This window comes from Micromonospora sp. CNZ280 (assembly GCF_011759515.1).
Map to the genome: position 1 here is coordinate 228350 of NZ_JAAOYP010000003.1, position 112590 is coordinate 340939.

Here is a 112590-nt window from a genome sequence, read left to right on the forward strand (position 1 = left end):
GCCCAGGATCGGGGATTTACCAGCAGGACTGAGAGACCCCTCGGCAGGTAGCCACAGTGAAAACTCATCGCCTCGAACAGCTTGGGAACGGGGCTCGGCCCGCCGGGGACGCCGTCAAGGAACGCGTACGACGTGGAGCCGCTCGGCGACGGTAGTTGGCTGCGCACGGATGAGCGCGGACGACTATGGCGCCGCGTTCATTGAGCTGACCAAGGCACCGCCGATCGCTCGTCTTGTGCAGTGGCGAGGAACAGCTTGCCATCGACTGCGTTCGGTGCGCCGATGTCCGGGTCGAGTAAATGATGCCGGCAGGGGTCGCCGCGGCATAGGCCTGGCCGGCACGTTCGCCAGCGCAGTCGCTGTGAGGCTGCGAGCCTGCGGAATCACGTTTCGCCAGGTGGCATTGGGGCCGACCGGCTGGCGCGGCGCGCAGACGTCCTCGTTGCGCTCCGATACCGCAAACGGCGGACGGATGTGCGGTTCGCTGATACGACCCGAGAGCGGGCGGGCCTCGTCGGCACCCGCCCGCTCTCTCGTTGCGCGGTCAGCGGAGCAGGAACGTCTGCGTCTGCGGGTTGAGCATCGGCAGGTGGCGGGCACCGGCTGTCCGCGGGGTGCTGAGTCGCAGCACGTCGACCCCGCGCGAGATGTCGTTGGCGATGATCAGGCCGTTGTACCAGTAGGTGGACCACTGGTTGGACCGCATGTCGTAGTAGGCGATCTCCTTCGGATTGGCCGGATCGGTCAGGTCGACCACGGAGGTGCCCGAGCCGTAGGCCGAGGAGACCAGGATGTTGCGCCCGGCCACCGGCACGTAGTTGAAGTTGTGGTACGTGCTCGGCTCGTCGCGTGGGATCCGCAGGTGGCTCAGCGGCGCGGCCGGGTTGTCGACGGAGTACGTCCAGATCGCTCCGAAGGGCTCCTGCGGCGCGCCGAAGTACTCGTCGCCGAAGGTCACGTGCTTTCCGTCGTGGGTGAACGCGGCACTGTGCCAGATGTCGACATCAGGCGTGTCGACGTCGGCGGTGACCCGGGGAGCCAGCGGGTTGCTGATGTCCCACAGTTGCCCCTGGGACAGGCAAGCCGCGGCGGCGAGATTGCGAGGGGTGAGCACCTGGATGTCGTGGCAGGCGAAGAAGTCACCGGAGGCCCCCGCGAAGAGGTCGACGCCCTTGACCGTCGGTTCGGCGGCCACCTTGGCGGCGAGGCCGGCGGTACGGTCGTCGCCCGGCACGTCGATCACCGAGATCCGCTCGAAAGGTGCCTGACAGTCGGGGCCGATGTTGCTCGCGCTGAGCGGGTACGACGCGACATAGATGTAGGTGCCGCCGTCCTCCCTGGGTACCAGCGTGTGCGTGTGCGACCCACAGTCCGTACGGATCGCCTGAAGAAACTCCGGTGCCGTTGGGTCGCTGACGTCGAAGACGCGTACGCCCTCCCACGCGCCGGGCGTCGTCGCGGTGACGTTGCGCGACCCTTCGCAGCCCGGCGTGCTCTGCGGCGTGTCCACCGAGAGGAACAGCAGGTCGCCCCAGACGGAGACGTCGCCCTGGGGGCCGTTGCAGTGCACATCGGCCAGTTCCACCGGTTCGCCCGGCTCAGAGATGTCGATGATCCGGAAGCCGCCGTAGTGGCCGGCGAAGACGAGGTCGCCGGCAAAGGCCAGGTCGGAGTTGACGCCGCCGGTGTGGCTGGCAGTGGAGAGCAGGTGCATGTTCTGGCTGTAGCCGTCGGCCGGGCTGCTCGGCGGGGGCGGTGGGACGGACCCGTCGTCCCACGGCTCGTGCGCCTGCGCCGGAGATGAGATCACGGCGAGCAGAATCGCCGTGCCCGCGACGGCGAGTGATCGGATTCGGGAAGGTCTACGCACGGCGCCCCCTCGCGTCGGACGTGTCGCCACACGGTGCGAGCACGATAGTGAATGTCACAGTGTCAAATACCTGCAGCTGTCGCTAGCCCCTGTGGCGAAAACAAACCGGCACCGGTCTGGCCACTCCGGGATCCAGAGGTCTTGGGAGGCAAAGATGTCGGACGACCAGTCCGCCGGCGACAACCACAGGCCGACGGTCGTCGGTCGAATTGGTGGTGACGTGCAGAACACCACCACCCAGTAAGCCTCCGTGGCGCCCGGCCGCGACGTGGAGTCTCGGCATCTTCAGCAGTCCCGGCCGTCGATCGGCCGACCTTCACACGGCCTGTCCGTCTTGCTGGCACTCGCTCGGACACGTCTGTGAGGCCGCGGCCGGCCCCGGCCCTGCTGGTGGGTGGCCACGACGGACGAGGACGGGGCTCTACCTTCTCCAAGGCGTCGACGGCCACAGCACGCAATGTCGCAAGTAGTGCGGATGCTCGGCCGAATCGTCGCATGACAGGCTTCCACCTCGGGCTCTGGCGTGGACGTCGGTACCCGACGTCCACACCAGAGCAGGGGTGTTCAGAAGGTGACGATTGCAAAGAGTCCGATTGCAACCGGTCAGGATGCAGCTGGTTCAGTGCGTGTGGGCCTGAGCGCCTGCAGGTGGTTTCACGGCCGGGACGATGAGCAGTGCCAGGACAGCGGAAGCCGCGGCCACGATGGCGGCGAAGGTGAAGCCGCGGTTGAAGCCGGTGCTGCTGCTGCCGGCGATACTCGCCGCCGCGATGCTGGAGACGACGGCGACTCCGAGGGCGGCGCCGAACTCGTGGAAGGTGCTGAGGAGACCCGACGCGATGCCCGCCTCGTGGTGGGCGACCTGTCCCAGCGCGGTGGTGGAGGCGGCGACGAAGGCGGCGCCGATTCCCGCTGCGCCGACGCTGATTCCCGTCACCACCGAGACCGGGCCGTCCCAGAAGGCGGGTACCGCGGTGCCGACGGCAGCGATCGCAAGGCCCGTCATCGCGACGGGCCGGGTGCCGAGGCGGCCAACGACATGGCCGGCGACTTGCGCGCCGATGATCGTCGCCACGGCGACCGGCAGGAACAGCAGCCCGGTCCGCAGCGCGCCGTAGCCCTTGTGGTGCTGCAGGTAGAACGAGCCGAGGAAGAACACCGCGATCATCAGCGCGGTCGCCACAAGGATCAGGAACGTGCCGCCGGCCACCGACCGTCGGGTCAGGATCCGCAGGTCCATCAGCGGCGACCGCACCGTGCGCTGCACGACGGCGAACAGGACGTAGAGGACGACGGCACCGGCCAGAGTCCCGAGGGTCGCGGCGGTCAGCCAGCCCCGGTCGCCCGCGTTGATCAGCGCGTAGATCGCCGTGCCGGTTGCGGCCGTGACAAGCATGGCGCCCGGCACATCCAGGCGCGCCCGAGCTCCCTGCGGCAGCTCTGCGGGCAGCAGCCGGGCCAGTGCCACCAGCACGACCAGGCCGATGGGCACGTTGATGTAGAACACCCACTGCCAGCCAGGACCGGCGGTCAGGACACCACCCAGCAGGACACCGATCGCCGAGCCGCCACCGCCCAGCGCCGACCAGATGCCGAGCGCCTTGTTGCGCTCCTCTCCGTGGAAGATTCTCGTCACCACCGACAGCGCGGCGGGTGACAGCATCGCCGCACCGACGCCCTGCGCGACGCGGCCGCCGATCAGCATCGCGGCACCTGCGGCCAGACCGGTGACCAGCGACGCGACGGTGAACACGAGCAGGCCGAGCAGCACCACACGCCGGGAACCGAGTAGATCCGCGGCTCGCCCTCCAAGCAGCATCAGGCCGCCGAACATCAACGTGTACGCGCTGACCACCCAGGTCAGCGTGTCGCGTTGCAGGCCGAGGTCCGCGCCAATGTGCGGTAGCGCGATCGCCACCACGGTGACGTCCAAGATGAGCATGAACTGGGCGACGCCGAGCAGTGCCAGCAGGCGCCAGCGGCGTGGGTCGGTGGCAGTGGTTTCCGGTTGGTCGACGGCCTGAGCGGACACGGCGTCGCCTCCAATTCGAACAGCAGTGTTTGACTTGTGTCGGGTACAGTAACTCGTACACCACTGTTCAACAAGGGGGATCGGGTGACGGTACCGACGCCGGCGAAGTCGCCGATCAGGCGAGCGGATGCGCAGCGCAGCATCGCAGCGATACTCGAGGCCGCCGTAAACGCCTTGAGCCGGAACCCCGATGCCAGCGTCAGCGAGATCGCGAAGGCGGCCGGCGTCGGAAGGGTCACGCTCTACGGCCACTTCCCGAACCGCGCCGACCTGGTCGAGGCGGCGCTCGCCCACGCCATCGAACAGGGCCACGCCGCACTCGACGCGGTCGACCTGACCGGCGACACCCGGCAGGCACTCACGAGGCTGATCGACTCCAGCTGGCTGCTGGTCAACCAGTCCCGCTCCCTCCTGCTCGCGGCCCAGACAGTTCTCCCGCCAAGCCGGATCCGCGACCTGCACGCCGGCCCGGCCGAGCGCGTCGAAGGCCTCGTGAAGCGCGGTCAGGACGACGGAGTGTTCCGCAGCGATCTATCCACCTCGTGGCTGGTCGGCGTCATGCACAGCGTGATGCACACTGCCGCCGACGAAATCACCGCCGGCCGCCTCGATCCCGACCAGGCCGCAGCATTCATCACAGCGACCGTCCTGGCCGCCTTCACACCGCCCGGACGCCGCGTCCCCACCTGAGAACCGCAGCCCAACCGGTCCCCGTCACGCCTCAACCACGTCGACAATTAGCTTGTTGACCTATCCGGCGCTGCCTCAAGCGCTACATCGTCCGCGACGCCCTACGCGCCGACTTCGCCGCCCTCACCCCTTGACCTCCATAAGAGGATCGGCGTGGCTGACCGCAACCGCCCACGTCCCGGCGGCTGCCGACGATCTTCGGCGTCGTGCGTCCCGGGGTCGAGCACCAGCGCCGCGGCCTGGCGGTGGAAATCCTCGGGGTAGCTGCTCTGTCGAGCAGGTTTCCTCCTCGACAGGATGCCGACTCAGGAGGTGTCCGGTCTCAGGGGGTCACTTCATCACGGATACCAAGGTTGACAGGCTGGTTCTGTCTGTCACAGATCTCACCGTGCCGCCTTGTCTCTGTAGATGGCAACTCGCACAGCTACGGAAGGTGAGGTCCTCATCGTGAGCGTCGAGAACACCAATGCGACTCCGCTGCCGGCGAAGGTGGAGGTCCTTGCGTCGGTGCCGAATCTGCCGGTACCCGACAATGCTGAGGCGACGACTGTCTTGATCACTCTGCCGCCCGGCAGTCCGGGTAACCCGCCGCACCGCCACACGGCCCTGGGTTGGGGTATGTGGTGAAGGGCGAGATGATCTTCGAGCTGGAGGGCGAGCCGGAGCGTGTCATCAAGGCCGGGGAGACATTCTGGGAGCCGGGCGGCGACGTCATCCACTACCAGGGCGCTAACAACCTTTCCGACGGCGAGACCGTATACGTTGCCACGATCCTCGGTGTGCCCGGTCAGCCGGTGGTCATCCCGGTGAGCGCGGAGGAGCTCGAGGCGCGTCGGGGCCGGCGGGCACCTCGCCCGTGACGACTGGGTGGGGGCCAGCTGGGTGCCGGCCTCCCACCCGACCGTTCCACTTCTCCCCCGAAGGTGCCCTCTGAGAGTTCGAGCGGGGTGTCGCGGGCCTGGCGCCGTACAAAAGCCCTTACGTGTTGTGCGGCGGTCCGCAGAGCCTCCGTTGAGCGGAACGATCAGGGCCGCGCCGCCTTCATCAACGGGCTGGGCTCCGTCGCCCTGCCCGACGGCCGTTGCTTCAGACTCGGCCTCGGCGACCGGCAGCCCGGCGAGTGGGGCGGGCGGATGCGGAACGAGATCCGGGGGCCGTGTTCGCCGACGGCTGGCGGACGATGCCATTGAAGCCACCATCGGCATCATCAACGGCCTTCAGGCCTGGCTGGCCGCCGCCCTCGACTGCATCTGAACCCCGTGCACCCTCACCGCGCCCGGGAAAGGACCTTCATGCTGATCGCCGAAGCGCGCGTCCCGGACCGGCCGGCCGAGCCAGTACCTGACACAGCTGGGCAAGCACCCCAGCCAGATAGGCGGCCATATGGGCCACCGGCCCGGCCTGCACCACGACGGCAAGGCACGGCCTCAGATCCAGCGCGTCGAATGGTCCGACACCGGGACCATCGACGTCGGCTTGGGGCGGTGCACCCTACAAACGGGCCCCGACTCGCGGACACTGCGCGTCGAAGCCACGGACCAGGACGCCCTCCAGCGCATCCAGCGCTCGGAGCCAAGCTGGGGCGAAGCAGTGAAACGGCTGCCACCGCACCTGAGCTTGCCTAGCGTGCATTCATGACGTCTTCACCGCAACCAGCCTGGCCGATCACCTCGGTCTTGACGACGCTGTCCGAGCAGATCCCGCCGGCAGTCCCGCAGCCCACCCAGGTCACGACGCTGCTAGTCGAGATACCGCCCGGTGGTCGCGGTCTGCCGCCCCACCGGCACTCCGGTCCGGTCTTCGGCTACATGCTCGAAGGGGAGATGAAGTTCGAACTCGAAGGCGAGCCCGAACGGGTCATCAGAAGAGGTGAGGCCTTCTGGGAACCGGGGGGAGACCTGATTCACTACCAGGACGCCAACAATCTCGAGGACGCGACGAGCAGGTTCGTCGTGGTGATGTGGGGTGCGCCCGGGGCGCCGATGGTTACCTTCGTGGACGCGGACGAACTCGAGCGTCGCCGCGACCGGCGGGCACCGAGACCAGCGTGAACCGTGGACCGGCACAGAGCGAGCGGCCGCCCACCCGATCGGCGTTGGGGATCCCGGTGTCGAAGAGCACCAGGATCTGCCGCCATAAGGTCTGCACTCTTGGTGGCGGGCGCTCCAGCTCGGGCGGGCCAGACCATCGAGCGCGAAGGACGCTTGACCCCTCGGCGTCTGCTCGAGAACGAGCTGGGCGCCGAAACCACTCATCAACACCTCGCCACGCAAGCTCGCCGGACAATCCTGACCCGCGAGCATCCCACGCTCGAACGTAGGCGTACGCCCTGGAGATTGTCGCAGTACAACTCCGTCTGGCGCGCCGACGAGGGGCAGCGGGCGGCCCTGGCCGAGGTGCGGCAGCGCACCGACCAGCGGCTGACGCGGGCCCCCGGCAGACTCGTCGACGTCCGACAACGCCGCTGGCCGGGCCCCTGATGTTGGAGCCCGGCCTGCGGCGCGTGGCGCGAGGGGTATTAGCTGGAGTAGCCGCGGGCGGCGATCCAGTTGGCCATCTTCTGGTCGGTCATCCAGTAGTGCTTCTCCGGGTCGTACGGGTCGGCGACCTTCACCCTGTCGCCGTCGTCGTCATATCCGACGATGGTCACGTAGTGCCCGCCGGGGAACACATGCTGCTCACCATCGGTGTCGACCCCGGTTCCCATGGTGTTGGCCACTACGCCCCGCTTGGCGTCGACCGCCTCAACCACGTCGGCACTTAGCTTGTCGACCTGCTCCGGCGTGGCATTGACTCCGCCGATCTCCGTGGTCTCGTAGCCGCCACCGGTCACCTCGTTCAACACCCGGGTGGTGTCATTGGCAGAATTCGTACCAGCCTCGGTCGTACCCAACTTCTGGGCGACCTCCTTCTGACTCAGGACCTTGCCCTGCGTGGACAGGGCGATCCGGGTCGCCGCCGGGGCGCAGTAGTAGCCGTTCGGCTGCTTCTGGTAGTCGTGCTCCAGCACCCTGTTGTCTTCGTCCGGAGGCGGCTGCGGCTGGGGCGGTTTGGGCGGCTCCGGCGGCGGCTGCGACTCGTGCGATAGCTGCACCGTAACGGCCGGCGTGTCCACTGCCGGACTGGCGTGAGCGGCCATCGCCGGAGCGGCAACAGCGCCACCGGTGACCATGAGGGCAACGGACAGCGTGCTCTTTCGGAAACGTGATTTCATCGTCAAGCTCCCATCGGGTTGACGCCTCCGGAAAGTCGGAGGCGCGGTACCGCGGGGAGAGAACGCCCGCGGTACGCCGTCGGTGCCTCGGACACTCCCGGCGTCCTGGCCTCACGACCGGCTTGCCGGGCTCTCAGTCACCGATTACCCGGCGCAGTTTCGTGAAAACACTGCGAACCTCGCGGAGTAGGAGGAGAATCACCGCCCTCCGGCAGCCCCATCCGGCCGCACCCGCCATCCGCCGCAATGGCGGAGAAGCGCCCGATGGCTCTCCCCAGCGACGGCACGCTTGGCGGAGTCTTTGCCCGCCAAACCCGACACTCGCACCAGGCGCAGCTGGGTACGGCACCGGGATGCCGGACGAGACGACGTTGTCGAGCCGCGGAATCACCCTGCGTGCGCCGGCGCTGGCTCAGCGAGGGACGCCGTGCATCATCTGGTCACGTGCGTCCGCACCAACCTCGGCCCCGCCGACATCTGCGAGAGCACCAGACGGCCGCAACGTGACCACCCGCTCGCGGCGCTCCTGTATCACGGCCCTCATGTGCCTGACTCGCGGCAGCATCTGCGCGGATTCCTCGCGGACTTGCTGACCGAGGCGGCCGTGGCAGGCCATGTCCTTGACGACGCCCCGCCTACCGAGCTGGCGGCCTACTGCCTGCACGCCCTGGGATGCGGCCACCGAATGTCCACCAGAGCCGGTGTCGAACGGCTTGTCGCCACCACGATCTCAGGGCTGCGACCCTGGTTTGTCTACCGAAACGTGGCGTTGACTGCCTGATCCGGTTGGCCGCCGCAACAGCGGCCCGACCGTTCTTCACCCAGCACAACCCGCCCTGACCTTAAGGACGAGGACCTCCCTGGAGGCCAGGTGCGGTGCCGAAGGGCCTGCTATGCGGGTGTCAGATCCGTCGCGCGGTGAGCCAGCGGTCTGGCCAGTAGCCGCTGCCATCCAGCAGCGGAGCGCCAGAGAGGTCGCCCATGGTCGGGCCGTCCGTCTGGGATCGGCTGGAGATGAACCGGTGGTGCCCCCCATCGTCCATGCCGAGATAGATGCCCGAGTGGTCGATCTGGTTGTTGGGTATCGGCTGGGCGTTCAGGAACACCAGGTCGCCGGGGAGCAGACGGTCGATGGCCCGGGCCCGCTGCCCGGTATTAGGCATCAATTGCACGCCTGGGCCAAACTCAGCCATCGCATATGCCCGCCGCGGAAGTCCCTCACCGGGTGTGTTCGTGCCGCGCAGCGGATACCCGAGGCGGTGACCGTAGACCATCCGGAGGAAGCCGGAGCAGTCCAGTGCCAACTTGCGTTGCGGCTCGGGCATCTCGCTCTTACCGTCTGGGAAGGTCCACGGGACGCCAAGGTAGTCGTAGAAATCGGAGCGTTCCTGACGGCCATCTGGATCCGCAGGGTCCGGTGGTCCGAACGATGCGTCCCCCGAATACTGTTGTCCATCGTTGTTCTTCTTGGCCGGGGCCCCGTCGACGTATTCGAAGGCGATCGCCAGTACATCCGGCGAGCGGTCCTGGCGGGCTGCTGAGAGCCAATCATTGAACCATTCCTGGGTTTCCGCGCCGGCCTGCCATGGCTGCGGTGCGATCCGGACCCACACGTCGGTGTCGACCTTCGCGGATGTGAAGGTCGGCTCCTCGAACGTCCGCAGCGGACCGTAGATCTGTGCCGTCCGTGCGCCATCGGTCATGACCGCGACAGGTTGTCCGGACGAGTCAATGATTTCCGTGCGATCTGGTTCCTTTGCCCGCTGGTAGGTGTAGCCCGAGGGGCCACGTGTGGGACCTCCGGCCGCCCCCGCGCCGCCCAACGTGATCTCGATTTGGTCCTCGGGTGCTGGCCGCACCACGACATAGGTAACCGCACTGGCGACGACCAACAGCACGAAACCGGCGATATTCAGCAGGACGAACCTTTTACGGGAGTGCGCCCAGAGTTTCATTCCCACCTTCTCCTCTCGGAACTAGGCCTGGGCGATCGGTCAGGTCCTTCAGCACGAGGCCGGCGACGCAGCGATGAATGTGAAACTGAGCCCTGGTCGCTGGTTCACTACCCGCTCCCGCCTTCTACTAACGACCAGTAGTAGACGGCTTGGCCGCGCCTGTGTAACGTCCGGTGATGTTCCGTCGGCGTCCACTTGGCGTGTCGCTGCCCTGCGTGGTGTAGGCGCGGCAGCCTGCTTTCCGGGCAGGAAGCAGCCGAGGTGTGGTCGAAGCGTTCGGCAGGGAGGTACGCGATGGTGAGGTCGCCCGGTTACCGTTTGCTGGTCACTGCTGTGGTGGCCGTGCTGCTCGGTGTTGCCGGCGCGGCCAGTGTTGCTGCGCCCGCCGCTGCCGCACCGTCACCTGCGGAGATCGAACGGCAGCTCGACGCGGCGTGGGAGAAGCTCGAGCCCGTCATTGAGCAGTACAACAAGGTCCACTCGGAGCTGCAGGCGAACAGGCGCCGGTCCGCAGCGCTGCAGAAGAGGATCGCGCCACTGCAACTGCAGGTCGAGATGTCCGTCGGCCAGGTGGGTGGGCTGGCGGCGCGGCAGTACCGGCTGGGGCCTGCCTCCTACGTCAACGCCATCCTTACCACCGATGATCCGCAGACGATGTCAGACCGGCTGGCGGTGCTGGACTATTTCGCTCGGTCGAGCAATCGGGCTATCGCCGATGTGGTGGCGTTGCGTGATGACCTGGTGCGTCAACGTGCGGCCGTCGAGGCTCTGGTGACCAAGCAGAAGCGGCTGGATGCGGACCTTGCGGAGCGCCGCAAGGTGATTCAGGCCGAGGTCGACCGGCTTGAGCAGTTGCGGGCCCGATCCGGCGGTGCATCGAGTCCGTCCACGGCGTCGTTGCGGATCGGGCCCTGCCCAGCGGTCGACCCGGGCGGTGCCGCCGGGACAGCGGTACGGGTCGCCTGCGCCCAAATTGGCAAGCCGTATGTGTGGGGATCGGATGGGCCTGACTCCTTTGACTGCTCCGGCCTGACCCAGTATGCGTGGAAAGCGGCCGGAGTGACGCTGACACACTTCACCGGCGCGCAGTGGCGTGAAGGTACCCCGGTGGACCGGGCGAACCTTCGCCCGGGTGATCTTGTCTTCTTCTACAGCGACCTGCATCACGTGGGCATGTATGTCGGCAACGGCCTTCTCGTTCACGCGTCGCGCGCCGGGGTGCCGGTGAAGATGGCGCGGCTGAACAGCATGCCGTACATGGGTGCACGTCGCCCCTGAGCACCGGGCCACCTCTCACCGAACCGCCCTGCCCACTACCTCACCTGACTGCGTTGTGCTAGGTCCGCCGCCGCTGAATTTGCCCACTACGTCGCAGGCACGGTCCAGAGGGACGCCTTCCTGCTGCCGGTATCCGGCACGACCCGGGTCGCCGCACTTGCGGCTGCGATATCCGACTTGCTGGCCCCCGATCCAGACGGCCCTCTTGTCTGCCAGCCTTACGGGTCGCCCACCGGCAATTACTCGGAGTCCCTGTTAGCGCAGTGGCAGGACGGGTATGCGCTGCCGCCCAGAGTCCTACTACCCGCGGCCGTAGTTCGCCGATACCGGACCAGGTCCTTTGTCAGCGGCCCTTGCCGGGCATTGTGGAGGCAGCATGAGCAGGAGACGTTTCCCACTCGTCGGTGGCTTCGTCGCACTGGCCATTGCCATCGGGGGATGCAGCGATGGAATGCGGGTCACCGCGGCAGTCCAGACGGCCAGTCCGAGCACGCCCGCCCCGGCGGGGTCGGCGCACGGCTCGGCCATGTTCGCGGCGATGATGATCTCGCACCACGAGGAAGGCATCGAGCTCGCCCAGCTGGCGGTGAACAAGGCGTCCACGCCCGGAGTGAAGGCGGTGGCTGAGCGCTCGTTGCGCAATCAGCAGGCTGAGCTGCCCGAGCTTCGACGCGTCGCCGAAGGCGGGAACATGACCGCGCAGCCGCCGGAGCCGCCGCTGGCGAAATTCAACGAGCAGGAGATGAGCGAGTTGCAGACGCTGTCCGGCCGGGAGTTCGACCTCGGGTGGTTGGACGTGTTCAGTGCTCACCACATGTCGGCGATCATGATGGCGGACATGGAATTGGCCCCCGGTAGCGGTGAGGCCGCGGACCTCGCCAAGAAGATCCACGAGGAGCAACTCCGGGACGTTAGCGAGATGAACAATCTGCGCGACCAACTGCGATAGCGCCTTGCTCTGCCGGGGCGTCGTTGCCGATGGGCTGCCGGGGTCTGGTTCGCGGCTTTGAACGAGATGACCGTTTCACCGGTCAGACGACCTTTTCGGCGTGCACGTCGAGGCGCACCTGCCTGGCAGGTGCGCCTCGACGTTGTCTTAACTGACGGCGCGGAAGCGGCGCAGCCGGAGGCTGTTGGCCACCACGAAGACCGAGGAGAAGGCCATCGCGGCACCGGCGATCATCGGGTTGAGCAGGCCGGCCGCGGCCAGCGGCAGGGCGGCCACGTTGTAGGCGAAGGCCCAGAACAGGTTGCCCTTGATGATGCCGAGGGTGCGCCGGGAGAGCCGGATCGCGTCCACGGCGGCGGTCAGGTCGCCGCGAACCAGGGTCAGGTCGCTCGCCTCGATCGCCACGTCGGTGCCGGTGCCCATGGCCAGGCCCAGGTCGGCCTGTGCGAGCGCGGCGGCGTCGTTGATTCCGTCGCCGACCATCGCCACGACCTTGCCCTCGGCCTGGAGCCGCTTGACCACGTCGACCTTGTCGGCCGGCAGGACCTCGGCGATCACCTGGTCAACGCCGACCTCGGCGGCGACTGCCTGTGCGACGGTGGTGTTGTCGCCGGTGAGGAGGACCGGGGTCAGGCCAAGGCCTCGGAGTTGAGCGATCGCCGCCCGGCTGGTGGGCTTGACCACGTCGGCGACCGCGAGGACGCCGCGAGCTTGGCCGTCCCAGCCGGCCAGCACGGCCGTCCGGCCGGCGGCCTCCGCCGTGGTCGCCGCCTTCTCCACCTCCTGCGGCACGTCTAGCCCGCGCTCGCGCAGCAGCCGGAGCCGGCCCACCAGCACCTCGCGGCCTTCGACGGTGCCGGTCACGCCGAGCCCTTCGACGTTGGCGAAGCCGGTCACTGGTGCCAGCGCGCCAGCTCGCGACGCTCCGGCGGCGATCGCCTGAGCGATCGGGTGCTCGGAGGCGGCCTCCAGCGCGCCGGCCAGCCGGAGCAGTTCGTCGGGGTCCTGGCCGTCGACGGGCAGGACGTCGACCAGGGTCATCTTGCCCGTGGTGACGGTGCCGGTCTTGTCCAGCACCACGGTGTCCACCCGCTTGGTGGACTCCAGCACCTCGGGGCCCTTGATCAGGATGCCGAGCTGGGCGCCGCGGCCGGTGCCGACCAGCAGCGCGGTCGGCGTGGCCAGGCCCAGCGCGCACGGGCAGGCGATGATCAGTACCGCCACCGCGGCGGTGAACGCTGCGGTCAGGCCGCTGTCGTTGCCGATCCAGAAGCCCAGGGTGGCGACGGCGAGCGCGATCACGATCGGGACGAAGACGCCGGAGATCCGGTCGGCGAGGCGCTGCACTGCGGCCTTGCCGGTTTGGGCCTGCTCGACCAGCCGGGCCATCTGCGCCAGCTGGGTGTCGCCGCCGACCCGGGTGGCGGTCACGACGAGGCGGCCGCCGGCGTTGATGGTGGCGCCGACCACGGTGTCGCCCGGGCCGACCTCGACCGGCACGGACTCGCCGGTCAGCATGCTGGCGTCGACCGCCGAGGTGCCCTCGTCGACCACGCCGTCGGTGGCGATCTTCTCGCCGGGCCGGACCACGAACCGGTCGCCCACCGCGAGCTGGTCGACCGGGATCCGAGTCTCAACGTCGTCGCGGAGTACGGCGACGTCCCGGGCGCCGAGTTCGAGCAGGGCCCGCAGGGCCGCGCCGGCGGTCCGCTTCGAGCGGGCCTCGAAGTAGCGGCCGGCGAGGATGAAGGTGGTGACCCCGGCTGCGGCCTCCAGGTAGATGTTGCCGGCGCCGTCGGTGCGGCTGATGTCGAAGCTGAACGGGTGGGTCATCCCCGGCATGCCGGCGGTGCCGAGGAAGAGCGCCCACAGCGACCAGCCGAACGCGGCGATCGTGCCGAGCGAGACGAGGGTGTCCATGGTCGCCGCGCCGTGCCGGAGGTTGATCCAGGCCGCCCGGTGGAAGGGCAGGCCGCCGTAGACCACCACCGGCGCGGCCAGGGTCAGCGACAGCCACTGCCAGTAGTCGAACTGCCAGGCCGGCACCATGGCCAGCAGGATCACCGGCACGGTCAGCACAACCGAGACCCAGAGCCGGGTACGCAGGCCGCGTAGCTCGTCGACGGGCTCGGCGGCCTCGGGAGTGCCGGCCGGGGTGGGTGGAGGCGGCACGGCGGCGGTGTAGCCGGTCTTCTCGACCGTGGTGATCAGGTCCTGCGGCGTGACCGTGTCGTCGTAGCGGACGGTGGCCTTCTCGGTGGCGTAGTTGACCGTGGCGGTCACGCCGTCGAGGCGGTTGAGTTTCTTCTCGATCCGGGCGGCGCAGGAGGCGCAGGTCATCCCGCCGATCGCCAGTTCGATCTGGTTCGGCGCGACGCGCAGCGGCTTGGCGGGTGAGGTCATGACAGGCTCCGGTTTCAGTTGTGGGCGTGGCCGGGCTCGCCGTGGCCGTCGGTTGCCGACAGGCGTGGCGTGGCGGGACCGGCCGGGGCGGTGCCCCCGCTTGTGGTGGGGGCGTCGCCGGCGGTCAGGGTGAATTCCGCGGTGCGGACGGTGCCCTGGTGTTGGAAGTCGAGGAAGAGCCGGTACGTGCCGGCCGATGGAACCTCGGCGAAGAATGTGACCTGCGGTCCGGGCCGGGTCCGCCCGTCGCCGGGCTCGCCGTCCGGGTGCACGTGCAGGTACGCCAGGTCGCCCTGACGCAGCGCCACCAGGTGCCCGTACGCGCCAAGGTAGGGCTGAAGGTCGGTCACCGGAATGCCGTCGCGGCTTACGGTCAGGGTCAGCTCGGCGGTGCGGCCGGGCTGCAGGGTGCCGTCGATGGTGACCGTGTACCCGTCGATGGTGCTGCTGGCCGCCGGCGCCGGCAGCGGACGTGGGCTGAACGGCCCGGGGACGGGCACGTCCACGCCGAGGGTCAGCGGCTGGCCACCGCTTGGGGTGAAGTCGGCGAACGCCCGCCAGGTGCCCGGCTCGCCGAGCGGGGAGGCGACCCGCCAGGTGCCGTCCGGCGCCATCTCCGGGTGCACGTGCCGGAAGCCGGAAAGGTCCCGCCGGGTGACGATCAGGTGCATCCGCTTGTCGTGTGCCTCGTCGAAGGCGGTGACGGCGCGTCCGTCGGGTCCGGTGATCCGGAAGGCGAACTGGCCCGCCGGGGCGGCGACCGGGGCCAGGGTGTAGCCGCGGTCGGAGACCTGCAGCCCGCCCGGGATCTGTTCGGCGACGCCGGAACCGGTGTCGTGGCCGGCATCGTCGTGGCCGGTGGTGCTGTCGTGGCGGGTTTCGGCGGCTGGGGCGACGGGATCGGCTACGTTGCCGACCCCGTACGCCGCGCCGAACACCGCCGCGAGGCCGAGGGCGAAACCGCTCAGCTTCGTCGCCGTGTTCATGTGACTGGCACCTCGGTTCTGCGGGGTTGGTGGGAACTGTCAGGCGTCGACGAGGTCGTAACCGGCCTCGTCGACGGCGGCCCGTACGGTGGCCGGGTCCAGCGGCGCCTCACTGGTCACCGTGACCTGACCGGTGGCCAGGTCGACCTGGACGTCACTGACGCCCGCGATCGCGCCGATCTCGCTGCTGACCGAGTTGACGCAGTGGCCACAGGTCATGCCCTTTACCTGGTACGTCGTGGTGGTCATGGAACGCTCCTCTCAGGCCTCACAATATACCCCGGGGGGGTAATAGCTGAACGGACGTGTGCGACCGCTCAAGCAAACCAATACGGGGAGGGGGTATCCCGCAACAGGACCGTAGCATACCCCCGAGGGGTAAGCTATCCTGGATCCCATGACCACACCGACACCAACCCCGACCCGGGGCTACACCGCCAGCAAGGACCAGCTGCTCGCGCGGCTGCGCCGCGTCGAGGGCCAGGTGCGCGGCATCGAGAAGATGGTCGACGACGACCGCTACTGCATCGACGTGCTCACCCAGATCTCCGCCATCCAGGCCGCGCTGGACAAGGTCGCCCTCGGCCTGCTCGACGGGCACGCCCGGCACTGCATGCACGAGGGCGCCGCCGAGGGCCGCGCCGACGAGATGGCCACCGAGATGATGGCCGCCGTCGGCCGCCTCATGAAGCGCGGCTAATTCCTGACCGGTGACCCGGCCGGCGCGCCGACGGGTGGCCGTCGGTGCACTGGCCGGTAGCCATACCTGCCTAGAAAGTGCGCGGACCGACCGTGTGGGCGGCAGAGGTGCCGCCGCCCCTGGTCGCTGCCCAGGGTGTATGCGTGACGAGAGGAATCAATCGGCCGGCGACCGTAGGGGCAGGATTCCGCTCGTCTGTCGGAGCTGACACCTCGATCGGCCTCGGCATGGTCCGGGTGGGGTCGGCGACGGCGAGACCCGGCAGGTCCCGTCACCAAGGCCCGTTCGAGGGTTGGGTCGTCCGCAACCAGCCGGCTTGCCATCCTGACGGGAGCGGATGGCCCTTTCCTGCTCCCATACCGAGCGGCACCTCCTACTCCCCTTGCCGTCTGCGGGGCGGTCGGCCGTGACGGCCGACCGCCCCACAGACTCGTCAGGCGGGATCACGCCGCGGGAAGAGCCAGGTCAGCCGACCCGGGCGGTCTCGGTGGTGGTGGTTTCCGGGTGGGGTGCGCGGGTGCGCAGGGTGATCGCGGCGATGGCAGCTGCTGCGGCGGCGATGACGCCGGCGCCGATGAAGGCGGCCGAGTAGCCGTTGGTCAGGGCCGGCAGGTCGCCGAGCTGGTCGGCGCCGTAGGACGCGGCGACGGCGGTCATGGCGGCCAGACCGAGAGCGGAGCCGACCTGGTAGCTGGTGTTGACGATGCCGGAGGCCAGCCCGCCTTCCTCGGGCCGGGCGCTGGAGATCGCCGTGCCCAGCGACGGGATGAAGGCCAGCGACATGCCCAGCGCCGCGACGAGCGAGGCGGGCAGGACGTCCGCCACGAACGTGCCATCCGGACGGATCAGGGCGAGCCACCCGAGGCCGACGGCGAGGACCGCGAGTCCCGTCACCACCATCGGCTTGGGTCCGAACCGGTTGATGGCCCGCGGCGCGACCGCGATCATCCCGACCATGATGAGGACGGTCATCGGCAGCAGCGCGGCACCGCTGGGGAAGGCGCTGTAGCCGAGGACCTGCTGCAGGTACAGGTTCAGGTAGAACCACATCGGAATCCACGCCGCACCGAGCAGGAGCTGGGCGACGTTCGCGGCGGCGAGGTTCGGGGCGCGGAAGATCGACAGCCGCATCAGCGGCTCACGGCGCGCCGCCTGGATGGCGACGAACGCGACCAGGGCGGCGACCGCACCGGCGAGGACCAGCCAGGTCTGGGCGGAGGCCCAGCCGACCTCGGGGGCGCGGACGATGGCGTACACGGCGGCGCCGAGACCGGCGGTGACCGTCAAGGCGCCCGCGACGTCGAGGGAGCCGCGCCGCGCGCCGCCTGCCGGCATCAGCGCCGGGGTGGCGAGCACGGCGAGCAGGGCGATCGGGATGTTGATGTAGAAGACCCAGGGCCAGCTGACGTACTCGGTGATGACGCCGCCGAGGAAGACGCCGGCGGTGCCACCGGCCGGGGCGGCAGCTCCGTAGAGGGCGAGGGCCCGGGTGAGCTCCCGCGGCTCGGCGCCGAAGAGCATCATCAGCAGCGTCAGCGCCGAGGGTGCGATCAGGGCGGCGCCGGCGCCCTGGACGGCGCGGGCGGCCAGCTCGACGGCGACGTTGTCGGCCAGGCCCGCGGCGGCCGAGCCGACCAGGAGGATCAGCCAGCCGGCGGTGAACATGCGGCGGGCGCCGAACAGGTCGGACAACCGGCCGCCGAGCAGCAGCAGGCCGCCGAAGGCGACCACGTAGGCGTTGAACACCCAGGACAGGTTCTCCGGTGAGAAGCCAAGATCCGTCTGCATCCGAGGTAGTGCGACGCCGATGATCGAGGTGTCCATGATGACCATGAACTGGGCGAGCGCGATGAGGCCGAGGGCCCACCACCGCTTGGTTCCGTGAGACATCACAACCACTCCTTTATGCCCCTGGGGGGTATGGGTAAGTGGTGAAGGTGTACCCCCTAGGGGTATGCCTTGTCAAGTGATCCACGTCAACGACAACCGGACAGGCCACCTCTTGCGACACATACCCCCCTGGGGTAGTTTCCGTTTCAGCAAGGAAGGCGGATCCTGGCGGCGCATGATGCATCACGAAAGGGGCGACCACCAGCGGAAGCGACGCCGAATCAGGGCACGGGTCCGCGGCACCGGACGGCCGTCAAGGCTCTAGTCACCGGGATGAGCGTCCGGCGCTGCGCGTGCCACGCCGCCCAGACCGCGGCCCCGGGCGCCGAGGCCGCGGTGCGGTCAGCTCGCTCCGATGCCATCGGCGTCCTCGTCCGACCCCGATCCGCCTTACACCCCACACATCACTAGAGGAGATCGCCCATGTGCACCAGCGAAACCAGTTGCGGTTGCGCCACGTCCGTTGACACTGCCGGGTCGGCCACCAGCGCCCAGGACGGCATCCGCACCACCTACACGGTGTCCGGAATGACGTGCGGCGGCTGCGCCAAGTCCGTGAGCAGGCACATCAGCGGGTTGCCCGGCGTCACCGGCGTTGAGGTCAACGTGACCGACGGCGCGGTCACCGTCACCAGCGACGCCGCTCTGCAGACCGCCGCCGTGCGCAGCGCGGTCGAGCAGGCCGGCTACCAGCTCGTCATCTGACACAGGGCCGGCCGAGTCCGCCCAAAGTCGCGGACGGACTCGGCCGGCCCCTGCCCGCCGCCGCTTCCGCCAACCACCGTGGCACAGGAGACGACATGACCGGTCCAGATCGTTCCGAGCACCACCCGACCAGCGTGGGGCTCGTGGTCTACGGCACTGGCTGGTGCCCGGACGTCCGACGAAGCCGGGCCCTGCTCGACGCTGCCGGTGTCACCTACCAGTACGTCGACCTGGACCAGGACAAGGACGCCAGCACGCTCGTCCGGCGGCTGCAGCACGGGCGCCGGCGCATCCCCACGCTGTTGTGGCCCGACGGCACCTTCCTGGTCGAACCCACGGATGAGGACCTGCGGAATCACCTCACCCAGAGGGAAACGGAACCCGACACCCGCGACGGGTGATGATCCACCGGCCGACGCTGACAGGCATTCTCCGAGGAGTCCCGCTCTCCCATCCCATGGCGATCGGCCATGGGCCCGATCTGTCGGGTCCGCGCCGGGCAGCGCTCGGGCCGATCAGCGGTCACGAGTCCCTACCCCGTGCCGTAGGGCGCGTCTACCAGCTCGGAGTCCGTCCGGTCAGCCGCCGACGATCGCGTTCACCACCGCAGTAGCCCGCCACTCATGCTGGGCATACGCATACGGAAACGCGGAGACCTGTACCGCTTGGGCCGCCCAGGTCAGCTCCATGCCCTGCCAGCCGGGGATCTCCTGCAGGGCGGTGAGGAACTGCCGGGTGGCGAACTCGGGGTCCATCAGGCGGCCCACGGGGCCCCAGCCGGTGCTCGGGCGCTGCTGGAACAGCCCGACGGAGTCGTGGTCCCAGCCGATGGCCTGGTGCGGGTAGTTCTGCGACTCCGGCAGCACGCCGCTGGCGTAGTTGTAGAGGTTGCTCTCCTGCATGGCAGTGGCCACCGCGATGACCAGGCCCCGGCGAGGCACGCCCATGTCACGGCCGGTCCGGACGATCACCTTGGCGTTTTCCATCTGCGCCCGGTCCAGCCCGGCCACCGGCGCAATCCGCCTCGGCTTCGGCTTCGGCTTCGGCTTCGGCTCAGCCTTGGGCTTGCCCTGCACGGGGGACGGGGCGATGTCCGGGTTGGCCGGGTCGGCGGCTGGCGCCGCCGACTGACGTGCGCCGCCCCGTGAGGCGGCGTCCTGCTCCGCCCGCTGGGCGATCTCCGTACGGTTGGCGGACACATCAGAGTCGTCGGCCGCGCCAAGGTCGACCTGAGCAAGGCCCACCAGGCCGAGGCAGCAGACCACACCGGTGGCCACCGCGACGCGGGACCGGGCGGGCCGGCCGGCGAACGGGTTACGGAGGGTGCCGAGGCGGGTCAGGAGGGAGCCTAGGCCGGAGGCTCGGTCCGGTCGGGTGTGGGGGCTGAGAAGGGCCGAGGTCTCACGAGAGGCAGCCGACCGATCGGTGGAAGGGGTATCGTCCGAACGGTCAGCCAAGCCGTCGAGGCCTCGCCGGTTGTCGAGGGAGCCGTCGTCACGCATTTGACGAGGCTAAGCAGGGCAAACCCTTCTCACCCAATGTGATTCTGTGACCCCGCCCACACTCCGATGCCGGGAAGATGGACGGCCCGCCGCGACCAGTGCGATTCGGGAACGATGATCCCAACCCGGACATACCTCTGCGGCACTATGTGATGGGTTATAGGGGTTTGTTAGCACGCGGCGAGACGTCGTCGGGTCACGATCATCGCCCTCCATCGTTCGGTGGATGTGCCGATCCACCTAAAGGCCCACCGTCTCGCCACGGGTGCATCCTCGGCGCGAACGCGAGCTCCTGTCGAAGCGTCGCCGCCGCAGGTAGCCCACGGCGCGGCGGGACCGCGGTTCCCAGCGTCCGCCATCTACCGTGTCTCCCACACGTTTACCGATGTGAGGAGAGCTCTCATGGCCCGCTCCGCCGACAAGCCGATCTCCGCCGCCATCAGCTGGCAGGCGATCGCCGCCGTGGTGCTCATCGGCCTGTACCCGGCGGTGCACGGCGTGTACTGGGCGATCCCGGTCACGATGGCGGCGACGGCTACGGGGATCGGGGTGTGGCAGGGCGTGAAGTTCCTCGGGATGATCGTCAACCACCTGCACTGGCGGGACGTCGAGGTGCCCGCCGCTGACGACTGATCTGAGGTGGCAGTGGGCCGGCGAAAGGCGTCGGTTGCGCGCACGCGCACGGCGCGCTGACCCACGGGTTCCTGTGACCGAAAGGTTTCGCATGCAGACGCACATCACTTACCCCGTCTACTACCTACCGGAGGTCACCGAAACCAGCGAGATCGAAGGCGCCAAGTGGCTCCAACGCCAAGACGGCGGGCGTCTGATCCGCGTGCAACAGCTGGCGCCCTACCGAAGGGGTGGGATGCTCGCCGCCGCCGGCGACGTGACGATCGAGGGCGACCGAAGTCAGCACGGCCCTCACTGGTACGGCGGTGCCGTCCTGCTTCCATGGCCGACACCCAAGCTGCTCGACGAGCTCGCCGGCCACCACGACCGCGTCACGGCTGCATGCATTCTCGACAACGGTGACGGCTTCAGCCGGCCGTGGCTGCGCGCTCACCGAGCACGGCACCTCCTCACGGGAGAAGCGCTGCAACCCGACCTGGATGCAATCTCGCCTGTTGTGCGCACGGCCGTCAAATCCATCACTGCCCCAGGGCACCTCTCAGACATCGTCGGCTACCTGGATCGGGGACGTGTGATCAGCGGTCTCCAGCTGCTCCATAGGGCTGGGTATGCGTTCACGCCGCAGTCGGTAGCGGAGTATGCCCTGGTGACCGGGTGCCGCACCGGCTTCGCTGGCGAGCTGTACGAGTACGCCCAGGGGGTGCTGAACGGACAGACCTACCGGCCCGGGTCATCCGTACATACGCGGAAGACGCTGGCAATGTGGGAGCAGGAGGCTGACAGTGAATCCGCCGGGGATGACTGAGCCGCACGCCGGTCGGCCGCAGGCGATCGACTGGGAAGAGCAGGAGGGGCCACCGCCGCGAATCGTCCTCGGTCATCGCTACGCGCCGCGGGTGTGCGCCGCCCCCGACTGCACGCTCCCACCCCACGTCCGCTGGCGGGCCGCACACGGCGGCTACCTGTACGGTCAGCATCGCCGTCTCGGTGAACCCCTCGACTTGTGCGACGTTCACGAGCGGGAAGTGGTCGGCCTCTGCGGCGCCGACTGGGACGACGACACACCCACCCTGCCGAGGCAGCGCACCACAGAGCCTGACGCCAGTGTCAGCGGCCCGGGCGGCGTCGCTTCGTGACCGCCCAAACCCCGCCGGCGACGGCCAGGGCAAGGGGCAGAATGCAGCAGATGGTGGCTACGGCGATGTGCCACGGCTTGAGGGCTCCCATGGCGTGCGACGGTAACGGCTCACCTCAACCAGTGCGACCCGGTCGGCTCCGACGTTCAGTCGACGACGCGCTCCGGCTGCTGGCTGTCGCGCCGCCTCCAGCGGATTCCAGCCATATCCGTAAACGTGACCTGGATCCTCACCGACTCGACTAAGACATCTGCAGTCAACGGGAACCGGATAGGGCCGCCGCCGGGCGCTTGCACGATCCCGTCGAATGGCAGCTGCTCTTGCGGTCCCAGCACCCCTCGTGCCATGAGCCGGGTGTGGATCTCGTTGTCATGCTCGACGATGAGGTCTACTTCCACGTCGAGGACGGGGCCGTGTCCGTAGTTCGCGACGAACAGCGTCAGCCGGCCGAACGTGCCGTCGGCGCCGAGGGAGAGTCCGACGTCGGAGATGACCACGGTCCTCGCCTGCTGCGCCTCGGCGTCCCGCCGCTCCGCGCGCGCGAACTCCCGATCCTGCGCCGCTTCGGCGCGGTCCTGTGCGGCCTCGCGTGCGGTCCGGCGGCCTGCTCTGATCTCGTACAGCAGCAGCAGTCCGGTGAAGATCGCTGCGAGTAGGCCGATCACCACCCCCGCGATGCCGCTCCAGCCTTGCATCCAGTCGGTGACCTTGGGTTCTTCGGCGGCCGCGATGATCGGAAGCATCGGCGCATGGTGTACCAGGACGTCTCGCCACACTGTCGTCTGGTTGACACGGGGCTGCAACGGCTCGGCTGCCTGGCTGCGGGATGGCTGGGTCCAGGTCGGCGGGGCTAGGCTGTCGCCCCGGTCGGCAGGCATGAAGAAGGAGCACCCCATGTCGAGTGCCTACGAGACGTTCGACCCGTTCGCTGAGGATCCCGACGCCGGCAGCGACTACCAGGAAGGGCTTGCCAAGCTGGGCTGGCAGCGTTTCCTCACCATCGGTGACCCCGACCACTCCCCCATGCACGTCAACGCCTGGCGGCGTGACCGCGACGGTCAGGCAACAGAGTTCGCGGTGGACGTGTGGACCAGAACGGCGGAACGCCGTTCATCAAGGTCGATTCTCTTCCCGAGGTAATGGACCTGTTGGCCCGCTGGGCGCCGCTGGTGCAGGCGGCCTCCGTGACGCAGCTGATCGCCGAGGTGTCCAGCGGTGGCCTGTCGACCTGGGGCACGGTCGAGCAGATCGCCGGCAAGGTTGCATTCGGCATGACTGACGGACTGGACGCCATGCGCCGGGAGGAAGCGCAGGCCGACCGGGCGCGGCGGGAGCGGGCCGCGGCGCGCAGGGCCCAGCAGACGCAGTAGGCGAGGTCAGCCGATGCGCATCGAAAACGTCGAGCAGCGCGCCAAGCGGGTCGTGCAGAAGATCGCCACCGACCAGCCGACCACCGCCGAGGACGTGCAGATCGTCGCCCTCTACTGGGCGGTGTCCGACCAGGAGGAGGCGGCCGCGGCCGGAACTACCACCGCCGCGGACCTGGAGCTGCTCACCGTCGTCCGGGCGTACCCGCGGGAGGGTGACGCCGCCGCCCAGACCGTGTGCGACGCGGCGTGCCGGTGGCGGGACCGCACCCGTCTCGACCTGCCCGCCGACCGCGGTGGCTTCCGGTGGCTGCTCGCTCAGACCGTCGACCGGTACCGCCGGCCCCGCTGGCACCGGCACCGGATGCGCATCGCCATGGCCCTGGGCTTCACCTCCGGCGGCTTCCTCGCGGCGGAAGGGGTCATGGACCTCGCCGGCGCCGGCCCGCGGCTCGTCCACCTGACGCTGCACGCCGCCGCGCTGGGCAGCTTCGCCACCTCGATGACGATCGTCTTCCTGTTCCACCGGTCCACCACACGCTGACCGACAGCCGCAGCGGCGGCCGGCTACAGTGCGCCGATGCAGCACCAGCAGTACCTGCTCGCCGCGTTCAAGCAGCGCATCGCCGAGGCCCTGAACGACTACGCCGACCGCGCCGACGGGGAGCCTGACCCGCTCGAGCTGGAAACTGACCTTGTCCGCGGCATCCGCTTCGCCGCCGACCTCGTGGCCGGGCTCGTCCATAATCCGCATGCCCGCGAATGTTCCTGCCCCTGCGACAAGCCCGACCCGGCGCTGCTGCCTACTCCCCTCCACCCGACGAAAGAGGAGCTGCAGTCTCTGGCGAGGATCGTTCGGGACGCTGGTGGCAGCCCTCGTGACGCTCTTAGCCTGGCTCGTCTGATCATGGCCGCTGGCTACCGGATGACGCCCACTGATATGCCGCCCGCGCCGCGCCCGGATGGCCGCCGATCAGGCGCCGCGGTGGAGTTTGCCCGGGTACCTGCACCCGGACGGCGACGGGTGGCTGTTGAAGGCACCGTGTCAGCGGTGCAACACCTGGCACGCCTTCCACGCAGAGAATGTGTTGGCGGGTGATCGAGTGACGTCGCAGACGACGTGCCCGGCGGTGACCGACAGCGTGGGGCGAGTTGTCCAGCCGGAGGTGACGATGATGCGGCTGGTGGTGCAGGCGGTGCGGTTCAACCGGCGGTGCGAGCGGGATGGGCGCGTGACCAAGGCGTGTTGGACGCTGTTCCGAGGTTGACCCTCAATAGCGGGCACCCGGACTGTACGAGGCAGGTCCACCCGACATGATCTAGCGGCTGACCCCCGTGGGACTCGGCGTGCTGGTGGCGGTCGGCGTGGTCGTTGGACTGGGCGTGGTCGTGCGGCTGGGCGTGGCGGTTGGATGGGGCGTGGTCGGCACGGCGGTCGGGCTCGGTGTAGTGCTTGGGGTCGGGCGTGGGGCCGCGGTTGGGGTCGGTCGTGGGGTCGCAGGCTTGGGGACGGTGGGCGAGGGTGTGGGCTTGGCGGGGGGTGTCGGGGGGGCCGGCACCGCCGGGATGACCCGGGTGGCGGCGAAGAACCGTGACCACCACACGGTGGAGACCTTGACGACGTCACCGGTGGTCGGCGCGTGAACCATCTTGCCGTTGCCGATGTACATGCCCATGTGGTGGATGGTGTTCCAGCTAGTACCGGAGGCGAAGAAGACCAGGTCACCGGGGAGCAGTGCGTTGCGGTCAACGGTGCGACCCCGGGTGGCGTAGTACTGGTCGCGTGACACCCGGGGCAGCTGGTCGTAGTCGGCGCCCTTGGAGCGGTACGCGGCCCAGATCAGCCCTGAGCAGTCGTAACGGTTGGGGCCTTCGGCCGCCCACTCGTAGGGCTTGCCCAGCTGTGCGAGAGCGAACCGCACGGCGGCCAGGGCCCGCGGGTGCGCGGCCTTGCCGGCAATGCTGCCACTACCGGTGACATCAGCGCCGAGACGCTGTTCAGCGGCTTCGCGTTGCCGCTCGATCGCCACCAGCTCATCAGCGTGGCGTCGTTTCAGCGCAAGCAGAGCCGCGTCACGTTGCTTGTAGGTCGTCTCCAAAGCGGTGTACCGGCTGCGAGCCGCCTCGTCAGCAGCGACTGCCGCGCTGTGGTTGGTGTAAGCCTGTTGTTCTGCAGCCTGCGCCCGGCGTAGCTCGCGGGCGGCATCGTCAATATCGCCGTCTTCCTGCTGTCCGCGATTGGCGGCGGCTAGCGCGCCCAGTTCAGGCAGGTCGGAGTCCACGACGCCAGGTGGCAGTGCGGCGGCTTGCTTGAGGGCGTCGGCGGCGGCGGGCACGACGTTCTGGCGTGCCCGCTGCAGAGCGTCCCGTGCCTCGCGCAGCTGCCGCTCGGAGTCCTGCAGGGAGACGTTCGCCCGGCTCTGGTCCTGCCGCAACAGAAGCAGCTGCTCACCGAGGGCCGCTACCTCCGTTTCCATGGCCAGGATCTGCCCGGCAAGAGGATTCGCCGGCGGCGACAGATTCCGGCCGCCGGGGGTCGGCGCTACCGTGGTGCGGCCGCCAGGCAGTTGCACCGGCCCAGCCGGAGACGGCCGGATCCCTGCATCGGGGATGACATTGGGCAGCGGCGGATCGGCGTACACGGGGCTCGCGAACGCGGCCGCGGCTACTGCGCCCAACAGAGCGGACCATGCGACCGGACGTAGGACCGCCAAGCTTTCCCCGTACCGCCTGGACCGCCCATACCCGCTACTCATCATCTCGCTCCCCGCCCGGAGTCTGCACCGCCTGAGGTACAGCGGTGGCATCTGTCCGGGAGCCGTGGTCAGGTAGTAACGGAACGACAATAGCGGCCATCTACGATGCGGCGATAGTAGGAGTGTCGGTTGTGAGATTGCAGCGCCGATCGACGGAGGCCGTGTGTCCCTACAGGATCGACGAACCGCTGAAGCAGGTAACAGGTAAGCAATCGAGCGTGAGGCGACTGTTCCGGGACGCTGCGCGACGGCCGCCGGAGCGGGCGACCGGAAGCGGCCGCGGAGTCCGTGTGTGGGGGAACGTAGCGTCTTCCCTTTAGAGACAGTGGCCTCTAGCCCAGGGCCGTACCAAGCTCAGACGCAGAAGATGATGGCGGTGGCGGCGCTGACCAGTGCCGGTGCGAACACCGCAGCCAGCGGAAGGGCGACACGGGCCGACGTTCGGTAGCCCGGCGCCTCGGCCTGCAGGCGGTGAAGCCGCGTCGGCACGTCCGCTCCGGCCATCGGAAGGGCGTGCGTGGGGTGCGGCGCACCGTTGAGGGCGATTAGCGCCGCGCGAACCGCGGGCGCGCCACAGGTGCGCACAGCGGCCGCATCGGCGCACAGTTCAACCAGAAGTCGCATGGCGCGCGGGGCGCGGCGGGTCAGGGGCACCCACGGTGCGGCCGCGGCGAGGACCTCGGCGAGGGCGACGATCAGATGGTGGCGGCCGCGTAGGTGCGCCCGCTCGTGACATAGCACCGCCGCGCGTTGCGCCGGAGGCAGCTGCAGGACGCCAGCGCTGACAACGAGAAGTCCCCGGCGGCCACCAACGCTGTAGGCCAGTGGCGCGCGGTGCGGAACCCGCAGCACCGGTTCGCGCTCCGGCGTTAGGGTTTCACCGAGCAGAGTCATCAGGTCCTGGTGCGCTTGGCGGGACTCGCGCTGGGCACGCCACTGCCGAGCTGCCACGACGACCGATCGTGCGGCCAGCGTGGAGACGGCCAGCGCGCCCGCGACGCCGAGCACCTCGTCTTGCGCGGGCAGGTGGCCGTGGCGCACCGCGTGCCAGCAGTGGTGCGCCAGTTGCTCTGCCCAACTCTCGAAGCGGTTGACCGGCGCGAGCAGCAGAGCTATCCCGGCGGTGAAGGTCAGCAGCACTGCGGCCAGACTGCCCCACCAGGCGAGGAGCACAGCGATCGGATCACGAACCCGGCCGACGGCGCGCTCCAGCAGGGCCGGGGCCAGCCAGGCTACGACGAGCGCGCCGACGATGAGGGCGACGGCCGGGCTCACCGGGAATCCGACCGCTCGTCAAGCACCTGCCGCAACACCGCCAGTTCCCGGTCAGAGGCCGAACGGGCGAAGTGCAGCAGCACCACGTCCGGTCGGCGACTGGTGTTCAGCACGCGCCGCAGGGTCCGAGCCACAAGTTCCTCCCGGCTGCCGGCCGGCCGGTAGTGGTAGGCCTTGCCGCTCTTGTCACGCAGCACCCACTGCTTGCGGTGCAGGTTGTCCAGCACAGTCATGACGGTGGTGTAGGCAAGGGTGCGTCCGGTCAGCCTATTGAGCACCTCACGCACCCGCAGGGGCTCGTCCGCCTGCCACAACACGTCCATGACGGCGGCTTCCAACTCACCCAGGCCGTTCAACGTCACACCGCCTCCCACATCACGTCAGCCTACGCCGACGTCGAGGCGCCATACGTCCGTCTGCGACCCCCAGGGACGACATAAGAGACGACCGCGGCGGCCCTGGCGTCGCGCGCCAGGGCCGCCGCGGTCGGTGTTGCTCAATCGTGCGTGTCAGGCGGAGTAGCCGCGCGAGGCAGCCCACTCGGCCAGCTCGCCGACGGAGATCCAGTAGGTGCCGTCGCCCACCGGCTGCCACGGGTCGGCGATCTTCACCTGGTCGCCGTCATAGGCCACCACGGTCACGTAGTGCCCGACCGGGAAATCGCGCGACACGCCGTCCACGTCGGTGCCCGCACCGATGACGTTCACCACCGGAACGCGGTCGTTGTCGATCGCGGTGGTCAGGTCATCCTTCAGGCGCCGCACCTCGTCTTCGGTGGCCGTGTCGTTCGGGATCTCACCGGTCTTGTAGACATCCTTGCCGAGCTCCTCGTTGAGAACCCGGGTGACGTCGAACGCCGAGGCCGTCCCGGCGACGGTGGTGCCCAGCTTCGAAGCCAGCTCGTCCTGACTCTGGATCTTGCCCTGCGCGCTGAGCGCGATGCGGGTCGACGCCGGGCCGCAGAAGTAGATGTTCGGCTGCTCCTGGAAGCGGTAGTCGACGCGCTTGTCCGACTTCTTGTCTGCCTGCTGCACGGCGACGACCGACGGCACCGACGACGGCGCGGCCAGCGCACCCGTCACCGGCGCGGCGACGCCGGCGGCGACGAGGGCCAGTCCGGCCACGCCGAGCGCGCTGCGGCGCACCACTGCGGTACGAGCCGTGGTCCATTGCGTGAGGGGGTTCATCTTTGTCACCTTTCCTCGGGGTGACCAGGCCGATGTTTGTCGGCCGGCATCACGGGGATCCGCCATCTGGCGTCGAAGGCCGGATATGGCGAACGCCGGGGCTGCTGCTCCGGCGTACATCTGCGCAACCGCTCATGGCCGATCGGCATTCCGCGATGACCTCGTGGGTGCCGGTAGCGAGCGCCTCATCAGCATGGAGAACCGGACGCCCATCCCAGATAGGCATGTCTACAACGACTTGGTGGGACCGGGCCTCAGCTACACGGCGGCGGCCGGACCCGGCACGGGTCCGGCCGCCGTCTCGTCGTGCCTTACAGGCGGTCGAGGATCTTCTGCAGGGTCTGCACCTCGGCGGCCTGATCCGCTTCGATTTGCGCGGCGAGGGCCTTGGCGTCCGGATTGGCGCCGTTGGCCTGCTCGGCCTTGGCCATCTCGATGGCGCCGTTGTGGTGGGCGATCATCATCTGCGCGAACATCTTGTCGAACTCGGTGCCCTTGGCCGCCTTGAGCTTGTCCATCTGCTCGTCGTCGGCCATGCCCGCCATCCCGGTCGGGGCGGTGCCGTGCATGTCGTGGCCCTCGGGGGCGGCGGTGGGCTTGCCCCACGCGGTCAGCCAGCCGGTCATCGTCACGATTTCCGGATCCTGCGCGGCCTTGATCTTCGCCGCGAGGTCCTTCAACTCAGGGTCGTTGGCGCGGGTCGGCGCCAGATCGGCCATTTCGACGGCCTGCCGGTGGTGCGGAATCATCATCTGGGCGAACATGACGTCGGCGTCGTTGACGGCGGCGCTGGCCTGCGCCGACGCCGATGCCGTGACGGCCGGGCTGTTGCCGCTGCCGTGGTCCATGCCGCTCATGTCGTCCCCGCATGCCGCGGCGGTGGCGGCGAGAGCGGACAGGGTGACGCCGGTCAGCAGGGCGCGGCGCAGCACGATGGTGCGCTTCATGGTGAAGGAGTGCCTTTCGGGTTGGTGTGTGAATGTAGGAGTAGCGGTCGGCTTGACCGGCCGTTCCTATATCCGCAACACCGACACCGCCGCGACGCGCAGGCCCAGCGACGGCACAGGGGGACCACGCCCACCCCTGTGGGTTGCGAGACGAGTCCGGGCGCCAGACCTGTGGCGGTGGGATCGGACACGCAGCATCGCCAGGCCGACGGCCAGCCCGAACGCGCCGAGCACCGCCAGGCACACCGATAACAGATCCATGCCGGTGCTGCCGCCGGTCGTCGACTCGCCGACCTGCGCAACCTGAAGCAGGTCGTGGGACACGTCCTGGCCGGCGGCGGTGAGCGCGCCGTGTGGCAGGCCGTCCGCCATGGTCTGGTGCCCGTTTGCGGCGTGGCCGCCATGGCCGAAGGTGTGCATCCCGGCGACACCGAAGGTCAGCAGGACGAGCAGCAGCACCCGGGGCAGGCTGATCAGCCCGGCCGGGCACTGGCGTGCTGTCCTGTTCATACCGATCCAGGATAGTAGGTGGCATAATCGGCGGCCAGCCGTGCGGCGGAGAAGGGGCACGTGCTCGGCGGCCGGACGGGGCGGGTTGGGGTTACGGCGTCAGGTTGGGGATGTCGAACCAGGAGAACGGCGCCCACGGCAGGTTACGCAGCACCGTGCTGTAGAGCAGGAAGGCGACGATGTACGTCCCGTAGACCCAGGCGGGCAGGCGCAGCGCGGGTAGTTCGCGTCCGAGCCAGGCCGAGGCGAGGAAGCGGACGCCGAGGTAGGCCACGAAGGGCACCGCGACCAGCGCGACCAGGTGGTGGCGAGCGGCCTGGGCGAGGTCGCCGTGCAACAGGTAGTAGACCATGCGGGTGCCGCCACAGCCTGGGCCGTTGATGCCGGTGAGGGAGTGCCATAGGCAGGGGCCGGTCGGGTCGGCGACCCGGTCGGTGGGATCAAACCGGAGCACGAATCCGATCGCCGCGGCCAGTGCCGCACCCGCGGCCACCGACGCCGCGCGCCGCATCGCCCGGTCAGGCGCTGCCGTGACCTGACGCACCGGTAACCTCCTCGCTGCGCCGACGGACGGCGCTCACCCGACCCGTCGCGGTCATGCCTGCACCGTGACTCCCCACGACGCTACTACTAGCGGGCAATAGTAGATGGCTTACCATCGGGGCGCAGTTGCGGACGGTCCGCGTAGCCGTCGCAGATCGCGGAGTCGAGGCAAGGGAGCTGGGTGTGGCCCTCAAGGGGCAGAATCGGTGGGCGTGGCTTGGCGTCGCTCTCGGCGTCCTCCTGCTCGTGGCGGCCGCGGCCACCGCGCTCAGTTGGCGTGAGGACACCGCCACGTCGACCGCCTCGACGACGGTGGACAGCGGTCGGCTCAGCCACGTGCATGGCCTTGGCGTGAACCCCGCGGACGGGCAGCTGTATGTGGCCACCCACCACGGGGTGTTCCGGCTCTCCGGCACCGAGGCGACCCGGGTGGGCGATGGCCGGCAGGACACCATGGGCTTCACGGTGACCGGCCCCGACGAGTTCCTGGCCTCCGGTCACCCGGCCCCGGGCGAGGACGGGCCGACGCACCTGGGACTGATTCACAGCACCGATGCCGGCCGCTCCTGGCAGAGCCTGTCCCTGGCCGGGCAGGCCGACTTCCACCTGCTGCGCTTTTCCGGCGGCGTGGTGTACGGCTTCGATTCGACCACCGGCGCCCTGATGGCCAGCAGTGACCGGGTCACCTGGCAGACCCGCTCCACGATCGAGGCCTACGACCTGGCGGTCGATCCCAACCGCCCGGACACCCTGCTGGCCACCACCGAGCAGGGCCTGCGCCGCTCCATCGACGGCGGACGCACCTGGACTCCGGCCGGCGGCCCGCCAGCGGTGCTACTGCATTGGTCCCCGCGGGAGCTGGTGGCGGTCACGGCGGACGGCACGCTGGTGCGCTCCCTCGACGCGGCCGCGACCTGGTCGTCCACCGCCGGCCGCGCTCCCGGCGACCCGGCGGCTCTCACCGTGCACGAGAACCTCATCTACCTGGCCACCCGGGACGGCCAGGTGCTGCGCAGCGCCGACGCTGGCACGACGTGGCAGCCGATGATGCCCTGACCAGGGGGCCTCAGCCGACTACACCCCCTTAAGACGCGTGCGACGGCCCGGCCGGATCATCCCGACCGGGCCGCCGTCCTTGCCTGCGTCAGTGCTGGCCGGGGGTGAGCTTGACCCGGCGCAGCAGCTGGGCGTTCAGTGCCACCACGATGGTGGAGGCCGACATCAGCACCGCACCGACCGCCGGACTGAGGGTGACTCCGGCCCAGGCCAGCGCGCCGGCGGCGAGTGGGATCGCCACCACGTTGTATCCGGCGGCCCAGGCCAGATTCTGGATCATCTTCCGGTAGGACGCCTGGGACAGCCGGATCACGCCGGTGACGCCACGCGGGTCCGACGAGGCCAGGATGACCCCGGCGGACTCGATCGCCACGTCGGTGCCAGCCCCGATGGCCAGGCCGACGTCGGCGCGGGCCAGGGCGGGTGCGTCGTTGACTCCGTCGCCGACCATCGCCACGGTCAGCCCCCGTGCCTGCAGGTCGGCGACCGCCCTGTCCTTGTCGGCGGGCAGCACCTCGGCGAAGACCTCATCCACCCCTTGCCGGAACCCGAGGTCGGCGGCGACCGCCTCGGCGACCGGGCGGGCATCTCCGGTGATCATGACGATCTTCTTGACGCCCTGTTCGCGCAGCTCGGAGATGGCCTCGCGGGCCTCCGGACGGACCTCGTCCTCCAGAGCGAACGCGCCGACCGCGGCCGGTTGGCCGGTCTCCGGCAGACGGATCAGGTGCAGCACCGCCGCGCCACGGGTCGACCATCCCCGCGTGACGTTGCCCAGTTCCCCGGGCACCTCCGCGCCGAGTTCCCGCAGCAGGGCGGGGCCTCCCACCGCCCAGGTGGTGCCGTCGACGACCGCCTGGACCCCTCGGCCGGTCAGGGACCGGAAGTTCCCGGCGACCGCCCGCAGCCCCCGGTCCTGCGCGACCTTGACCAGAGCCTTGGCGAGCGGGTGTTCGCTGTCGGCCTCCACGGCGCCGGCGATGCGCAGCACGTCGTCCTCGCTGACGCCGCTGGCGGCGGCCGTGGCGGTGACGGTGTGCGCGCCCTTGGTCAGGGTGCCGGTCTTGTCGAACAGCACCGCATCCACGGTGCGCATCCGCTCCAGGGCGAGGCGGTCCTTGACCAGGATGCCGGCCTTCGCCGACACCGCGGTGGACAGCGCGATCACCAGCGGGATGGCCAGCCCGAGGGCGTGGGGGCAGGCGATGACCAGGACCGTCACCGTCCGGACCACGGACTGGTCGAGGTCGCCCAGCGCCCACCAGGCGGCGAAGGTGACCAGCGCGGCGGCGGTGGCGACGTAGAAGAGCATCGCGGCGAACCGGTCAGCCAGGACCTGCGCCCGGCCGCTGGAGGCCTGCGCCTGTGCCACGAGCCGGCCGATGCCGGCCAGCGCCGTGTCCTCCCCGACCGCGTCGACCCGGACCCGTAGCGCGGAGTCGGTGGACACCGTGCCGGCCACGACCCGGTCCCCGACGCTGCGGGGCACCGGCCGGGACTCCCCCGTGATCATCGACTCGTCCAGCTCGGCGGAGCCGTCGACGATCCGGCCGTCGGCGGGTACCCGGCCACCGGAGCGGACCAGCACCACGTCTCCGACCCGCAGGTCGGACACCGATACCCGGTGCACGGCGCCGTCGTCGTCGACCCGTTCGGCGTCGTCGGGGAGCAACGCCGCCAACGCGGCGAGGGCGCCCTGCGCCTGACCGATGGCCTTCATCTCCTGCCAGTGACCCAGGAGCATGATCGTGACCAGCGCGGCCAGTTCCCACCAGAAGTCCAGATCGAACGCGCCGACGCTGGTGGCCATCGAGGCGACGTAGGCCACCGTGATCGCCATCGAGATCAGCAGCATCATCCCCGGTGTCCGGTCGCGTACCTCGCGGACGCCGCCGACCAGGAACGGCCAGCCTCCGTAGAAGAAGACCACCGAGCCGAGAACCGGGCCAACCCAGCTCATGCCAGGAAAGTCGAGGGTGTAGCCGAACCAGCCCATCACCATGTGGCTGGTCGCCACGATCGGAATCGTCAGCGCGAGGCTCAGCCAGAACTTGCGCCGGAACTGCTCCGGGTCGTGCCCCGCGTGCTTGTCGTGAGCCCCGTGCCCACCGGCGGATCCGTGCCCCGCGTGGTCGTGGTGGCCGCCGTGGTGGCTAGCCGCCGGCCGGACACCGCCCAGGTGCCCGTCATGCGGTCCACCGGTGGTGTGCTCGCCCACCTGCACCTGGTGCCCGTGGTGTCGCGCCTGGCCGGTGATGAACGTCGGATCGGTGTGGGTCGTGTGTTCGTGTCTCATTGCCGTCCACCTCCAACCGGCACCATATACCCCCTAGGGGTATCCGGCAACTCGTCTTTGCGGTGCCGGCCAGACCTGGTGCAACACGGATTCGGAGCCCCAACGGGCATTACCGTCCGTACCCGTACCCCTGAGCGGTATCGACACATGCGGCCCGGAGGGCGACCACCTCTCCCGTGTTCGCAGCTCATGGCGCAGGACAGTTTCGGAGCCTCCAGGGGATGCCCCCCGGAACCGCGCTGAGCCCGCTGAGACGGCGTCGCCACTCACCCACGACCACCCAAACAGGGCAATCCCCCGTGAAACCCCCCTCCTACGCGCCGTCACAGCGAGACTCGCTCATGACAGCACCGCCGCGCCGGCGACTGCCGTCGCCGCCGTCATCGACCGAGGAGCCGCCATGACGCCCGCCATCACCCGCCGTCGGTTGCTGGTCGGATTGGCGGGCACGGTGGGGCTTGCAGGAACGGCTGCCACCACCTCCCGGGCCGGCGGTGCCTTCAATCCTCGGCCAGCGAGCCCGCATGCCGACCTGGCGTCCCGCGTCGAGGCGGCCCGACGCCATCCTGACTCGGCCACCGTGACCGCGTCGCTGAACCCCCGACCAGTCACCATCGACCTAGGCGGGCCGCAGGTGCGAACCTGGGGCTACGCGGACGACCTGCCCGGTCCGCTGATCAGGGCCCGCGCCGGTGACCTGATTCGGGTCGACGTGGCCAACGACCTGCCCGCTGACACCAGCGTTCACTGGCACGGCGTGGCGCTGCGCAACGACATGGACGGCGTCCCGGGTCTCACCCAGGCGCCGATCCCCAGCGGAGGCAGACACCGCTACGAGTTCACCGCTCCCGACCCGGGCACCTACTTCTACCATCCGCACTCCGGGTTGCAACTCGACCGGGCGCTGTACGGGGTCCTGATCATCGACGACCCGCACGACGCCGGCGACTACGACCGCGAGTGGATCGTGGTGCTCGACGACTGGGTCGACGGCACCGGCCGCACCCCGGAGGACGTTCTCGCCGCCCTCACCGCGGGTACCGGACACGGTGGCACGCCGGGGATGGATCACGGCGGCGCGGGCGACATGCCGAGCATGGGCCACGGCGCGATGGACGGCGCAGGTCCCGGTGACGTCGGCGGGCACGGGGACATGGGTGGGATGGAGATGATGACCTCGCCGCTGCTCGGCGGTGCCGGGGACGTCGCCTACCCGCACTATCTGATCAATGGCCGTGTCCCCGCAGCGCCGGTCAGCTTCCGCGCCTGGCCACGGCAGCGAGTGCGGATCCGGCTGGTCAACGCCGGCTCCGACACGGCATTCCGGGTGGCACTGACCGGGCATCGGATGACTGTCACCCACACCGACGGCTTCCCGGTCGCCCCGACGACGACCGACGCGGTCGTGCTCGGTATGGGCGAGCGGGTCGACGTCATCGTGGAGCTCACCGACGGAGTGTTCCCGCTCGTCGCCGCCGCCGAAGGGAAGACCGGGCACGCTCTCGCCCTGGTCCGCACCTGTGCGGGCGACCCGCCCCCGGCTGCCGCCCGGCCGGCCGAGCTGAACCGGCGGGCGCTACTCACCCACACGCTGCGCGCTGCCGAGAGCGTGGCGCTGACCGGGCAGCAACCTGACCGGGTGCACCGGCTGGTGCTGGGTGGGTCGATGACGCCCTACCGATGGACCATCAACGGCGTCACCTTCGACCACGCCGACCCGCTCCTGGTCGAGCACGGTGAGCGGGTGCGGCTCGAATTCGTCAACGACACGACCATGTTCCACCCCATGCACCTGCACGGGCACACCTTCGCCGTGACCGGCGGCGGCGCCCGCAAGGACACCGTCATCGTCACCCCGGACCGGACGGTCACCGTCGACTTCGACGCCACCAACCCCGGCCAGTGGATGACCCACTGCCACAACGTCTACCACGGCCAAACCGGCATGATGGCCCATCTGACGTACCGGCTGTGACAGCCCCGCACGCCGCCCAGCGAATTGGATGCGAGCGTTGGTCCCGGCAGGCACCCCATCAGTAACGGCCGGGGAGCATTCTCTTCGTCCGACACCTAGCGCAACCGCCCATCGGTCGTTACCGGAACCCTACGGGCCGGTCACCACAGTCCACACCACTCCTCCGGCGAGGCCAGCGGCAAGACTGAGAGCGGCGGCCGTGACCGCGGTGAACGAGGCCCATCGCCCTCGGGCCTGGGTCTTCCCCGGCGCTGGGGGGCCCGGTTCGGGTGGCCGGTAGGTGGGGACGATCCAACGCAGGTAGTAGAACAGACTGATCAGAGTGTTGACGAACACCACGACGGCGAGCCAGCCGTAGCCGCCGTCCCAGGCGGCGGTGGCGGTGGTGAGCTTGCCGACGAACACCCCGGTGGGCGGGGTGCCCACCAGTCCGAGGAGCACCACGACCAGGGCGGCAGCGAGCCAGGGGCGCTGATACGCCATGCCTAGGTAGTCGGTGAGATCCCGACGCTCAGGCAAGGCGGCGGTGACGGCGAAGGCGGCGATGTTGGTCACCGTGTATCCGACGAGGTACACCAGCAGCGACGGCAGCGCCAAGTCACTGCGGCCAGCCACCACCACGGGAACGAGCACGAACCCGACCTGGCTGATGGTGGACCAGCCGAGCAGCCGCCGCGGGTCGGACTGCCAGTACGCGGCCAGGTTGCCCAGCGTCATGCTCGCCACCGCCACGGCGGCCACCAGCACCGGCCAGGGCACCGCGTCGGGCAGCACACCGACCAGGCGGTACACCGCGATCAGCGCGCCGATCTTAGGCACCGTGGTCAGGAACGTCGCCGCGGTGGCGTGGGCGCCCTGCGCCGCATCAGGCACCCAGAAATGACCCGGCACACCGCCGGCCTTGAATATCAGCCCGGCCACCAGCGCGACGGCGGCCCCCGTCACCGCCGCCGGTGGCGCGTCGACCAGCCCGCTGGTGAGTTCGGCATAGCCGGTGCTGCCGGTGAGTCCGGACAGGATCGTCACGCCGAGCAGGAGCAGGATGCCGAACAACGCCCCCATGAGATACGTCTTCACGGCTGCCTCGGCGCCGCTGGCGGTGAACACGAGGCCGATCAGTCCGTACAGCGGGATGGTGGCGAGGAGGAAGCCCACGGCGAGGACGAGCAGATCGTGTGCGCCGGCGAGCAGCACGGTTCCGGCGGTGCCGAACAGCAGCAGTGCGCAGGTCTCGCTCTCCCGCGCCGTGCCGGCGATCTCGTCGGTGGCCAATGCGAGCACCAGCAGCGTCCCGACCGCGGCGAGGATCCGGGCCACCCCGGTGGCGGTGTCGACGGTGAAACTGTCGTCGAAGGCCGAACGGGTCGGCCCGGCCATCCCGATCGCGGCGGTGACGATGGCCGCGACGAGAACAGCTGCGGCCAGGACCCGGATGATCCACTGCTGGTGTCGGGGGACGAACGAGCCGCCGAGCAGCGCGGTGAGCGCTCCGACGACGAGCAGCATCTCGGGCAGCAGCAACAGCGGCCGCATCATCTCCGTCTGCACCGGCTACCTCCCGACGAGGTCGATGACGGTGGCGGAAGCGGGTTCGATGACGTCGAGCAGCGGACGGGGCAGGACACCGAACAGCAGGGAGAGCAGCAGCAGCGGCCCCACCGACCAGACCTCGGCGGGATGCAGGTCCGTGAAGCCGACCGAATGGCCCTGGGTGTCGCCGGTGAAGACCCGTTGCAGCGCACGCAGGAACAGCGCGGCGGTGATCAGGATGCCGAGGATCGCCACGGCGGTAGCCGGAGCGGCGGCGACACTGCCGGTGAAGATCTGAAACTCGGCGATGAAGCCGGTGAACGCCGGCAGGCCCAGGGCGGCGAAGGCGCCGACGGCGAAGAGCGCCGCGAAGGCCGGCGCCGGGCCGGCGAGGCCGCCGTACGTGCGCATGTCGTAGTTGGCGGCACGGTCGCGTAGGACGCCGGTGAGCAGGAACAGGGCGGCGCTGATCAGGCCGTGGCTGACCATCTGGGTGACGGCGCCGGTGACCGCGATGGTCCGGGCCTGCGCGGTGTCGGTGGCCACCAGGCCGGCGACGCCGACGGCGAGGACGATGTAGCCCATGTGGTTGACCGACGTGTAGGCGATCATGCGTTTGAGGTTGGTCTGGGCCAGCGCGACGAGCGCGCCGTAGAGCACCGACACCACGCCGACGACGATGATCACCCAGGCCCAGGCGCGCCACGCCTGGGGCAGCATCGGCATGGCGATGCGGACGAATCCGTAGGTGCCCATCTTCAGCAGCACCCCGGCCAGCACCGCCGAGCCGACGGCGGGCGCGTCGGTGTGTGCGGGCGGCAGCCAGGTGTGGAACGGAACGGTGGGGGTCTTCACCGCCAGACCGACCAGGATCGCGGCGAGGACCAGCCCGCCGGCGAGGGGCCGGCCGGCCAGCGGTGTGGCGGCGGCGAGCGCCGGCATGTCAAAGGTGTGCGGTTCGGCCGCAACGAACAGGCCGATGAACCCGACGAGCAGCGCCAACGAGCCGAGGAACGTGTAGAGGAAGAACTTCATCGCCGAGCGGCCCGGGTCCCCGTGGCCCCAGCCGGCGATCACGAAATACATGCCGACGATGGACAGGTCGAAGAAAACGAAGAAGAGGATCAGGTCTGCGGCGACGAACAGACCGAGGCTGACGCTCTGCAGGAACAGGAACAGCGCGGCTTGCACTCGGGGGCGGTGACGATTGCGCAGGGCGTACACCGCGCACGCCAGGAAGATCACCGCGGTCATCGCGACCAGGGGCAGGGACAGGCCGTCGACGCCGAGGTGGTAGCTGCTGTTGACGCCGGGGATCCAGGCCGCCTGCTCCTCGAAGGCCAGACCTCCTGGTGGTGGGGTGTCGTAGCGCAGCCAGAGCCCGACGATCAGCGCGACGTCGACGGCGGTGACCGCCACCCACGTCCAGCGGGCGGTCCGGTCACTCAGCCGCGGGAGTGCGGCCAGGACCAGACCGGCGACCAGAGGCAAGAAAATGATCACGCTGAGCACGGCTCACCCCAACGCCACGAGGATGACGACGCCGAGGAGGAGCACCACGACGGCTTGCAGGTAGTACTGGTGCAGTTGCCCGGTCTGCGGCCGGCGGGCCAGCCGGCCTAGCAGACGCATCCCGGCGGCTAGGTGTTCCACCGCCGCGTCGAGCCACCGGTCGTCGGCCTGTCCAGCTCGCTGCGCGACCCGCAGCGATCCGGCGGAGATCCGGCCCACGGCACGGTCGAGGATTCGGTCGTCGAACCGGCCGGCGCGGCGACTCACCGCCACCACGGCTCGCGCAGCGCCGGTGATCCCCCGGTCCAGGACCCGGTCATCGAACCAGGCCAGAGCGTTCGCGCAGCGCAACGTGGGGCGCACCACGAGCGCCGACGCGGCCGCCTCCAGCCCGACCCAGCGCAGCGCCCAGCGCGGCTCCGGCACCCGCCGGCGGGCGACGACGACCAGCAGGACCACGAGAGCGACGGCCGCCGACACGACCAGCTCCCCCGCGGAGGCGTGAAACTCGCCGGCCTCCCCGACGGCCCGCCCGACGGTGCCGGCGAGGGGTGGAAGAGCCAGCAGACCGGCGTACGCGGCGCCCGCCGCCAGCGGCAGCAGGGGTACCTGCTGCCACGCCGTCACCCGCCGGGTGCCCCGCTGCTCCTCGTCGAAGCGTGCCTCCACCTCCGCGCGGCGGTCGGCGGGTACCCGCGGCCAGATGACAACGAGGATCTTCGCGGCGTATGCGGCGGACAGCGCCGACGCGGTGAGACCAGCGGCGTACAGCCACGACGACTGCTTGCCGACGGCGGTGAGCACCGTGTCCTTGGTCGCCCATAGCGACAGCGGCGCGATCCCCGCGAGGGCCAGCGCACCGATCGTGGCCGACCAGCCGACCAGCCGCCACCGCCCAACGACTCCGCGCAGGCCCACGAGCCGCTTGGTGCCCAGGGCGGTCAGCCACACCCCGGCGGCCAGGAACAGCAGCGCCTTGGTCGCTGCGTGCGCGACCAGGTGCACGGCACCGCCGGCGACCGTTCCGGCGCCGGCGGCCATCACCACGAAGCCGAGTTGAGCGGCGGTGGAGGCCGCCAGCAGTTGCTTGAGGTCCCGCTGCGCCACAGCCACCGCGGCGAGCAGCAGCGCGGTCGCGGCACCCAGCCCGGTGGTCACCGGGCCCGCCCACCCGGTGGCGGCCAGCAGCGGCTCGACCCGCAGCAGCAGGTAGCCGCCCATCGCCACCATCGCCGCTGAGTGCAGCAGCGCACTCACCGCGCTCGGGCCGGCCATCGCCCGGGAGAGCCAGAACGAGAACGGCAGCTGCGCGGCCTTGCCCAACGCGGCCAGGAGGATGCCGGCGGCGATCACGTGTCGCCATCCCGAGCTGCTCTGCGACAGCTCCGCCAGGGCCAGGCCCGCGCCACCCGCGAGCGCCGCTCCGGCGGCGGCGTATAGGCCCAGGTCGGCGGCGCGGGTGGTGAGGAAGGCGGTCAGGCCGGCTGACACCCGGTCGTCGTCGCGCCACTGGAAGCCGATGAGCGCGTACGAGGCGGCACCCATGATTTCCCACGCCAGCAGCAGCGCCGGCAGGGTCGCCGCTGCCGCGGTGACCGCGACGGCAGCGGCGAAAATCAGCATCAGTCCGTGAAACCGGGCGGCCGACGCCCGGATCTCCCCCGTCGCTGCGAGCAGCACCAGCAGGGTCACCACGGTGAGCATGGGCAGCATCAGGGCGGCGAGCCCGTCGACGGCCAGCGCGAAGTCGGTGCGGGCCACAAAGGGCACCGCGACGGCCGGGCGGGCGGCTGCAACCACGGCCGACAGGCCCACCATGACAGCGGCGGTCGCCACCGAGATCGGTACGGCAACCCGGTCCGCCCGCCGAACGGCGGCGAGCAGACCGCCGACGCCCGCCGGAAGGGCCACCAGAAGCCACAGGCACACCTGCGCGAGGTCATTCATCCGGACAGGTCCGCGGCCATATCGGTCATGTCGGCCCGGCGTATCCGGTGCAGCAGCGTGGCCACCGCGAAGCCCATCGCCATCTCCACGGTCATCGCCGCGATGATCACCAACAGCAGCACCTGCCCGGACGGGTCCGGGGCGAGGAACCACCAGAAGCCGGCGGCGGCCAGGATGAGCCCGTTGAGCATCAGTTCGAGGCCCATCATCACCATCACCACGACCTGCTGGGACAACGCGCCGTACAGGCCGACGCTGAACAGGGCCGCCGCCACGAGCAGCACCGTCCGTAGGGTCATCGGCCGACGCCTCCCGGTTGGGGATCGTTCGCGGGGCGGCGGCGCAGGTCGTCACCGAAGCGGTCGTAGCGGCTGCGGTGCGCGGCCAGCACCACGCCGGCCACGATGGTGACCGCCATGACCACCCCGACGGCGACCATCACCAGCATCTTCGGGCCCATCAGCTCCTCACCCAGAGCCGCCGTCACGTCGTCGGCGGGGGCGCCGCGGCGGGCCGGCCACGGAACGAGGAGCGCCCCGGCGGCCGAGGCAACGAACACGCCGATGGCAACGGCGCGGGCGTGCCGCTTGTCGTGCACCATGCTCATCGGCATCAGCGCCGGGTTCATGCCCATGAACATCACCATGTAGACGGCCATAACGGCCATCTCCATCACCATCATCAGGATCGTCACCACCCCGATGTAGTTCTGCTGCAGCAGCAGCACCTGCAGACCGACCACGATGAACGACACCGCGAGCGCGTAACTCGCCCGGGCCATCGAATTGACCCAGAAGACGGCGGCACCGGCCAGCACGGCGACGACGGCGAGCGCCCAGAACGCAATGTGGGTGATCATGCTCAGCCTCTTCCGACCGCGATGACGGCAACAATCAGGTCCTGCACCAGCACGGCGGGCAGCAGCACCACCCAGCCGACTTCCATGAACAGATCCGGCCGCACGGCCGGCAGCCTGCGGCGCAGCCACACGAACACCCCGAGCACGGCGGCCGTTTTCACCAGCACCCACGCCCAGCCGGGCAGTAGCGGACCGGCCCCACCACCGAGAAACATCGGCACCGCGAACGCCGCCCCGGCGGCCAACACCGCGTAGCGGCCCCCCGCAAAGAGCAGCCGATCGACGCCGGACAGCTCGGCGGTGACCCCACCGGCGATGTCCGCACCGAGGGCCGGCGAGAACGGCCCCCAAACAGCGATCGCCACCGCGCCGAGGCAGTAGGCCAGGAACGCCACCGGCATCCACACCACGAACCACAGGTCTTCCTGCGCGGCGGCGACCGCCCCGACGTTCAGGCTCGACGCGGCCACCGCGGGCGCCACCAACGCGAACATCAGCGGCAGCTCGTAGGCCAACCCGTGCGCCAGGAAGCGGTAACCGCCGACGAGGGAATGCGCGGAGTTGGCACCCCACCCGGTCAGCCACACGAACGCCCACGCCAGGACATCCATCGCGTTGAACCAGACCACCCCGACGTCGAGGTCGAACAGCGTCCACCTGCCCAGCGGCACCACAGTGACGATCATCAGCGCCATCACCAGCAGCCCGGACCCGCCGATGCGCCACAGCAGGCTGTCGGCCGCGACGGTCGTGCGTCGCCGCTGCCGCAACAGGCGGGCCACCTCCCCCACCGGCGCGCTCAGCCCCGACGACCGGGCGCCGGTCGCCCGGGCGGTCAGGACCCCGTCGAGCATCGCGGCAGCGATCGCGAGCAGGCCGAGGAGCCCGGCCGCGACTGCCGCCCAGCCAGCGGACACCGTCGTGATCGCGGAGTCAGACACGGCTGACCTCGCCGTGGGCACTCAGGGCATCGAGGTCGAGGCTGGCCACGACCAGCCGCGCCGCGGCGAGGTCCAGTCCGCGTACTAGCTCGGGGATGCTGCCGACCGGCGTGGGCGATGTGTGCCCGGCGCCGAGTTCGCCGGCGGTCCCGGCGAGGATCGTCACGGCCTGCTGCAGCATCGCCAGCATCCGGTCACGCGTGTCGCCGCGCAGGTGAGCGGGCAGGCCGTGGTGGGCGAGGTCGTGGTCGGTCAGATATCGCAACCGCCGCAGCGACCAGCGCAGCAACCAGGACCGGCGCACCGAGCGGCACAGCCCGTCCACGTCCGCCGCGGCTCGGTCGACCTCAGGGCCGGACAGCAGCGCGTCGCGGATGCGGCGGGCGCGCGACGCCGCATCGGTCCATCCGGCGAGCGCCAGCAGATTCATGGCGTTGTCGCACCGCCGGGCCGCCCGGTGGAACTGGTCAAACGGCACAGGGTCATGGGCGGGAGCGACGTCGGCGTCGATCAGGCGGGCCTCGGCGTCGACGATCACGTCCCCCTGCAGCGTGCAGCGCAGGATCAGGCCCGCCGGCCAGTACGCAAGCACGGGGCCCAGCTGCATGTGCAGGGCGTCCAGCTCCAAGCCGTCGCGGTCCTCGCCGCCCCGCGCCAGCGGGATGCCGGCCGGGGCCATCTCCATGCCTTCGTGGCCCATGTCGGCGTGGCTCATTGCCCCGTGACCCATGCCTGCGTGGTCGATGTCCCCGTGTTTCATGGCGCCGTCACCGGTATGTCCGCCGTGACTGGGCCCGCCGTGCATGTCATGCCCTGTCTGCGTGGCCGGATCCGTGCCGCCGTGACTAGCGACGTCCTCGCCGATCGTGCGGTCGTGGCGGCCCGCGTGCTGCCCATGACGCATCCCGCCGTGCTGATCATGACCGGGGTGCTGGTCACGGTTGGCGTGAGGAGCTGGTTCCGGTGCGTCGTGATCGGCGTGCGGACCGGATTCGCCGTGACCGGACGCCGTCGCGACGTGGTTGGCGGTCGACTTCTCGTCCCGCTCCGATCCGCTTGGGTGTGCGTCGGGCCGGTCGCGGCTGTCGGCCCGTTGCCGCGCCCAGTCGAGCAGCTCATCCTCGGCCGTTGTTAGGGCGGGCAGCACCGCGTCCGGGCTGGCCACGTGGACACGGCTTCGTGGTCCGGGCATCTGGTCCCACAGCCGCGTCACCAGCTGCGTCAGTTCCGGGCCGGGGATACCGCAGACCGCCAGGACGTCCGCGTCCGCGGGTGACGCGGCTAGCCGCCAGCAGCGCGCCAGGACATGCCGTTCGACGGCCACGCGGGTCAGCCAGTACCCGGGCACCTCCACCACCAGGACGTGCGCGTGGCGGACCGCGGACCGGGCGATGGCATCGGTCATGCCCATCTGAGGGCTCCCTCCCGCCAGGCCCACAACACCGCCACGAAGACGGCGCCAAGGAACAGGAACATCTCGACGACCGCCGTGACTCCGAGTTCAGCGACGACGACCGCCCACGGGTACATGAACAGCATCTCCACGTCGAAGGCGAGGAACAGCAGGGTCGCCAGGTACCAGCGGACGTGGTACCTGGACAGAGCATGCTCTTGAGGCTGCCAGCCGGACTGGAACGGCAGGACCGTCAACGGGTCAGTGGCGACCGCCGCCAACCGGTGGGCCAGGTACAGTCCCGCAACGATCAGGGACGCGACCAGCGCCATGCCCGCTGCTCCTGAAAACATGCCGCCTCCGCTGATCCCTCCCGTTTTGCAGGTCAATACGGTCTTTCTACCCGTGCCGTCGGCACCCGCGTCGCGTGTCCGGGTTACGACCCTTGTGCGGTTCGTTCAACCCCGCCAGTGCGTAGAGGTGCGGAAGCGAGCGGTTCTGGGGCTAGCGGCAATGCCGGGTAGTTAAGGGTCTGGGCTGGTCGTCAAGGCAGGTCCGGCGAGGATGTTGAGGCTGAGGGTGGCTTGGTAGGTGCGTCGGTCGATGTTCGGGCCGCGGGCGTTGTATTTGGAGATCGCTCGTTTGACGGTGCGGGCGTTGACGCGTAGCCGCCGCTCAGGCAGCAGGTTGTCCAGGACGAGACGGCCGATCTTGCCGACCAGGTCGATGACGGTGCCGGCGATGACGCCGGCGGCGTGGACGACCTGATCACGGGCGGCGTTGAGGGCGATGGTGAAGCTGGCCCGGTCGGGGTCGGTGCCGGTCTGGCTGTTGGTGGCGTCGGTCATCGCGGTGCGCAAGATCTGGTAGGTGACCAGCAGAGCGTGGATTTCCTGGTCGACGCCGGCCGGGGTCCGGGCCCGTAACACCCGGCCGCCGAGGATGCTGGACTTGATCTCCAAGTAGGCGGTCTCGATCTCCCACCGCTCGTGATACAGCCGCAGCATCGCGGTGGCCGGGTAGGCGTCCGGGTCCAGCAGCGTGGTGATCAGGCGGTAGATGCCGGTGACCGTGCCAGTCTTGGTGGCGATGCTGATCTCGGCGTCGATGACCCGGACCGGCTGGCCACCGAACACCGATCGGTAGGAGCCGTCCCGCCAGCGGTGCAGGACCGGCATCTTCGGGCCGCCGCGGCCGGTCTTGGCCCGCACCAGCAGGTGCGCCTGGCGGCCGGTCACGAGCTTGAGTAGGTGCCCGGCGGCGAAGTTACGGTCGGCCAGCAGCAGCACCCCGGCGGGCAGCCGGGCGAGCAGATCCTTGGCGTAGGTGCTCTCCCCGGCGGTGATCGGCCCGAACACCGCGTCCATCACCGACCGGGTACCGCACGCCATGACCGTGACCAGCCGCAGCATCGGATAGCTGGACCCGCCCGTGCGGCCCCCGCGCTGCTTGCTGAACCGGGCCAGGTTCGCCGCGCTGTCCGCGACGCTCAGCGTGGTGCCGTCGATCGCGCAGACCAGCAGGCCGCGCCAGCGTACCGGCCCGGCCAGACTGGCCGCCGGCCCGCGCAGCAGATCGAACAACGCCCGCAACGGCGCCGGACCGACCCGGCGGCGGGCCTTGGTCAACGCGGCCTCGCTCGGGTCCGCGACCGGCAGCCCATCGAGACCGGCGACCAGCCGCTGCCACACCTGCCGATACCCCAACTCGGTGAACAAACAGCCCGCCAACAGCAGATACACCACCACCCGCGAAGGCAGATCCCGCACCCGCCGCTGGGTACAGCGGACCTGCGCGAGAACCGCATCGATCATCTCGAACGGCACCTGCTGGGTCAGCTCACCCAAATGACCCGGCGCGAACGGACCTGCCCCGACCCGGACCACACGCGTAATGACAGACTGAACAGACAGCGGGACTCCCGGCGGTAAGGCATGTCTTGGCGGACGTACCTCTCTACCGGAGTCCCGCTGCCGGTACCTGCACCAACACGCCCTCTTGACCAGCCACCGCCGCGCTTAACTACCCGGCATTGGGCCTATCCCTCGAATATGGAATGCCGGCGTGCCCCCTCTCCAGGACAATGTTGCCCGTCGTGGAGGAGGCGGAAGGTAAGAATGTTCACTGAGTTGACGAAGCCGGACGAGCGCACACTGCGCTTCACTTCGATGGGGCTAAGCCTCGGTGGGATGCTGCACCAGGACGACGCCCTCGCGTTTCAGCGTTCACAGATCGCCGACGCCGTGCTGACCGAAGCCGTGCCGGCCGACCTGCGGAACAGCTTCGAGCGGCTTCGCCACAAGCACGGCCTCGGCGTGCTCGACTACGAGCAGTTCACCGACGTCGCCGACGACGCCATCGGTCTCTACGAGCCCGCCCTGCGTGCCCGGTTCACCGAGTTCTACCGGGGACGGGCAGTGCCGTTCACCGACAAGGACGGCCGACCGCAGCCGCTGACCAGCGACCGATACGACGACATCACCGAGCGGCTCCGTAAGGACCATCTCTATCTGCCCTCCAGCGACGGCAAGCTAGCGCGCTTCCGCGGCATGCTCACCGACCTGCTCGGGTGGGCGCGCGACCACCGGCTCCTGCGGGGGCAACGCGTCCGACGGCACGAGGAGCTGATCGTCAGGATGCGCAACCGCCTCAGCCACGCCCGGCCGCGCCACATCTGCACCCCGGTCGAGGCAACCTTCGGTCTGCGCGACCTTGCTGAGTTCATCAACCAGCTCTGGGGCGTCGCCACCCCCGGCGGCAGGCGTTACCCGGCGCCGGTGCGACGCGAGACGCTCGCGATCGGTTGGAACCCGGCGACCAAAACTCAAGCGATCACCCGGGCCGAAAACCTCACCTCTGACGAGGATCCCACCTGGCGATGGATCCTGTACCGCGGTGTGCACCTCACCTACCCGTCGACGTGCGGGCCCAGACTCCGATGTCCTGGCCCACGCGGTCGAGATCCCGGGCGGCTGACCGAGCCAGCCTCAAACCACTCACGGTAACCACGGCGCAATCGCCCCGCCGAGCGGCCGACCCCGGCGAGTGACCGCCGCCAGCCGGCTGCTGTACGTACTTGCTGCCCTGCGCCCTTTCCGCTCTCCTGCAACTGGTGTTCGCTGCCGATCCGACAGCCACCTGCGCCGCCCGTACTCAGACATCAACGGTGAGGTCGGGTCACCTCATCGCCCTGCGGGTCGTAGATCGTCAGCCCGTACTGCGCTGCGAGATCCAGGATCAACGCGAGCGCCACGACCCCGCGCATCGACCAGTCCCAGCTAACCGTGTTCGAGACTGAGATACGGCCGCAGGTCGCCGTGGAGACCATGCCGTGAGGTTCCGGGCCGTCTGGATCACGCGCAGTAGAGAGTCTCCTGTCCGACCCGAGAAAACTCATGAAGCCCGGAACCTGCGGGTCGGGCAGGCAGCAGTAGTCGCGGTCGAGGTTCCAAGAACTAATCGGCTGCGCGAACAGCTTGTGGACTGCTTCCGGCGATCGCAGGCCGGCCAATCGCGTTGATGCGGCCGGTGCCGCTGGGGGTCACGTTTCCTCGATTTCGATGGCTCTGGTTGTGGTCAGGCCGTAGGAGTTGGTGTGGCGGGCGGGCCAGCCGAGGAACCGGTCGAACATGCCAGCGGCGGTGCCCGTCTCAGCGGGGTTGAGCCGGTGAAGATCGTCGATCGCGTCGTGCAGGCATCCGGCCAGGTAGAGGAACAGGCTCACCCGGTTGTCCTGGTACTCGGTGACGAGAGCGAGTTTCGCCGCTCCGCATGGCCATGGCTGCCCGCACCGGCGGCACAGCCATAGCGGGCGCAGCGGCAGATGCTCCACGGGCTCGCCCGCGATCGGGCGCCCCAAGACGCGGCGCTGCTCCTCTGTCATCAACTATCGCCTTCCCGGGCCTGCTGCTTAAAGAGCCGACGCCATACGTGGGTGAGCAACGGCGGATCAGAGGGCTCGGCCTGCTGCCGCGCAGGAACGTGCGAAAGGGTTTCGGGCCGGCAGGATTGATCGGCCCCGCGAGACATACACCGTCATGCCGCCCTACCTTCCATAGCGAGCCCGACGGTGGTAGTCGTACGGGCTGACGCGGGCGAGGCAGGTATGGCTTTCATGCTGGCTGCCGACCATGGCGAGGGTGGCATCGCCGCCTGTCTCGTCTGCTCTTGCTGACTGCTGATTGGGCTTTGCGATCGATCGCTGTGTAGGGCGTTGACGGCGGCAAGAGCATGCGCGTATCCGCGACGGGAGAAGGGAGTCAGATGGCGGTCGCGGTTGGTGTGGACGTGGCCAAGGAGTTCCACTGGGCTGCGCTCGTGCACTGCGAGACGGGACGGGTCCTGGCCAGCCGGAAGGTCGACAACGACCCGTCGGCGATTCAGGCGCTCATTGACGACATTCGAGCCGCTGAAGCCGAGCATGGGCCGGCCACGGTCGCCATCGACGTGCTCGGTGGCATCGCCGGCCTGCTGCAGGTCATGCTGGGCGACGCTGGCCTGCGGCTGGTGCACGTCTCCGGGCTGGCGGTCAACCGGGCCCGCCGGGCCACCCGCGGGGGTGAACACAAGTCGGACCCGCGCGACGCCAAGGTCATCGCCGATCAGATCCGGCTGCGCGCAGACGAACTGCGCACCGTCGAACCCGCCACCGAAGCCGACAGCGAGCTGCGACTGCTGGTGGGCCGCCGCCGGGAGCTGGTGGTCGACCAGACCCGCCGCATCGGCCGGCTGCGTGACCTGCTCGCCTCGATCCATCCCGGTCTGGAACGCGTCATCAACCCCACCCACAAGGTCGACACGGCGCTGTTGGCCCGCTACGTCACCCCGACCGAGATCCGCCGCGCCGGCCGACGCCGCATCACCGAGTACCTGCGCACCACCGGCCGGCACAACACCCCGGTGATCGACGCCCTGGTCGACAAGGCACTGACCGCCGCCGGCGCCCAACACGTCGTCGTGCCCGGCGAAGCGGTCGCCGCGGACATCGTCCGAGACCTCGCCCGCGAGACCCTCGCGTGCCGGGACAAACTCGCCGACCTGGACACGCGCATCCACGACGTTCTCGACCGCCACCCTGACGCGGCCCTCATCCAGTCCCTGCCCGGGATGGGGGCCACCCTCACCGCCGAGTTCCTCGCCGTGGCAGGCGGCATCACCCGATTCGCCACCGGCGACCAACTCGCCTCCGCCGCCGGCCTCGCACCGGTGCTCCAACAGTCCGGCAAGGTCCACTACCTGCGCCGCGCCACCAGCGGCGACAAAACCCTCAAACGGATCTTCTACCAGTCGGCGTTCTGCGCCCTGCAACGCGACCCGGCCAGCCGCGCCTTCTACGACCGCAAACGCACCGAAGGCAAACGACACCACCAAGCCCTCATCGCCCTGGCCCGCCGACGCATCAACGTCCTGCACGCCATCCTGCGCACCCGCCAGCCCTACCGACTCGATCATGCTCTCGCGGCTTGACTCAGTCATTAGGCTGCCACCCCCTTCCAAGCCGGTGAGCGGTGGGCCCGCCGGGGGAACGGCGAACCCACCGCCGCACCACAGCGGCCCGAAGCAGGCCGCCGGTCACCGACCCACGCAGCCCTCGTGGCAGTACGCAGATGGGGCATCACCCACAAGCGAGCGGGAGTGCCATGCGGCGGTAGCAATCCATGCTTGAGGTTGTCCTCGGCAGCTGTCTCAGTTCGATCTAGCTCATCGGAGCTCACCTCGCACCCCCGCTCGGTAGGTCGGGCTTGATCGCCGCCCGCGTATTCATCCAATCGCCGAGGGCATGCGGTTCCCAGGGCGGCAATGACGCAGAACTGACGCATCCTCATTGCGCGACACGGCGTGAGCTGGATGAATGGATCCGTGATGGTCAGCGGCGGAGGAGGGCGGCGCGCGGGCAAGCGTCGGCATCGGCTGGCCGAGCGCCGCAAGGCGATCGGCTTGAGTCAGGAACGCCTTGCCGAAGTTCTTGGCGTCGACCGCTCCACGATCGTGCGGTGGGAGCGGGCAGAGACTGATCCACAGCCGTGGCATCGACCGCGTTTGGCTGCGGCTCTCAAGCTGTCGGTCGAGGATCTGGCCGACCTGTTGGTCGAGGTCGGCCAGCCACCGTCGCCGCCCAACGAGCGTCTCAACTACGTGCTGCGGCACCCCCGCCGCGTCGACCTGGTCACCGTTGCGTACCTACGGGAGCGTGTGCAGCACCTTGACGAGCGCTACGACCGGACGCCTTCGACGCTTCTGCTCGCCGAGGCGGGGCAGCTACACGGCCAGGCAACCTTCCTCCGCCAGCACGGCAGCGACGGCTTTGTTCAGCGTGAACTCGCCGCAGCCGTCGCCGAGTCCGCCACGCTGATGGGTCAGCTCGTGTGGGACGCCTCCCAGCGTCACGACCACGCCGCCAGCGCCGCATACTTCGACCAGGCGATCCGCGCCGCACAGGACACCCGCGACGCGGTCAGTGAGGCCAACGCGTTGCTGCGCAAGAGCTATCTCGCTCTATACGGCACCAAGCAGCCGACCGCTGGCGTTGCGTTGACCGCGCGCGCCGCCGGCGTAAGCCGCAACGACAGCCACGTGATCGCGGGCCTCGCCCAACTGCACCGTGCCGAGGCGCACGCGATGCTCGGCCAGGCCCGGGACTGCTTCGATGCCCTTGGTGCCGCTGAAGATCACTTCGCCTCGGTAGATCGTCGGGATCCGGCCGCTGCCCTTTTCTGTCCGAGCCATCACGCGCGACTCGCGGGGTCTTGCTGGCTGTCTCTGGGCAAGCCGGCCGACGCCATGACAGCCTTGGAGGAGGCTCGGCAACTCATCGCCGCACGCCGCAAGTCGACCGCCGTCGTCCTCGGCAATCTCGCCCTTGCCGGCATCCTTCATCGTGACGTTGATGCCGCCACGTCCTACCTGCACCAGACCATCGAGGTCATCGAGCGGACCCGCGCTGGTGGTGGCCTCAACCTCGCCTTCGCCGCGGCCCGCCAACTGCGTCCATGGCGCGACCTGCCCTCGGTCCAGGACGTCAACGACCGACTGTTCACCCTCATGACCCGGTAGGAGGAGCAGCGTGACCAGCATTGGCCATGCCAAGCAGTCCGTTCGGCGACGGGTCTGGGATCTCCTTGAACGCGAAGGTGCCGCACCCATCGGCGTTCACGGTCACATCCCTGACTTCACCGGCAAGGAAGACGCCGCCGCCCGACTCGCCGCGTTGGATGTCTGGAAGCAGGCACGGGTCATCAAGTGCAATCCCGACCGGGCCCAACTGCCCGTGCGAGTACGCGCTCTCCAAGAGGGCAAACTGCTCTACATGGCGGTCCCCCGACTCGCCACGCCGAAGCCCTTCTACCTGCTCGACCCGACCGTTCTAACCGCTCCGTTCGAGGCTGCCGCCACCAGCACCGGCGCACCAGACGTCGCCCCTACAGTCGGCCCCGACGACATGCACCCGGTGGACCTGATCGTCTGCGGCAGCGTCGCCGTCAGCCGGCGGGACGGCGTACGGGTCGGCAAGGGCGCCGGCTACTCCGACTTAGAGATCGCGCTCCTCACCGAGGCTGGACTCGTCACCAAGGGCACCGCCATCGCCACCACCATCCACCAGATCCAACTCCTCGACGAGGAACTACCCCACGCCAGCCACGACTTCAACGTCGATCTTGCGATCACCCCCACCGAGGTGCTCACCTACACGGCGGATCGAGATCGACCGGCAGGCATCATCGCGAAAGGCCTCCGTCAAGATCAGCTAGACAGCATCCCGATTCTGGGCGGCACAAGGTGGCAAGACGCCCGGCACAACCCCTAGCAGGGCCGTCGGAACAAGCGTTCCCGGGCATCAACGCTGGCTTGGCCGTCGAACCCTTAGGTCGAGCAGGCCAGCTGGTGAAACTCCAGTTGCTGCGGTCCGCGGGAGATGCGATCAAAACGGTCGCAAGTGGAGTGCCAACCGACGGATCCGAGCCAGGGCACGCCGGTGAACGCCCGCCCAGGGCCATAGGGAGCCAGGCCATCCAAGGGCGGGAGCGCCATGCTCCCAATCTGCTCCCAATTTAAGGGGCGACAGCGGAGAAGCCCGTTACCGGCAATTCCGGTGACGGGCTTCCTACCTGCCTATATTCATAGTGGGCGATACTGGGATCGAACCAGTGACCTCTTCGGTGTGAACGAAGCGCTCTCCCGCTGAGCTAATCGCCCTCAGCGCGGATGACTGTACCTGATCGGCTGCCGTCCCCGCGAATCCGGGGTCAGTGCGTCGCGAGGTAGTGCAGCGCCCGGGCGACCACGTCGATGCCGAGGCTGTACTTGAGCGACAGCCAGACCACCGTGGCCACGAACACCAGGCCGACGGAGCCGAGCACGAACCGTACGCCAAGTGACTGCCGCTTCACCCACTGCGTCCAGCCGTGCACGTGCCTGCGAGTGAAGCCGAGCAGCCGGCGGGCCCAGTGGAACTCCACGGCCCAGATGCCCAGGCCGGCGATCACCAGCAGCCAGCCCGGCCCGGGCAGCGGGATGAGGGCGACGCCGATGGTCACCACGAGGGCGCCGGCGATGGCGATGAAGATCTTGAGGGCGACCCGTCCGGTGGGGTTGGCGCGGATCAGGTCCAGGGTCATGCTGACCCGCTCCCGCCAGCGCGGCCGGGGCCGCCGGTCGGCCACGGCGGTGCCGCCGGCGCGCTCGGGCGCCCCGCGCCCGGCCTCCGGCCGACCGTGCCGGTCGTGCTGTTCCATCGGCACCCCGTACCCCCGCTGTTCGGCTGCTCGGACCGCGACGTTCGGCGGACGCGACGCGGCCATCGGATCCACTGAGGATCGTTTCGTGACCATTTCCACCCCCAGTGTCGCGCGGAACCGTCACCCCTTCCGACGACTGGACGTTACCGGAGTAAGTCGACGACTGAACCACCCGATGCCGGGCGGGATCACGCACTGGGCAGAACCGGAAATCCTACATGAATTTTCACATTCTGACGGCTCTTCCGACCCCCTTCCCACCACTGGGTGAAGTCAGCGTATGGCGGAGCGTAGCCAGGAGTAGCACCTGAGTATGGGAAAAAGCGGGACACGCGCGTTCCGCAGCGGTGCCGGGGGGAGAACGTCCATGAGTGTCATCCGACCGACGACCGTAGAGGTCGAGACGTCGCTAAGGCTCGTCGCGCCTGACGCCACCGCCTTGCCGGTGCGTGCCAGCCTGCGCTACGACCCTGCTGACCCGTATGCGGTCCATGTCCTGTTCCACGCCGAATCGGCCGGCGGCGAGGCGGTGAGCTGGTCCTTCGCCCGCGAACTGCTGGTCACCGGCCTCGACGAGCCAGCCGGCATCGGCGACGTGCGGGTCTGGCCCTGGGCCACCCCGCGCGGCGACTTCGTCGCGCTGGCACTGTCGTCGCCCGACGGCAACGCCCTGTTCGAGGTGCCACGCAGCGTCCTGGTGCGCTTCCTGCGGCGGACCTACGTCGTCGTCCCGCGCGGCCGCGAGGCCGAGCACCTGGACGTCGACACCGCGGTGAACCGGCTGCTCGCCGGTCGCTGAAAAACCGGAACAACCGGCCAGACGGGGCCGCGCGGATCTGCCGAGTCCGCGCGGCTCCGGCTCACCCGGGCGTACGCGGACAGCCTCCCGCCGCGGGCCGGGCTCAGCCGTGGGTGGTGATGCCCCCGTCCACCGGGATCACCGCGCCGGTCAGGTACGCCCCCGCCCGCGACGACAGGTAGATCGCGGTGCCCGCCATGTCCTCCGGCCGGCCGATGCGGCCCAGCGGCACCTGCGACTCGATGGCGGCCCGGGACTCCGGGTCGTCCAGCGCGAACGCCATCATCTTGCTCTCGAACGGCCCCGGCGCGATCGCGTTAACGGTGATCTGCTCGCCGGCCAGTTGGTGGGCCAGACTGCGGGTGAGCATGTGCACGGCGGCCTTGGTGGCGGAGTAGGCGTACACCTCCATCCACGGCACCCGGATGCCGTCGATCGAGCCGATGTTGATCACCCGGGCCGGGTCGTCGGCGCTGGCGGAGGCCCGCAGCGTGGGCAGCAGCGCGGTGGTGAGCCGGAAGACGGCCTTCACGTTGACCGCCCAGAGCTTGTCGAACGCGCTCTCCGGGTACGCCTCCAGCGGCGCGCCCCAGGTCGCGCCGGCGTTGTTGACCAGCACGTCGAGCCGGTCGACCCGGTCCCGGACGGCCGCCGCGAGGCCCTCGGCGCCGGCGTCGTGGCTCAGGTCGGCGGGGATCGCCTCGCAGCGCCCCTCGGCCGACAGCTCTTTGGCGACCCGCTCGCAGACGTCGGCCTTGCGGGACGAGATGATCACGCGTGCGCCGGCCCGGACGAAGCCCTGGGCGATCATCAGGCCGATCCCCCGCGAGCCACCGGTGACCAGGACCGTCTTGCCGTCGACCGAGAACAGATCCGTCATGCCCATCCCATCGCCCGTCGCCGCTACCGCTCGGTAACGTAACCCTCCCCCAGACGCCGGACAACCCCCGCCCTCCGCCACGATCCGCGCGCTTTCTCCGAAAGAGTGCCCTTCCGCGCGGGAATGGCCCCGCCTTCCGGGCACGCGCGTCGCTGTCTGACCGTGGCGGGGCGGGGTACGGCGCCGGGGCGGGAGGTCGGGCACCCAAAGGAGCCTGGCCGCACGCCACGCCGTCGAGGTGCGGCAACCGGCGGCGCGGGCTACCGTCGCAGGCGATGGTCCCTTCCGGTCAGCTCTCCCCTGCGTCGTATCCCACCGGTGCGTCCTGCCCCGCCGAGATCGACACTCTCACCCTGGATGACCTCGCGCCGGGCCCCGGTTGGCGGCGGCCGGTGCTGCTGGAGCGGGAACTGCTCGTACTGACCACAGGCGGACACGGCACCGCCGAGGTGGACTTCCGGGCGCTGCCGTGCCGGCCCGGCACGCTGCTCCGGGTGCACGCCGGGCAGGTGCTCCGCTGTGCCGGGGCGAACCTCGACGCCACCGTGGTGCGCTGGCGGGCCGACGCGCTGCGCGGGCTCGACGTCGACCCGGACGCGATGCCGACCTGGCTGCAACTGGCCGGCGAGGACGAGGACGCGGTGATCACCGAGGTCAGCCAGCTCTTGGTGGACTGCCAGCGGCACCGCGGCGTGCCGGCCGCCCGCGCCCTGCTCCGCCACCAGCTCGCCGTGCTGCTGATCCGGCTGGCGCTGCTGCCGACCGACCGGCCGGCGCCGCGCGCCGAGACTGCCACCTTCCATCGGCTCTGCCGGGAGATCGAGCGCGGCTACCAGCACACCCGCCGGGTCGAGGACTACGCCGACCGGTTGGGCTGTTCGGTCCGCACGCTCACCCGCGCCTGCCTCGCGGTCACCGGGCGCAGCGCCAAGCAGGTGGTCGACGAGCGGGTCGCCCTACAGGCCAGCCGGCTGCTGGCGGCCACCGACGAGCCGATCGCCCGGATCGGTCGCCGGCTCGGCTTCTCCGAGCCGACCAACTTCGGCCGGTTCTTCACCCGCGAGGTCGGGGTGAGCCCGGGCGCGTTCCGGGCCGCCCGCGAGCAACCCGTACCGGGGCCGGTCATCCGCCCCCGCCCGCCCGCCGACCCGCTCACCGGCGCCGGCCCGGCCTGACGGCGGGCGGGAGATTTTCCGGTGGTCACCGCCCCGCCCGGGCGCGTACGTTGACCGCCGCCCCACCCGACCGCCCAGGGAGACCCGGCTGATGCCCACCCCCACCCTGCACACCGACCGGCTGCTGCTGGAGCCCTACCAGCCGGACGACGCCGAGGACTTCGTCACCTTGTTCACCGACCCGGAGGTCGGGCGGTTCATGGGCGACGGACCACTCACCGCCGAGGAGGCCGGCGCGCTCTTCGGCCGGGTCTTCAGCAAGGTGTACGCGGCGGACCTGTTCGACGTGTGGGCGGTGCGCCGCGATGGCCGGTACGTCGGGCACGCCGAGATCAAGCGGACCGACCAGGTGGCCGGCCACGAGATCATCTACGCGCTGGCCAAGCCGGCGTGGGGCGGCGGCCTCGGCACCGAGCTGGCCCGGGCCCTGGTCCGGTACGGCTTCGACACCCTCGACCTGCCCCGGGTGTACGCGACGGTCGCCGACGCCAACCACGCCTCGCTGGCGCTGCTCGGCAAGCTGGGCTTCGCCCACGAGCGCGACATCGTCGAGGACGACGGCAGCATCACCCGGGTCCTCGCCGTCGACAGGCCCGCCCCGGCGAGCTGAGCCGCGCGGCACCACGACACCGCGGGCCGTTTCCGTCTCGCCCCACCCGCCGCCAGCACCCGGCTCGCCTCCAGCCGGCGGCGGTCTCCGCCGCGCTGAACCGGCCGCTCGTTCGGGTGCATCTGTTGTCGCTGGGACGACAACAGGTGCACCCGGTCTGGTCGAGCCGGTCACGCCGCCGTCCTGGCGGGTTGCCGCGCAGGGTTCACCATCGACGTCACCGTCCAGGGCGGACGGCACCGGGTTTCGCGAATCGCGCGTCCGGGCAATGTTCGGTTTGGACACGGCAGGGAATGGTGACGAAGGGAGCCCCGCGATGGGTCTGATGTTCCGCAAGCGCAAGAAGTACGGGCCGATCATCCTGAACTTCACCGAGAACGGGTTCTCGTCCTGGAGCATCAAGATCGGTCGCTGGTCCTGGAACTCCCGGGCCAGGGCGCACCGGGTCGACCTGCCCGGCCCGCTCTCCTGGAAGCAGGACAAGTCCCGGACCTGACCTTCCGGGCGTCGCGCGGGGTGCCGGTGGCCGGCCCGACCGGCACCCCGCTCGGCGTCCGGGCCCGTTACCGCTCCACCACCGCGCCTGCTGCGCGCAGGTCAGCAGCGCGGCGGCGGTCAGGCCGGCGGATCGACGGCGGCTATGACGACGTCGCCGCCGAGCCGGCCGTGTTCCGGATCGCGGCTGACCGCCCCGGAGTGCAGCAACCCGGTCAGCGCCCGGACGGCGTCGGCCGAGCGGTAGACGGTCGAGGTGAGCGCGTGCCGGCGCAGCTCGGTGACCGTACGGGGGCCGGCGCGGTGCAGCTCGGCCAGCAGTTCCCGGCGCAGCGGCCCGGGCTCGGGGTCCAGCGCGATGTCCAGCAGCCGCCCGGCGGGGTCGGCCGGGTCGCGGTAGCGGACGCCGGCGAACTCGTCGACCGCCCAGAGCGCCTCCTTGAACGCCTCCAGGCTCTTGTCCGACCCGGTGGCGAAGGCGAGCCGCCGCGCCGGTGCACCGTCGACCGGCACCAGGTCGACCTCGGTCACCAGCGGGAAGCCGGCGCTGCCCAGCGCGTCCCGGGTCGGCACGTCGGCAGCGGTCAGCAGCAGCAGCTCGGCCGGACGCCCGGTGGCCGCGGCGGCCAGCACGGCCGGGTCCGGCGCGGCCGGGTCGTCCACGAACGACAGGGCGGGCGCGCCGGCCGTCCCGGCCGCCTTGAGCGCGACCGGCAACCGGGCGGGCGGGCCGGGTACCACATGCACGGCCACCTCGGCCGGCAGTTCCGCCTCGACGGGGCCGAGCCGGGCCGGCAGGTCCTCGCCGCCCTCGGCCAGCACCAGCACGGTCAGCCGGCGGCCGCGCAGCCGGTCGGCGTACTCGGCGACCACCCGCAGCGCGGCCTCGGCCCCGCCCGCGTCGTCCCCCGCGTACGCGCAGGCGACGGTGGCCCGGCGGGCGCGGTGCAGCGCCCCCGGCAACCAGTGCTCCAGGTGTCGGACGAGCAACTCGCGCAGCACTGCATCGGTCGGCATGCTGCCGTTCTACCGCACCGCGGCGCCCGGCGGGCGGCCCGGCCCGTCCCGGCGTCGGGCGGACCCCGCCGCAGCTTCAGGCGGGGCAACCCCGACCCCGCAGGTTCAGGCGGGGATGGAGATGCCCACTCCGCCGCGGGTCTGGCCGCCGTAGCGCTGCCGCTCGGCGTCCAGGTCCAACCGGCCGATCCGCTTCCGGGCGGCCAGCGCGGCGTCGTCGAGCCGGTCGGCCGGTACCAGCCAGACGATCTCGAACTCCAGGCCGTCCGGGTCCTGACCGTAGAGGCTCTTGGTGGTGCCGTGGTCGGAGGTGCCGACCAGGGCGCCGGCGGCGGCCAGCCGCTGGGCGGTGGCGGCCAGTTCGTCCAGCGTGTCCACCTCCCAGGCCAGGTGGTAGAGGCCGACGGTGCCGCGGCCGGCGGCGGAGCGGCCGGCGCCGGCGCCGATCTCGAACAGGCCGAGGTCGTGGTCGTTGGTGGAGTCGGGCGCCTGGAGGAAGGTGGCGCCCCGGAAGCCGTCCGGAGTCATCGCCACCGGGCGGAAGCCCAGCACGTCCCGGTAGAAGGCGACGCTGCGGGCGAGGTCACTGACGTAGAGGACGGCGTGGTTGAGGCGGTGGATTCCCATGCCCCCGACGCTAGCGCGATTTAGTTGAGCCTTCAACTACCGGGCTATGATGGGCGTCATGACCCGCTGGCTGGACCCGGACGAGCAGCGTACCTGGCGGGCGTTCCTGACCGCCTCCCGGGCGCTGATGGAGACGCTCGACCGCGAGCTGCAACGCGACGCCGGGATGCCGCACGCGTACTACGAGATCCTGGTCCGGCTCTCCGAGGCGCCCGGGCGCCGGCTGCGGATGAGCGAGCTGGCCGAGGCGAGCGGCGCCTCGCGCAGCCGGCTCTCGCACGCGGTGTCCCGGATGGAGGCGGCCGGGTGGGTGCGCCGCGAGGAGTGCCCGACCGACCGGCGCGGGCAGATCGCGCTGCTCACCGAGGCGGGGTACGCCGCCCTCGCCGCCGCCGCGCCCGGGCACGTCGAGGGGGTACGCCGGCACCTGTTCGACGCGCTGACCCCGGCCCAGGTCGACCAGCTACGCCGGATCAGCGAGACGCTGGCCGACCACCTGACCGGTTCCTGACCGAACCGCTCCGGCGCGGGACTTGTACTTACCGTCGTCGGTTGAGCACGATGGGGCGTGCCCTCCGGCTTCGGTGAACTGACTGACCAGGCGCACCACCTGGTGTCCGCCGGCGACCTCGCCGGCGCCCAGCGGCTGCTCGCCGACGCGCTGACCGAGGCCGACCCGCGACCGGCCAACGCCACGCCCGAGCTGGCCGAGGCTGCCAGCCTGCAGGCCCGGGTGCTGGTCGCCCTCGGCGAACCGCACTCGGCCCGGGGCTGGGCCGCCTTCGCGTACGCGGCCACCACCCGGTTGCACGGCCGCTCCGACCAGCGCACAGTGGCCGCCGCGGCCACTCTGGCGGCGGTGCTGCACCGGGTCGGCAGCTGGTCCCGCGCGGCCCGGCTCTACCAGGAGGTCATCATCGAGCTGACCGCCCTGGACGGCCCGGAGTCGCTGCGGGTGCTCGCCGCGCACGCCGACCTGGCCACCGTGGAGTACGCCCGCGGCCAGTGCCAGGTGGCCCGGAACCGGCTCCAGGACGCCTGGGAGCTGCACCGCGAGGTGTACGGCGACGGGCACCCGAGCGGCATCAAGATGCTCGCCCGGCTCGGCGCGATGCAGCGCGACTGCGGGCAGTTCGCCGAGGCGCACGACAACCTGGCGTTGGCCCGCGAGCTCTGCCGCCAGCACCTGCCCGCGGACGACCCGCTGGCCGCGCAGGTGGCCACGCTGGCCCGGGCGGCGGCGAACCCGGACCACGTCTGCGCCGAGACCGCCCCGGTGACCCGCGACGGCCCGGTCGTGCCGGCCGCGCGCACCCCGCCGCCCGGCGACGGACCGGCCGAGCCGCCGCAGGACTGGCCCCCGCCCGGCGAGGACCCGGCGCAGGACTGGCCCCCGTCGGGTGAGCACCCGGCGCAGGACTGGCACCCCCCGGAGGGCTGGCACCCCTCGACCGGCGGCCAGCACCCGCCCGAGGGTTACCACCCCTCGGGTGGCTACCACCCCGCCGGCTGGCAGCCGGACGAGGAATCCACGCCGGCGGAGGCCGCCGACCCACCGGTGCCGACGCCCCGGCAGCCGCTGGACGGCTCGACCGCCACCGCGGAGCAGGGCTGGTGGCCCCCGGAGCAGGGCCCGGACGACGGGCCGGGCAGCGCGGTGCCGCCGTCGGTGGTCACCCTGGCCGGCGGACCGGTCGACGAGGCGGACGGGGTGCGCCGGGTGCCCCGGCACGACGAACCGCCGTACCCGCCGTCACCGCTGCTGCCCGTGCCGGTGCACCGGCCGCCGGGCCGGCGTACCAACCGGCTGCTGCTGCTCGTCGTCGCGGGCGTCGCCGTGGTGCTGCTCGGCACCGCGGCGGTCATCGCCGGGGTGTCCCGGATGGACGGCGGCGCCGCCCCGACCGCCCCGGCCGCCAGCGGCGGGCCGGCCACCTCCGCCGCGCCGAGCACCGCCGCACCGGCCACCCCCTCGCCGACCGGCGTCGCGGCGGCCCCACCCGGCACCCCGCCCGGCGCGGTCACCCTGCGGGACAACCGGGACAACGTCGCGCTGAGCTGGACCTACCCGGCCGGCGGCGAGGGGCCGGTGGTGATCTCCGGTGGCCGGGCGGGCCAGGCCCAGACCGCCTTCGCCGACCTGCCCGCGGGCACCACCAGCTTCGTCGTCTACGGCCTGAACCGCAGCACCGACTACTGCTTCACGGTCGCCGTGGTCTGGTCCACCGACACCGTCGCCCGCGCCGAGCAGGTCTGCACCCGCCGCCGCTGACCACCCGGCGGATCCGGCACCTAGCCTGGGGCAAGCCGGGCCGATTCAGGCCGGCTCAGCCGGATCGCCGGGCAGGGCCGGCAGCCGCAGCCGCACGCTCAGCCCCGGCCCGGGCTCGGCGTCGGCCAGCTCGACCGTGCCGCCGGCCCGGCGGACCAGTTCACGGACGATGGCCAGCCCCAGGCCGCTGCCGCCGGCGTCCCGGGCCCGCGCGCCGTCGAGCCGGGTGAACCGGTCGAAGACCCGCGCCCGGTCCGCGACCGGGATGCCCGGCCCGTCGTCGGTCACCGTCACCAGGTGGTACGCGCCCGGCCCGGCACCCGCCCGCCTCGACGCCGGGACGCCCGGAGCGGGCCGGTCGGCGTCGGATGCGGGTACGGCCAGCACCACCTCGCCGCGGGCGTGCCGGACGGCGTTGTCCACCAGGTTGGCCAGGATCCGGTGCAGCTCGTCCGGATCGCCGACGGTCCAGACCGGCGTCTCCAGCGGGAGCACCCGCACCGGCGGCGACGGGTACCGGGCGGCCACCGCGGCCAGCAGCCCGCCCAGCTCCACCGGACCGGTGGCCCGGGCCGGCTGCGCCTCGTCCAGCCGGGCCAGCAGCAGCAGGTCGTCGACCAGCCGGCTGAGCCGCTCGGTATCGGCGAGCAGGTTCGCCGACACCGCGGTCCAGTCGGTCCGCCCGGCCAGCCGCTGCGCCACCTCCAGTTCGGTGCGGATGTTGGTCAGCGGGCTGCGCAGCTCGTGTGCGGCGTCCGCGACGAAGGCCCGCTGCCGGTTCCGGGCCGACTCCAGCCGGCCGAGCATGCCGTTGAGGGTGACCGCCAGCCGGTGGATCTCGTCCCGCGACCCGGGGACCGGCAGCCGGCCGCCGCCGTCGCGTCCGGTGATCTCCTCGGCCCCCCGGCGCAGCGCCTCCACCGGCCGCAGGGTAGCCCCGACCACCCGCCAGGCGACCACCGCGAGCAGGCCCACCAGCAGCGGAAACGCGACCAGCAGGATGGTGCGTACCGCGTGCGTGCTGTGCCGCACGTCGGCCATCGAGCGGGCGACCAGCACGGTACGGGGTTCGGCCCCGGTGCCGGCCGGCACGGCCACCACCCGGACCGGCCCGGGCAACCCGACCCGCTCCCCCGGCACCGTCAGCCGCTGCCGGGCGTCCCGGTCGATCTGCTCCGGCCGCAGCATCGGCACCAGCCGGTCGGCGTCGATCGAGGCGGCCCGGACCCGACCCTCGTGGTCGACCACCTGCACCCTGGTCTGGCCGGCGGCCACCGGCAGCGGGTCGGGCAGCGCGTCCTCCGCGGCGAGCAGCGCGACCGCGTCGGCGGTGCGGAACGCCTCGTTGTCGACGGTGCGTTGCAACACGAAATGCAGCACGCCGAGCAGAACCAGCCCGCCGACCGCCAACCCGACGGAGAGGCCGAGCACACCGATCACCATGAGCCGGCCGCGCAGCCCGAACGCCGCCCGCAGCCGGCTCCACGGTCCGGCCCCGCTCACGTCGCCAGCCGGTAGCCGGCCCCGCGGACGGTCTCCAACCGCTCCCGGCCGATCTTGCGCCGCAGGTAGCCGACGTAGACCTCGACGACGTTCGGCGCGGTCTCCATCCCGGCGTCCCAGACGTGGTCGAGCAGTTCGGTCTTGGAGACCACCTCGCCGGGGCGGCGCATCAGGTAGTCCAACAGGGCAAACTCCCGGGCGGTCAGCTCCACCTCGGCGTCGGCCCGGGTCACCCGCCGCCGGGCCGGGTCGAGGGTGAGGTCGCCCACCGCGAGCACCGTCGGGCGTTCCGGGGCGCCGCGGCGCAGCAACGCCCGTAGCCGGGCCAGCAGCACCACGTACGAGAACGGCTTGGTGAGGTAGTCGTCGGCGCCGCAGTCCAGCCCGTCGGCCTGGTCGTACTCGCCGTCCTTGGCCGAGAGCATGAGCACCGGCAGCCAGTGCTCCTCGGCGCGCAGCCGGCGGACCACCTCGTAGCCGGAGAGGCCGGGCAGCATGACGTCGAGGATCATGGCGTCGTAGCCGCCGTGCCGGGCCGCGTCCAGCCCGGCCGGGCCGGTCGCCGCCACGTCCACCGCGAACCCCTCGGCCTGCAACCCCCGTTGCAGGGCCGCCGCCAGCCGCGACTCGTCCTCCACCACCAGCAACCGCACCGCTCAAGCGTGCCACCCCCGGACGAGGGGCCGAAGCGCCGTCCTCAGCGCCCTCTCAGCCGCGATTGGGGAGGATGTGCCCAGGAGGTGCCATCCATGTCCGTCCTGAAGAGCCGTCCCGTCCTGCGCTGGCTGGTCCCGGTGACCGCCGCCGCCACCGTCATCGGCGGCGGTGCCGCGCTCGGCACGTTCGCCGCCCAGGCCGAGCCGAGCCTGCCGCCGCGCACAGCCGCCGAACTCCTGGTCGATCTGCAGACCTCCCGGCTGGAGGGGCTCTCCGGCACTGTCGTGCAGCGCGCCGACCTGGGCCTGCCGCCGCTGGCCGGGCTGGCCGGCGGGGAGCTGGGCAGCCTGCTGACCGGCACGCACACGCTGCGGGTCTGGCACTCCGGCCCGGACCGGCAGCGGGTCGCGCTGCTGGACACCCTGGGCGAGAAGGACGTCATCCGCAACGGCCGGGACGTCTGGACCTGGGACAGCCGGACCAACACCGCCACCCACCGCACGCTGCCCATCGAGGGCGGCGAGCCGGCCGCGCCGGAACTGCCGGCCACCCCGCAGCAGGCGGCCGACCAGGCCCTCGCCGCGATCGACCCGAGCACCGAGGTGACCGTCGGCCGCTCCGCCACGGTGGCCGGGCGGGACGCGTACGAGCTGGTGCTCGCGCCGCGCGACGCCGCCTCGCTGGTGCACCAGGTGCGGATCGCCATCGACGCCCGCGAGCACGTGCCGCTGCGCTTCGAGGTCTTCGCCGACGGCAGCGACCAGCCGGCCTTCGAGATGGCGTTCACCCAGGTGGACTACGCCCGGCCCGCCGCCGACCAGTTCGCGTTCAACCCGCCGCCCGGCGTGAAGATCACCGAGGAGTCGGTGGAGCGGCCGACGGGCGCGCACCGGGACCAGCGGCCCGCGGGCGAGCGGCCGCAGGCGCGTACGGTCGGCGAGGGCTGGACCACGGTCGTGGTCGCGCGGCTCGGCGGCGCGGCCGCCGGCGGCGCCGGCAGGCCGTCCGAGGCCCCGCCGGCCGAGGTCGCCGGGGTGCTGGACGCGCTGCCGAGGGTCAGCGGCGACTGGGGCAGCGGGCGGCTGCTGACCGGGAAGCTGTTCAGCGCGCTGCTCACCGACGACGGCCGGCTGCTCGCCGGCGCGGTCACCCCGGAGCGGCTCTACGAGGTGGCCAGGGGCTGACCTCGGCGCCGGTCGGGAGGTACGCGCGGGCGCGGCCTCCCGACCGGCGCGTTCGGGGAGTGCGGGCCGGCGGGTGACGCCGGCCCGCAACGCTTGGTGCGGCGGATCGGCGCGCGGTATCTTTCTCAGTTCAGGCAACAAAAAAGAACGGTTCGAAAACCGTTCTTGGGAGAGATACTAACCAATTGGGAGACGGCTTGTCAAGGCACTCCGGCGATTCCGGTGAATTGCAGCCCGACGACGAGATCGGTCGCGAGCAGGAGTACGTCTCGATGCTCTACCGCCGGCTGGACGGGCTGCGTGAGCAGGCCTCCCGGCGGCTGACCGAGGAACTGCGCAACACCGGCGGCACGTTGCAGGCCCGTTCCCAGCGCGACAGCGCGGTGCGGATGTACGCCGAACAGGTCGAGCAGTTCTCCGCCGTGGAGAACGGCCTCTGCTTCGGCCGGCTGGACACCGACGACGGCGGCCGGCACTACATCGGCCGGATCGGCATCTTCGACACCAGCGGCGACTACGACCCGCTTCTGATCGACTGGCGGGCGCCGGCCGCCCGCGCCTTCTACCTCGCCACGGCCGCCAACCCGCAGGGCGTACGCCGGCGCCGGCACCTGCGCACCCGGGAGCGCAAGGTGACCGCGCTCAACGACGAGGTACTCGACCTGGCCGCCGCCTCCCCCACCGCGCACGAGGAACTGACCGGGGAGGCGTCGCTGCTCGCCGCGCTCAACGCCGGCCGGACCGGCCGGATGCGCGACATCGTGGAGACCATCCAGGCCGAGCAGGACCGGGTGATCCGGGCCGACCTGCCGGGCGTGCTGGTGGTCCAGGGCGGGCCGGGCACCGGCAAGACCGCTGTCGCGCTGCACCGGGCCGCGTACCTGCTCTACACCCACCGCCGGGAACTCGCCACCCGCGGCGTGCTGCTGGTCGGCCCGAACGCGACGTTCCTGCGCTACATCTCCCAGGTGCTGCCGGCGCTGGCCGAGACCGGCGTCCTGCTGCGCACCCAGGGCGACCTCTTCCCCGGGGTGAGCGCCCGGCGCACCGAAAGCGCCGAGGCGGCGGCGCTCAAGGGGCGGCTGGTGATGACCGAGGTGCTCGCCGCCGCGGTACGCGACCGGCAGTGGGTGCCCGACGAGCCGCTGGAGATCGAGCTTCCGCAGCAGGAGATGCTCCGGCTCGACCCGGAGACGGTCCGCGCCGCCCGGGACCGGGCGCGCCGCTCCGGCCGGCCGCACAACCTGGCCCGCGCGCTCTTCGACGTCGAGATCGTGCACGCGCTCGCCGGGCAGGTCGCCGAGCGGATCGGCGCCGACCCGCTGGGCGGGGAGAACCTGCTCGACGAGGCCGACATCGCGGAGATCCGCCGCGAACTGCGCGAGGAGCCCGAGGTGCGGGCCGTACTGGACCAGCTCTGGCCGGTGCTCACCCCGCAGCGCCTGCTCGCCGAGCTGTACGCCTCGGCCGAGCGGATCGCCACCGCCGCGCCGATGCTCACCGACGCCGAGCGGGCCCTGCTGCACCGGGAGCCCGGCGGCTGGACGCCGGCGGACGTGCCGCTGCTGGACGAGGCGGCCGAACTGCTGGGCGAGGACGAGCGGGCCGCGACCGCCCGCCGGGAGCGGATCCGGGCGCTGCAACGCGAGTACGCCGAGGGCGTGCTGGAGATCGCCCGGGGTTCCCGGTCGATCGACGTGGAGGACGAGGCCGAGGGCGGTGAGATCCTCGGCGTGACCGACCTGCTGGACGCCGACCGGCTGCTGGAGCGGCAGGAGGAGGTCGACCGGCTGACCACCGCGCAGCGGGCCGCGGCCGACCGGAACTGGGCGTTCGGCCACGTGATCGTGGACGAGGCGCAGGAGTTGTCGCCGATGGCCTGGCGGCTGCTGATGCGCCGCTGCCCGAGCCGGTCGATGACCATCGTCGGGGACGTGGCGCAGACCGGCGCGCTGGCCGGGACGCCGTCCTGGGCGGACGCGCTGGAGCCGTACGTGGCGCAGCGCTGGCGGCTGGAGGAGCTGACGGTCAGCTACCGCACCCCGGCCGAGATCATGGCGGTCGCCGCCACGGTGCTGGCCGAGATCGACCCGGCGCTGCGCCCACCCCGCTCGGTACGCCGGAGCGGTTTCCCGCCGCGGGAGCAGGCGGTGCCGGCGGCGCGGCTGGCGGCGGAGCTGGTCGACGCGGCGACCCGGGAGGCGGCCGGGCTGACCGACGGCCGGCTCGGCGTGATCGTGCCCGCCGGCCGGGTGGCCGAACTGGGCGCCGCGGTCACCGCCGCGCTGCCCGAGGCGGCCGTCGGCGAGCACCCGGAGCTGGAGAGCCGGGTGGTGGTGCTGACCGTCGCCCAGGCCAAGGGCCTGGAGTTCGACTCGGTGCTGGTGGTCGACCCCGACCAGATCGTCGCCGAGTCCCCCCGCGGCCGCAGCGACCTCTACGTCGCCCTCACCCGCGCCACCCAACGCCTGACCACCCTCCGCCCCACCCCCTGACCCGAAATGTTGATCATGAGGTTGGCAGCGATGTGGATCTTCCACTGCCGCCAACCTCATGATCAACGGGGTTCTCCCGGGTAGGTGGGCTATTCGGTGGTGGTGTTGCCGGGACCGGTGGCGATGGTGGACTGGTCGCTGGTGGAGCCACCGGCGGGGGTACTGAGACCGCCGGTGGTGGCGTCGCCGGTGGTGGTCGGGGCGACCTTGCCCGGGTGCCGCTCCGGCTGGCGGGCCAGTCGCCGCACGCTCGCCGGGCCGGCCGTGCCGCCGGTCGTGGTGACCGCGCCCTGACCCCGGGTCGGCCCGCCGTCGCGCAGCACGGTGGGGTCGACCCCCACGTGCGCCGGGTCGTCCGGGTCCTCCTCCTGGATCACCCGCTCCACGTCCGTGCGGGGCACGGTCACCTCGTCCAGGGCGCCCTCGCCGTACGCACCGCCGGCGATCCGGTTCTCCGCCCGCCGGGCGGCGTCCTGTCGCATGTCGTCCTCACGCACGATCCATCACCTCGCAGAAAAGGGTCGGTCGCTGTGCGTGCCCGACGACCGGGCGGCCAAACCCCCACCGCCGGTTCACCGGGGTGTCTCCCGCCGCTCGCCTGCCGGCCGCCCCGGCTGCCCATGCTGGCCCGTGGACCGGCCGGAGATCCCGGCCGGAGGGAGAGAGGACAGCGTGCGCACAGTACGCCGTACCGCCGTCGCGGCCCTGGCGGCGGCGACCGTGGCGACCGGTCTCGCGGTGCCCGTGGAGGCGACACCGCGACCGGACCGGACATTCGACGTGCAGGCCCACCGCGGCGGCCTGGGACTGCGGGTGGAGAACACCCTGGCCTCCTTCGGCAACGCGCTCCAGCTCGGGGTGAACACCCTCGAACTGGACGTGCAGATCACCGAGGACGGCCAGGCCGTGGTCACCCACGACCGGAAGGTCAGCGGCGCCAAGTGCGTGGACACCGCCCCGGTGACGCCGGGTGACCCGGAGTTCCCGTACGTCGGGAAGTACGTCAACACGCTCACCCTGGCCCAGGTGCGGACCCTGGACTGCGGGTCGCGGACGCTGGCCGACAAGCCCGGCCAGCTCGCCGTGCCGGGTGCCCGGATGCCGCTGCTACGCGAGGTCTTCGCGCTGGTCAAGCGCTACCGGGCGGACGACGTGACGCTCAACGTGGAGACCAAGGTGGAGGCCGGCGCGCCGACCGAGACCGCCCCGCGCGAGCAGTTCGTGCAGGTCACCGCGGCCGAGATCCGGCGCGCCGGGCTGCTGCGGCAGGTGACCGTGCAGAGCTTCGACTGGGGCGCGCTGATGCGGATGCGCCAGGTCGAGCCGCGGCTGCCGCTGGTCGCGCTGACCAACTACGACTTCCTGCAGACCGGCCGGCCGGGAGCGTCGCCGTGGTTGGGCGGCCTCGACATCGACGACTTCGACGGCGACCCGATCCGGGCCGTACGCAGCTTCGGCGCCGACGCCTTCTCGCCGGTGCACGGGTTCCCGCAGAACGGCACGGTCACCGACCCCGGCTACCGCCCGTACGTCACCCGGGAGATGGTGGCGCGGGCGCACCGCCACGGCCTCAAGGTCGTCCCGTGGACGGTGGACGACGTGCCGACGATGGCGAAGCTGATCGACGACGGCGTGGACGGCATCATCACCGACTACCCGGACCGGCTGCGCGGCCTGCTCGCGCAGCGCGGCCACCGGCTGCCGGAGGCGTACGCCTCGCCGTTCGACGTGCAGGCGCACCGGGGCGGCCGGGCCACCCGCCCGGAGAACACCCTGCCCGCCTTCGCGCACGCGCTAGAGAACCCGGCGATCTCCACACTGGAGCTGGACACCGGGGTCACCGAGGACGGCACGCTGGTGGTGCTGCACGACCGTACGGTCAACGGCTCGCACTGCGTCGACACCGCTCCGGCCCGACCCGGTGACCCGGAGTTCCCGTACGTGGGCAGGCCGGTGCACGAGCTGACCCTGGCGCAGGTGAAGACGATCGACTGCGGCACGAGGACGCTGCCCGAGCTGCCCGCGCAGGTACCCGCGCCGGGCGCCCGGATCCCCACCCTGGAGGAGGTCTTCGCGCTGGTGCGGCGCAGCGGCCGGGACGACGTTCGGCTGAACATCGAGACCAAGATCAGCCCCCTGGTGGCCGACACCGAGCCGTACCGGAGCTTCACCCGCAAGCTGGTCACCGCGATCGAGCGGGCGCGGTTCACCGACCGCGCGACCATCCAGTCCTTCGACTGGCGCACCATCCGGTACGCGAACAAGCTGAACAGGCGGATCGGCACCGTCGCGCTGGTCTGGCAGTACGGCCCGGCCGAGTGCGCCAGCCTCGCCGACGAGTGCTCGCTCCAGGCGGTCTACGGTGACCGGTCGGTGCGCAGCCCGTGGACCGCTGGGCTGGACTGGTGGCAGCACCGGGACCTGGGCCGGCTGAGCCGGGCCGCGGGCGCCGGCACGGTGTCGGCGAACTGGCAGGTGCACGACCCGGCCCAGGGCACGGTGCCGGACGCCGACTGGTACCTGAGGGAGAACCCGGCATACTTCCACGGACCGGACGTGCCGACCCTGCAGAACCGGTACGGCCTCAAGGTGGTGCCGTACACCGTCAACGACGCCCGGGTGATGCAGCGGGTGATCGACCTCGGGGTGGACGGCATCATCACCGACGACCCGGACCTGCTGGTCAGCGTGGCCATCCGCAACGGCCTGCGCTGACGTGCCCCGCCGGTGGCACCGCCGGGTGCCACCGGCGGATCCCGGATTTCGGCCGGTGACCGGGTGTTACTGCCCCGGGGGGTCGGGTAGTCGGGAGGTGCCCCCGCCATGAACGACGAACCCTGCCGTGGCCGAAACGCGGTAGCGGGGCGAGGGAGTGCAGGTAACGACTCATCGCATCCGAGGAGGACAAGATGAGCACGCAGGCTGCATCCACCAGGCCGATGAACCGGCCCGCGCAGGACGTGCAGAACCGCGCGATGCAGGAAACCCGGCCGATGCCGGTGATGGGTGACGGTCACCGGGAGCAGGCGCCGTCTCCGGGTACCGAGACGAAGCACTCGTTCCTGACCACCGAGTTCTGGATCTACGCCGCCGCGACAGCGGTCCTGGTGATCGCCGCGTTCTGGCGGGGTCCGGAGACCAACGGGCTGAACCTCAACAACCCGAACCAGGTCTGGTGGTACCTGTCCATCCTGACCGGTGCGTACCTGATCAGCCGGGGTCTGGCGAAGGCCGGATCGGCACGGCGTTCCGGCGAGGAGCGCAAGACCCGCGGGCGCTGACTCGCACCGCGTGACGGCCGGTGGCCGCCGGGAGAAGATCCCGGAGGCCACCGGCCTCTTCGTACCCGCCCTCGGATGTGCTCGCGCCACCGCAGGCGGGAGCGGGTCACTCCTCGAACCCGCCGAAGTCCGCACCGAAGTCGCCCTCGAAGGCGTCCTCGATCATCTCGCCGGCGATCATGCCGCCGGCCACGCCGAGCGCCGCCCCGGCGACCATGCCGCCCATGCCGTGGCCCCGACCGCGGGCGTGCGGCACGCCGAAGCCCTGGGCGCGCAGGCTGCCGTAGCGGGAGGTGGTCTCCCGCAGCCAGCCGTCGACGACCTGCGCCCAGTCGACCCGGTCGGCATCGGTGTGCGGGACCCGGTAGCGGCCGAAGGCGTCGTGCCCGGCGCTGAGGAAGCCGCCGCGCTTGTCGCACTCCAGGATCACGTCCACGCCGTCGCGGCTGGTGACGAAGGTCAGCTCCACCTCGGTGACGGTCTGCGCGTACTGCGGCGCCGCGAAGAACTCGATCTCCTGGTAGAAGGGGAGCGTCTGCTGCACCCCGTGGATCCGGCCGCGCTCCAGGTCGGCGTGCTTGAACCGGAACCCGAGCCGCTGGAACGCCTCCAGGATCCGCTCGTGCACCGGCAGCGGGTGCACGTTGACCTGGTCGAGGTCGCTCTTGTCGACCGCCCGGGCCACCGCCAGCTCGGTGCGCAGCCCCATGGTCATGCCGCGCAGCCGCTGGCCGTAGACGTCGGTGATCGGGGTCTCCCACGGCACCGGCAGCTGGAACGGGATGGCGAGCTGCTGCTTCGGGGCCAGCTGGAGCGGCCCGCTGACCACCATCCGGTGGAACTCCATGATGCCGGCGTACTCGGTGTCGCCACCCTCGATCTCGACCCGAGTGACCAGCCCGAGCACGACCTGCTCGATGTTCGCCTGCGCGTCCCCGCCGAGCAGGTTGACCTGGCCCTCGAGGGTCAGGCCCGGACGGGTGTTCGGGTTCGTCAGGACGGTGTCCACGCTGGGACCGCCCACGCCGAGTGCGCTCAACATCTTCTTGAAGACCATGCGAACTCCCGTGCCGCCGGTCCCGCTCCACCCTGGAACGGGACGCTCACCCGGCACTCTAGCCGCCGCCGCTGTGAGATGCCTGGGAGGCGCGACGGGCTCACTCCACGCCGACGACGATCAGCTCACCGACCTGCTCGCCGATCGCGGCCCGCGCCTCGGCCGGCAGCCCGCCGTCGGTGATCAGCACGTCGGCGTCCTCCAGCGGGGCGATGGTGGCGATGCCGATGGTCTCCCACTTGGTGTGGTCGGCCAGCACCACCAGCCGACGCGAGGCGTTGATCAGGCAGCGGTTGATCCCCGCCTCCAGCAGGTTGGGGGTGGTGAAGCCGGTACGCGGGCTCATCCCGTGCACGCCGAGGAAGAGCAGGTCGACGTTGAGGGCGCCGATCGCCGCCTCGGCCACCGGCCCGGTCAACGCGTCCGACGGGGTGCGGATGCCGCCGGTCAGCACCACCGTCTGGTCGGCCCGGGGGTTCTGGTAGAGCGCATCGGCGACCGGGATCGAGTTGGTCACCACGGTCAGCCCGCGTACGTCGGCGAGCAGGGTGGCCAGCGCGGCCGTGGTGGTGCCGGCGGAGAGCGCGATCGCCATGCCGGGCTCGACCAGCGCGGCGGCCCGCTCGGCGATGGCCCGCTTCTCGGCCTGCTGGCGGATCGACTTGGCGGCGAAGCCGGGCTCCTCGGCCGAACCGGGGCCGGCCAGCGTAGCTCCACCGTGCACCTTGTCGACCAGACCCCGCTCGGCGAGCACCTCCAGGTCGCGCCGGATGGTCATGTCCGAGACCCCGAACCGGCTCACCAGGTGACTGACCCGCACCCCGCCGCGCTGGCGGATCAGCTCCAGGATGGCGGTCTGCCGCTGCTGGGCCAGCATCTGGGTAACCTCCTTCGCGGCCGTCACTGTACGGGCCTCACGCCGGCCCGGCGGCCCGGTCCTCGCGGACCACGGCCACCTCCCCGGCCGGTACGACCAGCTCACCGGCGCACCGTCCACCGGTCAACAGCTCGGTGCCGGTGGCGTCGAGCCGGGCGGGCGCGTCGGTGTGGTTGACCACGAAGAGCCAACTGCGCTCGCCGTCACGGCGGCGCACCACCTCCACCCCCGGCGGGGCCGCCGCCGCCGGGCGTACGCCGGACTCGGCCACCAGCCGGGCCACCAGCCGGTCGGTGGCCGGCTGGTCCAGCCGGGTGCCGAGGTACCAGGCGGCGCCGGCGCCGACCGGATGCCGGGTCAGCGCCGGCACCCCCGGCAGCGGCCCGTCGGCGTACGCGGCGAGCACCCGCGCGCCCTCGGCGTGCAGCCACTCGGTCCACACGTCAGCGGTCGAGCCGTCGTCGAGGCGGACCCGCTCCCCCTCCCGCAGCGGGAAGAACTCCTCGGTGCGGACGCCGAGCAGGTCCCGGAACGCGCCGGGGTAGCCGCCGAGCCGGATGTGGTCGTGCTCGTCGACGATGCCACTGAAGTAGGTGACCAGGGCGGTGCCGCCGGCCGAGACGAAGGCGCGCAGCGCCGCGGCGTGCGCGTCGCGGACCAGGTAGAGCGTGGGCACCAGCACGAGCCGGTAGCCGGAGAGCTCGGTCGACGGGTGGACGATGTCGGCGGTGACGCCGGCCCGCCAGAGCGAGTCGTAGAGCGCCCGGAGCCGGTCGCCGTAGGTGACGTCGACGCTGGGGTGGGAGTCCAGCTCGGCGCCCCACCACGCCTCGTAGTCGAACAGGATGGCCACCTCGGCGTCCACCCGGCTGCCGCGTACCTCGGCCAGGTTGGCCAGGTCGGCGCCGAGCCGGCACACCTCGCGGAACACCTTGGTCTCCGGCCCGGCGTGCGGGACCAGCGCGGAGTGGAACTTCTCCGCGCCGGCCCGCGACGCCCGCCACTGGAAGAACAGCACGCCGTCGGCGCCGCGGGCGACGTGCGCCAGGCTGTTGCGGCGCAGCTGCCCGGGCGTCTTGGCCACGTTGCGCGGCTGCCAGTTGACCGCGCTGGTGGAGTGCTCCATGAGCAGCCACGGCGCGCCGCCGGCGACGCCGCGGGTGTGGTCGGCCGCCAGCGCCAGGCCGACGTGCGCGTCCGGGTCGGCGGCGGTGAGGTAGTGGTCGTTGGCGACCAGGTCCACATCCGACGCCCAGGAGTGGTAGTCGAGGTACTTGATGCCGGTGCCGATCATGAAGTTGGTGGTGACCGGTTGCCGCACCAGCCGGCCCAGCACCTCGCGTTCGGCCCGCAGCTGGGCGCGCTGCTCGTCGGAGGAGAAGCGCAGGAAGTCCAGCTGCTGGGTGGGGTTGGCGAAGGTGGGCGCAAGCCGCGGCGGGTTCACCTCCGCCCAGTCGCCGTAGCGCTGGCTCCAGAAGGCGGTGCCCCAGGCGTCGTTGAGCCGGTCCAGATCGCCGTGGCGCTCGCGCAGCCAGCGGCGGAACGCCTCCGCGCTGACCTCGCAGTAGCAGTGCACGTTGTGGCAGCCCAGCTCGTTGGAGACGTGCCACATCACCACCGCCGGGTGCTCGGCGTAGCGGGTGGCGACCGCCTCGACCAGCGCGAGCGAGCGCTCGCGGAACACCGGCGAGCTGGGGCAGTACGCCTGCCGGCCCCCCGGCCAGAGCACCGCGCCGTCGGCCCGGCGGGGCAGCGTCTCCGGGTGCCGGTGGGCCAGCCAGGGCGGCGGGCTGGCGGTCGCGGTGGCCAGGTCGACCTGGATCCCACCGCGGTGCAATACGTCCAGCGCCCGGTCCAGCCAGCCGAACTCGAACCGGCCCGGCTCCGGTTCCAGCAGGGCCCAGGAGAAGATCCCCACCGAGACCAGGTTGACCCCGGCGCGGCGCATCAGCTCGACGTCCTCGGCCCAGGTGTGCTCGGGCCACTGCTCGGGGTTGTAGTCCGCACCGAAGTGGATGTGGTCGCCCTGCCATCGCCGCATGGCAGCAGAGCGTGCCCCGGCCAGGTCGGCAAGTCAACAGTTTCCAACATCGACGGTGTTTCCAACGTTTACCTCGTAACGGCCGTGTCACGACTGGGTTATCGGCCCCTGACCTACCCCTTGACAGCGACGGATCGGCGAGTAGCTTGAGGCGCCACTGGCAGTTCGTGTTCGCCAATGTGGATTCACGGTGGATCCGGATGTGGGATCACGACCGGCCGGCCCCGCCACCACTGACGGCCCTCGGGCGCAGTGCACCTTCTCATCCGCAGGAGGCACCATGTCCCGTCCCCGATCCCACGCCGAGTACCTGGCCCGTCTCGTACCGCCCTCCGTCGCCGGCCTGAACCGGCGGTCCCTGCTGGCCGGCGCGGCCGGCGCCGGCGCGCTGCTCGGCACCGGCCTGATCGCCGGCTGCGGATCCGACTCCGGCGGGTCGGGCTCCAAGACCGTCACCCTGGGCTCCAACCAGTCCGACCCGAAGCCGAAGGACGTCATCGCCAAGGTCATGGACGGGTTCCAGACCTCGTCCGGCGTTCAGGTCTCGATCAACACGGTCGACCACAACACGTTCCAGGAGAACATCAACAACTATCTCCAGGGCAAGCCGGACGACGTGTTCACCTGGTTCGCCGGCTACCGGATGCGCTTCTTCGCCGCCCGTGGCCTGGCCGGCGACCTCAGCGACGTGTGGGGCAAGCTCTCCGGCTACTCGGACGCGTTCAAGAAGGCGTCGACCGGTGACGACGGCAAGCAGTACTTCGTGCCGGCGTCGTACTACCCGTGGGCGATGTTCTACCGCAAGTCGGTCTGGCAGCAGTACGGCTACCAGGTGCCCCGGACGCTCGACGACCTGACCAACCTCGCCGGGCAGATGAAGAAGGACGGCCTGATCCCGATCGCCTTCGCCGACAAGGACGGCTGGCCGGCGATGGGCACCTTCGACATCCTCAACCTGCGGATCAACGGCTACCAGTTCCACGTGGACCTGATGGCCGGCAAGGAGGCGTGGACCTCGGACAAGGTGAAGAAGGTCTTCGACACCTGGGCGGGTCTGCTGCCGCTGCACCAGCCGGACAGCCTCGGGCGTACCTGGCAGGAGGCGGCCCAGTCGTTGCAGCAGAAGAAGTCCGGCATGTACCTGCTCGGGCTCTTCGTGGGCCAGCAGTTCAACAACGACGAGCAGGACGACCTGGACTTCTTCACCTTCCCCGAGATCGACCCGGCGATCGGGGCCAAGGCCCTGGACGCGCCGATCGACGGCTACATGATGGCCCGCCGCCCGAAGGCGGAGGAGAACGCCAAGAAGCTGCTGGAGTACCTCGGCTCGAAGGCGGCCGCGGACATCACCGTGAAGAACGACCCGAGCACGCTGGTCGCCAACGGCCAGGCCGACACCGGCGGCTACACCGCACTTCAGAAGAAGGCCGCCGAACTGGTCGGCTCGGCCACCGAGATCGCCCAGTTCCTGGACCGGGACACCCGGCCGGACTTCGCCTCGACGGTGATCATCCCGGCCTTCCAGCAGTTCATCAAGGACCCGAAGGACATCAGCGGCCTGCTGACCAGCATCGAGAACCAGAAAAAGTCGATCTTCACCGACTGACGGCGAGAGGGGAAGGACAACCGTGTCCGACCTGCCCCTGATCCAAGCGGATCGCGCCGTGCCGTCGCCGGCCGCGGCCACCCCCACGGGTGGCCGTGGCCGCCGGCTACGGCTCCTGTCCCGCACCGACCGCGTGGTGATCACGCTGATGGTGCTCGTACCGCTGCTGCTCGTCGTCGGCCTGGTCTGGCTGCCGGCGCTGGCCACGGTGGCGCTCTCCGGCACCAACTGGGACGGCATCGGCCCGTTGAGCGAGATCGAGTGGGTCGGCGGCCGCAACTACGCCGACGTCGTCCAGATCTACCCGCCGTTCGTGCCGGCGGTGCAGAACAACCTGCTCTGGCTCGCCGCGCTGTTCGTGGTGGCCACCCCGCTGGGCATGTTCCTGGCCGTGCTGCTCGACAAGGAGCTGCGCGGCAGCCGGTTCTACCAGACCGCGCTCTACCTGCCGGTGGTGCTCTCGCTGGCGCTGATCGGCTTCGTCTGGCAGCTGCTCTACTCCCGCGACCAGGGCCTGATCAACGGGGTGTTCGGCACCGACGTCGACTGGTACGGCGACCCGGACGTCAACATCTGGGCCGTGCTGGTCGCCTCCGCCTGGCGGCACGTCGGCTACATCATGCTGCTCTACCTCGCCGGGCTGAAGGGCGTCGACCCGTCGCTGCGCGAGGCCGCGGCGGTGGACGGCGCCTCCGAGGCGAGCACCTTCTTCCGGGTGGTGTTCCCGGTGCTCCGCCCGATCAACATCATCGCGCTGGTGGTGACGGTGATCGAGTCGCTGCGCGCGTTCGACCTGGTCTGGGTGGTCAACAAGGGCCGCAACGGGTTGGAGCTGCTCTCCGCGCTGGTCACCCAGAACGTGGTCGGCGAGGCCAGCCGGATCGGCTTCGGCTCGGCGCTGGCCACCATCATGCTCGTCGTCTCGCTGGTCTTCATCACCATCTACCTGGCCACCGTGATGCGGGAGGGACGCCGATGACCACCGCGACCACGCCCCGCGCCGCCGACCTGGCCGCCGCGCCGCGCCGGCAGCGCCGGCCGCTGCGCCCGCAACGGGTGGTGCTGCACGTCTTCCTCACCGCGGTGGCGCTCGGCTGGCTGTTCCCGATCCTCTGGGCCGTGCTGACCTCGCTGCGCTCCTACGAGTACACCGCCGCGAACGGGTACGTCTCGTTCGGCGGCTGGACCCTCGACAACTACGTCACCGCCTGGCGGACCGCCGAGTTCGGCCAGCACTTCCTCAACTCCGTCTACATCACGGTGCCGGCGGTGCTGCTGACCCTCTTCCTCGCCTCCTGCGTGGCGTTCGTCATCGCCCGGTTCAGCTGGAAGGTCAACATCGTCCTGCTCGGCCTGTTCACCGCGGCGAACCTGCTCCCGCAGCAGGCCCTGCTGATCCCGCTGTTCCGGCTCTTCACCCAGGTGCCGCTGCCGGCGTTCATGAGCGACTCGGAACTGCTCTACGACAGCTACTGGGGGCTGATCCTGGTCAACGTCGCCTTCCAGTGCGGCTTCTGCGTCTTCGTGCTGAGCAACTACATGAAGGCGCTGCCGCGCGACCTGTACGAGGCGGCGATGGTCGACGGGGCGAGCGTCTGGCGGCAGTACTGGCAGGTCACCATGCCGCTGTGCCGGCCGGCCCTGGCGGCGCTGGCCACCCTGGAGGTGACCTGGATCTACAACGAGTTCTTCTGGGCCACCGTGCTGATGCGCACCGGTGACAAGTTCCCGGTGACCAGTTCGCTGAACAACCTGCGCGGCGAGTTCTTCACCGACAACAACCTGGTCTCGGCCGGCTCGGTGCTGGTCGCGATCCCCACCCTGGTCGTCTTCTTCCTGTTGCAGAAGCAGTTCGTCCGGGGGCTGACGCTGGGGGCTTCCAAGGGATGACGATCGTCCACCTGCGCCGCGGCGGGACGCACCTGGTGCTCGACGCACGCGGCCCGGGCCTGCCCCGGGTCGTGCACTGGGGCGGCGACCTCGGCCCGCTCGACACCGACGGCCTGCGGCAACTCGCCGAGGCGACCGTCCCGCCCGTGGTGCCGAGCAGTTTCGACACGCCCACCGTGCTGTCCCTGCTGCCCGAGGCGAGCGCCGGCTGGGGTGGCCGGCCCGCGCTGGCCGGGCACCGGGAGCGCGCCGCCTGGTCCACCGCGTTCCGGCTGGACGCGGTCGAGGTGTCCGACGACGACCCGGCCGCGTCCGCGCGGGTCACCGTACGGGCGGCCGACGCCGGGGCCGGGCTGGCGCTGGCCGTCGAGCTGGAACTGGACCCGACCGGGCTGCTGCTGCTGCGCCACCGGCTGCGCAACACCGGCGCCACCGGGTACGAGCTGCGCGAGCTGACCCCGGTGCTGCCGGTGCCGCCGGTCGCCACCGAACTGCTCGACCTGACCGGCCGGTGGTGCCGGGAACGCGCGCCGCAGCGGCACCCGTGGCCGATGGGCGCCTGGGTTCGGGAGGGCCGGCACGGCCGTACCGGGCACGACGCCACCCTGCTCCTGGTCGCCGGCACGGCCGGGTTCGGGTTCGGCCACGGCGAGGTGTGGGCAATACACACCGCGTGGAGCGGCGACCACGTCACCTTCGCCGAGCGGCGGCCGACCGGCGAGTCCACGCTCGGCGGCGGTGAACTGCTCGCCCCCGGCGAGGTGCTGCTCGCCCCCGGGGCGGAGTACGCCACGCCGCTGCTCTACGCCGCCTGGTCCGACGCCGGCCTGGACGGGCTGAGCGACGTGCTGCACAGCCACCTGCGCGCCCGGCCCGGGCACCCGCGCGGTCCCCGCCCGGTCACCCTGAACGTCTGGGAGGCGGTCTACTTCGACCACGACCTGGACCGGCTGCGCGCGTTGGCCGACCACGCCGCCGACATCGGCGTGGAACGGTTCGTGCTCGACGACGGCTGGTTCCGCGGCCGGCGCGACGACACCGCCGGGCTCGGCGACTGGTACGTCGACGACGGCGTCTGGCCGGCCGGCCTGCACCCGCTGATCGAGCACGTCACCGCGCGCGGCCTGCGGTTCGGGCTCTGGGTCGAGCCGGAGATGGTCAACCCCGACTCCGACCTGTTCCGCGCCCACCCCGACTGGGTGCTCGCGGTGCCCGGCCGACTGCCCCCACCGTGGCGCAACCAGCAGGTGCTCGACCTGGCCAACCCGGCGGCGTACGGGTACCTGCTGGACCGGCTGGACGCGCTGCTCACCGAGCACCCCGGGATCAGCTACCTCAAGTGGGACCACAACCGGGACCTCACCGACGCCGGCCACCACGGCCGGCCCGGGGTGCACGAGCAGACCCTCGCGGTGTACCGGCTCCTCGACGAGCTGCGCCGCCGCCACCCGGCGGTGGAGATCGAGAGCTGCGCCTCCGGCGGCGCCCGGGTCGACCTGGAGATCCTCGCCCGCACCGACCGGGTCTGGGCCAGTGACTGCAACGACGCGCTGGAGCGGCTGGCCATCCAGCGCTGGACCGGGCTGCTGCTCCCGCCCGAGCTGGTCGGCAGCCACATCGGACCGGAGCGCTCGCACACCACCCGCCGGGTGCACGACCTCGGCTTCCGGGCCACCACCGCGCTCTTCGGCCACTACGGCATCGAGTGGGACATCGGCTCCATCGACCCCGCCGACCGGGCCGAGCTGGCCGCCTGGGTGGCGCTGCACAAGCGGCTCCGCCCGCTGCTGCACGCCGGGCGGGTGGTCCGGGTGGACCACCCCGACCCGGCCGTCTGGGCGCACGGCGTGGTCACCCACGACCGCTCCCAGGCGGTGTACGCGGTCGCCCGGCTGGCCACCTCGGTGGCCCAGGTGCCCGGCCCGGTCCGGCTGCCCGGCCTGGACCGGCGACGGCGCTACACCGTCCGGCCGGCGCGAGGCGTACCCGGGCCGGCGACCCTGGACCGGGTGCCGCCGCCATGGCTGGCCGCCGGCGCGACGCTGACCGGCGCGGCGCTGGGCACGGCCGGGTTGCAGCTGCCCGCGCTGCACCCGGAGCAGGCGCTGCTGCTGGAGGTCACCGCCCTCGACTGAGGCTCCCCCGGCCCCGCCGGAGATCCGCCGGAAATCTCTCCGCCGCGGATGTCGAGAACGGGTGCGCCTGCTTCTACCTCAGGGTGAGAGCACCGATGATGGTGCGCAGACGTGAGGAGCCAGACGTGAAGTACATGTTGCTGATGCAGTTCAGCTCGGCGGGCACCGACTTCCCCTCGATCGAGACGTGGACGCCCGAGGAGATCCAGGCGCACATCGGCTTCATGGGGGACGTCAACGCGAAGCTGGTCGCCGACGGGGAGTGGGTCCAGGGCGAGGGGCTCGCCGGGCCGGCGCAGGCGAAGATCGTCCGGGCGGGTGCGGACGGGGCGCCGGTGGTGACCGAGGGCCCGTTCGCCGAGACCAAGGAGTTCCTCGCCGGCTGGTGGATCGTCGACACCGACAGCCCGGAGCGGGCCGTCGAGATCGCCGCGCACATCTCCACCGCGCCCGGCCCGGGTGGCCGGCCGCTGAACATGCCGATCGAGGTGCACCCGGTGATGTCCGCTCCACCGCAGGAGATGTGACGACTGCCCACACCTGACCGACGCGTCGAGGACCTGCTGCGCGAGCTGGCGCCGCAGGTCCTCGGCGTGCTCGCGCGCCGGTTCGGCGACTTCGCCACCGCCGAGGACGCGGTGCAGGAGGCGCTGCTGGCGGCGGCGACCCAGTGGCCGGGCGAGGGGGTGCCGGACAATCCGCGCGGCTGGCTGATCCAGGTCGCGTACCGCCGGATGGTCGAACTGGTCCGCGGCGAGGCGGCCCGGCGGCGCCGGGAGGACCTGGTCGCCCGGCGCAAGCCGGACGACCGGCAGATCGTGCCGGCCGCCGACGAGCAACTGACGGCCGACCGCGACGACACCCTGGTGTTGCTCTTCCTCTGCTGCCACCCGGCGCTCTCGCCGGCCTCGCAGATCGCGCTGACCCTGCGCGCGGTGGGCGGGCTCAGCACCGCCGAGATCGCCCGCGCCTTCCTCGTGCCCGAGGCCACCATGGCCCAGCGGATCAGCCGGGCCAAGCAACGCATCCGCAGCTCCGGCCTGCCGTTCCGGATGCCCGACGAACGGGACCACGAGCGGCGGCTGGCCGCGGTGCTGCACGTGCTCTACCTGATCTTCACCGAGGGGCACACCGCCAGCCTCGGCCCGGACCTGCGCCGGGTGGACCTGGCCGAGGAGGCCATCCGGCTGGCCCGGGCGCTACACGCGTTGCTGCCCGACGACAGCGAGGTCACCGGCCTGCTGGCGCTGATGCTGCTCACCGACGCCCGCAGCGCGGCCCGGACCGGGCCGGCCGGCGAGCTGATCTCCCTGGCCGACCAGGACCGGAGCCGCTGGGACGCGGCGCTGATCGCCGAGGGCGTCGCGCTGGTCACCCGGGCGCTGCCGCGCGGGCCGGTCGGGCCGTACCAGCTCCAGGCGGCCATCGCGGCGCTGCACGACGAGGCGCCCACCGCCGGGCAGACCGACTGGCCGCAGATCCTCGCTTTGTACCAGGTGCTGGAGCGGCACTCGGCGAGCCCGGTGGTGGCGCTGAACCGGGCCGTGGCCACCGCCATGGTGCACGGCCCGGCGGCCGGGCTGGACGCCCTCGCCGCCCTGGCCGACGACCCGCGGCTGGCCGGGCACCACCGGCTGCACGCGGCCCGCGCCCATTTGTACGAGATGGCCGGCGACCGGGATCGCGCGGTGCACCACTACCGGGTGGCCGCCGGGCTGACCACCAGCCTGCCCGAGCAGCGATACCTGACCGTGCGGGCCGCCCGGCTCGCCACGACCGAGGGCGTCACCCCGCCCTGACCGGCCCGGCGGCGACCGGTCGGCGGGGTGGCCGGGCCCGTACGGCCCGGCCACCGGTGGTACTCGCCGGTCAGCTCGCGGCGCAGCTCACCGCGGGCACCGCGTTGCTGCCGTTCCAGCCGGCGATGAAGCCGAAGCTGGTGCTCGCGCCGGCGCCGAGCCGGCCGTTCCAGTCCACGTTGCGTGCGGTGACCGCCGACCCGCTGCTGGTCAGCCGGGTGTTCCAGGACTGGCTGACCGCCTGGCCGTCGGCGAACGTCCAGGTCGCCGTCCAGCCGGTGATGGCGGCCGCCCCGGCAATCACCTTCACCTCGCCCTGGAAGCCGCCGGGCCACTGGTTGACCACCGTGTAGCTGGCCGTGCACCCGCCCGGTGGCGGGGTGGACGGCGGTGGCGTGGTGGGCGGCGGAGTCGTCGGGGGCGGCGTGGTCGGCGGAGTGCCGAAGACGGTGGCCTCCCGGGCGGTCTGCCGGATGCCGTTGGCGCCGTTGAAGATGCGCTGGCCCCAGCTGGTCAGGCTGGCCGGGTTGAAGTCGGTGGCCATGTCGAGGTACTCCACGCCGCCGCCGTTGCCGCTCCACGACCAGCCGAGCCAACCGATCCCGTTGGCCTGGGTGTAGGAGAAGATCGCCTCCTCGTCCGGGTCGCCGTCGGAGTGGTTGTGGCCGAACTCGCCGACCACGATGGGCAGTCCGGCCGTGCGGAACCGGCCGAGGTAGTCGCTGATCTCGGTGGCGGTGTCGAAGACGCCGTACATGTGGACGGAGAAGACGGTGTTGCGGTCCGGGTCGGCGGCGAACACCGACGCGGCGTTGTCGCGCATGGTGAACGCCCAGTCCTGGCCCCAGTTCGGGGCGTCCACCATGATCGTGTGGTCGAAGCCGGCGGCGCGCAGCCGCTTGATCGCGTTGCTCGTGTCGCTGGTCCAGGCCGCGTAGCCCTGGTTGCCGTACGGCTCGTTGCCGATGTTGACGATGACGTACTCCTCCTCGCCGGTGAGCACGTCGGCAAGGCTGATCCAGTAGTCGACGGCCTGGTCCAGGCTGGCCGCGCCGCTCTGCTCGCCGTAGCCGGTGGTGTCGTGCACCTCCAGCACGCAGATCAGCCGGTTCGCCTTGCACAGCGTGATGACGTTGGCGACGTCGGCGTTGGTGTTGCGGGTCCAGCGCTGTCCGCTGGCCAGCACCACCCGGACGGTGTTCGCGCCGAGCGCCTTGAGGTCGGCGAACGAGCTGGTCCGCTGCGGGTACCAGGTGTGCGCGTGGTTGACGCCGCGCATGACGAACTCGGCGCCGTTGGCGTCGTAGAGCTTGCCGTTGGCGACGGTGAAGCCGGCGGCGGCCTGCGCCGGTTGCCCGAACGCCAGCACGGCGGCCAGGAGGGCGAGCAGGGCCGCGCCGGCGGCGGTGAGTCGTGTCTTCATGGCCTTCCTCAACGGGAGGACCCCACTGCCCGGTGGGGAGGGAACTGACAGGGAGAGGCGACCGCAGCCCGACGGCCGCCGCCCGGATCCCGGCGCAGGGATCAGCGTAGGCCGATGGGTCGGGGAACGCAATGAACCGGTTAAGGTCCGCCCGGCGAGCGGCGGCGGCGAACCGGACGGGAGGGTTGACCGACGCCCGCCCGGGTATCCGGGGATGATCCGCCCGGGTCGGAAGGAGAGGCGTCATGGTCAGCGTCGGCTACACCCTGATGTGCGAGCAGGCCGGTCCCAAGCAACTGGTCGACCACGCGGTACGGGCCGAGGCGGCCGGCTTCGACCAGCTCGTCGTCTCGGACCACTACTACCCCTGGCTGGACTCCCAGGGACACTCCCCGTACGCCTGGTCGGTGCTCGGCGCGGTCGCGCACGCCACCAGCCGGGCGGCGCTGATGTCCTTCGTGACCTGCCCGATCCGCCGCTACCACCCGGCGGTGGTGGCGCAGAAGGCGAGCACCGTCGGGGTGCTCTCGGACGGCCGGTTCACCCTCGGCCTGGGCGCCGGGGAGAACCTCAACGAACACGTGGTGGGCGGCTGGCCGCACGTGCAGCAGCGGCACGAGATGTTCGAAGAGGCGCTGCAGATCATCCGGCCGCTGCTGAACGGGCAGACGCTGACCTTCTCCGGCAACCACTACGACGTGCCGGACGCGTACGTCTGGGACCGGCCCGACACCCCGGTGCCGATGGCGGTCGCCGCCTCCGGCCGGCAGTCGGCCACCCTCGCCGCCGAGTACGGCAACGGCGTCATCGCCACCGAACCGGACCCGCACATCATCGAGCTGTTCGAGGACGCCGGCGGCGCCGGCCAGCCCCGGTACGGGCAGGTGGCCATCTGCTACGGCCCGGACGAGGCCGAGTGCCGCAAGATCGTGCACGACCAGTTCCGCTGGTTCGGGCTGGGCTGGAAGGTCAACGCCGAGCTGCCCGGGCCGGAGGGGTTCGCGGCGGCCACCCAGTTCGTCCGCGAGGAGGACGTCGCCGCGGGCATCTCCTGCGGGCCGGACGTGGACCGACACGTCGAGGCGTTCAAGAAGTTCGTCGACGCCGGCTTCACCCACGTGGCGATCGTGCAGGTGGGCGCCGACAGCCAGCCGATGTTCCTGGACTGGGCGCAGGAGCAGTTGCTCCCGCGACTGCGCGAGCTGTGAGGCCGGCCCGACGCCGCGCCGCACGAGCCGCACGGTGCCAGCCGTGAGGCCGGGACGACGGCCCGCGGCGAGGCCGGCCGGGGCTGCGACCGGCCCGCGCCGCCGGCACGGGTGGCCCGACCCGGTGGCACAGGCGGTGGGCACACCCCGACCAGGGGCGCCCGGCCGGGCGACACAGCCGTCGACCCCGACCATCCCGCCGGGGCGGTTCGGCCCGGTGGACCTCCGCCTGGCGTTCGCCGCCCCACGCCCGGCGGCCGGACTGACCAGCGAGTGGCGGCTGGTCGCCGGGCTGCGGACGCACACCCGCCGCGGCGGCGACCCGGGCGGCGACGCGCCGCCGGTGGTGCTGGTGCACGGGCTGGCCGTCTCGCACCGCTACCTCGCCCCGCTGGCGCTGGCGCTGGCCACCACCCACCCGGTGTACGTGCCGGACCTGCCCGGCTTCGGGCTCTCCGCCCGCCCCGGCACGGCGTACGACGTACCCGGGCACGCGGCGCACCTGGCCGCCTGGCTGGCCGCGTACCGGCTGCCGCCGGTCTGCCTGGTCGGGCACTCGTTCGGCGCGGAGGTCGCCGCCGCGGTCGCCGCCCGGCATCCGGACGCGGTGCGCGCGGTGGTGCTGGCCGGGCCGACCACCGACCCGACCGCCCGCTCCCGGCGCGCCCAGATCGGACGGTTCCTGGTCGACACCCTCCGGGAGGCGCCGTTGCAGGCGCCGATCCTGCTCCGCGACGTGTGGGACGCCCGTCCCTGGCGGGTCTCCGCCACGCTGACCCACTCGGTGCGCAACACCGTGGAGGCGGACCTGGTCCGGATCGCCGCACCGACCCTGGTGGTCACCGGCGCCCGGGACCCGGTCGTGCCGCCGGCCTGGCGGACCCAGCTGGCCCGGCTCGTGCCTGACGCGCGGGAGGTGGTGGTGCCGGGTGCCGCGCACAACGTCGCCACCACCGCCCCGGCCCAGGTCGCCGCCGCGATCCGCAGCTTCCTCGATCCGTTCAGCACGAAAGGGTGACCCGATGCGCTTCGGAAACGTGGAGATCCGCCCGCTCGGCGGCGGCGTCGGCTGCCTGCTGATGATCCTCTTCTCGCTGGTCGCCTCGATCGTCCTCACCGTCCTGCTCAACCTCGTCTTCTGAGCCGACAGCGTGCGCGACGGTCAGTGGCGGAGGCCGAGGGCGATCAGCACCTCGCGGGTGGTGGTGCGGATCGGGTCGAGGACGGTGTGCCGGAGCCAGCGGGCGGCCGGAGTGACCGTGGCCCGCCAGGCGGCGGCGAGTGCCCGGCCCACCGGCACCGCGGCGTGCCGCCACAGCCAGCCCGCTCCGCGCACGAACGGCCGCAGCGTCACGACGTACCCCCACCAAAGCAGGCGGCCGGCCGCCCACCACGCCCAGCGAAGCGCGCCGAGCAGCACCCGGGCCACGGCCGCCGCCGCGCGGAGCAGCACCCGGACGACGGCCGCCGCACCGCCCAGCAGCCACCGGCCGGCGGCGGTCAGCCCGGCCAGCAGCAGCCGGCCGAGCGGCGCGAGCCGGCGGGCCAGCCACGCCGCCGGCAGCCACACCAGGTGGTACGCCAACCAGGCCAGCGGCAGCCAGACCAGCGTGCGCGCCAGCCAGCCGAGCCCGCGCCCCAGCCACACCAGCGGTACCCAGACCAGGATCCGGGCCAGCCAGGCCAGTCCCCGTCCGAGCCAGACCATCGGCACCCAGACCAGGTTGCGGGCCAGCCAGGCCAGCCCTCGCCCCAGCCAGACCAGCGGCACCCAGACGAGGTTGCGGAACAGCCAGACCAGCGGCTGCCAGATCAGCGTCCGGGCAACCCAGGCGAGGCCGCGCCCGAGCCAGACCAGCGGCAGCCAGAGCGCGTGGTGCAGCAGCCAGCGGAGCGGGCGCAGCAGCCACCGGTCGACGAACCGGCCGACCGGTGCGAGCAGCCACCGGTGCAGCGCGGCTCCGATGGCCGCTACCAGTTCCCAGGCCAGCCGGACCGGCAGCACCACGACCAGGGCGATCCCGCGGGCGATGGCCGCGACCAGCGGCGCGGGGGCGTCGGACCGGACCGGCGGCCGGGACGGCGCCGAGGCACCGGACGGGACCGGCCGCGGGGAGTCGGACGGGACCGGCGGGCGGGGCGGTGCCGGGGCGTCGGATGGTGCCTGCGGCCGGGGCGGCGCGGGGTCGATCACCGGGTCACCGTAGCCAGCCGGGGCAACGGCCGCCGCCCCGATTGGTGGGGCCGTGATCGGTCCGGGATGCGTCGAACGCGCCCTGGACCCACCGCAGTGGCCGCCGGCTACAACGGCCGCCACGCCGCCGGGTCGTCCGGGGCGTCGACCAGCCGCACGGCCGCCGCGAGGGCGAGTGCGGCGTCGCGGCCACCCAGTGCGGCACGGCCAGCGGTGGAGAGGTAGCCCACCTCGCCGACACAGGTCGGACAGGCACCTCCCGGCACCTGCCACACCCGGTACACGCCGGCGCTGTGCGCGTCCTCCGCCTCGGCCGGCCGTCCGGCGACCGTTGTCTCCTTCTCCGCCGAACGCGCGATCGGGCCCCGCTTGACCCCGATGGTCAGGTCCTCGTAGGCCCGCGGCGAATCCGGCCGGGACGGCGCCAGGTAACCCACATGCGCCCCCGTCCACCGTCCCTGGTACTCGGAGACGACAGCACGGTGGAGCCGGGCGCCAGCGGGCGGGGCCACGTCGAGGAACGGCAGGGTGACCCGGTACGGCTGCCAGACCATGATCGCGGCGAACCGGCGGGCGCTCTCCTCCATTCGTTCGTTCCCCCGTACGGTGACGACCGCCCAGGCGTCCGGGGCGTACTGCCAGGACAGGCGGGTCTCGCGTTCGTCCGGGCTGGTGTGCAGGTAGGCCGGTGCGCCCTGCACCGGGTCGACCGGTTTCCCGGGCAGCGGCACCTGGACGGGGCGCTGGGGTTCGGCCCGGGTGTCAGACTCGCGCATCGACTCGAAGACGTCGACTCCGCGGGCTGCGATCTGGATGGTGACCGAGCGGTCCAGCCTGACGAACCCCTTCGACGGTTCGTCTCCTGGCCGAGGGCTGGCCAGCGTCACCCACTGGGTGTGGTGGTCCGTCGAGTACGTCCGCAGTGGCAGGTCGTCCGGTATCCCGTCGAGCCGGAAGAGCCACTGCCCCGGGTCGAAGCGCTCCGGCGCCTCGGCCGGCGGAGTGGTCACCGGCCTGGCGCTGTCCGCCGGGGCCGGGCGCGGCGTCGGGCGGGCGGCGTCGAGCACGGCCGTGGCGCCGAGCAGGGCGAGCGCCGTGACGACGGCGGCGGCCCCCGCGACGAGGCGTCGCCGCCGGACCGCCCGCCTCCCCTCGGTCAGCAACGGCTCCGGTAGCACGGTCGCGGCAGGGAACTCGTCGGCCGCGCGGAGCAGCAGGTCACGGACCTGGCGCTCGTCGTACCCGGTCATCGGCGCGCCTCCTTCGGATTCCCGTCGGGCAACTGCCGGCGCAGCGCGGCCAAACCGCGCGCCGTCTGGCTCTTGACGTTGCCGGTCGAGCAGCCGAGCACCGCGGCGGTCTGTTCCACGGTCAGGTCGGCGTAGAACCGGAGCACCAGGACCACCCGCTGGCCGGGCGGGACCGCTGCCAGCGCGGCGCGTACCGCCATGCCGTCCGCGACCGTGTCCCCCTCGTCCGGCGGGCCGACGCGCGGTGGTGATTCCGGTGTGCGGTCGAACAGGCACACCCCGCGCCACCGGGAGCGGCGTTCCTGCCGGAAGGCGTTGACCAGCATCCGGTGCACGTAGGCGCCCAGGTCGTCGGCGTCCCGCACCCGGTGCCACTTGACGTACAGCTGGACGAGCGTCTGCTGCACCACGTCGTCGGCCCGGTCGCCGTCGCCGGTCAGCAGGTACGCGGTGCGCCGCAGCTTCGGGGTGGCCCCGGTGACGAACTCGACGTACTCCTGCTGCTGTGTCGCCTGCATCGGCCACTCCCGTTCCGGTCCGCGCGACTTCACCCGTACCGATGACCGCCGGAGCGGAAAGGGTTGCACGAGCCGCGCGGCCGGTCTTACCGACCGGTCAGGCCGGGGTCAGGTCCACCTTGGCGACGAGCGGGTAGTGGCCGGAGGCGTACTCCGTCCCGCCGCCGCGGAGCACCCGGCAGCTGCGCACCCGGGCGGCCAGCGCGGGCGTGCCGAGCAGGTAGTCCAGCCGCATCCCGGTGAACTCGCCGCCGCCGTGCCGGGTGGGCACGGTCGGCCCCTCGTCCGGCGTCCCGGCCGGGTACAGGTCGACCAGGCCGGCCTCCAGCAGCCGGGCCACCGCCCGGCTGTCCACCGTCCGCCCGTCCCGGCGCAGGTGCCGGCGACGGTACGGCTGGCCGAGCCGGCCGATCCGGTCGGTGTGGTCGGTGACCGGGTCGAGCGTGTTCAGGTCGCCGGCCAGCAGTGCCAACTCCCCCGGCGCCCGGCGCAGCGCGGTCGCCGCCCAGCTCGCCTCGACCAGTCGCCGGGTGCCTGAGCACGGATCCAGGTGGGTGCTCAGCACGGTGAGCGGGCCGGCTGCGGTGGCCAGCACCACCCGCTGGGCGGCGTGGTGGAACGGCCGGCGCAGCGGGCCGGCGGCCACCACCCGCCACGGCGGGCGGACCAGCACCGCGACCGGCTGCCCGAAGCAGGAGCGGGCCAGGTGGCCGCGCATCCGGAGCCGGGCGGCGAACCCGGCCAGCGCGCCGGCGTCGAAGCCGCGCAACTCCTGGAGCGCGAGGACGTCCGGCCGCTGCCCGGTGAGCACGGTGAGCACCCGGTCCTGCCGGTCGGGGCCGCCCCGGTCCCGGCCGCCGGTGCGGATGTTCCAGGTCATCACCCGCAGCACGGGCCGCTCACTCCACCCGGGCGGCCTTGGCCAGCTCGTCATCGGGGCTGCGCACGTCCTCGGACTCGATGCTCGGCCGGTACGCGGAAAGACGATCAGGGTGATCGCGATCCAGACGCAGAGCGTGGCCGCGATGTGCCCCGAGGGGAAGGACGAGGTGGGCATCGGCCCGTCCAGGTTCCTCACCGGCGGGCGCGGCCCGGTCCACCGCGGCGGCCGAGGCGAGGAAGAGACTCAGCTCGCCGAACATGGTCAGCGCCACGAAGAGCACCGGCCGCCAGCGCCGCCACACGGCCAGCACCAGCGGGCAGAAGACCAGCGAGATGAGCAGAATGGCGTGGGTGTCGCCGGCCTTGCTTCACCACCAGCTGACGTCGTCCCGCGCCGGGCGATCCCGCTCCACGTGCCAGGCGTCGTCGGCGGAGAGTTCCTCGTCGGCCATCAGTCGGGTCTCCGGCACCATCCGGGTGCTACTCACGGCGGGCCTCCTCGACCAACTGCTCGCCGCGTTCGGCCGCGGCGTCGACGTCGAGCAGCCGCCGTCCGCGCTCGACGGCGACCTCGATGCCGGCGGCCAGGTCGGTGGAGAGGCCGAGGTTGGCGGCGAGCAGGTTGCCGGTGCCCTGAGGCAGCACCGCCAGGGCCACGTCGGTGCCGACCAGCCCGCGGACGCAGGACATCACGGTGCCATCGCCGCCGCAGGCGAAGACCACTTCGACGCCGGCCTCGACGGCCTGCTCGGTCTGGCCCCGGCCCGGGTCCTCGACGGTGGTCTCGTACCACAGCGGCTCCGGCCAGCCGGCGGCGGCGAGCGCGTCGGTGACGGTGCCGCGCAGCTCGTCGAGGTCGGCCACCTTGACCGGGTTGACCACCACGGCGGATCGCGGCCCGCCGGCGCCCGCCGCCGGTCGGCTCTCCTGTCCAGCATCCACGGCGCCAGTGTGCAGCACCTCGGGGCGTTCAGCGAGCCACGCGGACCGCCCGTTGACAGTGCCACAGACAGGTTTGGAAACGCGGCCCGGCTGCCGGGCGGTTCAGGCCGCGGTGCGCAGCGCGACCTCCACCCGGCGGCGCAGGTCGTCCAGGTCCAGTCCGGCCTCGGTGAGCACCAGCGCGGCCAGCCCGCGCCCCTCGCGCAGCAGCCCGAGCAGGATGTGCTCGGTGCCGATGTGATTGTGCCGCAGCCGGACCGCCTCGCGCAGGGACAGCTCCAGCACCTTCTTGGACCGGGGCGAGAACGGGCCGCCCGCGTACCGCCGGCGCCACCAGCGACGCGGCGACGGCGCCGCCTCGCGGAGCGCGTCCGGGCCGAACGACTCCTCGATCCGGGCCACGATGGCGGCCAGGTCGATGCCGATCTCCCGCAGCGCCGCGGCGTCGGCTTCGGCGAGGCCGGTGGCCCCGTGCGCGGTGTGCCGGTGGATCCGCTCCCGCAGGTCGTCGCCGCGGACGCCGGCCTCGGCGAGCACCCGCGCGGCGAGGCTGTCGCCGTCGGCGAGCAGCGCGAGGAGCAGGTGCTCGGTGCCGGCCTGCCGCTGGCCCTCGCTCCGGGCCTCGTCACGGGCCTGCCGCACGAGCGTGCGGGCGCGGTCGGTGAACCGCTCGAACATCACGCCTCCCAGGATTGTCCGACCGCCGGTCGACCGGCGTGCTTCTTGTGGACCGCCTGCCGGCTGACCTCGAGCGCGTCGGCGATCTCCTGCCAGGACCAGCCCTGTCGACGGGCATTGTCCACCTGGACCACCTCGAGCCGCTCGAGCAGCCGGCGCAGCGCGCGGACGGCGCGCAGGCCGACCCGGGGGTCGGTGCTGCCCGCGGCCGCCGCGAGTTCCGTCGCCTGACTCATGTCGTCAACTTACGTTGACATGAAGGGATTGTCAACCCTCGTTGACACCCGGGCCGGGCTGTCCGGTGCTACGGTCCGGCCCGTGTCGCAACCGCCGTATGCACCCTCGCGCCGGTGAGCGCCGTGATCGATGACTCCGTCGGTCCCATCCGGACGCACCGCTGGTCGACCGGCGGGCTCACCCTGGACTGCGCCGGAGGCAGCGTCATCGGCAACCGCTACCGGGCGAACTACGACGTGCTGCACGTCGACCCGGCGCTCCCGTTCGCGGCGGTGGCCGACGGGATGGGCGACGGCGAGGGCAGCCGGCGGGCCGGCGCCGCGGCGATGGGCACGCTGGTCGAACAGATCCTGGCCGCGTGCCCGGCGACCGGCCCCGGCCCGTTGCGCGCCGCGGTGGCCCAGGCGCAGGCAGCCGTACGCGCCGCCGGCGCCGGCCGGCCCGAGCTGACCGGCTGTACGCTCACCGCCCTGCTCGTGGAGCCGGGCGGCGGCCAGGGCTGGCTGGCCCAACTCGGCGACTCGCGCGCCTACCGGCTCCGCGGTGGCCTGCTGGAACTGCTCACCGTGGACCACACCGTGGCCTGGCTCGGCGTCGTACACGGCTGGTACCCGGCCGACTCCCCCGCCGCCGCCCGGGCCCGCTACCAGCTCACCCGGTACGCCGGCCACCCGGACGGACCCGAGGCGGACCTGCTCGCCGTCACGCCGCGCCCCGGTGACACCTGGCTGCTCTGCACCGACGGGGTGAGCGACCAGGTCGACTACCACCGGCTGCGGGAACTGCTGTCGACCCACCAACCGGCCGACGCCGTCCGCACGCTGCTGGACGCGACGCTGGCCGCCGGCGGCGACGACAACGCCACCGCCGCCGTCCTCCGCGTCCATGCCACAGCCCGCTGACCCATCGACACCGGCCCGCCCGGCCCAGGCCCCGATACGCCGCGGGGCCGGCGCCCGGTGGTGGGTGCCGACCCTGCCGGTGGTTGGTACGTGCTGCTGGCCGGCACCTGTTGGGTGCCGGCCAGCAGTCCCCCTGTGAGGAAAGTGTTTGTTCGGTTGGGTCAGCTGTTCCAGTGCTCGGCGACGAGGTCGGCGGCCTGCTGTTCCCATTGGGCGTAGTGGTCCGGGTAGGCCGACACCTGCACGGTCTGCGCGGCGACGGTCAGGGGCATGTCCTGCCACCCGTCGACCTGCTTGAGGCCCTTCAGGAACGCCGTGGTCGAGTACTCGGGGTCGGTGATCTGCTCCACCGTGCCCCACCCGCTCGACGGGCGCTGCTGGAACAGGCCCTGCGAGTCGTGGTCGTTGCGCTCGCCCAGGTGACCCAGGTTCTCCAGCTTCGACTCCTGCAGGCTGGTGGCGATGGCCACCACGGCGGCGCGCTCGTCCATGTCGGACTTCTTCGTCGCCGCGATGATCGCCTTCACATTCGCGACCTGCTCGTCGTTGAGGTCGATGCGCGACTGCTCACCCTGCACACCGTGCGGGATCAGCTTGCCCATGTCCGGCTTGTCAGCCTGCACCGCAACCGCAGCGACCGGCTTGACGGCCTCGACCGGGCCGGTGTCGGCGTGGGTGGTGGGGCCAGCGGCGATGCCACCGGCGAAAGCCAGACCAGCAATACCCAGAACGCTCTTCCGCATGATCGTGTTCATCACACAGCTCCTTCCGGGGGATAACGCCCACCAGCCCAAGGGGGGCAGGCCGATAGGGCGCAAGCACCATCAGGCGCTCAGAAAGACTCGAGAGAAAACGTGGCACTCTGACCGGGCGGGGGGATACCCGTGGCGCCGGGTGCCCGGCCGACCTGCGGGGCAGGGGGTCGCCCTTCGCGGTGCCGGACTGTGTGCAACGACCGCCAGCCCACCATCATTCCGCGAACCCAGGACCCCGGGCCGGCCCTGCCGGCCACGTGCCCCTGCTCGATCGTCCGCATGATGTAACGCCCCCGACCAGGCCCCGATTCCACCACCCGGATGCCACCGACCACACCCACAAACCCGACACACACCCCACCGACCGCATCCCAGCAAACGCCCACCCCGGAGGCTGGGCAAAGTGATCAACTCCGGGTCAGCGGGGAGGGGGCCACCGAGGAACGAGCGGGATACCTCAGCGGCATATCGATGACTCAGAGGTACCACCCTCCCGGACAACACGCCTGGCCCCCGACGACACACCCGACCCGACCAGCCACCGAACCCCACTGGACCGAGCGGACCCGGACCACCACCAACGGTGGCGCACACCGTGACCACACGAACAGAGCCGGACCACGGCGCGGGAGTGGCCCGCCGTGACCGGCGCAGGGACCAAGCCCGACCACCCGGAACCGGTCACGGCAGGCCACACCCCCAAACCGCAACCACCCACCCACCGCCACGCGAACACCGACCGCAGGGATCCAGCCTGACCACCCGAACCAGTCACGGCAGGCCACACCCGGACCGCAACCACCCACCCACCGAGTCAAGAGCAGGCGATACCGCCCCAAGCCCACACGGTCGGGACTAACCTCGGACGGGAGCCAGTCGTGCCGGGCGCGACGCCTGCGGAGGTGATGCCGGATGGCCGCAGCCGCCGACGCAGCGGTGCTGGTCGGCGTCGGCTCGGAACGTAACTACCCGGCGGTCCGGCTGGCCGCGCAGGAGGCCGCCGAGCACCAGCGGCAGCTCCATCTGCTGCACGCGTTCAACTGGACAGCCGCGTTCGAGGCGCCGACGGTGGCCGAGCCTCGCGCCCACGCCGAGGAACTGCTCGCCGAGGCCCGCCGGATCGCCGCCGATGTCGCGCCGGACCTGCCGGTACACGAGGAGATCGCGGAGGGGCCGGCGGTGGACGTGCTGGTCCGCCGCTCGGAGTCGGCGTTCCTGGTCGCAGTCGGCGACGGCGGGATGGCGGCCTGCCCCGACTGCGTACCGGCCGACGCGCCGGCCGTGCAGTTGGCCGCGCGGGCCGGCTGCCCCGTGCTGGTGGCCCGCCGGGAGCCGCCGCCACAGGGGCCGGTGCTGGTCGGCGTGGACGGCACCGCCAGCTCGCAGGCCGCCCTGGAGTGGGCGTTCGACTGCGCCGCCCGGCGGAAAGCGCGCCTGCTGGCGGTACGGGTGGTCGAGCCGGACGACGACACCGAGGACAGCACCGACCAGCTCGAAGCGATGGTGGCCCGGCACCGTTGCCCCGACGTACCCGTCGAGTGCCACGCGATCCGCGGCGACCCGGGCACCGTCCTGGTCGACCAGTCGCGCTCGGCCCAGCTGGCCATCGTGGCGGCCCGGGGCGACGAGCCGGCGCGGGGCATGCTCGGCGCGGTGAGCCAGTCGTTGCTCTATCACTCGCCGGCGCCGGTGATCGTGATCCGTGGGCTGACCGGGATCCCGATAGCCGGGGCATAGCGCCCGGCCGGCCCGGGACCAACGGCCCTGAGCCGTACCGGCACGGTCGGAGAAGCTGGGATCGGCCCGGATGGATCCGCGCTGTGAAGATGCAGGATTCCCCTACCCGCGAGAGGCTCAGGCAGTATGGACACCGCTCTCGACCTGCACGGCCCCCTGACCGAAGACGAGCTGCGCCGGCTGGACGCCTACTGGCGGGCGGCGAACTACCTCACCGTCGGGCAGATCTACCTGCTGGACAATCCCCTGCTGCGCGAACCGTTGACGCCGGAGCACGTCAAGCCCCGGCTGCTGGGCCACTGGGGAACCTCGCCCGGATTGAACCTGCTCTACGCCCACCTGAACCGGGTGATCGTCAATCGTGACCTGTCCGCCATGTTCATCACCGGGCCCGGCCACGGCGGGCCTGCGATCGTGGCGAACACCTGGCTGGAGGGCACCTGGAGCGAGAAGTACCACGGCACCGGCCGGGACGAGGCCGGCATGGCGCGGCTGTTCCGCCAGTTCTCCTTCCCCGGCGGCATCCCCAGCCACGTGGCCGCGGAGGTGCCGGGTTCGATCCACGAGGGCGGCGAGCTGGGGTACGCGCTGAGCCACGCCTACGGCGCCGCGTTCGACCACCCGGACCTGCTGGTGGCCTGCGTGATCGGCGACGGCGAGGCGGAGACCGGTCCGCTGGCCGGCAGTTGGCTCTCCAACGTCTTCCTCAACCCGGCCCGTGACGGCGCTGTGCTGCCCATCCTGCACCTGAACGGCTACAAGATCGCCAACCCCACGGTGCTGGACCGGATCCCCGCCGACGACCTGCTGGAGATGATGCGCGGCTTCGGGTACCAGCCGTACGTGGTGGCCGGTGACGAGCCGGCGCAGGTGCACCAGGCGCTCGCCGCCACCCTGGACCGGGCGCTGGACGAGATCGCCGCGATCCAGCGCGCCGCCCGCTCCGGCGGCGCCGTCGAGCGCCCCCGCTGGCCGATGATCATCCTGCGTACGCCGAAGGGCTGGACCGGCCCGCGCGACGTGGACGGCAAGCAGGTGGAGGGCACCCACCGCTCGCACCAGGTGCCGCTGTCCGAGGTACGCAAGAACCCGGACCACCTGGCCGAGCTGGAGCGCTGGCTGCGCAGCTACCGGCCGGAGGAGCTGTTCGACGCCACCGGCGCCCCGGTCGCCGAGCTGACCGACCTGCCGCCGACGGGTGACCGGCGGATGAGCGCCAACCCGGTCACCAACGGCGGGACGGTGCTGCGTGAGCTGAACCTGCCGGACTTCCGCGACTACGCCGTGGACGTGCCGCGGCCGGGCGCGACGGTCGCCGGGGCCACCGGCGCGCTGGGCCCCTGGATCCGGGACGTGATCGCCGCCAACCCGGAGACGTTCCGGCTCTTCGGCCCGGACGAGGTCGCCTCGAACCGGCTCGGTACCTCGTTCGAGGTCACCGACCGGGCCTGGGTGGCCGGCACGGTGCCGGGTGACGACCACCTCTCCCCCGACGGCCGGGTGATGGAGGTGCTCTCCGAACACCTGTGCCAGGGCTGGCTGGAGGGTTACCTGCTGACCGGCCGGCACGGCATCTTCACCAGCTACGAGGCGTTCATCCACATCGTCGACTCGATGGTCAACCAGCACGCCAAGTGGCTGAAGGTGACCCGGGGCATCCCCTGGCGGCAGCCGGTGGCCTCGCTGAACTACCTGCTCTCCAGCCACGTGTGGCGGCAGGACCACAACGGCTTCTCGCACCAGGACCCGGGCTTCATCGACCACGTGATGAACAAGAAGGCCGAGGTGGTGCGGGTCTACCTGCCGCCGGACGGGAACACCCTGCTCTCCACCATGGACCACTGCCTGCGCAGCCGGCACTACATCAACGTGGTGGTGGCGGGCAAGCAGCCCGCCCCGAACTGGCTGTCGATGGACGAGGCGATCCAGCACGCCCGGCGCGGCATCGGCATCTGGGACTGGGCCAGCACCGACGAGGGCAGCGAGCCGGACGTGGTGCTCGCCTGCGCCGGGGACGTGCCGACCCTGGAGACCCTCGCCGCCGCGGACCTGCTGCGCCGGCACCTGCCGGAGCTGAAGGTGCGGGTCGTCAACGTGGTGGACCTGATGCGGCTCCAGCCGCCCTCGGAGCACCCGCACGGCCTGTCGGACAAGGAGTTCGACACGATCTTCACGCAGAACCGGCCGGTCATCTTCGCCTACCACGGCTACCCGTGGCTGATCCACCGGCTCACCTACCGCCGCACCAACCACGACAACCTGCACGTGCGCGGCTACAAGGAGGAGGGCACCACGACCACGCCGTTCGACATGGTGATGCTCAACGACCTCGACCGGTTCCACCTGGTCATCGACGTGATCGACCGGGTGCCGGGGCTGGCCGCGCGGGCCGCACACCTGCGTCAGGAGATGGTCGACGCCCGCCAGTCCTGCCGCGACTACACCCGCCGCTACGGCGAGGACGACCCGCGGGTGGCGGAGTGGCGCTGGATCCGGGAGACCGAGCCGGGCCTGCGGGGCGGGCAGTGACCGCGCGGGCGGTGGCCGCGCGCGGCGCCCCGGTGGGTTTGGCGGACGGCGGGCGGACCCGATGAGCGGCACGGAGATCCTGGTCGGCTACGACGGTTCCACCGAGGCCGCGCGGGCGCTGCAGTGGGCGCTGGACGAGGCTGGCCGCAGCGGCCGCCCGGTCCGGCTGGCGTACGTCTACGAGTGGCTCACCGTGGCCGGCTGGCTCGGCCCCGGCATCGCCCCCGGCGTCTGGCCGGACGAAACGGCCCGGCGGCAGGTCGAGGACCTGGTGCGCACGGCGACGGCGGACGCCGCCGCGACGAGCCCCGGCGTGACCGTGCACGGCGAGGTGTTCGACGGGCCACCCGCGTTGGTGCTGGAGGAACGGTCGGCGCGGGCCGGCCTGCTGGTGCTCGGCAGCCGCGGGCACGGCGGCTTCACCGGGCTGCTCGCCGGGTCGACCGCGGTGGCCGTCGCCGGCCACGCGCACTGCCCCGTGGTGGTGGTTCGCGGTGAGCCCGGCCAGCGGGCCGGGCACATCGCGGTCGGCGTGGACGGCTCCGAGTTCTCGCTGGTGGCGCTCGGTTTCGCCGTCGAGCAGGCGGCGGCCCGGCGGGTGCCGCTGCACGTGCTGCGGGCCGCCCACCCGCCCGCCGGCCAACGCTCCCCGTCGGGCCCGGAGGCGCGGGAGGCGGCGGCCACCGACCGGGCCGAACTGGAGGAGGCGCTGGCCCGCTGGCGGCCCGCCTTCCCGGACGTCGAGGTGACCGTCGAGGTGGCGGCCGCCGCGCCGGCCGCCCTGCTCGTCGAGGCCAGCCGTAACGCGCAACTGGTGGTGGTCGGCAGCCGCGGTCGCGGCGGGCTGCGCGGGATGCTGCTCGGCTCGGTGAGCCAGCAGCTCATCCAGCACGCCCACTGCCCGATCGCGGTGGTTCGCGAGCGCTGACCGGCCGGGGACGGGGACGCACCCCCGCCCTCGGCGCGGCCGTACCGCCGGCGCCGCCGCCTCAGTGACCGGCGTCGGCGGGCGGGGCGAGCGAGAAGTAGTCCTCCTCTTCCTGGGCCAGGTGCAGCCGGAGCACGGCCTCCAGCCCGTAGAGCGTGGCGAGCAGGTCGGTCACCTGGTCGGGGCGGAGCCGCCCGTCCTCGACGCCGGCCAGGTGCGCGCCGATCCGGTCCACCTGTCGCCGGATCTCCAGGTGCGCCCGGCTCATCGTGGAGGTCGCCTCCGCGCTGCCCAGCGGCCCGGCCAGCGCGGGATAGAGCTCCCGCTCCTCGGCGGCCTCGTGCGGCAACACCTCTTCGGTGAGCCGGCGGTGCGCGCCGCGCAGCGCGGGCAGGCACTCCGGCGAGTCCGGGTGGGTGGCGACCAGGTCGGCGGTGTCCCGCAGCCCGGCGAGCACGTCCCGCATCGCGGCGTGCTCGCCGGCGTACCGGTCGAGCAGTTCCCGGGTGTGCGGTGCGACGTCGCGGTGGCGCAGTCCTCCGCCGAGGGCGCGCAGCGCGTTGAGGATGACCAGCACGTCGATCCCCTCCTGGAGGAACGCGCCGGCGACCGGGGGCAGCCGGCCGGCCGCCGCTACCAGCATGGCGAGCACCGCCAGCCCCATCCCGACGGCGGCGCTCTGCACCGCGATCCGGCGGGCGTACCGGGCGATCTCCACCGCGTCGGCCAGCCGGTCCAGCCGGTCCACGGTCAGCACCGCGTCGGCGACGTCGGCGGAGGCGGTCGCCCCGGTGGCCCCCATCGCCACGCCCACGTGCGCCTCGGCGAGCGCGGGAGCGTCGTTCACCCCGTCGCCGACCATCACGGTGACCGCCCGGCCGGCCTCCGCCCGGACCCGGTCCACCTTCTCCCGCGGGGTGCACCGGGCCAGCACGTCGTCCACCTCGACGAGCTGGGCGACCTGCTCGGCGGTGCCCGGCCGGTCGCCGGTGACCATCACGATCCGGCGCAGGCCGGCCGCGCGGAGCCGGCGTACGGTGCGCCGGGCGTCGGGGCGTACCGGATCCTCCAGCAGGACCGCGCCGAACGGGCCGGCCTCGTCGCTGACCCAGACCACCGAGCTGCCGGCCAGTTCGGCCCGCTGACGGGCCCGTTCGGCCCAGCCGGGCAGCTCGCCGCCGAACTGGCCGACCCGGACCAGCCGCCCGTCGACCCGGCCGGCGACGCCCCGGCCGGGCTCCTCGGTCACGTCGGTCGGCTCGGTCAGCGGCAGGCCACGCTCGCGGGCCTGGCCGACCAGCGCGGTGGCCAGCACGTGCGGGGAGAGCTGCTCGACGGAGGCGGCCAGCCGCAGCACCTCGTCCCGGTCGACGCCGGGGCCGGCGAAGGTCTCCGCGGCCCGGGGCCGCCCGGCGGTGAGCGTGCCGGTCTTGTCGACCAGCAGCGTGCGGGCCCGGCCGAGCAGTTCCAGCGAACCGCCGTCGCGGACCAGCACGCCGCGCCGGGCGGTCCGGGACAGCCCGGAGACGATCGCGATCGGGGTGGCCAGCAGCAGCGGGCAGGGGGTCGCCACCACCAGCACCGCCACCGCCCGGGTCAGGTCACCGGCGAGCAGCCAGCCCAGCCCGGCCAGCGCGAGGGTGAACGGCACGAAGGCGGCGGCGTACCGGTCGGCGAGGCGGACCATCGGCGCCTTGCGGGCGGTCGCCTCCTCGGCCAGCCGGACGATCCCGGCGTACGTGCTGCCGGCCGCGCTGGTCGTCGCGCGCAGCCCGAAGCCGGCCCCGGCGTTCACCACGCCGCTGGCCACCGCCTCCCCGGCCGCCCGCTGGACCAGCCGGGACTCCCCGGTGACCACCGATTCGTCCAGCGTGGCGGCCGCCTCCAGCACACCGTCGACACCGACCACGTCGCCGGGGCCGACCAGCAGCCGGTCCCCCACCGCGATCCGGTCCACCGGCACCACCTCGATCCCCCCGTCCGCGGTGCGCCGCCGGGCGGTGCGCGGGGCGCGGGCGAGCAGCGCGCGCAGGTCGCGGGTCGCCCGCCGCTGGGCGTACGCCTCCAGCGACCGGCCGGTGACCAACATCACCGCGATCACCGCGCCGGCCAGGTACTCGCCGACGCCGAGCGCGCCGGCCAGCGCCAGCACGGCGATCACGTCCACGCCGAACCGGCGGCGCCACAGGTCGCGCAGCACCGACCAGGCGGCCGGCAGCAGCGCGACCAGGGTCAGCGCGGCCCAGACCAGGTTCGCCGCGTCCCGCCGGCCGGCCAGCCAGAGCCCGGCCCCGACCAGCACCGCAGCGGTCGATCCCGCCAGCGGCGCCCACGCCGCCCAGCGCGCCGCCGTCCGCCGTACCGGATGTTCCGGTACGCACTCCGTCGGCTCGGCCCCCACCTGCGGATCGTCCCAGTTCCGGCGGCGGCCGGCGGGCGGTTCGCCCCGTCCGTGGCGATCGGCGGGCGCGCCGGGGCGGGCCGAACGACCCGGCGTCGGCGGGACCTTGGGTACCGTGCGGCTGTCCAGCGGATGTCGCAGGATGGAGCGGCAACCCCACCCGCGACGCCACCCGGGTACGGCACGATGGGCAGAGACGAAAGGGTCGTGACGATGAGCCAGGAGACGCCGGCGAGCGACCGGCCGCTGACCACCGCGCTCGCGGAGGCGGCCGCCATGGCCGGCCACGCCCCGTCGGTGCACAACACCCAACCGTGGCGGTGGCGGGTGCTGCCCGACGCGCTGGAGCTGCACGCGGTCCCCGACCGCGGGCTCACCGCGACCGACCCGGAGGGTCGGCTGCTGGCGATCAGCTGCGGCACGGCACTGCACCACGCCCGGCTGGCGCTGGCCGCCGAGGGCTGGACGGCGATCGTGGAGCGGCTGCCCGACCCGGACGACGCGCAGCTGCTGGCCCGGCTGACCGGCTTCGCCCGTACCGGGGCGGACCCGGACGCGATGCACATGGTGCAGTGCATGCAGGTGCGGCACACCGACCGGCGGCCGGTCAGCGACGAACCGGTGTCCACCGCCGCGCTCGGGCAGATCAGCTCGGCGGTCGCCGCCGAGGGTTGCCGGTTGCAGGTCCTCAACCAGGACCAGGTGATGGAGCTGGCCGCCGCGGCGGGACACGCCGCCACTGTCGAGGCGGAGGACCCGCAGCTGCGCGAGGAGCTGGACTACTGGACCAGCCGGGCCGGCACCGGCACCGGGCTGCCCCCGGAGGTGCTGCCCGAGCAGCCGCCGCAGACCACCGTGCCGGGCCGGGACTTCGGCCGCCCCGGCAGCCTGCCGATCGGGCCCGGCCACGACCGGGCGGCGGTGTACGCGCTGCTCTACGGCGACGAGGACGAGCGGGACAGCTGGCTGCGCGCCGGCGAGGCGCTCTCCGCGGCGTGGCTGACCGCCACCCGGCAGGGCGTGTCGGTGGTGCCGCTGAGCGGCGTGGTGGAGGTGGAGGGCACCCGGCAGACGCTGCGCCGGCTGCTGGCCGGGCTCGGCCACCCGTACATCGTGCTGCGCCTGGGGATCGCGGACCCGGCGCACGCCGGGCCGCCGCACACCCCGCGGCTCCCGGTGGAGCAGGTGGTGGACACCTCGGCGGTCCACGGTCAGGGTTGACGCGTTCGTGCCGGCGCCATCGGCCGATAAGATCGGCCGATGGCGGCCAACGCACCGAACCCCCGGCCCGAGCTACCGGCGACACCCTCGCTCGGCCTGAGCCCGCTGTCCCGGGTCCACCTCGACGAGCTGCTGCAGGAGATGCTCGACCGGGTCGGCGAGGTGGTCACCAGCCGCGAGCGGCTGCGGGCGCTGCTGGACGCGGTGGTCGGCATCGGCACCGACCTGGATCTGCGCAGCACGCTGCAGCGGATCGTCGAGGCGGCGTGCGAGCTGGCCGGCGCCCGCTACGGCGCGCTCGGCGTGATCGGCGCCGACCGGATGCTGCACGACTTCATCACCTACGGCATCGATCCCGAGCTGCACGCCAAGATCGGCGACCTGCCGCACGGGCGGGGTGTGCTCGGCCTGCTCATCGACGACCCCCGCCCGGTGCGGATGCCGGACATCACCCAGCACCCCAACTCGTACGGCTTCCCGCCGCACCACCCGCCGATGCACAGCTTCCTCGGCGTGCCGGTGCGCATCCGCGACCAGGTCTTCGGCAACCTCTACCTGGCCGAGAAGCAGGGCGCCACGGAGTTCACCGACGACGACGAGGAGATCGTGGTCGCGCTGGCCGCCGCGGCCGGCGTAGCGATCGAGAACGCCCGCCTGTACGCCCTGGCCCACCAGCGGGAACGTTGGCTGGCCGCGACCGCCGAGATCACCTCGGTGCTGCTCGGCGAGGTGCGCCGCACCGACGCGCTGGCGCTGGTGGCCCGCCGGGCCCGCGAGGTGGCCGAGGCCGAACTGGCGCTGGTGCTGCTCTACGACCCCGAGGCCGGCCAGTTCACCGTCGAGGTCGTCGACGGGGCCGGTGACCAGGCCGGGGCGCTGGTCGGCACCGCGCTGCCGGCCGCCGAGACCAGCTTCGCCGCGGCCGTCGCCGAGGGGCGGCACGACGTGGTCGACGACCTCGCGCACGCCGCGCCCTGGCCGGCGCTGTTGCACACCGGGCCGGCGGTGGTCTCCCCGCTGGCCACCGCGGACACCCTGCACGGCGTGCTGGTGATCGCGCACCGGCCCGACCACATGCCGTCCAGCATCGACGACCAGGCGCTCGCCCAGCTCGGCAGCTTCGCCGGGCAGGCGGCGCTGGCCATGGAGCGGGCCCGGGGCCAGGAGGAGCGGGAGCTGCTGGTCGTCCTGGAGGACCGCGAGCGGATCGCCCGCGACCTGCACGACGTGGTCATCCAGCGGCTCTTCGCCACCGGCCTGCAACTGCAGAGCGCCGCCCCGATGGCGGCGAAGCCGGAGATCGCCAAGCGGATCAACGCGGCGGTCGACGACCTGGACGCCACCATCAAGGACATCCGCCGCACCATCTTCGAGCTGCGCACGCCGATGAGCGCGGCGCTGCGCACCGAGATCCGGGAGGCGGTCGAGGTGGCCGCCGAGTCGCTCGGCTACCGGCCCAGCCTGGAGCTGGCCGGGCCGATCGACAGCGCCGTGCCGGACGCGGTCCGCCCCGACCTCACCGCCGTGCTACGCGAGGCGCTGTCCAACGCGGTACGCCACGCCCAGGCCGACCGGGTGGCGGTCGCCGTCCGGGTCGACGCCGGTCAGGTGTCGGTCACCGTCACCGACGACGGGGTGGGCTGTGACCCGACCGCCGCCCGGGGCGGTCTGGTCAACCTGCGTGAACGCGCCGAACGGCACGGCGGCGTGTTCGAGGTACGCCCGGCCAGCCCGCGCGGCACCGAAGTGCACTGGTCCGTCCCCCTCCGCGACTGACAGAGATGCCCCTGCCCTCCCCCGCCACGACCTCATGGGGCGCTCGTACAGGGAACGAGGGGCCTCCGGGCGCGACGAGGCCACTCGTTCTCTGAACGTGCGCGCCGGGGTCGGCGGGTGGTGGTGGGTCAGTGGGTCTTGCCGAGCAGACGGGTGGCCAGTACTGCGGCCTGGGTACGGCGCTCCAGGCCCAGCTTGGCGAGCACGCTGGAGACGTAGTTCTTGACCGTCTTCTCGGCCAGGAACATCTTGCCGGCGATCTCCCGGTTGGTGAGCCCCTCGGCCACGTACTCCAGGATCCGCCGCTCCTGGTCGGTGAGGTCCTTCAGCTCCCGGGGCTGCTCGACGCCGCTGCGGATCCGCTCCAGCACCCGGGTGGTGATCGCCGGGTCGAGCAGCGACTGCCCGGCCGCCACCCGGCGCACCGCGTCGACCAGGTCGGTGCCGCGGATCTGCTTGAGCACGTAGCCGGCCGCGCCGGCCATGATCGCCGCGAACAGCGCCTCGTCGTCCTCGTACGAGGTGAGGATCAGACCCTTGATCGAGGAGTCCACGGCCCGGACGTCCCGGCACACGTCGATGCCGTTGCCGTCGGGCAGCCGGGCGTCGAGGATGGCCACGTCCGGCCGCAGCGCCGGGATCCGCCGCGCCGCCTCCTGGGCGGAGCCGGACTCGCCGACCACTTCGATGTCACCGCTGCTGGTCAGCAGGTCGGCAAGGCCACGACGGACGACCTCGTGGTCGTCGAGGAGGAACACCCGGATCATTCCTCGTTTCTACCCGCTGCCGGGCGGATCGGCACGGGCCGAAGGTCCCGAACCGCCGTGACCTGCGGCCGCGCGGACAGCCGCCGTCACGGGTGACAACCGGGCGGAACGGGGGCGGCCGCACCGGAGCGGGCCGGGGCTGGCCGCCGTAGGTGGGCGGGCGCAGCCAGCCCGGCGCGGTGCTGACAAGGCGGTTGACCTGCGGCGGGGGGCGCTCGGGCCCAGACGGACGGGACGTCCGGCCCTGTCCGGCCCGGTGCCGGCCGGGGCACCGTGGAGAGGAACCCGGCGAGGGCCGAAGGAGCCGAACATGGACACCGCCTACACCGTCGAACAGTTGCGCAACGCTGTGACCGACGCGGTACGCGCGCCGTCGCTGCACAACACCCAGCCGTGGCGGTTCCGCCTGCGTGACGGCGGCATCGAGGTGCTCGTCGACGCGTCCCGGCGGCTGCCGGCCACCGACCCGAGCGGCTGGGGCGTCCGGATCGCCTGCGGGGCGGCTCTGTTCAACCTGCGGCTCGCGCTGGCCGTGGCGGGTACTCCGGCGCGGGTGCGGCTGCGCCCCTACCCGGCCGAGCCGGACGTGGTGGCCCGGCTGGTGCCCGACGTGCCCCGCCGGCCCACCCCGACCGAGCAGAGCCTGTACGCGGCCATCCCCCGCCGGTTCAGCAACCGGGCGCCGTTCTGGCCGGACCCGGTGCCGGCCGACGCCCGGTGGCGGCTCGCCGAGGCGGCCCGGGCCGAGCTGTGCTGGCTGGAGCTGCTGATCGGGGTCAGCGCGGTGAACGCCTTCGCCGAGATCGCCCGCAGCGCCCACCGGGTGCTCGAACGGGACCCGGCCTACCGGGCGGAACGCACCGACTGGGTGCGTACCGAGCCCGCCCCGGACGGGGTGCCGGCCGCCGCCGGCGGCCCGCAGAGCGAGCCGCAGGACCTGCTGCCGTCGCGCGGCTTCGGCGGCCTGGACCGGGCCCCGGGACGCGACTTCGAACCGGAGCCGCTGGTGGCCGTGCTCGGCTCCGCCGGCAACACGGCGGTGGACCAGGTGGTCGCCGGCCAGGCGTTGCAGCGGGTGCTGCTCACCGCGACCGACTCCGGGCTGTCGGTGTCGATGCTGTCGCAGCCGATCGAGGTGCCGGGGGCCCGGGAGCAGCTGCGGCTCTCGCTGGGCCGGTTCGGCACCCCGCAGATGGTGCTGCGGATCGGCTACGGCCAGCCGGGATCGCCGACGCCCCGCCGCGACGTCGACGAGGTGCTGGAACTGCCGGTCGGCCCGTGACCCGGCGGGCCGGTCGCCTCGACCGGCGACCGGCCCGCGCGGGCTTCCCGTGCGGGGCGCCGCCCCGGCCGGGCGGGAGCCGTCCCGGCCCGGCAGGGACGCGCCGGCCGGTCAGGCCGGGGCGAGGCCGGCCAGCAGCGCCGCCTCCCGGGCCGGGTCGAGCCCCACCTTCGCCCGCTGCGGGCGTCCGGCCCGCGGCGGCACGGTGCCGACCTGGCGCAGCCACTGCCAGGTGTCGGCGACCGTCTCGGTCACCGGGCGGCAGGTCAGCCCCGCCGCGTACGCCCGGCTGACGTCGCGCTCCTGCAACCAGCGGTACTCGTGCCCGAGCGGGATCCAGATCGGCAGGTCGTTCCAGGGCACCACGCCCGCGGCCAGGATCGGTTCCGGGTCGACCCAGCGCAGCCGGGCGTCCGCCCCGGTGGCCGCCACGCAGGCGTCGAGCAGCTCGCCCATGGTGGTGTGCCCGGTGCGGCTGACCACGTTGAGCGTCCCGCCGAGCCGGTCCGCGCCCCGGTCGAGCAGCCAGCCGGCCAGGTCCCGCGCGTCGACGTACTGCAGGGGCAGGTCGGCCGGGCCGGGCGCGAGCACCTCCCCGCCCCGGGCGATCCGCTCCAGCCACCAGGGCAGCCGGCCGATGTCCTCCCCCGGCCCGAGGATCAGCCCGGCCCGGGCGATCAGCGCGGCGTCGCCGTACACCTGCCGCACGGCCCGCTCGGCGCCCGCCTTGAGCTGCGGGTAGTCGCCGTCGGTGGCGTCCGGGTCGGCGTCCACCACGGGCGCGTCCTCGGCCGAGCCGGGCCGCACCGGCTCGGCGTAGACCGACCCGCTGGAGACGTAGACGAACTGCCCGACCCGGCCGTGCAGCGCCCGCGCCGCCGCCCCCGCCGCCCGCGGCGCCCCGTCCCAGGTGTCCACCACCACGTCCCACTCGCCGTCGGCCAGCGCGGCCAGCCCGCCGGGCGCGGTCCGGTCACCCCGCAGCCGGTGTACGCCCTCCGGGATGCTCCCGGAAACGCCCCGGTTGAACACCGTCACCGACCAGCCCCGGCGGACCGCCTCGGCGACCGTCGCTCCACCCACGAAACCCGTACCACCCAGCACCAGCAGCCTCATGGGCTCCACTGTGCCGGCCCGGGGTGGCGCCCCGGGCCGGTGTTCACGGTGAGCGGATCTGCCGACGGCAGAATCCGGCCGCGCGGGCTTGCGGCTCCTGCCACCGGCCTCCTGCCGTCGGAGGAGGCGCGGCCGGTGGCAGGAGCCCGGTCCGGCCGTACGGCAGGAGGTGCCGGCCGCCCGCGACGACGACCGTCGAGGCATGACCACTTCACTGCGCACCGCCTGGCGGGGCAGCCCCGCCCTCACCCTCCTCGCCGCCCTGATGGGCGGCCTGCTGGTGGCCAGCGCCGTCGGCCTGGTCGTCGACGGCCGTACGGTCGGCGGGCAGCCGATCTGGCTGAAGCCCGCGAAGTTCGCCGCCTCCTTCGTTCTCTACGGACTGACCCTGGCCTGGCTGATGGCGCACCTGCGGCGCGGCCGGCGGATCGCCCGCTGGACCTCGTACGCCGTCGTCGTCACCGCGATCCTGGAGGTCGGCATCATCGTCGCCCAGGCCGCCCGCGGCCGGGCCAGCCACTTCAACGAGGCCACCCCGCTCGACGAGACGTTGTGGCAGGCCATGGGCGGCCTGATCAGCGTGCTGTGGCTGGGTACCGCGGTGCTGACCGTGCTGCTGTGGCGGGACGGCATGCCGGACCGGGCCGGCACCTGGGCGGTCCGGCTCGGCATGGTGGTGCTGCTGGTCGGCCTGCTGCAGGGGCTCACCATGACGGTGCCGACCGAGGCGCAGTTGGCCCTCGACGAGCGGGGCCTGGGCACCACCATGGGCGCGCACGCGGTCGGGGTGCCCGACGGCGGGCCGGGGATGCCGCTGACCGGGTGGAGCACCACCGGCGGCGATCTGCGGATCGGGCACTTCGTCGGCATCCACGGCCTGCAGGCGTTGCTGCTGTTCGCGATGCTGCTGTCCGGGCTGGTCCGCGACGTGGCCCGGCGGACCCGCCTGGTCTTCGTCTTCGCGTTCGCCTGGAGCGGGCTGCTGGTGCTGGTGACCTGGCAGGCGCTGCGCGGCCAGCCGCTCACCGCCCCGGACGCCACCACGCTCGCCGCGTTCGCCGTGCTGGTGCTCGCCACGGCCGTCGGCACAGCGGCGGCCTGGCTGCTACCGACGCGTTCCGCGGCGGTACTGCCCGCCCGGACCGCCGCATAGGATGCCGGCATGCTCTGGGTGGAGCGGCTGTTCGAGGAGCGGTACACCGCGATCCGGCTCACCCTGGTGAGCCTGGCCGGGGTCGGCTACCTCGTCCTGACTCCGGACGGCAGCACCATGAGCGCGCTCGACCGGGGGCTCGCGGTCGGCGTCCTGCTCTTCGGCTACCTCGGGATCTGGTCCCCGTTCACCGTCGTCTGTGGAGTGTCCGCGGCGTTCGCGGTCGGTTACCTGTTCGGCGCGGACAACGACGCCGTCCCCTCGGTCGCGCTGGCCTGGGCGATGTTCGAGCTGGGCGCCCGCCGCTCCGGCTGGCAGGTGTGGACCGGCCTGGCGGTCGGCGTCACCGGCACCATGCTCTCCGACTACGACGAGCTGATCGAGGTGGCGCTCACCGTCCTCTACGCCGCGGCTGCCGCGGTGGTGGCGCCGCTGCTGCTGGGCATGCACGTCCGGGCGCTCGGCGAGCTGAACCGGCAGGCCGCCGACCGCGCCCGGCAGGAGGTGTCGCGGGTACGCGCCGAGGAACGCACCGCCATCGCCCGGGAACTGCACGACCTGGTGGCGCACCACGTGGCCTCGATCGTGCTCCGGGTCGCGGTGGCCCGCAACGTGCTGCCACTGGACGACCCCCGGGTCCGGCAGGTCCTCGACGACGTGCACGCCACCGGCTCCGGCGCGCTGACCGACCTGCGCCGGCTGGTGGCCGTGCTCCGCGATCCCGGCTCGGCCCGGGACGTCACCTTCGTCGACCCGGAGGGCCTGCCGGTGGCCCTGCGTACCGCGGTGGACCGCAGCCACCGGATCGGCCTGCAGGTGCAGGCGGACATCGACCCGGACGTGGTCCGGCTGGATTCCCGCACCGCGCTGGCCGTGCTGCGGCTGACCCAGGAGGGACTGGCCAACGTGGCCAAGCACGCCGGCCCGGCGGCCCGGGCCCGACTGTCGATCCAGGTCGACGACGACCGGGTGGAGTTCGAGCTGCGCGACTCCGGCGGCCCGGCCGGGCCGGCGCCCGGCGGGCCGGCCGGGCACGGGCTGGTCGGCCTGCGGGAACGGGTCGAGGTCCTCGGCGGCCGGCTCGACGCCGGCCCGGCGGGCACCGGCTGGCGGCTGACCGCTCGGGTGCCCACGGGGGCCGCCGCATGATCCGGGTGCTGCTCGTCGACGACCAGCAACTGGTCCGCGCCGGCCTGCGGATGCTGTGCGGCTCGGTGCCGGACATGGAGGTGGTCGGCGAGGCCGCCGACGGCGCCGCCGCGGTCCGGCTCGCCGAGCAGCTCCGCCCGGACGTGGTGCTGATGGACCTGCGGATGCCCGGCGTGGACGGCACCACGGCCACCGCCCGGATCCTGGCGAGCCGGCCGGCCACCCGGGTGGTGGTGCTGACCACCTTCGACGACGACGACCACCTGTACCCGGCGCTGGCCGCGGGCGCCTGCGGCTTCCTGGTCAAGGACACCAGCCCGGCCGAGCTGCTGGACGGGGTGCGGCGGGCGGCCGCCGGGGACAGCCCGTTCAGCCAGGCCGTGCTGCGCCGCCTGGTCGAGCAGGCGGTGCACACCCAGGCCAACCGGGCCCCGGTCACGGCGCCGGCGGGTGTCACCGAGCGCGAGCGCGACGTGCTCGCCCTGGTCGGGCAGGGGTTGTCCAACCCGGAGATCGCCGCCCGGCTGCACCTGGGCGTCACCACCGTGAAAACCCACGTGGCGAACCTGATGACCAAGACCGGCAGCGCCAACCGGGTACAGCTCGCCGTCTACGCCGCGACCGGCGGGCAACCCGACTGACCGGCCCGCAGCCCGCGGTGTGCTGGTGGACGTAGCCCTGTGGTGTCGCAGAACATAGGAGACCCCGGCGCCCATGGTGAAAGTGCCACCGAAGACGAGGTGCTCAACGACCTCCGCCAGGCACTGACGGGCCTCATCGAGGAGTTCGCGTTCCCCGGGAGCTGTCTGTCACCGTGGCAGCCCAATGCCGCCGCTTCCCTCCGTCTCTGGCATCCGGATCGTCCGGGCATTGGAGCGGCAGGCCTTCAGCGGATGCGCTGCCGGTGGTCGTCGACGCGTACGTGTCGCTCGCATGGCTGCCGTGGTTCCCGCGGGCAGAGTACCCACAGCGCGGACGCCTCGGCTCGGAAGATGCGGCAGGGTGCCGATCCGGTGACGTCTGCTACCGATACCGCGGAACCGCCACGCGACTTCGGCCCGGGATAGATCGTCAGGCCCGCCGCAACTCCGCGCTGTCGAGCACCGTGGCCGTGCCGGCCGCGTACAGGCACCGGCCGTGGTAGGGCGGTACGGTGGAGTCGAACACCACGAGGCTGACCTGAGGCCGCGTCAGGAGATTGAGCGAGTGCTGAGCCGTCGGCGCGGAGACCCAGTAGAAGCCTCGAAGGTCGTCGTCGACGGCGAAGTAGACCGGTGACGTCCATGGGCGGCCGTACTCGTCGACCGTTCCCAGCGTGAGGTAGCGGTTCGTCTCGGCAAGCCCGCGTGAATGGGCCATGAGTGCCTCATCCACGGCGCACCGCGTATTGCAGGTGCAGAACCCGTTCGCCGCGGATCACCACGTGCGGGTCCTCCAGGAGCTGCTGGGTATCGAGAGCACCGAAGAATCGCCTTCCAGATCCGAAGATCACGGGTGCGACATCCATCGCCACCTCGTCGACCAGTCGCGCGGCGAGAAACTGCCCGCCTACCTGGCCAGCGGCGACGCCGATGTTACGGTCCTGGGCAAGCGCCTTGGCCTGTCTGGCCGCGGTCTCGACATCTCCGGCGAAGTGGTAGGGCGCATCGGGGTACCAGCCGTCGGGCCGGGGGCGGTGCGACACGACCACGACGTGCGGGATACCCGCGGGTGGCCTGCCGTCCCATCCGTTCATCAGGTCGAACAGACGTCGGCCGATCACGAGGCAGCCGGTCGCCGCCCAGGTCGACTCGAGGTACGCCGCGGTCTGCTGGGTGACGGTGAACCCATTGATCGGGACGTTGCCCGCGAAGTACCACTCGAACAGCGGGCCTACATCGTCGTTGTCGTCGGCGATGAAGCCGTCGACCGACACGACATTGTGCATCACGACCTTGCTCATAACATCCTCGCCTTTCCTCGCTTGGTCCTAGCTTGCGATCTTGTATCTCACGTACCGACAGCCCAATACATTCCGACTATCCTGAATCGCATGCCACCCGCAGCGACGCGGATCCGGTTTCGGTTCGGGCGGGTTGATCTCCTGCGCACGCGCTTCGCGATCTCGCCGCTGATCGAGATCGCCGCGGCCACGTACGTCCTGCGGCTGCCGGGCCGGTTCCCCGAACACCGCCGGTTCGTCGAGTCCGCCGCGCCTCGGCTGGCCGGCCTCCAGCTCGACCTGCTGTATGCCGTCAACCCGCTGGGCCGCCGGGCGTGGCCCAACTTCAACGCCCCCGCCCCGGTCAGCCCGCATCCACTCATCGCCGAGGAGCTGGCCAGAATCGCCAGCACCGCTCGAGCGTCGTCGTGGAGGACGTCCGACGCGCCTATCCCGAGGGTGTGCCCGCGAGCATGTCGGCGTTCGTCGAGGACCCGGAGCCTGCGCTGGCCGACCTGATCACAGATGCGCCGTTTCGATGCAGGATGTCTTCGTGAACCAGGACTGGCGACGCCGGGTAGTCACTGCGCTGGTCGAGCTCGCTGGGAGCGACGACTACCGGGATCGAGCTGACGCGGGCCGCGCATTGGCGAATTTCGCTGAGGCGACCGAATCGCAAGAGCCGCTGCTTCGACTCGTCCTTGATGCCAACGACACGTTCGTAACCCTTGCTACCACAGAGGCGCTGCTCCGGCGACACGACACCTCAGGGCTCGCCATTGTGGCTGAAGCATTGGCCTCAGCGGACTTCCAGCACGGCACCTACATCGCAGACGCCGTCACCGCTGTATTCATGGTGTTCGCTAGTGAGCGAGACCGTGCAGTGGAAGCATGCGATGCTCTTTTTTCGGTCGGCGTCAGTGCAACAGTTCGTCGCGGAGCGGTCCAACTGCGAGAGATGCTCGAGCGGATCCGCCCGGTGCTCTACCCGGAACAACCAGCTTGAGGTAACCGCAGCACCTTGACTTGACCCAGAATCGACCCAGTCCGTTGCATTGGACCACATTGCCGCCGCAGCCCTCTTGCGGGCGATCGAGTCGGCCTGACACCGACGAAGGCAGCATCGATTGGGTGCCTGCAGCACTGCGCATGCCCACCGAGCCGGGGGTCTCGCACGTCGCCGTCGAGCAGGCACACCGGCTCAAACGACTTCCCGCCCTGCCATCGCAGTCACCGTCATCGGCGTCGTCGTACTGCTCGACCGCTTCATCGGCAGCCGCACCAACAGCGACGGCCAGGACATCGTGCGGCAGATCGTCGCCGCCGTCACCGCGGCGGCCGCCGTCGAGTCGCCTGGCTCAGGACGAGGCGGCCCAGACAGGATGCCTGCGTCCAGGCATCCCACCGAGAAGATCGGTCGGCCGAGCACCGAAGTTCTCCTGACCGACGACGCGGAAGCCGCACTGCTTGAAGAACTTGATCCTCGCCGTCGGATCCGATGAGACGTCAATCGTGCCCGCGACGAAGGTGCAGCCACGCTCGGCCGCTTCTGCTGCGTACGCCGAGATCAAGGCACCGCCGACACCCGCGTGTCGCACCGCCGAGTGCACGTGAATCCGATCAAGGAAGGCATGCGGTGCGACCGGCAACTCGAACGACTCGAACGCCCCGCTTTCAGCGACGTTGGAATCAAACGATCCGGTCAGCATCCCCTCGATCGCGTCACCACGCACTGCCACGAACGTCGTGTAGAGGCTGCTCGGACGCCTGTGACGCAACAGCACGTCGAATGCAACATCGCCGGAGTCCTCGAGCATCCGACACATCGCCGGACGATCAGCTTCCTCCAGGAACTCGATGCGAAGGGCTTCCACCCTCCCAGTTCAACACACGACGCGACGCTCGGCGGCCGCGGGTCAGGACAGTTACATCGCCGCTGCCGTTACCAGGCAATATAGGCTTGACTTTATACAAGTCTACCGCTACGACTACCATTCGAAACGCAAACGCGCAGGCCGATGGCCTGATCACACTCAATGGTGGGCGATACTGGGTTTGAACCAGTGACCTCTTCCGTGTCAAGGAAGCGCGCTCCCACTGCGCCAATCGCCCCTGGTGACCACCCGACACAGCCGCGGGGTGGCTCGCGAGCGGACGACGGGATTCGAACCCGCGACCCTCACCTTGGCAAGGTGATGCGCTACCAGCTGCGCTACGTCCGCGTGTCGCCGGCGTTCCCCGGCGACGGGCCAAACTCTACCCGATGACAAGATCCCCCGGTCCGTCGGCCCACCCGGCCCCGGGCCGCGGCATGGTTGCGCAGGTCAGCGCCGGGGTACTGAAGACCCTCGACAGCACACCACATCCCCTGACAAGGAGGCTGTCGTGGGTATCGGCACCAGCATCTTCCTGATCGCGGTCGGCGCGATCCTCACCTTCGCGCTGGACG

At 71.6% G+C, this 112590-nt stretch carries 108 protein-coding genes, 3 tRNA genes and 3 pseudogenes (1 of these 114 running past the window's edge); 54 read left to right on the top strand and 60 right to left on the bottom strand.

Going from position 1 to position 112590, the window contains the following annotated elements:
* Window positions 1-544 precede the first annotated feature (544 nt).
* Together FHX32_RS22730 and FHX32_RS22735 are read right to left on the bottom strand one after the other, a co-directional pair.
* Complete coding sequence (locus tag FHX32_RS22730) at window positions 545-1810, bottom strand: LVIVD repeat-containing protein (RefSeq protein WP_167186903.1); 1266 nt, start codon at window positions 1808-1810, stop codon at window positions 545-547.
* Window positions 1811-2489: 679 nt separating this feature from the next.
* Entirely contained in the window at window positions 2490-3902 is a 1413-nt protein-coding gene (locus FHX32_RS22735; RefSeq protein WP_486481273.1) for an MFS transporter, read from the bottom strand.
* Between the two features lie 84 nt (window positions 3903-3986).
* Between FHX32_RS22735 and FHX32_RS22740 the strand changes: the two genes are divergently transcribed.
* From FHX32_RS22740 to FHX32_RS22760, 5 genes are all read left to right on the top strand, one after another.
* On the top strand, window positions 3987-4592 hold the full coding sequence (locus tag FHX32_RS22740; protein ID WP_167186907.1) for a TetR/AcrR family transcriptional regulator: 606 nt from the start codon (window positions 3987-3989) through the stop codon (window positions 4590-4592).
* A gap of 447 nt (window positions 4593-5039) precedes the next feature.
* Window positions 5040-5219 carry a hypothetical protein gene (locus FHX32_RS34640; RefSeq protein ID WP_208419160.1) on the top strand — a complete coding sequence of 60 codons (180 nt, stop codon included), beginning with the start codon at window positions 5040-5042 and terminating at the stop codon, window positions 5217-5219.
* An 8-nt stretch (window positions 5220-5227) separates the two neighbouring features.
* The gene (locus FHX32_RS34645; protein WP_208419161.1) at window positions 5228-5452 is read left to right on the top strand and encodes a hypothetical protein; all 225 of its coding nucleotides are present in this window, start codon (window positions 5228-5230) and stop codon (window positions 5450-5452) included.
* 774 nt (window positions 5453-6226) lie between these two features.
* Window positions 6227-6643: a cupin domain-containing protein gene (locus FHX32_RS22755; RefSeq protein ID WP_167186910.1), complete on the top strand. Its 417-nt coding sequence runs from the start codon at window positions 6227-6229 to the stop codon at window positions 6641-6643.
* A gap of 153 nt (window positions 6644-6796) precedes the next feature.
* Entirely contained in the window at window positions 6797-7072 is a 276-nt protein-coding gene (locus tag FHX32_RS22760) for a hypothetical protein (protein ID WP_167186913.1), read from the top strand.
* A gap of 38 nt (window positions 7073-7110) precedes the next feature.
* Here the strand turns inward: FHX32_RS22760 and FHX32_RS22765 are convergent, their stop codons facing one another.
* Entirely contained in the window at window positions 7111-7806 is a 696-nt protein-coding gene (locus tag FHX32_RS22765; protein WP_208419162.1) for a C39 family peptidase, read from the bottom strand.
* Between the two features lie 427 nt (window positions 7807-8233).
* On the opposite strand from FHX32_RS22765, the gene FHX32_RS22770 reads away from it, so the two are divergent.
* Window positions 8234-8587: a hypothetical protein gene (locus tag FHX32_RS22770; RefSeq protein ID WP_167186915.1), complete on the top strand. Its 354-nt coding sequence runs from the start codon at window positions 8234-8236 to the stop codon at window positions 8585-8587.
* A gap of 121 nt (window positions 8588-8708) precedes the next feature.
* On the opposite strand, the gene FHX32_RS22775 is transcribed toward FHX32_RS22770, so the two are convergent.
* Entirely contained in the window at window positions 8709-9761 is a 1053-nt protein-coding gene (locus FHX32_RS22775) for an NlpC/P60 family protein (RefSeq protein WP_167186918.1), read from the bottom strand.
* Between the two features lie 294 nt (window positions 9762-10055).
* Here FHX32_RS22775 and FHX32_RS22780 point away from each other — a divergent pair, with 294 nt between their 5' ends.
* Entirely contained in the window at window positions 10056-11039 is a 984-nt protein-coding gene (locus FHX32_RS22780) for an NlpC/P60 family protein (protein WP_167186921.1), read from the top strand.
* A 376-nt stretch (window positions 11040-11415) separates the two neighbouring features.
* Window positions 11416-11988, top strand: a complete 573-nt coding sequence (locus FHX32_RS22785) for a DUF305 domain-containing protein (RefSeq protein ID WP_167186924.1) — start codon at window positions 11416-11418, stop codon at window positions 11986-11988.
* A gap of 147 nt (window positions 11989-12135) precedes the next feature.
* Here the strand turns inward: FHX32_RS22785 and FHX32_RS22790 are convergent, their stop codons facing one another.
* Genes FHX32_RS22790 through FHX32_RS22800 form a run of 3 tightly spaced genes read right to left on the bottom strand, consistent with a single transcriptional unit; the run spans window position 12136 to window position 15626 of the window.
* Window positions 12136-14391: a heavy metal translocating P-type ATPase gene (locus tag FHX32_RS22790; protein WP_167186927.1), complete on the bottom strand. Its 2256-nt coding sequence runs from the start codon at window positions 14389-14391 to the stop codon at window positions 12136-12138.
* A 14-nt stretch (window positions 14392-14405) separates the two neighbouring features.
* On the bottom strand, window positions 14406-15377 hold the full coding sequence (locus tag FHX32_RS22795; RefSeq protein WP_167186930.1) for a DUF748 domain-containing protein: 972 nt from the start codon (window positions 15375-15377) through the stop codon (window positions 14406-14408).
* Between the two features lie 39 nt (window positions 15378-15416).
* Complete coding sequence (locus FHX32_RS22800; RefSeq protein WP_167186933.1) at window positions 15417-15626, bottom strand: cation transporter; 210 nt, start codon at window positions 15624-15626, stop codon at window positions 15417-15419.
* A gap of 148 nt (window positions 15627-15774) precedes the next feature.
* Between FHX32_RS22800 and FHX32_RS22805 the strand changes: the two genes are divergently transcribed.
* Window positions 15775-16077 (top strand): metal-sensitive transcriptional regulator, encoded by a 303-nt coding sequence (locus FHX32_RS22805; RefSeq protein WP_167186936.1) that lies wholly within the window; start codon window positions 15775-15777, stop codon window positions 16075-16077.
* 465 nt (window positions 16078-16542) lie between these two features.
* Here FHX32_RS22805 and FHX32_RS22810 read toward each other — a convergent pair whose 3' ends face one another.
* A complete protein-coding gene (locus FHX32_RS22810; RefSeq protein ID WP_167186940.1) occupies window positions 16543-17967 on the bottom strand; it encodes an MFS transporter in 1425 nt (474 codons plus the stop codon).
* Window positions 17968-18390: 423 nt separating this feature from the next.
* On the opposite strand from FHX32_RS22810, the gene FHX32_RS22815 reads away from it, so the two are divergent.
* Together FHX32_RS22815 and FHX32_RS22820 are read left to right on the top strand one after the other, a co-directional pair.
* Window positions 18391-18672 carry a heavy-metal-associated domain-containing protein gene (locus FHX32_RS22815; protein WP_167186943.1) on the top strand — a complete coding sequence of 94 codons (282 nt, stop codon included), beginning with the start codon at window positions 18391-18393 and terminating at the stop codon, window positions 18670-18672.
* 95 nt (window positions 18673-18767) lie between these two features.
* Window positions 18768-19073, top strand: a complete 306-nt coding sequence (locus tag FHX32_RS22820) for a glutaredoxin family protein (protein ID WP_167186946.1) — start codon at window positions 18768-18770, stop codon at window positions 19071-19073.
* A gap of 177 nt (window positions 19074-19250) precedes the next feature.
* On the opposite strand, the gene FHX32_RS22825 is transcribed toward FHX32_RS22820, so the two are convergent.
* On the bottom strand, window positions 19251-20174 hold the full coding sequence (locus FHX32_RS22825; protein WP_167186949.1) for a peptidase M23: 924 nt from the start codon (window positions 20172-20174) through the stop codon (window positions 19251-19253).
* Between the two features lie 402 nt (window positions 20175-20576).
* Between FHX32_RS22825 and FHX32_RS22830 the strand changes: the two genes are divergently transcribed.
* A complete protein-coding gene (locus FHX32_RS22830) occupies window positions 20577-20807 on the top strand; it encodes an MFS transporter (RefSeq protein ID WP_167186952.1) in 231 nt (76 codons plus the stop codon).
* 91 nt (window positions 20808-20898) lie between these two features.
* The gene (locus FHX32_RS22835; RefSeq protein ID WP_167186955.1) at window positions 20899-21612 is read left to right on the top strand and encodes a hypothetical protein; all 714 of its coding nucleotides are present in this window, start codon (window positions 20899-20901) and stop codon (window positions 21610-21612) included.
* 477 nt (window positions 21613-22089) lie between these two features.
* Here the strand turns inward: FHX32_RS22835 and FHX32_RS22840 are convergent, their stop codons facing one another.
* A complete protein-coding gene (locus FHX32_RS22840; RefSeq protein WP_167186958.1) occupies window positions 22090-22686 on the bottom strand; it encodes a hypothetical protein in 597 nt (198 codons plus the stop codon).
* A gap of 151 nt (window positions 22687-22837) precedes the next feature.
* Between FHX32_RS22840 and FHX32_RS22845 the strand changes: the two genes are divergently transcribed.
* Genes FHX32_RS22845 through FHX32_RS22860 form a run of 4 tightly spaced genes read left to right on the top strand, consistent with a single transcriptional unit; the run spans window position 22838 to window position 24409 of the window.
* The gene (locus tag FHX32_RS22845; RefSeq protein WP_167186961.1) at window positions 22838-23083 is read left to right on the top strand and encodes a hypothetical protein; all 246 of its coding nucleotides are present in this window, start codon (window positions 22838-22840) and stop codon (window positions 23081-23083) included.
* Window positions 23029-23313, top strand: coding sequence for a hypothetical protein (locus FHX32_RS22850; RefSeq protein ID WP_167186964.1), 285 nt, complete (start codon window positions 23029-23031; stop codon window positions 23311-23313). Before FHX32_RS22845 ends, FHX32_RS22850 begins: the two co-directional genes overlap by 55 nt.
* Before the next feature lie 13 nt (window positions 23314-23326).
* On the top strand, window positions 23327-23854 hold the full coding sequence (locus FHX32_RS22855) for a hypothetical protein (protein WP_167186967.1): 528 nt from the start codon (window positions 23327-23329) through the stop codon (window positions 23852-23854).
* Between the two features lie 36 nt (window positions 23855-23890).
* The gene (locus tag FHX32_RS22860) at window positions 23891-24409 is read left to right on the top strand and encodes a hypothetical protein (protein ID WP_167186970.1); all 519 of its coding nucleotides are present in this window, start codon (window positions 23891-23893) and stop codon (window positions 24407-24409) included.
* 220 nt (window positions 24410-24629) lie between these two features.
* Here the strand turns inward: FHX32_RS22860 and FHX32_RS22865 are convergent, their stop codons facing one another.
* The 7 genes from FHX32_RS22865 to FHX32_RS22895 form a co-directional block, all read right to left on the bottom strand.
* On the bottom strand, window positions 24630-25988 hold the full coding sequence (locus FHX32_RS22865; RefSeq protein WP_167186973.1) for a C40 family peptidase: 1359 nt from the start codon (window positions 25986-25988) through the stop codon (window positions 24630-24632).
* Between the two features lie 432 nt (window positions 25989-26420).
* Window positions 26421-27341, bottom strand: a complete 921-nt coding sequence (locus tag FHX32_RS22870; protein ID WP_167186976.1) for a M56 family metallopeptidase — start codon at window positions 27339-27341, stop codon at window positions 26421-26423.
* Window positions 27338-27703 (bottom strand): BlaI/MecI/CopY family transcriptional regulator, encoded by a 366-nt coding sequence (locus tag FHX32_RS22875; protein WP_486481274.1) that lies wholly within the window; start codon window positions 27701-27703, stop codon window positions 27338-27340. Before FHX32_RS22875 ends, FHX32_RS22870 begins: the two co-directional genes overlap by 4 nt.
* 147 nt (window positions 27704-27850) lie before the next feature.
* A complete protein-coding gene (locus tag FHX32_RS22880; RefSeq protein ID WP_167186979.1) occupies window positions 27851-28528 on the bottom strand; it encodes a C39 family peptidase in 678 nt (225 codons plus the stop codon).
* A 311-nt stretch (window positions 28529-28839) separates the two neighbouring features.
* Complete coding sequence (locus FHX32_RS22885) at window positions 28840-29475, bottom strand: DUF305 domain-containing protein (RefSeq protein ID WP_167186983.1); 636 nt, start codon at window positions 29473-29475, stop codon at window positions 28840-28842.
* Window positions 29476-29541: 66 nt separating this feature from the next.
* Window positions 29542-29934, bottom strand: a complete 393-nt coding sequence (locus FHX32_RS22890; RefSeq protein ID WP_167186986.1) for a hypothetical protein — start codon at window positions 29932-29934, stop codon at window positions 29542-29544.
* A 142-nt stretch (window positions 29935-30076) separates the two neighbouring features.
* Window positions 30077-30529 (bottom strand): DUF2752 domain-containing protein, encoded by a 453-nt coding sequence (locus tag FHX32_RS22895; RefSeq protein ID WP_167186989.1) that lies wholly within the window; start codon window positions 30527-30529, stop codon window positions 30077-30079.
* Window positions 30530-30711: 182 nt separating this feature from the next.
* On the opposite strand from FHX32_RS22895, the gene FHX32_RS22900 reads away from it, so the two are divergent.
* Window positions 30712-31584 (top strand): F510_1955 family glycosylhydrolase, encoded by an 873-nt coding sequence (locus FHX32_RS22900; protein ID WP_167186992.1) that lies wholly within the window; start codon window positions 30712-30714, stop codon window positions 31582-31584.
* A gap of 88 nt (window positions 31585-31672) precedes the next feature.
* Here FHX32_RS22900 and FHX32_RS22905 read toward each other — a convergent pair whose 3' ends face one another.
* Complete coding sequence (locus FHX32_RS22905; protein ID WP_208419163.1) at window positions 31673-33880, bottom strand: heavy metal translocating P-type ATPase; 2208 nt, start codon at window positions 33878-33880, stop codon at window positions 31673-31675.
* 400 nt (window positions 33881-34280) lie between these two features.
* Between FHX32_RS22905 and FHX32_RS22910 the strand changes: the two genes are divergently transcribed.
* Window positions 34281-35855 carry a multicopper oxidase family protein gene (locus tag FHX32_RS22910; RefSeq protein ID WP_167186995.1) on the top strand — a complete coding sequence of 525 codons (1575 nt, stop codon included), beginning with the start codon at window positions 34281-34283 and terminating at the stop codon, window positions 35853-35855.
* A gap of 129 nt (window positions 35856-35984) precedes the next feature.
* Here the strand turns inward: FHX32_RS22910 and FHX32_RS22915 are convergent, their stop codons facing one another.
* The 9 genes from FHX32_RS22915 to FHX32_RS22955 form a co-directional block, all read right to left on the bottom strand.
* Window positions 35985-37403, bottom strand: a complete 1419-nt coding sequence (locus tag FHX32_RS22915; RefSeq protein ID WP_486481275.1) for an NADH-quinone oxidoreductase subunit N — start codon at window positions 37401-37403, stop codon at window positions 35985-35987.
* A 3-nt stretch (window positions 37404-37406) separates the two neighbouring features.
* A complete protein-coding gene (locus FHX32_RS22920) occupies window positions 37407-38897 on the bottom strand; it encodes an NADH-quinone oxidoreductase subunit M (RefSeq protein ID WP_167186998.1) in 1491 nt (496 codons plus the stop codon).
* A gap of 3 nt (window positions 38898-38900) precedes the next feature.
* Window positions 38901-40844, bottom strand: coding sequence for a proton-conducting transporter transmembrane domain-containing protein (locus FHX32_RS22925; RefSeq protein WP_167187001.1), 1944 nt, complete (start codon window positions 40842-40844; stop codon window positions 38901-38903).
* On the bottom strand, window positions 40841-41143 hold the full coding sequence (locus tag FHX32_RS22930; protein WP_167187004.1) for an NADH-quinone oxidoreductase subunit K: 303 nt from the start codon (window positions 41141-41143) through the stop codon (window positions 40841-40843). Before FHX32_RS22930 ends, FHX32_RS22925 begins: the two co-directional genes overlap by 4 nt.
* Window positions 41140-41703 carry an NADH-quinone oxidoreductase subunit J gene (locus FHX32_RS22935; protein WP_167187007.1) on the bottom strand — a complete coding sequence of 188 codons (564 nt, stop codon included), beginning with the start codon at window positions 41701-41703 and terminating at the stop codon, window positions 41140-41142. Before FHX32_RS22935 ends, FHX32_RS22930 begins: the two co-directional genes overlap by 4 nt.
* A 2-nt stretch (window positions 41704-41705) precedes the next feature.
* Window positions 41706-42644 carry an NADH-quinone oxidoreductase subunit H gene (locus FHX32_RS22940; RefSeq protein ID WP_167187011.1) on the bottom strand — a complete coding sequence of 313 codons (939 nt, stop codon included), beginning with the start codon at window positions 42642-42644 and terminating at the stop codon, window positions 41706-41708.
* Window positions 42637-44055 carry a hypothetical protein gene (locus tag FHX32_RS22945; RefSeq protein ID WP_167187014.1) on the bottom strand — a complete coding sequence of 473 codons (1419 nt, stop codon included), beginning with the start codon at window positions 44053-44055 and terminating at the stop codon, window positions 42637-42639. Before FHX32_RS22945 ends, FHX32_RS22940 begins: the two co-directional genes overlap by 8 nt.
* The gene (locus FHX32_RS22950; protein WP_208419164.1) at window positions 44046-44369 is read right to left on the bottom strand and encodes an NADH-quinone oxidoreductase subunit A; all 324 of its coding nucleotides are present in this window, start codon (window positions 44367-44369) and stop codon (window positions 44046-44048) included. The genes FHX32_RS22945 and FHX32_RS22950 overlap by 10 nt, the downstream gene beginning before the upstream one ends.
* Window positions 44370-44561: 192 nt before the next feature.
* On the bottom strand, window positions 44562-45923 hold the full coding sequence (locus tag FHX32_RS22955; RefSeq protein ID WP_486480865.1) for an IS4 family transposase: 1362 nt from the start codon (window positions 45921-45923) through the stop codon (window positions 44562-44564).
* Window positions 45924-46154: 231 nt separating this feature from the next.
* Between FHX32_RS22955 and FHX32_RS22960 the strand changes: the two genes are divergently transcribed.
* Entirely contained in the window at window positions 46155-47042 is an 888-nt protein-coding gene (locus tag FHX32_RS22960; RefSeq protein WP_167187020.1) for a hypothetical protein, read from the top strand.
* Window positions 47043-47197: 155 nt separating this feature from the next.
* Here the strand turns inward: FHX32_RS22960 and FHX32_RS22965 are convergent, their stop codons facing one another.
* The 3 genes from FHX32_RS22965 to amcA are packed head-to-tail and all read right to left on the bottom strand — an operon-like array spanning window position 47198 to window position 48066.
* Complete coding sequence (locus FHX32_RS22965) at window positions 47198-47548, bottom strand: hypothetical protein (RefSeq protein ID WP_167186421.1); 351 nt, start codon at window positions 47546-47548, stop codon at window positions 47198-47200.
* Window positions 47549-47578: 30 nt separating this feature from the next.
* Window positions 47579-47920, bottom strand: coding sequence for a hypothetical protein (locus FHX32_RS22970; protein WP_167187023.1), 342 nt, complete (start codon window positions 47918-47920; stop codon window positions 47579-47581).
* Window positions 47920-48066, bottom strand: coding sequence for a multiple cyclophane-containing RiPP AmcA (gene amcA / locus FHX32_RS35365; protein WP_486481276.1), 147 nt, complete (start codon window positions 48064-48066; stop codon window positions 47920-47922). Before amcA ends, FHX32_RS22970 begins: the two co-directional genes overlap by 1 nt.
* A 234-nt stretch (window positions 48067-48300) precedes the next feature.
* Here amcA and FHX32_RS22975 point away from each other — a divergent pair, with 234 nt between their 5' ends.
* From FHX32_RS22975 to FHX32_RS22985, 3 genes are all read left to right on the top strand, one after another.
* Window positions 48301-49503, top strand: a complete 1203-nt coding sequence (locus FHX32_RS22975) for an IS110 family RNA-guided transposase (RefSeq protein ID WP_167187026.1) — start codon at window positions 48301-48303, stop codon at window positions 49501-49503.
* A 396-nt stretch (window positions 49504-49899) separates the two neighbouring features.
* Window positions 49900-51090: a helix-turn-helix domain-containing protein gene (locus tag FHX32_RS22980; protein ID WP_167187029.1), complete on the top strand. Its 1191-nt coding sequence runs from the start codon at window positions 49900-49902 to the stop codon at window positions 51088-51090.
* A gap of 10 nt (window positions 51091-51100) precedes the next feature.
* On the top strand, window positions 51101-51841 hold the full coding sequence (locus FHX32_RS22985) for a 5-formyltetrahydrofolate cyclo-ligase (RefSeq protein WP_167187031.1): 741 nt from the start codon (window positions 51101-51103) through the stop codon (window positions 51839-51841).
* A gap of 317 nt (window positions 51842-52158) precedes the next feature.
* Here FHX32_RS22985 and FHX32_RS22990 read toward each other — a convergent pair.
* Together FHX32_RS22990 and FHX32_RS22995 are read right to left on the bottom strand one after the other, a co-directional pair.
* Window positions 52159-52230: transfer RNA gene (locus FHX32_RS22990), tRNA-Val, on the bottom strand.
* A gap of 50 nt (window positions 52231-52280) precedes the next feature.
* On the bottom strand, window positions 52281-52835 hold the full coding sequence (locus tag FHX32_RS22995) for a TIGR02611 family protein (protein ID WP_486481277.1): 555 nt from the start codon (window positions 52833-52835) through the stop codon (window positions 52281-52283).
* Between the two features lie 304 nt (window positions 52836-53139).
* Here FHX32_RS22995 and FHX32_RS23000 point away from each other — a divergent pair, with 304 nt between their 5' ends.
* Window positions 53140-53571 carry an SsgA family sporulation/cell division regulator gene (locus FHX32_RS23000; protein ID WP_007457244.1) on the top strand — a complete coding sequence of 144 codons (432 nt, stop codon included), beginning with the start codon at window positions 53140-53142 and terminating at the stop codon, window positions 53569-53571.
* Window positions 53572-53674: 103 nt separating this feature from the next.
* Here FHX32_RS23000 and FHX32_RS23005 read toward each other — a convergent pair whose 3' ends face one another.
* A complete protein-coding gene (locus FHX32_RS23005) occupies window positions 53675-54451 on the bottom strand; it encodes a RhlG family 3-oxoacyl-ACP reductase (RefSeq protein WP_167187035.1) in 777 nt (258 codons plus the stop codon).
* A 275-nt stretch (window positions 54452-54726) separates the two neighbouring features.
* On the opposite strand from FHX32_RS23005, the gene FHX32_RS23010 reads away from it, so the two are divergent.
* From FHX32_RS23010 to FHX32_RS23020, 3 genes are all read left to right on the top strand, one after another.
* On the top strand, window positions 54727-55626 hold the full coding sequence (locus FHX32_RS23010) for a helix-turn-helix domain-containing protein (protein ID WP_167187037.1): 900 nt from the start codon (window positions 54727-54729) through the stop codon (window positions 55624-55626).
* Window positions 55627-55717: 91 nt separating this feature from the next.
* On the top strand, window positions 55718-56236 hold the full coding sequence (locus FHX32_RS23015) for a GNAT family N-acetyltransferase (protein WP_167187039.1): 519 nt from the start codon (window positions 55718-55720) through the stop codon (window positions 56234-56236).
* Window positions 56237-56552: 316 nt separating this feature from the next.
* Entirely contained in the window at window positions 56553-56732 is a 180-nt protein-coding gene (locus tag FHX32_RS23020; protein ID WP_155333237.1) for a DUF4236 domain-containing protein, read from the top strand.
* A 119-nt stretch (window positions 56733-56851) separates the two neighbouring features.
* On the opposite strand, the gene FHX32_RS23025 is transcribed toward FHX32_RS23020, so the two are convergent.
* Both FHX32_RS23025 and FHX32_RS23030 read right to left on the bottom strand, forming a co-directional pair.
* Entirely contained in the window at window positions 56852-57748 is an 897-nt protein-coding gene (locus FHX32_RS23025; protein ID WP_167187042.1) for a hypothetical protein, read from the bottom strand.
* Window positions 57749-57853: 105 nt separating this feature from the next.
* Window positions 57854-58375 (bottom strand): VOC family protein, encoded by a 522-nt coding sequence (locus tag FHX32_RS23030; protein ID WP_167187045.1) that lies wholly within the window; start codon window positions 58373-58375, stop codon window positions 57854-57856.
* Window positions 58376-58424: 49 nt separating this feature from the next.
* On the opposite strand from FHX32_RS23030, the gene FHX32_RS23035 reads away from it, so the two are divergent.
* Window positions 58425-58886 carry a MarR family transcriptional regulator gene (locus FHX32_RS23035; RefSeq protein WP_208419166.1) on the top strand — a complete coding sequence of 154 codons (462 nt, stop codon included), beginning with the start codon at window positions 58425-58427 and terminating at the stop codon, window positions 58884-58886.
* Window positions 58887-58943: 57 nt separating this feature from the next.
* Window positions 58944-60647 (top strand): tetratricopeptide repeat protein, encoded by a 1704-nt coding sequence (locus FHX32_RS23040; protein WP_167187051.1) that lies wholly within the window; start codon window positions 58944-58946, stop codon window positions 60645-60647.
* A 45-nt stretch (window positions 60648-60692) separates the two neighbouring features.
* On the opposite strand, the gene FHX32_RS23045 is transcribed toward FHX32_RS23040, so the two are convergent.
* The gene (locus tag FHX32_RS23045; protein ID WP_167189124.1) at window positions 60693-62090 is read right to left on the bottom strand and encodes a sensor histidine kinase; all 1398 of its coding nucleotides are present in this window, start codon (window positions 62088-62090) and stop codon (window positions 60693-60695) included.
* Between the two features lie 56 nt (window positions 62091-62146).
* Entirely contained in the window at window positions 62147-62803 is a 657-nt protein-coding gene (locus FHX32_RS23050; RefSeq protein WP_167187054.1) for a response regulator transcription factor, read from the bottom strand.
* 96 nt (window positions 62804-62899) lie between these two features.
* Here FHX32_RS23050 and FHX32_RS23055 point away from each other — a divergent pair, with 96 nt between their 5' ends.
* Window positions 62900-63991, top strand: coding sequence for a sigma-E factor regulatory protein RseB domain-containing protein (locus FHX32_RS23055; protein ID WP_167187057.1), 1092 nt, complete (start codon window positions 62900-62902; stop codon window positions 63989-63991).
* 272 nt (window positions 63992-64263) lie between these two features.
* Window positions 64264-66486 carry an ATP-binding domain-containing protein gene (locus tag FHX32_RS23060; protein WP_208419244.1) on the top strand — a complete coding sequence of 741 codons (2223 nt, stop codon included), beginning with the start codon at window positions 64264-64266 and terminating at the stop codon, window positions 66484-66486.
* An 89-nt stretch (window positions 66487-66575) separates the two neighbouring features.
* Here the strand turns inward: FHX32_RS23060 and FHX32_RS23065 are convergent, their stop codons facing one another.
* On the bottom strand, window positions 66576-66983 hold the full coding sequence (locus FHX32_RS23065; protein ID WP_167187061.1) for a hypothetical protein: 408 nt from the start codon (window positions 66981-66983) through the stop codon (window positions 66576-66578).
* A 175-nt stretch (window positions 66984-67158) separates the two neighbouring features.
* On the opposite strand from FHX32_RS23065, the gene FHX32_RS23070 reads away from it, so the two are divergent.
* Window positions 67159-69201, top strand: coding sequence for a glycerophosphodiester phosphodiesterase family protein (locus FHX32_RS23070; protein WP_167187064.1), 2043 nt, complete (start codon window positions 67159-67161; stop codon window positions 69199-69201).
* A gap of 278 nt (window positions 69202-69479) precedes the next feature.
* Window positions 69480-69767, top strand: coding sequence for a hypothetical protein (locus FHX32_RS23075; protein ID WP_208419246.1), 288 nt, complete (start codon window positions 69480-69482; stop codon window positions 69765-69767).
* Window positions 69768-69873: 106 nt separating this feature from the next.
* Here the strand turns inward: FHX32_RS23075 and FHX32_RS23080 are convergent, their stop codons facing one another.
* The 3 genes from FHX32_RS23080 to FHX32_RS23090 all read right to left on the bottom strand — a co-directional run bounded on the left by FHX32_RS23080 (window position 69874) and on the right by FHX32_RS23090 (window position 73742).
* Window positions 69874-70824, bottom strand: coding sequence for a sporulation protein (locus tag FHX32_RS23080; RefSeq protein ID WP_088995205.1), 951 nt, complete (start codon window positions 70822-70824; stop codon window positions 69874-69876).
* 100 nt (window positions 70825-70924) lie between these two features.
* Window positions 70925-71701 carry a DeoR/GlpR family DNA-binding transcription regulator gene (locus tag FHX32_RS23085; protein WP_167187068.1) on the bottom strand — a complete coding sequence of 259 codons (777 nt, stop codon included), beginning with the start codon at window positions 71699-71701 and terminating at the stop codon, window positions 70925-70927.
* A gap of 37 nt (window positions 71702-71738) precedes the next feature.
* On the bottom strand, window positions 71739-73742 hold the full coding sequence (locus FHX32_RS23090) for a beta-galactosidase (protein ID WP_167187071.1): 2004 nt from the start codon (window positions 73740-73742) through the stop codon (window positions 71739-71741).
* A 280-nt stretch (window positions 73743-74022) separates the two neighbouring features.
* Here FHX32_RS23090 and FHX32_RS23095 point away from each other — a divergent pair, with 280 nt between their 5' ends.
* The 6 genes from FHX32_RS23095 (at window position 74023) to FHX32_RS23120 (ending at window position 81172) form a co-directional block, all read left to right on the top strand.
* Window positions 74023-75348, top strand: coding sequence for an ABC transporter substrate-binding protein (locus tag FHX32_RS23095; protein ID WP_167187074.1), 1326 nt, complete (start codon window positions 74023-74025; stop codon window positions 75346-75348).
* A gap of 22 nt (window positions 75349-75370) precedes the next feature.
* Entirely contained in the window at window positions 75371-76327 is a 957-nt protein-coding gene (locus FHX32_RS23100; protein ID WP_167187077.1) for a carbohydrate ABC transporter permease, read from the top strand.
* Window positions 76324-77238: a carbohydrate ABC transporter permease gene (locus FHX32_RS23105; RefSeq protein WP_167187079.1), complete on the top strand. Its 915-nt coding sequence runs from the start codon at window positions 76324-76326 to the stop codon at window positions 77236-77238. The genes FHX32_RS23100 and FHX32_RS23105 overlap by 4 nt, the downstream gene beginning before the upstream one ends.
* Complete coding sequence (locus FHX32_RS23110) at window positions 77235-79373, top strand: alpha-galactosidase (RefSeq protein WP_167187082.1); 2139 nt, start codon at window positions 77235-77237, stop codon at window positions 79371-79373. Before FHX32_RS23105 ends, FHX32_RS23110 begins: the two co-directional genes overlap by 4 nt.
* Window positions 79374-79507: 134 nt before the next feature.
* Window positions 79508-79900, top strand: a complete 393-nt coding sequence (locus FHX32_RS23115) for a YciI family protein (RefSeq protein WP_231928898.1) — start codon at window positions 79508-79510, stop codon at window positions 79898-79900.
* Window positions 79901-79903: 3 nt separating this feature from the next.
* A complete protein-coding gene (locus tag FHX32_RS23120) occupies window positions 79904-81172 on the top strand; it encodes a sigma-70 family RNA polymerase sigma factor (RefSeq protein ID WP_167189127.1) in 1269 nt (422 codons plus the stop codon).
* Window positions 81173-81242: 70 nt separating this feature from the next.
* On the opposite strand, the gene FHX32_RS23125 is transcribed toward FHX32_RS23120, so the two are convergent.
* The gene (locus FHX32_RS23125; protein ID WP_167187085.1) at window positions 81243-82595 is read right to left on the bottom strand and encodes a cellulase family glycosylhydrolase; all 1353 of its coding nucleotides are present in this window, start codon (window positions 82593-82595) and stop codon (window positions 81243-81245) included.
* Window positions 82596-82840: 245 nt separating this feature from the next.
* Between FHX32_RS23125 and FHX32_RS23130 the strand changes: the two genes are divergently transcribed.
* Both FHX32_RS23130 and FHX32_RS23135 read left to right on the top strand, forming a co-directional pair.
* Window positions 82841-83803 (top strand): TIGR03557 family F420-dependent LLM class oxidoreductase, encoded by a 963-nt coding sequence (locus FHX32_RS23130; protein WP_167187088.1) that lies wholly within the window; start codon window positions 82841-82843, stop codon window positions 83801-83803.
* A gap of 217 nt (window positions 83804-84020) precedes the next feature.
* Window positions 84021-84821 (top strand): alpha/beta fold hydrolase, encoded by an 801-nt coding sequence (locus FHX32_RS23135; protein WP_486481278.1) that lies wholly within the window; start codon window positions 84021-84023, stop codon window positions 84819-84821.
* A 144-nt stretch (window positions 84822-84965) separates the two neighbouring features.
* Here FHX32_RS23135 and FHX32_RS23140 read toward each other — a convergent pair whose 3' ends face one another.
* The 8 genes and pseudogenes from FHX32_RS23140 to FHX32_RS23175 all read right to left on the bottom strand — a co-directional run bounded on the left by FHX32_RS23140 (window position 84966) and on the right by FHX32_RS23175 (window position 90503).
* Window positions 84966-85997 carry a hypothetical protein gene (locus FHX32_RS23140; RefSeq protein WP_167187091.1) on the bottom strand — a complete coding sequence of 344 codons (1032 nt, stop codon included), beginning with the start codon at window positions 85995-85997 and terminating at the stop codon, window positions 84966-84968.
* Window positions 85998-86104: 107 nt separating this feature from the next.
* Entirely contained in the window at window positions 86105-87247 is a 1143-nt protein-coding gene (locus tag FHX32_RS23145) for a hypothetical protein (protein ID WP_167187094.1), read from the bottom strand.
* A complete protein-coding gene (locus tag FHX32_RS23150; RefSeq protein ID WP_167187097.1) occupies window positions 87244-87765 on the bottom strand; it encodes a SigE family RNA polymerase sigma factor in 522 nt (173 codons plus the stop codon). The genes FHX32_RS23145 and FHX32_RS23150 overlap by 4 nt, the downstream gene beginning before the upstream one ends.
* 97 nt (window positions 87766-87862) lie before the next feature.
* Window positions 87863-88657: an endonuclease/exonuclease/phosphatase family protein gene (locus FHX32_RS23155; RefSeq protein WP_167189132.1), complete on the bottom strand. Its 795-nt coding sequence runs from the start codon at window positions 88655-88657 to the stop codon at window positions 87863-87865.
* A 72-nt stretch (window positions 88658-88729) separates the two neighbouring features.
* A pseudogene (locus FHX32_RS23160) lies at window positions 88730-89033 on the bottom strand (phosphatase PAP2 family protein); the annotation flags it as partial.
* A 130-nt stretch (window positions 89034-89163) separates the two neighbouring features.
* Window positions 89164-89589 (bottom strand): annotated as a pseudogene (locus FHX32_RS23165) (diacylglycerol/lipid kinase family protein); the annotation flags it as partial.
* 102 nt (window positions 89590-89691) lie between these two features.
* Complete coding sequence (locus FHX32_RS23170; protein WP_167187100.1) at window positions 89692-90267, bottom strand: Clp protease N-terminal domain-containing protein; 576 nt, start codon at window positions 90265-90267, stop codon at window positions 89692-89694.
* Complete coding sequence (locus FHX32_RS23175; RefSeq protein ID WP_088995221.1) at window positions 90267-90503, bottom strand: HTH domain-containing protein; 237 nt, start codon at window positions 90501-90503, stop codon at window positions 90267-90269. The genes FHX32_RS23170 and FHX32_RS23175 overlap by 1 nt, the downstream gene beginning before the upstream one ends.
* A gap of 114 nt (window positions 90504-90617) precedes the next feature.
* Here FHX32_RS23175 and FHX32_RS23180 point away from each other — a divergent pair, with 114 nt between their 5' ends.
* Window positions 90618-91406 carry a PP2C family protein-serine/threonine phosphatase gene (locus tag FHX32_RS23180; protein ID WP_486481279.1) on the top strand — a complete coding sequence of 263 codons (789 nt, stop codon included), beginning with the start codon at window positions 90618-90620 and terminating at the stop codon, window positions 91404-91406.
* A gap of 161 nt (window positions 91407-91567) precedes the next feature.
* On the opposite strand, the gene FHX32_RS23185 is transcribed toward FHX32_RS23180, so the two are convergent.
* Window positions 91568-92161, bottom strand: a complete 594-nt coding sequence (locus tag FHX32_RS23185; RefSeq protein WP_167187103.1) for a hypothetical protein — start codon at window positions 92159-92161, stop codon at window positions 91568-91570.
* Window positions 92162-93073: 912 nt separating this feature from the next.
* Between FHX32_RS23185 and FHX32_RS23190 the strand changes: the two genes are divergently transcribed.
* The 3 genes from FHX32_RS23190 to FHX32_RS23200 all read left to right on the top strand — a co-directional run bounded on the left by FHX32_RS23190 (window position 93074) and on the right by FHX32_RS23200 (window position 97355).
* Window positions 93074-93898, top strand: coding sequence for a universal stress protein (locus tag FHX32_RS23190; protein WP_167187107.1), 825 nt, complete (start codon window positions 93074-93076; stop codon window positions 93896-93898).
* 126 nt (window positions 93899-94024) lie between these two features.
* Window positions 94025-96427, top strand: a complete 2403-nt coding sequence (locus FHX32_RS23195; protein WP_167187110.1) for a phosphoketolase family protein — start codon at window positions 94025-94027, stop codon at window positions 96425-96427.
* A 61-nt stretch (window positions 96428-96488) separates the two neighbouring features.
* Window positions 96489-97355, top strand: coding sequence for a universal stress protein (locus FHX32_RS23200; RefSeq protein WP_167187113.1), 867 nt, complete (start codon window positions 96489-96491; stop codon window positions 97353-97355).
* A gap of 61 nt (window positions 97356-97416) precedes the next feature.
* On the opposite strand, the gene FHX32_RS35370 is transcribed toward FHX32_RS23200, so the two are convergent.
* Both FHX32_RS35370 and FHX32_RS23205 read right to left on the bottom strand, forming a co-directional pair.
* Window positions 97417-97911 (bottom strand): hemerythrin domain-containing protein, encoded by a 495-nt coding sequence (locus tag FHX32_RS35370; protein ID WP_486481340.1) that lies wholly within the window; start codon window positions 97909-97911, stop codon window positions 97417-97419.
* A pseudogene (locus FHX32_RS23205) lies at window positions 97894-99756 on the bottom strand (heavy metal translocating P-type ATPase); the annotation flags it as partial. The pseudogene FHX32_RS23205 and the gene FHX32_RS35370, both read right to left, overlap by 18 nt.
* Window positions 99757-99969: 213 nt before the next feature.
* Between FHX32_RS23205 and FHX32_RS23210 the strand changes: the two are divergent.
* Both FHX32_RS23210 and FHX32_RS23215 read left to right on the top strand, forming a co-directional pair.
* A complete protein-coding gene (locus FHX32_RS23210) occupies window positions 99970-100977 on the top strand; it encodes an Acg family FMN-binding oxidoreductase (RefSeq protein WP_167187119.1) in 1008 nt (335 codons plus the stop codon).
* A gap of 39 nt (window positions 100978-101016) precedes the next feature.
* Window positions 101017-102753 (top strand): sensor histidine kinase, encoded by a 1737-nt coding sequence (locus FHX32_RS23215; protein ID WP_167187122.1) that lies wholly within the window; start codon window positions 101017-101019, stop codon window positions 102751-102753.
* A gap of 128 nt (window positions 102754-102881) precedes the next feature.
* Here the strand turns inward: FHX32_RS23215 and FHX32_RS23220 are convergent, their stop codons facing one another.
* Complete coding sequence (locus FHX32_RS23220; RefSeq protein WP_167187125.1) at window positions 102882-103520, bottom strand: response regulator transcription factor; 639 nt, start codon at window positions 103518-103520, stop codon at window positions 102882-102884.
* 310 nt (window positions 103521-103830) lie between these two features.
* Between FHX32_RS23220 and FHX32_RS23225 the strand changes: the two genes are divergently transcribed.
* The gene (locus FHX32_RS23225; RefSeq protein ID WP_167187128.1) at window positions 103831-104802 is read left to right on the top strand and encodes an Acg family FMN-binding oxidoreductase; all 972 of its coding nucleotides are present in this window, start codon (window positions 103831-103833) and stop codon (window positions 104800-104802) included.
* A 111-nt stretch (window positions 104803-104913) separates the two neighbouring features.
* On the opposite strand, the gene FHX32_RS23230 is transcribed toward FHX32_RS23225, so the two are convergent.
* Entirely contained in the window at window positions 104914-105918 is a 1005-nt protein-coding gene (locus tag FHX32_RS23230) for an NAD-dependent epimerase/dehydratase family protein (protein WP_167187131.1), read from the bottom strand.
* A 202-nt stretch (window positions 105919-106120) separates the two neighbouring features.
* Between FHX32_RS23230 and FHX32_RS23235 the strand changes: the two genes are divergently transcribed.
* From FHX32_RS23235 to FHX32_RS23245, 3 genes are read left to right on the top strand one after another with little or no spacing between them, the layout of a single operon-like run.
* A complete protein-coding gene (locus tag FHX32_RS23235) occupies window positions 106121-107071 on the top strand; it encodes a hypothetical protein (protein ID WP_167187134.1) in 951 nt (316 codons plus the stop codon).
* Between the two features lie 9 nt (window positions 107072-107080).
* Window positions 107081-108220 carry a histidine kinase gene (locus tag FHX32_RS23240; RefSeq protein ID WP_167187137.1) on the top strand — a complete coding sequence of 380 codons (1140 nt, stop codon included), beginning with the start codon at window positions 107081-107083 and terminating at the stop codon, window positions 108218-108220.
* Entirely contained in the window at window positions 108217-108861 is a 645-nt protein-coding gene (locus tag FHX32_RS23245; RefSeq protein ID WP_167187140.1) for a response regulator transcription factor, read from the top strand. The genes FHX32_RS23240 and FHX32_RS23245 overlap by 4 nt, the downstream gene beginning before the upstream one ends.
* A gap of 430 nt (window positions 108862-109291) precedes the next feature.
* Here the strand turns inward: FHX32_RS23245 and FHX32_RS35375 are convergent, their stop codons facing one another.
* Window positions 109292-109579, bottom strand: a complete 288-nt coding sequence (locus FHX32_RS35375; protein WP_486481280.1) for a pyridoxamine 5'-phosphate oxidase family protein — start codon at window positions 109577-109579, stop codon at window positions 109292-109294.
* A 7-nt stretch (window positions 109580-109586) separates the two neighbouring features.
* Window positions 109587-110162, bottom strand: a complete 576-nt coding sequence (locus tag FHX32_RS23255) for a dihydrofolate reductase family protein (RefSeq protein ID WP_167187143.1) — start codon at window positions 110160-110162, stop codon at window positions 109587-109589.
* Between the two features lie 90 nt (window positions 110163-110252).
* Between FHX32_RS23255 and FHX32_RS23260 the strand changes: the two genes are divergently transcribed.
* The gene (locus tag FHX32_RS23260; RefSeq protein ID WP_167187146.1) at window positions 110253-110660 is read left to right on the top strand and encodes a hypothetical protein; all 408 of its coding nucleotides are present in this window, start codon (window positions 110253-110255) and stop codon (window positions 110658-110660) included.
* A 34-nt stretch (window positions 110661-110694) separates the two neighbouring features.
* Entirely contained in the window at window positions 110695-111147 is a 453-nt protein-coding gene (locus tag FHX32_RS23265) for a hypothetical protein (RefSeq protein WP_167187149.1), read from the top strand.
* 352 nt (window positions 111148-111499) lie between these two features.
* Here the strand turns inward: FHX32_RS23265 and FHX32_RS23270 are convergent, their stop codons facing one another.
* From FHX32_RS23270 to FHX32_RS23280, 3 genes are all read right to left on the bottom strand, one after another.
* A complete protein-coding gene (locus FHX32_RS23270; RefSeq protein WP_167187152.1) occupies window positions 111500-112015 on the bottom strand; it encodes a GNAT family N-acetyltransferase in 516 nt (171 codons plus the stop codon).
* Between the two features lie 163 nt (window positions 112016-112178).
* Window positions 112179-112253 (bottom strand) — tRNA-Val (locus tag FHX32_RS23275).
* Window positions 112254-112290: 37 nt separating this feature from the next.
* Window positions 112291-112363, bottom strand: a tRNA-Gly gene (locus FHX32_RS23280).
* Between the two features lie 163 nt (window positions 112364-112526).
* On the opposite strand from FHX32_RS23280, the gene FHX32_RS23285 reads away from it, so the two are divergent.
* A protein-coding gene (locus FHX32_RS23285; RefSeq protein WP_088995234.1) for a DUF6458 family protein crosses the window boundary here: on the top strand, window positions 112527-112590 show its beginning. 185 nt of this gene lie beyond the right edge of the window; the window shows 64 of its 249 coding nt (coding positions 1-64); its start codon is at window positions 112527-112529; its stop codon lies off the right edge, out of view.

Bases quoted from the DNA above. Each gene is read 5' to 3' on its own strand.
- FHX32_RS34645 (WP_208419161.1), top strand. From the start codon at position 5,228: ATGATCTTCGAGCTGGAGGGCGAGCCGGAGCGTGTCATCAAGGCCGGG.
- FHX32_RS22755 (WP_167186910.1), top strand. From the start codon at position 6,227: ATGACGTCTTCACCGCAACCAGCCTGGCCGATCACCTCGGTCTTGACG.
- FHX32_RS22765 (WP_208419162.1), bottom strand. From the start codon at position 7,806: ATGAAATCACGTTTCCGAAAGAGCACGCTGTCCGTTGCCCTCATGGTC.
- FHX32_RS22775 (WP_167186918.1), bottom strand. From the start codon at position 9,761: ATGAAACTCTGGGCGCACTCCCGTAAAAGGTTCGTCCTGCTGAATATC.
- FHX32_RS22780 (WP_167186921.1), top strand. From the start codon at position 10,056: ATGGTGAGGTCGCCCGGTTACCGTTTGCTGGTCACTGCTGTGGTGGCC.
- FHX32_RS22785 (WP_167186924.1), top strand. From the start codon at position 11,416: ATGAGCAGGAGACGTTTCCCACTCGTCGGTGGCTTCGTCGCACTGGCC.
- FHX32_RS22790 (WP_167186927.1), bottom strand. From the start codon at position 14,391: ATGACCTCACCCGCCAAGCCGCTGCGCGTCGCGCCGAACCAGATCGAA.
- FHX32_RS22795 (WP_167186930.1), bottom strand. From the start codon at position 15,377: ATGAACACGGCGACGAAGCTGAGCGGTTTCGCCCTCGGCCTCGCGGCG.
- FHX32_RS22800 (WP_167186933.1), bottom strand. From the start codon at position 15,626: ATGACCACCACGACGTACCAGGTAAAGGGCATGACCTGTGGCCACTGC.
- FHX32_RS22805 (WP_167186936.1), top strand. From the start codon at position 15,775: ATGACCACACCGACACCAACCCCGACCCGGGGCTACACCGCCAGCAAG.
- FHX32_RS22810 (WP_167186940.1), bottom strand. From the start codon at position 17,967: ATGTCTCACGGAACCAAGCGGTGGTGGGCCCTCGGCCTCATCGCGCTC.
- FHX32_RS22815 (WP_167186943.1), top strand. From the start codon at position 18,391: ATGTGCACCAGCGAAACCAGTTGCGGTTGCGCCACGTCCGTTGACACT.
- FHX32_RS22820 (WP_167186946.1), top strand. From the start codon at position 18,768: ATGACCGGTCCAGATCGTTCCGAGCACCACCCGACCAGCGTGGGGCTC.
- FHX32_RS22825 (WP_167186949.1), bottom strand. From the start codon at position 20,174: ATGCGTGACGACGGCTCCCTCGACAACCGGCGAGGCCTCGACGGCTTG.
- FHX32_RS22830 (WP_167186952.1), top strand. From the start codon at position 20,577: ATGGCCCGCTCCGCCGACAAGCCGATCTCCGCCGCCATCAGCTGGCAG.
- FHX32_RS22835 (WP_167186955.1), top strand. From the start codon at position 20,899: ATGCAGACGCACATCACTTACCCCGTCTACTACCTACCGGAGGTCACC.
- FHX32_RS22840 (WP_167186958.1), bottom strand. From the start codon at position 22,686: ATGCTTCCGATCATCGCGGCCGCCGAAGAACCCAAGGTCACCGACTGG.
- FHX32_RS22845 (WP_167186961.1), top strand. From the start codon at position 22,838: ATGTCGAGTGCCTACGAGACGTTCGACCCGTTCGCTGAGGATCCCGAC.
- FHX32_RS22855 (WP_167186967.1), top strand. From the start codon at position 23,327: ATGCGCATCGAAAACGTCGAGCAGCGCGCCAAGCGGGTCGTGCAGAAG.
- FHX32_RS22860 (WP_167186970.1), top strand. From the start codon at position 23,891: ATGCAGCACCAGCAGTACCTGCTCGCCGCGTTCAAGCAGCGCATCGCC.
- FHX32_RS22880 (WP_167186979.1), bottom strand. From the start codon at position 28,528: ATGAACCCCCTCACGCAATGGACCACGGCTCGTACCGCAGTGGTGCGC.
- FHX32_RS22885 (WP_167186983.1), bottom strand. From the start codon at position 29,475: ATGAAGCGCACCATCGTGCTGCGCCGCGCCCTGCTGACCGGCGTCACC.
- FHX32_RS22905 (WP_208419163.1), bottom strand. From the start codon at position 33,880: ATGAGACACGAACACACGACCCACACCGATCCGACGTTCATCACCGGC.
- FHX32_RS22910 (WP_167186995.1), top strand. From the start codon at position 34,281: ATGACGCCCGCCATCACCCGCCGTCGGTTGCTGGTCGGATTGGCGGGC.
- FHX32_RS22925 (WP_167187001.1), bottom strand. From the start codon at position 40,844: ATGAATGACCTCGCGCAGGTGTGCCTGTGGCTTCTGGTGGCCCTTCCG.
- FHX32_RS22930 (WP_167187004.1), bottom strand. From the start codon at position 41,143: ATGACCCTACGGACGGTGCTGCTCGTGGCGGCGGCCCTGTTCAGCGTC.
- FHX32_RS22935 (WP_167187007.1), bottom strand. From the start codon at position 41,703: ATGATCACCCACATTGCGTTCTGGGCGCTCGCCGTCGTCGCCGTGCTG.
- FHX32_RS22945 (WP_167187014.1), bottom strand. From the start codon at position 44,055: ATGGGCATGACCGATGCCATCGCCCGGTCCGCGGTCCGCCACGCGCAC.
- FHX32_RS22950 (WP_208419164.1), bottom strand. From the start codon at position 44,369: ATGGCGCTGGTCGCGTCCCTGATCGTTGCGGGACTGTACCTGGCCCAC.
- FHX32_RS22960 (WP_167187020.1), top strand. From the start codon at position 46,155: ATGTTCACTGAGTTGACGAAGCCGGACGAGCGCACACTGCGCTTCACT.
- FHX32_RS22970 (WP_167187023.1), bottom strand. From the start codon at position 47,920: ATGACAGAGGAGCAGCGCCGCGTCTTGGGGCGCCCGATCGCGGGCGAG.
- amcA (WP_486481276.1), bottom strand. From the start codon at position 48,066: ATGTCTCGCGGGGCCGATCAATCCTGCCGGCCCGAAACCCTTTCGCAC.
- FHX32_RS22975 (WP_167187026.1), top strand. From the start codon at position 48,301: ATGGCGGTCGCGGTTGGTGTGGACGTGGCCAAGGAGTTCCACTGGGCT.
- FHX32_RS22980 (WP_167187029.1), top strand. From the start codon at position 49,900: ATGGTCAGCGGCGGAGGAGGGCGGCGCGCGGGCAAGCGTCGGCATCGG.
- FHX32_RS22995 (WP_486481277.1), bottom strand. From the start codon at position 52,835: ATGGCCGCGTCGCGTCCGCCGAACGTCGCGGTCCGAGCAGCCGAACAG.
- FHX32_RS23000 (WP_007457244.1), top strand. From the start codon at position 53,140: ATGAGTGTCATCCGACCGACGACCGTAGAGGTCGAGACGTCGCTAAGG.
- FHX32_RS23005 (WP_167187035.1), bottom strand. From the start codon at position 54,451: ATGACGGATCTGTTCTCGGTCGACGGCAAGACGGTCCTGGTCACCGGT.
- FHX32_RS23010 (WP_167187037.1), top strand. From the start codon at position 54,727: ATGGTCCCTTCCGGTCAGCTCTCCCCTGCGTCGTATCCCACCGGTGCG.
- FHX32_RS23015 (WP_167187039.1), top strand. From the start codon at position 55,718: ATGCCCACCCCCACCCTGCACACCGACCGGCTGCTGCTGGAGCCCTAC.
- FHX32_RS23020 (WP_155333237.1), top strand. From the start codon at position 56,553: ATGGGTCTGATGTTCCGCAAGCGCAAGAAGTACGGGCCGATCATCCTG.
- FHX32_RS23025 (WP_167187042.1), bottom strand. From the start codon at position 57,748: ATGCCGACCGATGCAGTGCTGCGCGAGTTGCTCGTCCGACACCTGGAG.
- FHX32_RS23030 (WP_167187045.1), bottom strand. From the start codon at position 58,375: ATGGGAATCCACCGCCTCAACCACGCCGTCCTCTACGTCAGTGACCTC.
- FHX32_RS23035 (WP_208419166.1), top strand. From the start codon at position 58,425: ATGGGCGTCATGACCCGCTGGCTGGACCCGGACGAGCAGCGTACCTGG.
- FHX32_RS23045 (WP_167189124.1), bottom strand. From the start codon at position 62,090: ATGGTGATCGGTGTGCTCGGCCTCTCCGTCGGGTTGGCGGTCGGCGGG.
- FHX32_RS23055 (WP_167187057.1), top strand. From the start codon at position 62,900: ATGTCCGTCCTGAAGAGCCGTCCCGTCCTGCGCTGGCTGGTCCCGGTG.
- FHX32_RS23060 (WP_208419244.1), top strand. From the start codon at position 64,264: ATGCTCTACCGCCGGCTGGACGGGCTGCGTGAGCAGGCCTCCCGGCGG.
- FHX32_RS23075 (WP_208419246.1), top strand. From the start codon at position 69,480: ATGCCGGTGATGGGTGACGGTCACCGGGAGCAGGCGCCGTCTCCGGGT.
- FHX32_RS23080 (WP_088995205.1), bottom strand. From the start codon at position 70,824: ATGGTCTTCAAGAAGATGTTGAGCGCACTCGGCGTGGGCGGTCCCAGC.
- FHX32_RS23085 (WP_167187068.1), bottom strand. From the start codon at position 71,701: ATGCTGGCCCAGCAGCGGCAGACCGCCATCCTGGAGCTGATCCGCCAG.
- FHX32_RS23090 (WP_167187071.1), bottom strand. From the start codon at position 73,742: ATGCGGCGATGGCAGGGCGACCACATCCACTTCGGTGCGGACTACAAC.
- FHX32_RS23095 (WP_167187074.1), top strand. From the start codon at position 74,023: ATGTCCCGTCCCCGATCCCACGCCGAGTACCTGGCCCGTCTCGTACCG.
- FHX32_RS23105 (WP_167187079.1), top strand. From the start codon at position 76,324: ATGACCACCGCGACCACGCCCCGCGCCGCCGACCTGGCCGCCGCGCCG.
- FHX32_RS23110 (WP_167187082.1), top strand. From the start codon at position 77,235: ATGACGATCGTCCACCTGCGCCGCGGCGGGACGCACCTGGTGCTCGAC.
- FHX32_RS23115 (WP_231928898.1), top strand. From the start codon at position 79,508: ATGTTGCTGATGCAGTTCAGCTCGGCGGGCACCGACTTCCCCTCGATC.
- FHX32_RS23125 (WP_167187085.1), bottom strand. From the start codon at position 82,595: ATGAAGACACGACTCACCGCCGCCGGCGCGGCCCTGCTCGCCCTCCTG.
- FHX32_RS23130 (WP_167187088.1), top strand. From the start codon at position 82,841: ATGGTCAGCGTCGGCTACACCCTGATGTGCGAGCAGGCCGGTCCCAAG.
- FHX32_RS23145 (WP_167187094.1), bottom strand. From the start codon at position 87,247: ATGACCGGGTACGACGAGCGCCAGGTCCGTGACCTGCTGCTCCGCGCG.
- FHX32_RS23150 (WP_167187097.1), bottom strand. From the start codon at position 87,765: ATGCAGGCGACACAGCAGCAGGAGTACGTCGAGTTCGTCACCGGGGCC.
- FHX32_RS23170 (WP_167187100.1), bottom strand. From the start codon at position 90,267: ATGTTCGAGCGGTTCACCGACCGCGCCCGCACGCTCGTGCGGCAGGCC.
- FHX32_RS23175 (WP_088995221.1), bottom strand. From the start codon at position 90,503: ATGAGTCAGGCGACGGAACTCGCGGCGGCCGCGGGCAGCACCGACCCC.
- FHX32_RS23185 (WP_167187103.1), bottom strand. From the start codon at position 92,161: ATGAACACGATCATGCGGAAGAGCGTTCTGGGTATTGCTGGTCTGGCT.
- FHX32_RS23190 (WP_167187107.1), top strand. From the start codon at position 93,074: ATGGCCGCAGCCGCCGACGCAGCGGTGCTGGTCGGCGTCGGCTCGGAA.
- FHX32_RS23195 (WP_167187110.1), top strand. From the start codon at position 94,025: ATGGACACCGCTCTCGACCTGCACGGCCCCCTGACCGAAGACGAGCTG.
- FHX32_RS23200 (WP_167187113.1), top strand. From the start codon at position 96,489: ATGAGCGGCACGGAGATCCTGGTCGGCTACGACGGTTCCACCGAGGCC.
- FHX32_RS23210 (WP_167187119.1), top strand. From the start codon at position 99,970: ATGAGCCAGGAGACGCCGGCGAGCGACCGGCCGCTGACCACCGCGCTC.
- FHX32_RS23215 (WP_167187122.1), top strand. From the start codon at position 101,017: ATGGCGGCCAACGCACCGAACCCCCGGCCCGAGCTACCGGCGACACCC.
- FHX32_RS23220 (WP_167187125.1), bottom strand. From the start codon at position 103,520: ATGATCCGGGTGTTCCTCCTCGACGACCACGAGGTCGTCCGTCGTGGC.
- FHX32_RS23225 (WP_167187128.1), top strand. From the start codon at position 103,831: ATGGACACCGCCTACACCGTCGAACAGTTGCGCAACGCTGTGACCGAC.
- FHX32_RS23230 (WP_167187131.1), bottom strand. From the start codon at position 105,918: ATGAGGCTGCTGGTGCTGGGTGGTACGGGTTTCGTGGGTGGAGCGACG.
- FHX32_RS23235 (WP_167187134.1), top strand. From the start codon at position 106,121: ATGACCACTTCACTGCGCACCGCCTGGCGGGGCAGCCCCGCCCTCACC.
- FHX32_RS23240 (WP_167187137.1), top strand. From the start codon at position 107,081: ATGCTCTGGGTGGAGCGGCTGTTCGAGGAGCGGTACACCGCGATCCGG.
- FHX32_RS23245 (WP_167187140.1), top strand. From the start codon at position 108,217: ATGATCCGGGTGCTGCTCGTCGACGACCAGCAACTGGTCCGCGCCGGC.
- FHX32_RS35375 (WP_486481280.1), bottom strand. From the start codon at position 109,579: ATGGCCCATTCACGCGGGCTTGCCGAGACGAACCGCTACCTCACGCTG.
- FHX32_RS23255 (WP_167187143.1), bottom strand. From the start codon at position 110,162: ATGAGCAAGGTCGTGATGCACAATGTCGTGTCGGTCGACGGCTTCATC.
- FHX32_RS23260 (WP_167187146.1), top strand. From the start codon at position 110,253: ATGCCACCCGCAGCGACGCGGATCCGGTTTCGGTTCGGGCGGGTTGAT.